This is a genomic window from Amycolatopsis sp. NPDC051102, from assembly GCF_040682815.1.
Taxonomy (GTDB): Bacteria; Actinomycetota; Actinomycetes; order Mycobacteriales; family Pseudonocardiaceae; genus Amycolatopsis.
Genome location: NZ_JBFBBT010000014.1, coordinates 1 through 115,343 on the forward strand (window position 1 = coordinate 1; position 115,343 = coordinate 115,343).

Annotated in this window: 89 protein-coding genes and 1 tRNA gene (1 of these 90 running past the window's edge); 55 read left to right on the forward strand and 35 right to left on the reverse strand. The window is 71.3% G+C overall.

The window, feature by feature from the left end:
• Positions 1–305: 305 nt before the first annotated feature.
• From AB0M93_RS31860 to AB0M93_RS31870, 3 genes are read right to left on the reverse strand one after another with little or no spacing between them, the layout of a single operon-like run.
• The gene (locus AB0M93_RS31860; RefSeq protein ID WP_364280161.1) at positions 306–1,334 is read right to left on the reverse strand and encodes a carboxymuconolactone decarboxylase family protein; all 1,029 of its coding nucleotides are present in this window, start codon (positions 1,332–1,334) and stop codon (positions 306–308) included.
• A gap of 10 nt (positions 1,335–1,344) precedes the next feature.
• Entirely contained in the window at positions 1,345–2,538 is a 1,194-nt protein-coding gene (locus tag AB0M93_RS31865) for a class I SAM-dependent methyltransferase (RefSeq protein WP_364280163.1), read from the reverse strand.
• A 33-nt stretch (positions 2,539–2,571) separates the two neighbouring features.
• Positions 2,572–3,951 carry a cytochrome P450 gene (locus tag AB0M93_RS31870; protein WP_364280165.1) on the reverse strand — a complete coding sequence of 460 codons (1,380 nt, stop codon included), beginning with the start codon at positions 3,949–3,951 and terminating at the stop codon, positions 2,572–2,574.
• Between the two features lie 725 nt (positions 3,952–4,676).
• On the opposite strand from AB0M93_RS31870, the gene AB0M93_RS31875 reads away from it, so the two are divergent.
• The 8 genes from AB0M93_RS31875 to AB0M93_RS31910 all read left to right on the forward strand — a co-directional run bounded on the left by AB0M93_RS31875 (position 4,677) and on the right by AB0M93_RS31910 (position 10,982).
• Positions 4,677–5,006 (forward strand): DUF6235 family protein, encoded by a 330-nt coding sequence (locus AB0M93_RS31875; RefSeq protein ID WP_364280167.1) that lies wholly within the window; start codon positions 4,677–4,679, stop codon positions 5,004–5,006.
• Positions 5,007–5,227: 221 nt separating this feature from the next.
• Complete coding sequence (locus tag AB0M93_RS31880; RefSeq protein ID WP_364280169.1) at positions 5,228–5,713, forward strand: DUF6423 family protein; 486 nt, start codon at positions 5,228–5,230, stop codon at positions 5,711–5,713.
• A 17-nt stretch (positions 5,714–5,730) separates the two neighbouring features.
• Positions 5,731–7,038 carry an NAD(P)-binding protein gene (locus tag AB0M93_RS31885; RefSeq protein ID WP_364280171.1) on the forward strand — a complete coding sequence of 436 codons (1,308 nt, stop codon included), beginning with the start codon at positions 5,731–5,733 and terminating at the stop codon, positions 7,036–7,038.
• Positions 7,031–7,477 carry a DUF6187 family protein gene (locus tag AB0M93_RS31890; protein WP_364280174.1) on the forward strand — a complete coding sequence of 149 codons (447 nt, stop codon included), beginning with the start codon at positions 7,031–7,033 and terminating at the stop codon, positions 7,475–7,477. The genes AB0M93_RS31885 and AB0M93_RS31890 overlap by 8 nt, the downstream gene beginning before the upstream one ends.
• On the forward strand, positions 7,449–7,997 hold the full coding sequence (locus AB0M93_RS31895) for a peroxidase-related enzyme (protein ID WP_364280177.1): 549 nt from the start codon (positions 7,449–7,451) through the stop codon (positions 7,995–7,997). Before AB0M93_RS31890 ends, AB0M93_RS31895 begins: the two co-directional genes overlap by 29 nt.
• 155 nt (positions 7,998–8,152) lie before the next feature.
• Positions 8,153–9,187 (forward strand): 3-deoxy-7-phosphoheptulonate synthase, encoded by a 1,035-nt coding sequence (gene aroF / locus AB0M93_RS31900; protein ID WP_364280180.1) that lies wholly within the window; start codon positions 8,153–8,155, stop codon positions 9,185–9,187.
• A gap of 103 nt (positions 9,188–9,290) precedes the next feature.
• Positions 9,291–9,749 carry an SRPBCC family protein gene (locus AB0M93_RS31905; RefSeq protein WP_364280183.1) on the forward strand — a complete coding sequence of 153 codons (459 nt, stop codon included), beginning with the start codon at positions 9,291–9,293 and terminating at the stop codon, positions 9,747–9,749.
• Positions 9,750–9,764: 15 nt separating this feature from the next.
• Positions 9,765–10,982 carry a cytochrome P450 gene (locus tag AB0M93_RS31910; RefSeq protein WP_364280186.1) on the forward strand — a complete coding sequence of 406 codons (1,218 nt, stop codon included), beginning with the start codon at positions 9,765–9,767 and terminating at the stop codon, positions 10,980–10,982.
• A 175-nt stretch (positions 10,983–11,157) separates the two neighbouring features.
• Here AB0M93_RS31910 and cmdF read toward each other — a convergent pair whose 3' ends face one another.
• The 9 genes from cmdF to AB0M93_RS31955 form a co-directional block, all read right to left on the reverse strand.
• Positions 11,158–12,762 (reverse strand): tyrosine 2,3-aminomutase, encoded by a 1,605-nt coding sequence (cmdF, locus tag AB0M93_RS31915; protein ID WP_364280189.1) that lies wholly within the window; start codon positions 12,760–12,762, stop codon positions 11,158–11,160.
• Positions 12,763–12,767: 5 nt separating this feature from the next.
• Entirely contained in the window at positions 12,768–15,920 is a 3,153-nt protein-coding gene (locus tag AB0M93_RS31920; RefSeq protein ID WP_364280192.1) for an AMP-binding protein, read from the reverse strand.
• A gap of 232 nt (positions 15,921–16,152) precedes the next feature.
• Positions 16,153–16,992 (reverse strand): methyltransferase domain-containing protein, encoded by an 840-nt coding sequence (locus tag AB0M93_RS31925; RefSeq protein WP_364280195.1) that lies wholly within the window; start codon positions 16,990–16,992, stop codon positions 16,153–16,155.
• Between the two features lie 23 nt (positions 16,993–17,015).
• Positions 17,016–18,362, reverse strand: coding sequence for a condensation domain-containing protein (locus AB0M93_RS31930; RefSeq protein ID WP_364280198.1), 1,347 nt, complete (start codon positions 18,360–18,362; stop codon positions 17,016–17,018).
• A gap of 31 nt (positions 18,363–18,393) precedes the next feature.
• Positions 18,394–20,568: a molybdopterin-dependent oxidoreductase gene (locus tag AB0M93_RS31935; protein ID WP_364280201.1), complete on the reverse strand. Its 2,175-nt coding sequence runs from the start codon at positions 20,566–20,568 to the stop codon at positions 18,394–18,396.
• Positions 20,569–20,724: 156 nt separating this feature from the next.
• A complete protein-coding gene (locus tag AB0M93_RS31940; RefSeq protein WP_364280203.1) occupies positions 20,725–21,561 on the reverse strand; it encodes a methyltransferase domain-containing protein in 837 nt (278 codons plus the stop codon).
• 31 nt (positions 21,562–21,592) lie between these two features.
• Positions 21,593–23,032 (reverse strand): FAD-binding monooxygenase, encoded by a 1,440-nt coding sequence (locus AB0M93_RS31945; protein WP_364280205.1) that lies wholly within the window; start codon positions 23,030–23,032, stop codon positions 21,593–21,595.
• A 59-nt stretch (positions 23,033–23,091) separates the two neighbouring features.
• Complete coding sequence (locus AB0M93_RS31950) at positions 23,092–23,847, reverse strand: glucose 1-dehydrogenase (protein ID WP_364280207.1); 756 nt, start codon at positions 23,845–23,847, stop codon at positions 23,092–23,094.
• 89 nt (positions 23,848–23,936) lie between these two features.
• Positions 23,937–24,509, reverse strand: a complete 573-nt coding sequence (locus AB0M93_RS31955; RefSeq protein WP_364280209.1) for a dihydrofolate reductase family protein — start codon at positions 24,507–24,509, stop codon at positions 23,937–23,939.
• A 303-nt stretch (positions 24,510–24,812) separates the two neighbouring features.
• Here AB0M93_RS31955 and AB0M93_RS31960 point away from each other — a divergent pair, with 303 nt between their 5' ends.
• The 7 genes from AB0M93_RS31960 to AB0M93_RS31990 all read left to right on the forward strand — a co-directional run bounded on the left by AB0M93_RS31960 (position 24,813) and on the right by AB0M93_RS31990 (position 34,266).
• Positions 24,813–26,399: a 4-hydroxyphenylacetate 3-hydroxylase N-terminal domain-containing protein gene (locus AB0M93_RS31960; protein WP_364280211.1), complete on the forward strand. Its 1,587-nt coding sequence runs from the start codon at positions 24,813–24,815 to the stop codon at positions 26,397–26,399.
• Positions 26,400–26,503: 104 nt separating this feature from the next.
• Positions 26,504–27,973, forward strand: coding sequence for a multicopper oxidase domain-containing protein (locus tag AB0M93_RS31965; protein WP_364280213.1), 1,470 nt, complete (start codon positions 26,504–26,506; stop codon positions 27,971–27,973).
• Between the two features lie 329 nt (positions 27,974–28,302).
• Positions 28,303–29,028 carry a DUF2306 domain-containing protein gene (locus AB0M93_RS31970; protein WP_364280216.1) on the forward strand — a complete coding sequence of 242 codons (726 nt, stop codon included), beginning with the start codon at positions 28,303–28,305 and terminating at the stop codon, positions 29,026–29,028.
• 37 nt (positions 29,029–29,065) lie between these two features.
• On the forward strand, positions 29,066–30,487 hold the full coding sequence (locus AB0M93_RS31975) for an extracellular solute-binding protein (protein ID WP_364280219.1): 1,422 nt from the start codon (positions 29,066–29,068) through the stop codon (positions 30,485–30,487).
• A 320-nt stretch (positions 30,488–30,807) separates the two neighbouring features.
• On the forward strand, positions 30,808–32,301 hold the full coding sequence (locus AB0M93_RS31980; protein WP_364280222.1) for an MFS transporter: 1,494 nt from the start codon (positions 30,808–30,810) through the stop codon (positions 32,299–32,301).
• 233 nt (positions 32,302–32,534) lie between these two features.
• Positions 32,535–32,783 (forward strand): phosphopantetheine-binding protein, encoded by a 249-nt coding sequence (locus tag AB0M93_RS31985; RefSeq protein WP_364280225.1) that lies wholly within the window; start codon positions 32,535–32,537, stop codon positions 32,781–32,783.
• Between the two features lie 85 nt (positions 32,784–32,868).
• Positions 32,869–34,266 carry an FAD-dependent oxidoreductase gene (locus AB0M93_RS31990; protein ID WP_364280228.1) on the forward strand — a complete coding sequence of 466 codons (1,398 nt, stop codon included), beginning with the start codon at positions 32,869–32,871 and terminating at the stop codon, positions 34,264–34,266.
• A gap of 59 nt (positions 34,267–34,325) precedes the next feature.
• On the opposite strand, the gene AB0M93_RS31995 is transcribed toward AB0M93_RS31990, so the two are convergent.
• Entirely contained in the window at positions 34,326–35,348 is a 1,023-nt protein-coding gene (locus AB0M93_RS31995) for an alcohol dehydrogenase catalytic domain-containing protein (protein ID WP_364280231.1), read from the reverse strand.
• A 408-nt stretch (positions 35,349–35,756) separates the two neighbouring features.
• On the opposite strand from AB0M93_RS31995, the gene AB0M93_RS32000 reads away from it, so the two are divergent.
• From AB0M93_RS32000 to AB0M93_RS32040, 9 genes are all read left to right on the forward strand, one after another.
• Complete coding sequence (locus tag AB0M93_RS32000; protein ID WP_364280234.1) at positions 35,757–36,956, forward strand: acyltransferase; 1,200 nt, start codon at positions 35,757–35,759, stop codon at positions 36,954–36,956.
• Between the two features lie 193 nt (positions 36,957–37,149).
• Positions 37,150–38,397 (forward strand): acyl-CoA dehydrogenase family protein, encoded by a 1,248-nt coding sequence (locus AB0M93_RS32005; protein ID WP_364280237.1) that lies wholly within the window; start codon positions 37,150–37,152, stop codon positions 38,395–38,397.
• A gap of 152 nt (positions 38,398–38,549) precedes the next feature.
• Positions 38,550–39,731: an acyl-CoA dehydrogenase gene (locus AB0M93_RS32010; RefSeq protein ID WP_364280461.1), complete on the forward strand. Its 1,182-nt coding sequence runs from the start codon at positions 38,550–38,552 to the stop codon at positions 39,729–39,731.
• Between the two features lie 34 nt (positions 39,732–39,765).
• A complete protein-coding gene (locus tag AB0M93_RS32015; RefSeq protein ID WP_364280240.1) occupies positions 39,766–40,200 on the forward strand; it encodes an SgcJ/EcaC family oxidoreductase in 435 nt (144 codons plus the stop codon).
• Positions 40,201–40,463: 263 nt separating this feature from the next.
• The gene (locus AB0M93_RS32020; protein WP_364280243.1) at positions 40,464–42,032 is read left to right on the forward strand and encodes an AMP-binding protein; all 1,569 of its coding nucleotides are present in this window, start codon (positions 40,464–40,466) and stop codon (positions 42,030–42,032) included.
• Position 42,033: 1 nt separating this feature from the next.
• Positions 42,034–42,318, forward strand: coding sequence for an acyl carrier protein (locus tag AB0M93_RS32025; protein ID WP_364280246.1), 285 nt, complete (start codon positions 42,034–42,036; stop codon positions 42,316–42,318).
• A 3-nt stretch (positions 42,319–42,321) separates the two neighbouring features.
• Positions 42,322–42,693 (forward strand): ectoine synthase, encoded by a 372-nt coding sequence (locus AB0M93_RS32030; protein WP_364280248.1) that lies wholly within the window; start codon positions 42,322–42,324, stop codon positions 42,691–42,693.
• 15 nt (positions 42,694–42,708) lie between these two features.
• Positions 42,709–43,851, forward strand: a complete 1,143-nt coding sequence (locus AB0M93_RS32035; protein ID WP_364280251.1) for an acyl-CoA dehydrogenase family protein — start codon at positions 42,709–42,711, stop codon at positions 43,849–43,851.
• A gap of 28 nt (positions 43,852–43,879) precedes the next feature.
• A complete protein-coding gene (locus AB0M93_RS32040; RefSeq protein WP_364280254.1) occupies positions 43,880–44,581 on the forward strand; it encodes a transglutaminase-like domain-containing protein in 702 nt (233 codons plus the stop codon).
• A 1,500-nt stretch (positions 44,582–46,081) separates the two neighbouring features.
• On the opposite strand, the gene AB0M93_RS32045 is transcribed toward AB0M93_RS32040, so the two are convergent.
• From AB0M93_RS32045 to AB0M93_RS32055, 3 genes are all read right to left on the reverse strand, one after another.
• A tRNA-Arg gene (locus AB0M93_RS32045) sits at positions 46,082–46,158 on the reverse strand.
• A gap of 744 nt (positions 46,159–46,902) precedes the next feature.
• Positions 46,903–47,277 carry a peptidase inhibitor family I36 protein gene (locus tag AB0M93_RS32050; RefSeq protein WP_364280257.1) on the reverse strand — a complete coding sequence of 125 codons (375 nt, stop codon included), beginning with the start codon at positions 47,275–47,277 and terminating at the stop codon, positions 46,903–46,905.
• 177 nt (positions 47,278–47,454) lie between these two features.
• The gene (locus tag AB0M93_RS32055) at positions 47,455–48,588 is read right to left on the reverse strand and encodes a substrate-binding domain-containing protein (protein WP_364280260.1); all 1,134 of its coding nucleotides are present in this window, start codon (positions 48,586–48,588) and stop codon (positions 47,455–47,457) included.
• Positions 48,589–48,640: 52 nt separating this feature from the next.
• Between AB0M93_RS32055 and AB0M93_RS32060 the strand changes: the two genes are divergently transcribed.
• Together AB0M93_RS32060 and AB0M93_RS32065 are read left to right on the forward strand one after the other, a co-directional pair.
• Entirely contained in the window at positions 48,641–49,822 is a 1,182-nt protein-coding gene (locus tag AB0M93_RS32060; RefSeq protein WP_364280263.1) for an MFS transporter, read from the forward strand.
• A gap of 175 nt (positions 49,823–49,997) precedes the next feature.
• Complete coding sequence (locus AB0M93_RS32065) at positions 49,998–51,185, forward strand: ATP-binding protein (protein WP_364280266.1); 1,188 nt, start codon at positions 49,998–50,000, stop codon at positions 51,183–51,185.
• Here AB0M93_RS32065 and AB0M93_RS32070 read toward each other — a convergent pair.
• On the reverse strand, positions 51,159–51,797 hold the full coding sequence (locus AB0M93_RS32070; RefSeq protein ID WP_364280270.1) for a histidine phosphatase family protein: 639 nt from the start codon (positions 51,795–51,797) through the stop codon (positions 51,159–51,161). The two genes, AB0M93_RS32065 and AB0M93_RS32070, sit on opposite strands and share 27 nt — an antisense overlap.
• A gap of 56 nt (positions 51,798–51,853) precedes the next feature.
• Between AB0M93_RS32070 and AB0M93_RS32075 the strand changes: the two genes are divergently transcribed.
• The 7 genes from AB0M93_RS32075 to AB0M93_RS32105 all read left to right on the forward strand — a co-directional run bounded on the left by AB0M93_RS32075 (position 51,854) and on the right by AB0M93_RS32105 (position 65,490).
• Complete coding sequence (locus AB0M93_RS32075) at positions 51,854–53,881, forward strand: cytochrome c oxidase assembly protein (protein WP_364280273.1); 2,028 nt, start codon at positions 51,854–51,856, stop codon at positions 53,879–53,881.
• Positions 53,882–53,998: 117 nt separating this feature from the next.
• Positions 53,999–55,675: an energy-dependent translational throttle protein EttA gene (gene ettA / locus AB0M93_RS32080; protein ID WP_364280276.1), complete on the forward strand. Its 1,677-nt coding sequence runs from the start codon at positions 53,999–54,001 to the stop codon at positions 55,673–55,675.
• Positions 55,676–55,772: 97 nt separating this feature from the next.
• Entirely contained in the window at positions 55,773–58,304 is a 2,532-nt protein-coding gene (locus AB0M93_RS32085; protein WP_364280464.1) for a hypothetical protein, read from the forward strand.
• Between the two features lie 784 nt (positions 58,305–59,088).
• Positions 59,089–64,077, forward strand: a complete 4,989-nt coding sequence (locus AB0M93_RS32090) for an NAD-glutamate dehydrogenase (RefSeq protein WP_364280279.1) — start codon at positions 59,089–59,091, stop codon at positions 64,075–64,077.
• Positions 64,074–64,493: a thioesterase family protein gene (locus AB0M93_RS32095; RefSeq protein WP_354818658.1), complete on the forward strand. Its 420-nt coding sequence runs from the start codon at positions 64,074–64,076 to the stop codon at positions 64,491–64,493. Before AB0M93_RS32090 ends, AB0M93_RS32095 begins: the two co-directional genes overlap by 4 nt.
• The gene (locus AB0M93_RS32100) at positions 64,486–65,121 is read left to right on the forward strand and encodes a hypothetical protein (protein WP_364280282.1); all 636 of its coding nucleotides are present in this window, start codon (positions 64,486–64,488) and stop codon (positions 65,119–65,121) included. Before AB0M93_RS32095 ends, AB0M93_RS32100 begins: the two co-directional genes overlap by 8 nt.
• A 114-nt stretch (positions 65,122–65,235) precedes the next feature.
• On the forward strand, positions 65,236–65,490 hold the full coding sequence (locus AB0M93_RS32105) for a hypothetical protein (RefSeq protein ID WP_364280285.1): 255 nt from the start codon (positions 65,236–65,238) through the stop codon (positions 65,488–65,490).
• Between the two features lie 138 nt (positions 65,491–65,628).
• Here the strand turns inward: AB0M93_RS32105 and AB0M93_RS32110 are convergent, their stop codons facing one another.
• Both AB0M93_RS32110 and AB0M93_RS32115 read right to left on the reverse strand, forming a co-directional pair.
• Positions 65,629–67,179, reverse strand: coding sequence for a glycoside hydrolase family 13 protein (locus AB0M93_RS32110; protein ID WP_364280288.1), 1,551 nt, complete (start codon positions 67,177–67,179; stop codon positions 65,629–65,631).
• On the reverse strand, positions 67,179–67,580 hold the full coding sequence (locus tag AB0M93_RS32115; protein ID WP_364280291.1) for a globin: 402 nt from the start codon (positions 67,578–67,580) through the stop codon (positions 67,179–67,181). The genes AB0M93_RS32110 and AB0M93_RS32115 overlap by 1 nt, the downstream gene beginning before the upstream one ends.
• 101 nt (positions 67,581–67,681) lie before the next feature.
• Between AB0M93_RS32115 and AB0M93_RS32120 the strand changes: the two genes are divergently transcribed.
• Entirely contained in the window at positions 67,682–68,152 is a 471-nt protein-coding gene (locus tag AB0M93_RS32120; protein WP_364280293.1) for a hypothetical protein, read from the forward strand.
• Here the strand turns inward: AB0M93_RS32120 and AB0M93_RS32125 are convergent.
• On the reverse strand, positions 68,140–69,153 hold the full coding sequence (locus tag AB0M93_RS32125) for a mechanosensitive ion channel family protein (protein ID WP_364280296.1): 1,014 nt from the start codon (positions 69,151–69,153) through the stop codon (positions 68,140–68,142). The genes AB0M93_RS32120 and AB0M93_RS32125 overlap by 13 nt on opposite strands.
• 357 nt (positions 69,154–69,510) lie before the next feature.
• Here AB0M93_RS32125 and AB0M93_RS32130 point away from each other — a divergent pair, with 357 nt between their 5' ends.
• A complete protein-coding gene (locus AB0M93_RS32130) occupies positions 69,511–70,008 on the forward strand; it encodes an HNH endonuclease (protein ID WP_364253302.1) in 498 nt (165 codons plus the stop codon).
• Between the two features lie 395 nt (positions 70,009–70,403).
• Here AB0M93_RS32130 and AB0M93_RS32135 read toward each other — a convergent pair whose 3' ends face one another.
• Positions 70,404–70,775, reverse strand: coding sequence for a hypothetical protein (locus tag AB0M93_RS32135; protein WP_364280299.1), 372 nt, complete (start codon positions 70,773–70,775; stop codon positions 70,404–70,406).
• Between the two features lie 278 nt (positions 70,776–71,053).
• On the opposite strand from AB0M93_RS32135, the gene AB0M93_RS32140 reads away from it, so the two are divergent.
• Together AB0M93_RS32140 and AB0M93_RS32145 are read left to right on the forward strand one after the other, a co-directional pair.
• The gene (locus AB0M93_RS32140; RefSeq protein WP_364280302.1) at positions 71,054–71,308 is read left to right on the forward strand and encodes a hypothetical protein; all 255 of its coding nucleotides are present in this window, start codon (positions 71,054–71,056) and stop codon (positions 71,306–71,308) included.
• On the forward strand, positions 71,295–71,783 hold the full coding sequence (locus AB0M93_RS32145; RefSeq protein WP_364280305.1) for a DUF5130 family protein: 489 nt from the start codon (positions 71,295–71,297) through the stop codon (positions 71,781–71,783). The genes AB0M93_RS32140 and AB0M93_RS32145 overlap by 14 nt, the downstream gene beginning before the upstream one ends.
• A 511-nt stretch (positions 71,784–72,294) precedes the next feature.
• Here AB0M93_RS32145 and pepN read toward each other — a convergent pair.
• A complete protein-coding gene (pepN, locus tag AB0M93_RS32150; protein WP_364280467.1) occupies positions 72,295–74,862 on the reverse strand; it encodes an aminopeptidase N in 2,568 nt (855 codons plus the stop codon).
• Between the two features lie 154 nt (positions 74,863–75,016).
• On the opposite strand from pepN, the gene AB0M93_RS32155 reads away from it, so the two are divergent.
• The gene (locus tag AB0M93_RS32155; RefSeq protein ID WP_364280308.1) at positions 75,017–75,637 is read left to right on the forward strand and encodes a DsbA family protein; all 621 of its coding nucleotides are present in this window, start codon (positions 75,017–75,019) and stop codon (positions 75,635–75,637) included.
• On the opposite strand, the gene AB0M93_RS32160 is transcribed toward AB0M93_RS32155, so the two are convergent.
• Positions 75,634–76,443: an MBL fold metallo-hydrolase gene (locus AB0M93_RS32160; protein ID WP_364280311.1), complete on the reverse strand. Its 810-nt coding sequence runs from the start codon at positions 76,441–76,443 to the stop codon at positions 75,634–75,636. The two genes, AB0M93_RS32155 and AB0M93_RS32160, sit on opposite strands and share 4 nt — an antisense overlap.
• Entirely contained in the window at positions 76,440–77,162 is a 723-nt protein-coding gene (locus tag AB0M93_RS32165; RefSeq protein WP_364280314.1) for a 2-phosphosulfolactate phosphatase, read from the reverse strand. Before AB0M93_RS32165 ends, AB0M93_RS32160 begins: the two co-directional genes overlap by 4 nt.
• A 45-nt stretch (positions 77,163–77,207) precedes the next feature.
• On the opposite strand from AB0M93_RS32165, the gene AB0M93_RS32170 reads away from it, so the two are divergent.
• Both AB0M93_RS32170 and AB0M93_RS32175 read left to right on the forward strand, forming a co-directional pair.
• Complete coding sequence (locus AB0M93_RS32170) at positions 77,208–77,681, forward strand: ribose-5-phosphate isomerase (protein ID WP_364280317.1); 474 nt, start codon at positions 77,208–77,210, stop codon at positions 77,679–77,681.
• Positions 77,681–78,490, forward strand: coding sequence for a DNA-formamidopyrimidine glycosylase family protein (locus AB0M93_RS32175; protein ID WP_364280320.1), 810 nt, complete (start codon positions 77,681–77,683; stop codon positions 78,488–78,490). Before AB0M93_RS32170 ends, AB0M93_RS32175 begins: the two co-directional genes overlap by 1 nt.
• Positions 78,491–78,546: 56 nt before the next feature.
• Here the strand turns inward: AB0M93_RS32175 and AB0M93_RS32180 are convergent, their stop codons facing one another.
• On the reverse strand, positions 78,547–79,371 hold the full coding sequence (locus AB0M93_RS32180; RefSeq protein WP_364280322.1) for a hypothetical protein: 825 nt from the start codon (positions 79,369–79,371) through the stop codon (positions 78,547–78,549).
• A 147-nt stretch (positions 79,372–79,518) separates the two neighbouring features.
• On the opposite strand from AB0M93_RS32180, the gene AB0M93_RS32185 reads away from it, so the two are divergent.
• The 9 genes from AB0M93_RS32185 to AB0M93_RS32225 all read left to right on the forward strand — a co-directional run bounded on the left by AB0M93_RS32185 (position 79,519) and on the right by AB0M93_RS32225 (position 90,664).
• Positions 79,519–80,394, forward strand: a complete 876-nt coding sequence (locus AB0M93_RS32185) for a TIGR03619 family F420-dependent LLM class oxidoreductase (protein WP_364280325.1) — start codon at positions 79,519–79,521, stop codon at positions 80,392–80,394.
• 5 nt (positions 80,395–80,399) lie between these two features.
• Positions 80,400–80,840, forward strand: coding sequence for a nuclear transport factor 2 family protein (locus AB0M93_RS32190; protein WP_364280328.1), 441 nt, complete (start codon positions 80,400–80,402; stop codon positions 80,838–80,840).
• A 134-nt stretch (positions 80,841–80,974) separates the two neighbouring features.
• A complete protein-coding gene (locus tag AB0M93_RS32195; protein ID WP_364280330.1) occupies positions 80,975–81,571 on the forward strand; it encodes a TetR/AcrR family transcriptional regulator in 597 nt (198 codons plus the stop codon).
• Between the two features lie 12 nt (positions 81,572–81,583).
• Entirely contained in the window at positions 81,584–82,072 is a 489-nt protein-coding gene (locus AB0M93_RS32200; protein ID WP_364280333.1) for a hypothetical protein, read from the forward strand.
• 739 nt (positions 82,073–82,811) lie between these two features.
• The gene (locus AB0M93_RS32205; RefSeq protein ID WP_364280336.1) at positions 82,812–85,664 is read left to right on the forward strand and encodes an AAA family ATPase; all 2,853 of its coding nucleotides are present in this window, start codon (positions 82,812–82,814) and stop codon (positions 85,662–85,664) included.
• Positions 85,665–85,927: 263 nt separating this feature from the next.
• Positions 85,928–86,959: a GDP-mannose 4,6-dehydratase gene (locus tag AB0M93_RS32210; protein ID WP_364280339.1), complete on the forward strand. Its 1,032-nt coding sequence runs from the start codon at positions 85,928–85,930 to the stop codon at positions 86,957–86,959.
• Positions 86,960–86,964: 5 nt separating this feature from the next.
• Positions 86,965–88,323 carry a glycosyltransferase gene (locus AB0M93_RS32215; RefSeq protein WP_364280342.1) on the forward strand — a complete coding sequence of 453 codons (1,359 nt, stop codon included), beginning with the start codon at positions 86,965–86,967 and terminating at the stop codon, positions 88,321–88,323.
• 3 nt (positions 88,324–88,326) lie between these two features.
• Positions 88,327–89,379 (forward strand): DegT/DnrJ/EryC1/StrS family aminotransferase, encoded by a 1,053-nt coding sequence (locus AB0M93_RS32220; protein ID WP_364280345.1) that lies wholly within the window; start codon positions 88,327–88,329, stop codon positions 89,377–89,379.
• Positions 89,380–89,446: 67 nt separating this feature from the next.
• Positions 89,447–90,664 (forward strand): DUF222 domain-containing protein, encoded by a 1,218-nt coding sequence (locus AB0M93_RS32225; protein ID WP_364280470.1) that lies wholly within the window; start codon positions 89,447–89,449, stop codon positions 90,662–90,664.
• Between the two features lie 495 nt (positions 90,665–91,159).
• On the opposite strand, the gene AB0M93_RS32230 is transcribed toward AB0M93_RS32225, so the two are convergent.
• The 5 genes from AB0M93_RS32230 to AB0M93_RS32250 all read right to left on the reverse strand — a co-directional run bounded on the left by AB0M93_RS32230 (position 91,160) and on the right by AB0M93_RS32250 (position 95,704).
• Entirely contained in the window at positions 91,160–91,819 is a 660-nt protein-coding gene (locus AB0M93_RS32230) for a response regulator transcription factor (RefSeq protein WP_364280348.1), read from the reverse strand.
• Positions 91,820–91,898: 79 nt separating this feature from the next.
• On the reverse strand, positions 91,899–92,699 hold the full coding sequence (locus tag AB0M93_RS32235; protein ID WP_364280351.1) for an ABC transporter permease: 801 nt from the start codon (positions 92,697–92,699) through the stop codon (positions 91,899–91,901).
• Positions 92,696–93,688, reverse strand: a complete 993-nt coding sequence (locus AB0M93_RS32240) for an ABC transporter ATP-binding protein (RefSeq protein ID WP_364280354.1) — start codon at positions 93,686–93,688, stop codon at positions 92,696–92,698. Before AB0M93_RS32240 ends, AB0M93_RS32235 begins: the two co-directional genes overlap by 4 nt.
• A 111-nt stretch (positions 93,689–93,799) precedes the next feature.
• Positions 93,800–94,993 (reverse strand): macrolide family glycosyltransferase, encoded by a 1,194-nt coding sequence (locus tag AB0M93_RS32245; protein WP_364280357.1) that lies wholly within the window; start codon positions 94,991–94,993, stop codon positions 93,800–93,802.
• 39 nt (positions 94,994–95,032) lie between these two features.
• Positions 95,033–95,704, reverse strand: a complete 672-nt coding sequence (locus AB0M93_RS32250) for a VC0807 family protein (RefSeq protein ID WP_364280360.1) — start codon at positions 95,702–95,704, stop codon at positions 95,033–95,035.
• A gap of 301 nt (positions 95,705–96,005) precedes the next feature.
• Between AB0M93_RS32250 and AB0M93_RS32255 the strand changes: the two genes are divergently transcribed.
• From AB0M93_RS32255 to AB0M93_RS32265, 3 genes are all read left to right on the forward strand, one after another.
• Positions 96,006–97,340, forward strand: coding sequence for a histidine kinase (locus AB0M93_RS32255; RefSeq protein ID WP_364280363.1), 1,335 nt, complete (start codon positions 96,006–96,008; stop codon positions 97,338–97,340).
• A 14-nt stretch (positions 97,341–97,354) separates the two neighbouring features.
• Positions 97,355–97,663 (forward strand): hypothetical protein, encoded by a 309-nt coding sequence (locus AB0M93_RS32260; protein ID WP_364280366.1) that lies wholly within the window; start codon positions 97,355–97,357, stop codon positions 97,661–97,663.
• A gap of 135 nt (positions 97,664–97,798) precedes the next feature.
• Positions 97,799–100,210: a glycoside hydrolase family 3 C-terminal domain-containing protein gene (locus AB0M93_RS32265; protein WP_364280369.1), complete on the forward strand. Its 2,412-nt coding sequence runs from the start codon at positions 97,799–97,801 to the stop codon at positions 100,208–100,210.
• Between the two features lie 54 nt (positions 100,211–100,264).
• Here AB0M93_RS32265 and AB0M93_RS32270 read toward each other — a convergent pair whose 3' ends face one another.
• From AB0M93_RS32270 to AB0M93_RS32290, 5 genes are read right to left on the reverse strand one after another with little or no spacing between them, the layout of a single operon-like run.
• Positions 100,265–101,485, reverse strand: a complete 1,221-nt coding sequence (locus AB0M93_RS32270; RefSeq protein ID WP_364280371.1) for a cytochrome P450 — start codon at positions 101,483–101,485, stop codon at positions 100,265–100,267.
• Positions 101,482–103,242, reverse strand: a complete 1,761-nt coding sequence (locus AB0M93_RS32275) for a non-ribosomal peptide synthetase (RefSeq protein ID WP_364280374.1) — start codon at positions 103,240–103,242, stop codon at positions 101,482–101,484. Before AB0M93_RS32275 ends, AB0M93_RS32270 begins: the two co-directional genes overlap by 4 nt.
• Positions 103,239–106,019 (reverse strand): condensation domain-containing protein, encoded by a 2,781-nt coding sequence (locus AB0M93_RS32280; RefSeq protein ID WP_364280377.1) that lies wholly within the window; start codon positions 106,017–106,019, stop codon positions 103,239–103,241. The genes AB0M93_RS32275 and AB0M93_RS32280 overlap by 4 nt, the downstream gene beginning before the upstream one ends.
• Positions 106,006–107,433: a methyltransferase gene (locus AB0M93_RS32285; protein ID WP_364280379.1), complete on the reverse strand. Its 1,428-nt coding sequence runs from the start codon at positions 107,431–107,433 to the stop codon at positions 106,006–106,008. Before AB0M93_RS32285 ends, AB0M93_RS32280 begins: the two co-directional genes overlap by 14 nt.
• Before the next feature lie 32 nt (positions 107,434–107,465).
• The gene (locus AB0M93_RS32290; protein WP_364280382.1) at positions 107,466–108,257 is read right to left on the reverse strand and encodes a hypothetical protein; all 792 of its coding nucleotides are present in this window, start codon (positions 108,255–108,257) and stop codon (positions 107,466–107,468) included.
• A 201-nt stretch (positions 108,258–108,458) separates the two neighbouring features.
• Between AB0M93_RS32290 and AB0M93_RS32295 the strand changes: the two genes are divergently transcribed.
• The 3 genes in view from AB0M93_RS32295 to AB0M93_RS32305 are tightly spaced (at most 37 nt apart) and all read left to right on the forward strand, a layout consistent with a single transcriptional unit that may run on beyond the window.
• Complete coding sequence (locus AB0M93_RS32295; RefSeq protein ID WP_364280385.1) at positions 108,459–109,949, forward strand: FAD-binding protein; 1,491 nt, start codon at positions 108,459–108,461, stop codon at positions 109,947–109,949.
• A 16-nt stretch (positions 109,950–109,965) separates the two neighbouring features.
• Positions 109,966–112,725: an acyltransferase domain-containing protein gene (locus tag AB0M93_RS32300; RefSeq protein ID WP_364280388.1), complete on the forward strand. Its 2,760-nt coding sequence runs from the start codon at positions 109,966–109,968 to the stop codon at positions 112,723–112,725.
• A gap of 37 nt (positions 112,726–112,762) precedes the next feature.
• On the forward strand, positions 112,763–115,343 hold the 5' end (the start) of the coding sequence (locus tag AB0M93_RS32305) for a type I polyketide synthase (RefSeq protein WP_364280391.1). It continues 16,781 nt past the right edge of the window; 2,581 of the gene's 19,362 nt are visible here — the first part of the coding sequence; its start codon is at positions 112,763–112,765; the stop codon falls past the right edge of the window.

Sequence of the window (115,343 nt, forward strand, 5' to 3'; positions counted from 1 at the left end):
TCGACGAATGGTTCACCCAACACCAAGCAGTGTGATACGGTCCACTTGAGCGACGTCCGAAATCTTCGGAGCACTTCAAAAGCGTGCCTTGACAACATGCCGCCGGCCGTGTTCTGGCTTCGGATCGGGGTTGCGGGGGGTCTGGGTGGTGTGTGTTGTTGCGTTCTCTTCTCGGCCGCCGGTTGGTGATCCGTGCTGCTGTGGGCCTTTTCCCGACGTCCGCGCGGTTTTTGCATGGGGGGAAGGCGAACTCGCGTGCCCGGGGGACGGCGTTGTTCCTTCGGGCACGCGAGTTCGCTGGTCTGTCAGGCTGGGTCCAGGCTGCCGGCCAGCCATGTGCTTACCCTGCGGGCTGCTGCCATGCTTGCGTACGCTGCCAGCTCGATCAGTGTTGCGTCGGCCGGTTCCGTTGCTCGGAACGCGTCCACCAGGCCCTCGTCTACCTGGTAGGACGCCAGTGCTATGGCCAGGGCCAGGCGGGCAGCCGGGCGGTCTGCCTCTGTGAGGCTTGCCACCGCTTCCTCGAGCCAGGCGCGGCTGAGGCCCGGGGGTTGGCCGTCCCATGTGGACAGGCGGTCGTGCAGGAGGGTGCGGACCGCCGGTGGTACCGAGCGGGCGCCCGCGGCCTCCGTTGCCGCGTACGCGCGGGCGAATGCGTCGGCCACGATGGCGTTCTGGCTTGCCCAGCCCAGGTCCTCCGGGAGCGGTGCCTCCGGTAGGAGCTTCACCGAGTCACCCGCCTTCGGGCCCGGTCCCGACGGCGGCCGCAGCACGCCGCCGAGCACCCGGCGTGCCTGGGGCTTGGCCGACTCCGGTACGTGCGACGGGAACGGTGACTCGCGCAGGAACACGTTGACCATGCGGTTGTAGTACTGGAACGCCACCGCCACGCCGACCAGCTCGGGCGCCTGCGCCGGTGGGAACGGTGGTGCGTCCGCCGCCCCTGTCGCGGATGCGCGCGCCCAGTCCTCCAGTGCCTTCCGGTCGGTTCCGTCCGGGGCCGCCGGGATCGCGGCCAGCGTCATGCCGTGCACGTCCACGCAGTACGGGCAGCTGTTCGCCGCCGACACCCCGGTGGCCACCGCCTCCTTGGCGGCTCGGTCCGCGAAGCCCTGTGCCAGCAGGGTTTCCCGCAGGACCGTCCACGCGGCGGCCAGCGCCTCCGGGGCCGCCGAGTGCAGTGCGACCGGCGGGGCGAGCATGCTGAAGTCCCGCTCCACCTGGCGGTACACCTCGGCGACCAGGCCGGTGGCCCGGCGCCGGGGGACGACACCGACGTACCGGGTGTCGCGCAGGGATCTGCGTACCGCGAACCGGACCAGGCCGGCGACCATCGCGCGTCCCCTACCGGGCCGCGCGGGCGATCACGGCGCCCACGACGAAGTCCGGGTACTCCTCGGCGATCGCGTCGACGTCCGGGAGCACCGTCACGTCGGCGAGGCCGGCCGCCTCGAACGTGGCGCGCCAGGCCGCCGGCGTCAGGAACCCGTGCGTCGGCCGCTTCACCGGGTCGGTCATGACGTCGGTGAAGCTGTCCAGGAAGTCGAAGATGATCTCGGCGTGGATCGGCCGGGACAGCTTCGTGGGACGCACGCACTCGGAGACGACGACCGCCCCGCCCGGCTTCAGCGCCTTGGCCGCCTCGGCGACGACGAAGTCGAGGTCGGGTGCCACGTGGAAGCAGTTGACCGCGTACACCGCGTCGAACGTGCCGGGCTCGACGCCCTGCGCTTCCCACGGCAGCGTCATGTCGATGCGGGCCGACTCGACCGTCGTCGTCGGCGAAGCCGCTGCGGCCGCCGCCTTCTCGCCGTGCCGGGCGAACGTCTCGGCGACCTCGGTGAACCGGTAGCGCTTGACGTCGGAGCCGAGCGTGCGCAGCACCTGCTCGGCGCCGCTGCCGCAGCCGCCGCCGATCTCGAGGATCTCGATGCCGCCCTCGGGCACCAGGCGGGACAGCGCTTCCGCGCCCACCTTGTTGTTGATCGAGTACAGCAGGTTGTCGTTGGAGAAGTACTTCAGCCACAACGGAAGCTGCGCCGGCGCGAAGAGGATCTCGTCGCCCGTCGCCTCGCCGGCGAAGAACTTCTTCGCCTCGTCGATCAGGGTCTGCAGGATCTGCACGGCGACGGCGGCACCCGGCTCCCGTGCGGCGAGCTCGGCCGCGACGTCGTCGAACACCGGCACGGTCACCGGGCCCGGGACGAACCGGCCGCCGTCGCGGGCGAGGATCCCCGAGTCCGACAGCTTCTCGTAGAGGAAGTGCAGCGGGATCGTCCGGCGCCACGGGATCGAGAGCTCCTGCTTGGCCTGCTGGACCGAAATCCCGTCGGCGGACGGCAGGGCGCCGACCGACGCCAGGATCCGGTACGCCGTCGCGTCGACCAGCCGGCCGAAGGTCTCGTTGGCCGCCAGGAACCGGAACGGGAAGTGCTCGCGGACGCGTTCGTCGGCGATCGCGGCGCGCAGCTTCGCGAAGTCCGCGGCCTTCGGGTGCTCTTCGGGCCGGCCGTAGGGGCTCTCCGCCTGGTCACTCATGTACTTCACTCACTTTCGCGACGGGGGACGAGGTCAGGCCGCGGAACGGCCGGCGTCCGGGAACGAGCGGACGGTCAGCGGGAGCCCGCCGCCGAGGCGCAGCGACATCATCGGCTCCGGCACGACGGTCCGGCCGGGCACGGTCTCGAAGCGCAGATCGCGCAGCAGGGTGGAGATGATGAAGGTGGCCTCCATCATCCCGAGGTGGTTGCCGACGCAGAACCGCGGACCGGCGCCGAACGGGATGTGGGCGTAGCGCGGGCGGTCCACCGGCTTGTCGGGGTCGAACCGGTCCGGGTCGAACCGCTCCGGCTCCGGCCAGTACCGCGGGTGCCGGTGCAGGGTGTACGGGCAGATCAGCACTTCGGCGCCGGCCGGCACGTGGTAGCCGCCGACCTCGTCGTCGGCCACCGCCCGGCGCGGCAGGATCCACACCGGCGGGTTCAGCCGCATGGCCTCCTGCAGCACCATGTGCGTGTAGCGCAGCCGGGTCAGGTCCGCGTACTCCGGCCGTCGGTCGCCGTAGACCGCCACCGCCTCCTCGTGCAGCCGCTGCCGGACCTCCGGGTGCCTGCTCACGTGGTCCAGCGTCCAGCCGACGGTGCTGGCGGTCGTCTCGTGCCCGGCCAGCAGCAGCGTCACCAGCTCGTCGCGCATGCGGCGGTCGGCGACGCGCCGGTCGCTTTCCTGGGCGGTGGAGGCGATGAGCCGGGTCAGCACGTCGTCGCCGGCCGCGGACGGCTGGGCCTTCCGCCGCTCGACGAGGATCCCGACGACCTCCTGGAGGTGCTCGCGCGCCGACCGGAACGCCCGCTGTCCCTTCAGCGGCAGCCACCGCGGCACCAGGCCCAGGGTCTCCATCTCGAACATGGCCTGGTCCTGGACGGCCTCGAAGGAGTGCTCGACGCCGTCGAACTCGCCGAGGTCGATGTCCAGCAGGGTGCTGCCGAGCACGCCGAGGGTGAGCGCGGTGACCTCGGTCAGCACGTCCACCGGCCGGCCGGTGTCCCGGTGGGCCGTGAGCCGGCCGACCAGCTCGAGCGCCTCGTCGATGATCACGTCGGCCTGCGCGGCGATCCGCTTGTGCTGGAACACCGGCTGGATGGTGCGCCGCTGTTCCTTCCACAGCGGGCCTTCCGACGTCAGCAGCCCGTCGCCCAGCGCGCGCTTGGCCTCGGTGTACCCGATGCCCTTGTGGTAGTTGGCCGCGTTGTCCGCGAGCACGTGCTTGGCGTGGTCGGGGTGGTTGAAGATGTAGAGCGTCTTCGGGCCGATCGCCACCCGGACCGCGTCGCCGTACTCGCGGACCGCCTCGCTCATCAGGCCCAGCCGGTCCGCGCGCAGCTTGCGCAGGATCCCCGGCGCGGCCCGGCGCGGGGGTCCCGGGGGGACGCGGCGGATGGCGCCGGTCATGCCGCGAGCCGCTGGGCGAGCTCTGCGACGGCCGCCTGGTCGGCGGACGGCACCTCGGTCGTGGTCATGGTGCTTCCTTTCGGCGCGAGCGAGCGGAAACCGCGGCAGCGGCGGGAAACCGGCCCGGAACGCGGGCACTCGTCTCCCAGCCGGCCTCTCCACGTTCGCACCGGCGCTCCGCCACCCACGTCTCCCGCAGTGCGGAGTGGCGGTCAGGCCGCCGTTCCGGGCACCCGGGACGGCCCGGGTAGGCGGGACGTGGCCAGTCGCTCCCGGGCCGGCGCGCGGGTGCTGTGTCCGGAATGCACCGCTACGTACCGGATTTCGCCGTCGATCAGCACCTCGAGCCCGGTCCGCCGGCCCGGTTCGAAGGGTGCACCGCACGCCGCGCAGGTGCGTTGACGCGCGGCCGCGCCGGGTGGTGGGGTGGGCCGGCCGGTCATGGGGCACCTCCTGTGCGGACGCCGGTGTCGTCACCGGGTGGTGTGCGGAACTCCCGGGCTCCGAGTGCACACCGCACGGGTTCGGCGGGACGTCTTGTGCACTGCGCAATCCCCGCGGTATGGCGGATCGCCCGGCGCACCAGCGCACGGTCGGAGATGCCCCGGCCCCCGCGGCCCGGCCAGACTGGACGCTGTGTGGGCCGGAGTGTCACCGAGCCCGGCGCGGACCAGGCCCGCGACCCGTCCCGGGTTCCCGACGGACGTTGATGGGGAGGCCGGCTGATGGCGATGCGCCTCCAGCTCACCGATGGGTGCGAGTTGCTGGAAGAGTGGGCCGGATCGGCGTCGCAGGCCGAGCGGAATGTCGTGTACGAAGCACTGTTCGCGGTCGGCGACGGATCCGCTTTCCTGATTTACGACATTTTCGGCGATCGACGCGATCCGAGTATTTTCATTGTCGCCGTGAAACCGAATCTGGTGCTCAAGGTAATGCTGCGGCGCGAGGATTCTTCGTTCGCGATCCGCTACCTCGGGCCCCCCGACGACCGCGGCGACGCGGCCGGGACCACCGCGCCGGCCCACGAGGAGCCGAGCAGCTCGGAAGGTGCCTAGGCCGAACGGGTTAGTTCAGGTGTCCGGCGCGGCCGGGTTGATCACGCGTCGTCGATCGTGCATTCCTCACCTTGACAGCCTCTCAAGGCGTGTGAAAGCCTTTTTGCGTTTGCTGGTCAGCCCGCATTACTGGGGTCTTCAACATAGGAGGCTGCACCATGTCGTCACCCGAATTGCCTGGGTTGGATGTCTCCGGCCGCGTACGGGCCCGTGATATCCAGATGACCGGTGTGGCCGACCTCGGCCGCCGGGTGCTGATGATCACCGGCGCGATCGACACCACCGACCACGACGTCGCCGTCAACGTGACGCTGCCGGAGTCCGGGCGCTGGCAGGTCATCAAGGCCGAGACGAACCTCACCGACCGGACCTGGGTGGCCATGCAGGCGGTGCTGGACGAGGACTCGACGTTCGTCGACAGCCCCGGCAGCGCGGTGATGTCCCCGCAGTTCGCGAAGAGCTTCATGACGCCGGACCAGCGGCGGCTCACCTTCTACGACGGCGAGGTGCGCCCGGGCGAGTCGGTGCTGAAGATGTATTCGATGGAGACGAGCGGCCGCAAGCCGGGGTACTTCTACTCCCGCTACAGCCCGATCGCCACCGACAGCGCGGAACAGTCCCAGGCGACGCTGGACCAGCTGGTCAGCGACGGTATGCAGCAGCGCCCGGTGATCGAGCTGATCGTGCCGATCACCGTCGTCGGCTGACAGCCGGCAGGGCCCTCGTGATCAAGTTCGTGCCGGAGCCGCACCTGCTCGAATCGCCCCGCGGCCGTGACTGGCCGCGCCTGACCGCACCGGGCTCCGCGGGTCCCGGCGCAGCCCCGGGGAACTCCGCCGACGTCGTCATCGTCGGGGCCGGCCCCGCCGGGCTCGCGGTGGCTTCCGCCCTGTGGCACCACGGCGTCCGCGACGTCGTGGTCCTCGACCGGACCGGGCGCCCCTGCGGGCGGTTCTTCGACCGGATCGACCGACTCGGCCAGCGGGTGCTGCGCTCGCCGTATGAGCACCACCCCGGGGTCGAGGGGTACCGCGACTGCGAGCTGCTGGACTTCGCCCGGCTGCACTGGTCGCGGCTGACGCGCACCGAGCGGCGCGAGATCCGGATGGCGCAGGCCGGGCACCGCTCGGTCGTCCCGGTCGACGTCTTCGACGCCTACTGCGACCACCTGGTGACCAGCCACCACGTCGCGGAAAAGACGTGGCAGGCGTCCGTGCGCGAAGTGCTGCCGACCGCCGACGCGGTGACGGTGCGCGCGAACCGGTTCACCGTGACCGCGCAGCACGCCGTGCTTTGCCTCGGCGAAGAGCGCCGCTCCGCGCCGGATGCTTGGTGGGGCGGCGGAACTCCGCCCCGCGGAGTGTCCTATTGGGACGAACCGGTGGCCGCGGGCGCCGGGCGCCAGATCGTGGTCGGCGCCGGGCTCACCGCGGCGCACCTGATCACCGGTGCGCTCGAGGCGGGCCGCGAGGTGCACTGGGTGGTCCGGGAGACCGGCGAGCGCTACCAGTGCGCGGACGTCAACGCGTCCTTCTTCCGCCCGGAAGGCCGCGCCCGCTTCGACGGCGTCGACCGGGCCGGCCGGCTGGAGCTGATGCGCCGCCACCGGCGCGCGTCCATCATGTTCGAGTTCCGGCCGCTGCTGCAGCGGGCCGAGGCCGACGGGCGGCTGGTCGTCCACCGCGGCGAGTCGGTGAAGGAAATCGGCGAGGGCGTGGTCTGCCGGCTGGAAAGCGGACGGCTGGTCGAGGCGGACACCGCCGTGCTGGCCCTCGGGACGACCCCGTCGAGCGGCGCCGGGCTGCTGCCCCCGGACCTGGTGGGCGAGCGGGACGGCTGGCCGGACCTGGACGAGCGGACGCTCCGCTACACCCACGCCCCCCGGGTTTCGGTGGTCGGCGCGGCGGCCGCGCTGATGCTCGGCCCGGCCGCGCGCAACATCGACGGTCACCGCGTGGCGACCGCCCGGGTGGCCGCGGCCGTCGCGCACGGCCTGCGGCCCGAACGCGTCCCGGCGGTGGCCGGTGTCTGACACCCGGTTCGCCCTCCCCGGGATCGACGACCCGGGATCGACCGAGGTGGGCGTCATCCTGCTCGGCCTCGACGCGGAGCGCCTGCTGGCCGGGGTCGGGTTCGCCCGGCTCGCCGACGATCCGGCCCTGGTGACGCAGGCGGTCGACCAGGCACGCCACGGCGTGGCCGGGTTCGGCCTGCCCGGCCTGGTCGCGGCCGGCCGCGCGCGCTGGCGCGCGGTCCGGGACGCCATCGGCGACCCGCCCGGGACGTCGTCGCCGGCCGCGTTGCGGGGCGCGTGGGTCGAGGCCGCCGGGCGCGTCGCCGCCGCCGTTCCCGAGGCCGGCCCGGCCTCGGTCGCCTACTTGACCGCCTGCTCGCTGCGTCGCGGGGAAGTCGACCGGCTGGCGGGCGGAGACAGGGAGCCCGATGTCGCACCTGAAGTCCCTGCCGGCTGAAACCCGGCTGCTGCACGTCTTCGAGGCCTACCCCGGCCCGGCGCGGCCGCTGCTGGACCTGCACGAGCAGGTGATGCGCGCCGAGTCGCCGTTCACCCCCGGCGAGCGGGAGCTGATCGCGGCGTACGTGTCGGGGGTGAACAGCTGCGGCTACTGCCACGGGATCCACACGATCACCGCGGAGGCCTTCGGCGTCCCCGAGGGGTTGCTCGCCGCCGCGGTGCGCGACCTCGGCAGTGCGCCGGTGGATGAGAAGTTCCGCCCGGTGCTGGCCTACGTCGGCAAGCTGACCCGGACGCCGTCCCGGATGACCGAGGCCGACGCCGAAGCCGTGTTCGCCGCGGGCTGGGACGACCGCGCCCTGCACGACGCGATCCAGGTGTGCGCGCTGTTCAACTTCATGAACCGCGTGGTGGAGGGTATCGGCCTGCGCGCCGACGACGCCTACGCGACGACGTCCGGCCTGCGGCTGCGCGAGATCGGGTACGCGGGCCTGGCCCGGCTGCTCCCGGAAGGCTGAACCGCCGCCCCCGTTCCGCACGGTGGCGGGTGCGCAACCGTGGAGACGCAGGTATTCCCCGCCCGGCCGGATGCTCAATCCGGCAGCAGACGCGCCGGCGCCCGCCGGTGGCGGAAGCCGTAGCGGTGGAGGGTGCGGAAATCATGGTCATCGTCATGGCTGTCGATGCCACGGCCGGGGACGTCGAAGCGGTCGTCGACCGGGTGACGGCGGCGGGCGGCGAAGCCTTCGTCAGCCGCGGGGTGAGCCGGATGGTCATCGGGCTGGTCGGCGAGGTCGACCGGTTCGAGGCACTCAACCTCGGCGGGATGCGGGGGGTGCGCAGCGTGACCCGGATCTCCGCCAAGTACAAGCTCGTCAGCATGGAACACCACGGGGAACGGTCCACGGTGCATGTCCGGGGGGTGCCGATCGGCCCGGACACCGTCACCCTGATCGCCGGCCCGTGCGCGGTGGAGACGCCGGAGCAGACCCTGGAAGCGGCGCGGATGGCCCAGGCCGCGGGCGCGACGCTGCTGCGTGGTGGCGCGTTCAAGCCGCGCTCGTCGCCCTACGCCTTCCAGGGGCTCGGCGAACTCGGCCTGAAGATCCTCTCCGACGTCCGTGCCGAGACCGGCTTGCCGGTGGTCACCGAGGTGGTCGCCGCGCACGACGTCGAAATGGTCGCCCACTACGCGGACATGCTCCAGATCGGCACGCGGAACATGCAGAACTTCGGGTTGCTGCAGGCCGCGGGCGAGGCGGGCAAACCGGTCCTGCTCAAACGCGGCATGAGCGCCACCATCGAGGAGTGGCTGATGGCGGCCGAGTACATCGCCCAGCGCGGCAACCTCGACATCGTGCTGTGCGAGCGGGGGATCCGCACGTTCGAGACCGCCACCCGCAACACCCTCGACATCTCCGCCGTGCCCGTGGTGCAGCAGCTTTCGCACCTGCCCGTGATGATCGACCCGTCCCACTCCGGCGGGCGGCGCGACCTCGTGCTGCCGCTTTCGCGCGCGGCGGTCGCGGTGGGGGCCGACGGCGTGCTCGTCGACGTCCACCCCCACCCCGAAGAGGCCCGGTGCGACGGCCCGCAGGCGCTGGTAGCCGACGACCTGCGCGTGCTGCAGCGCTCCCTGGAGGACCTCGCTACGGTGCTCGGCCGGAAGCCGCCGACGTGGTGGAACCGGCGGCTGCTGGCCGGTTGAGAAACCCGCCGCCCCTCAGGTTCGCACGCTCGAATGTTCCGCACCGGAAGGAATTCCGGCCAAACTTGCGGTGACAGTTCCCCTCGATCCCAGCGGAGATGTCGTGACGATCAAGCCGAAGCACACGATGTACCAGACGACCATGCTCGACGCCGAGCCGGACGCGGTGTGGACCGAGGTCCGCGACGTCCTGAAACTGGTGAAGATCCTGTTCGGGGACACGGTGGGAAACCTGCAGTGGGTCGAGGGCGGGGCACCGGACCGGGTGCCGGCGCGCTACGAGTTCCTGATGCTGCAGAACCAGGGTCTCGTGCAGCAGGAGGTCGTCGGCCGCAACGAGGTGGACCGGTCCCTCACCTACCGCACGGTGGCTCCGGTGCTGTGCCTCTACGACTACGTCGCCACCTACCGCGTCCTGCCGGTGACCAACGACCCCGGCCGCAGCTTCCTGGAGTACCGCCGGGAGTTCATGGTCACCGACGACGCCGCGCCGGAGATCGTGGAGGCGCTGATGACCATGATGGAGAACCAGATCAGCGTCGTGCGGGACTACTTCGCCTGAGCGGGGGGTACGAGCATGCCGACCACAGTGGACTGCGGTTCGCCGCCGGGTGGCGTTCCCTTCCTGGACGTCGCCGCACCCGGCTTCGGCTTCGGCACCCCGGAGGTGGCCGAGGCCCAGGCGGAGAACTGGTACGCGGAAAGCCCGGTCGGCTTGCTCGTGCTGCGCTACGCCGAGGCGCACGCGTTGCTGCGCGATCAGCGGCTCGACCACAACGGCAAGCGCTTCATGGAGATGAACGGCGTCACCGGCGGGCCGATCCACGACTGGTTCGTCCCCATGATCATGAACCACGACGGTGCTCACCACCGCCGCCTGCGCGGCCTGGTGAGCAAGGCGTTCACGCCGAAGGTGATCGCCGGGCTGCGGCCGTTCATCCGGGCCGAGGCGAGGCAGCTGGCCGAGCGCCTGGCTTCGCGGGGGGAGTGCGAGTTCATCGAGGACTTCGCCAACCCGCTGCCGCTCGCGGTGATGAGCGAGATGCTCGGTGTGCCGCCGGCGGACCACGGCGTCTTCCACACCTGGACGTCGGACATCGGCCTGGTCTTCAGCCTCGCGCACGGCGGTGACGTCGTGGCGCGCGTCGAATCCGCGCTGGTTGGGCTGAACGGGTACATCGATGCGCTGATGGCCCGGCGCCGGAGCGCGCCGGACGGCGATCTGCTGTCCGCGCTGGTCGCCGCCCAGCGGGACGACCCGCTGATCAGCACCGACGAGGTGCGCAACCTCATCGTCACCATGGTGTTCGCGGCCCACGACACGACCCGGCACCAGCTCGCGAACGCGATGGTCGCGTTCGCCGGGCACCCGGAGCAGTGGCGCCTGCTGGGCAGCCGGCCCGAACTGGCGGACCAGGCGGTCACCGAGGTGATGCGCTGGCTCCCGTCCTCGCCGACGATCTACCGGTTCGCCGCGGAGGACTTCGAATACCAGGGCCTGCCCATTCCCAAGGACACGTTCTTGACCATGTGCGTGACGGCCGCCCAGCGCGACCCCCGCGCCTTCCGCGACGCCGCGGCGTTCGACATCACGATCCCCCGCGAGGCCCCGCTCCTGCAGTTCGGCGCGGGACCGCACCACTGTCTCGGCGTCGCCCTCGCCAAGGCCGAACTGGCCGAGGCCCTGCCGGCCCTCGCCACCCGGCTGGACGCCCCGGCCGTCGACGGTCCCTTCACCTGGCGTCCCCCGATCGGCATCCACGGGCCGAACACGCTCCCGCTGCGCTTCGGCTGAAGCCGGCATCGAACTCGGCGCGCCCGCCGTCCTGCGCACGCAGGGCGGTGGGCGCAGCCGTGTGCGCCTGCGGAACGACATCGGGAACATCGGTCTCGCACGGACCACCGGTCTCGCGCACGCAAACGGTCCCGCACCCCGGCCGGGGTGCGGGACCGTTTGGTTACCGGGAGGTTCAGCGCAGCTGGATGCCGGTGCCGTCCAGGGCGGACAGGAACTCGCCCTTGCCGAGGGCGGCGGCGACCCGCTCGATGTCGTCGGCCATGTAGCGGTCCTGCTCCAGCGTCGGCACCAGCGACCGGATCTTGTCGTAGGTCAGCCGCGCGGCCGGGCTGAGGCGCGCGAGGCGCCCGGACACGTCGACCGCCTGCGCCGCGGCCAGGAACTCGACCGCGAGGATGTAGGTGTTGTTCGACAGCACCCGGCGCGCGTTGCGGCCGGCGATCAGGCCCATGCTGACCACGTCCTGGTTGTCACCGTTGGACGGGACGCTCTGCGTGCTGGCCGGGCCGATGGTCCGGTTCTCCGCGACCAGCGCGGTGGCCGGGTACTGCGCGCCGGCGAACCCGCAGTTGAGGCCCGGGTCGGTGGCGACGAGGAACTCGGGCAGGCCGGACAGGTACCGGTTGAGCAACCGGTTGGTGCGGCGCTCGGAGAACACGCCGAGCTGGGTGAGGGCGATCGTGACGAAGTCCAGCACGAACGCGACCGGCTGGCCGTGGAAGTTCGCGCCGTGGAAGATTTCCTTGCCCTCGAAGAAAAGCGGGTTGTCGTTCGAGGAGTTGAGCTCGGTCTCGATCGTCTCCGCCGCGTGGTACAGGGTGTTCCGCACCGCGCCGACGACCTGGGGGATCGCGCGCAGCGTGTAGGCCTTCTGCAGGTAGACGTCGGTGCGCGAGACGTCGCCGCCGGTCTGCTGCTCCTTGGCCTGGCGGCGCAGGTCGGCGTGGTCGACCGCGAGTTCGCTGCCGCGCATCAGTTCCCGCATGTTGGCCGCGTTGTCGATCTGGCCGCGGTGCGGGCGGGCGATGTCGTGGCCCTCGGCCTGGAACGGGCTGGTGGAGCCCTGCATCGTCTCGACGACCAGCGCGGTGACCAGCTCCGCCTGGCGCACCTGGTCCAGCGCGCGGCCGACCACGAGCGCGCCGAGGCCGGTCATCGCGGAGGTGCCGTTGATCAGCGCCAGGCCCTCCTTGAACTTCAGGTCGAGCGGGGTGATGCCGTGGCCGGCCAGGACCGGACCGGTCCTCGTCTTGCCACCTTCGCCCAGCACGTAGCCCTCGCCGATGACCGCGGACGCGATGTGCGCGAGCGGGCCGAGGTCGCCGCTGGCCCCCAGCGAGCCGATCTCCGGGATGGCCGGGACGATCCCGAGGTTGAGGTAGAGCGCGAGCCGCTCGAGCAGCTCGGGCCGCACCGCGGAGTAGCCCTTGGCCAGCGCGTTGAGCCGGGCGGCCAGGATCGCGCGGGCCTCGTCCTCGGCGAAGATCGGGCCGACGCCCGCGCTGTGGCTGCGGACCAGGTTCGTCTGCAGCTCGGTCTCCTTGGAGACGTCGACCAGCATGTAGATCATTTCGCCGTAGCCGGTCGTGACGCCGTAGACGGGGACGCCGTCCCGGACCGTGTCCTCGAACATCACCCGGCTCCGAGCGGCCCGGTCCAGGGCGGAGGGCGCCACCTTCACCGGCGCCCGGTCCTCCGCGACCCGCCGGATGCCTGCGATGTCGAGCTTGTAGCCGTCGAACTCCAGCGACGGCGTCGTGCTGTCAACAAGGGCCACGCTTCTCACCCAATCCTGGTTTCGGGAACTGCTTGTACTCCGCTCGGCGAGCCGGACCGGGCCGACAGGCCCGCGATCGTGGGGTCGGCTAGGAACTCCCGCACCGGCACCTCGAGGCCCACCCGTTCGCGAACCCTGCTGAGCAGGACGGGCACGAGGAGCGAGTGGCCGCCGACGGTGAAGAAGCTCTCGTCCGTGCCCGCCGGAGCGGCGCCGAGCACGCCGGACCAGACCGCGGCGAGCGCTTTGTCCACATCGGACTCGGGCGTCCTGGCGGCCGCCGCCGTGGTGGTGGCGGGCACCGGTAGCCGGCGGCGGTCCACCTTCCCGCCGAGGTTGCGGGGGAGCCCGAGCACGGTCTGGAACGACAGGGGGAACTTCGACCGGCCGAACCTCGCTCGCAGCGCGGCGCGCCAGTCGCCGGCGGAGCCGAGCGCCGCGCCCGTCTCGTCCCGCGCGGGCACGATGTAGGCGACCAGGCGGGTCAGCAGGCCGTCCGCGCCCGCGACCGCGGTGACGGCGCACTCGGCGACGGACTCGCACTCGGCGAGCGCGGTCTCGAGGTCGGTGAGCTCGACCCGGACACCCTGGAACTTCACCTGCAGGTCCTGGCGGCCGAGGAACTCCAGCGAGCCGTCCCACCGGCGGCGGCCGAGGTCACCGGTCCGGTAGCAGCGGACGGGTGCGATGCCGTGCGCCGCCGGATCGGCCGGCGGCTCGAACGCCGCGCGCTCGTCCGCCGCCGCACCGGTGTACCCGGTCGTGACGTGGGGGCTCATGACGACGATGTGGCCGGTGACCCCGTTCGGGCACGGGCGGTCCTGGTCGTCGAGCACGAGGACCTGCCGGCCCGGGATCGGCTTGCCGATCGGCACGACCCCCGCCGGCTCGCCCGTGACCTCGTGCCAGGTGGCGAGGATCGTCTCGGTGGGTCCGTAGAGGTTGACCAGCCGCGCCCGGGGCAGCATCGCGCGCGCCGCGTTCGCGAGCTCGCCCGGCAGTGCCTCACCGGCCAGCAGGAAGTGGTCGATGGCGACGAGCGAGCCGGCCGCGTCGCCGGCCGTGACGGCCTTGAGGATCTCCCTGGCGAAGGTGGGCACGGTCTGGAACGCCGTGATCCGTTCGGCGGCCAGCCAGCCGACGATCTTCTCCGGGTGCGCTCTGATCCGGTCCGGCACCAGGCACAGCGTCGCGCCCGCGGTGAGTGCGGCGAAGGTCTCGACGAGGCTGGCGTCGTAGCCGGCCGCCGCCCACTGCGCGAGCCGGGAACCCGGGCCGATCCGGAACTCGCCGGAGAACCAGCCCACGAACTGGGCGAGGCTCGCGTGGGTGGTGGGAATCCCCTTGGGCCGGCCGGTCGACCCGGAGGTGTAGGCGACGTAGGCGCGTGCGTCCGGCCGGGTGCGCTCGGGGACCACCGCACCGGGCTCGCCGAGAGCACCGGTGTCCAGTACCCGGCCACCCAGGTCGTCGCGGAACCACCCGGCGAGGTCGTCCCCGGCGGTGTCGCCGTGCACCAGCAGGCAGACCGGCCGCAGGTCGGCGAGGACGGCGCGGCCGCGCTCTCCGGTGTCGCCGGTGCCGAGGCAGACCAGGTGCGCGCCCGCGTCGAGGACCCCGAGCAGCGCCGCGACCTGGTGCGGTCCCTGGGGCAGCCGCACCGCGACCGCGGCGCCGTCGACGGGGCTGTGGCGCCGCAGCGCACTGGTGACCGCGCCCGCGGCGGCGACCAGTTCGCCGTAGCTCATCGTCGCGTCGCCCAGTGACACGGCCGGTGCGTCCGGGTGCGCTTCGGCGAACGCGTGGATCCGCGCGCTCACGGTGGTTTCGCCGGCCGCGGCGGTGGTCAGGTCCGCGGCACGGGTGGCGGCGCGGAGCCGGTCTCCAGGCACGAGCGGCAGGTCGCCGACCGGCCGGGCCGGCCGGTCGAGCGCGGCGGCGAGCAGCGTGTGGAGCTGGTCGAGGAGCTGGCGGACCGCGTCCGGGCCGAACAGGCTTGCGCGGTGGGCGAGCGATCCGGCGACGGTGTCACCGGTCCGGTGGACGGTCAACGTCAGGTCGGCCGTGACCGTCGTGCGGTCCACCGCGACGGCGCGGACCTCGGTGCCGGCCAGGCGCGGCACCGGTCGCGCCGCGGGCACCAGCAGCGCGTCCACCAGCGGGGTCCGGAGCGGGTCGCGGTCGGTGCACACCGCCCGCACCACCCGGTCGAACGGGACGTCGGCGTTGGCGCGGGCGGCGCGAGCGGTGGCCGCGACCCGGCGCAGGTGCGCACCGAACGCCGGCCCGTCCGCGAAATCGGCGCCGAGCACGACGAGGTTCTCGAACGCGCCGACCTGCCCGGCGTCGCCGGGCCTGCGAACGTCGACCGGCATGCCGACCGCTACCCGGTCCGCGCCGCTCAGCCGGTGCAGCAGCACCTGGAACGCGGCGAGCAGCACGACGTCGTCCGTGGTGTCCTCGGCCTCGGCGAGGGCGGCGACCGCGGTGCCGACACGGTCCCACGCGAAGTCCAGGACGCCGCCCGGGCCCGCGGGGCCGTCGCGTCGCGGCCGGTCGGCGGGCAGGTTCAGCGGTGGCGGGGGCGGGGTGAGCGCCGAGGTCCACCAGCCGAGTGCGCGGCGCGCCTCCGGTGCCTCGGCGCGCGACCGTTGCCACCGCGCGAAGTCCGTGTACGGCTGGGCAGGCAGCGGGTGCAGTGCCGGCCGCCGGCCCGCGACGATCGCGTCGTAGCTCGCGGACAGCTCGGCGATCAGGATGGCCGCGGACCCGTGGTCCACGACGGCGCGCTGGGCGTCCAGCACCAGCAGGTGCTCGGCGGGACCGAGGGCGACGGCGGTGAGCCGGACGAGCGGCCCGGTGTCGAGCTGTACCTCGTCGTCGAGCCCCGCGGCGGCCACGACGCGCAGATCGGTGGCTGCCTCGGCGCTGATCTGCCGCAGCGGAACGCCGTCGGGTGCGGGTAGCGTCGTGCGCAGGGCTTCGTGCCGGTCCGCGAGGACGCGCCACGCGTCCCGCAGGGCCACGAGGTCGAGCGGGCCGGTGACCTGGTAGGCGAGCCGGATCGCGGAGGCGTGTCCGTCCACTTGGGACAGGTACCACCAGCCGTCCTGTGCGGGCGAAGTGGCGGAGCGGGAAACGCCGGAGTCGAGCGCCATTTCCTCACCCGCCTCCGTCTCGTGTGCCGGCTGTGCGAATCACGGCGCGGAGCATGGGCTCACGCCTGCTGTCCGATTCAGGATCACACTTGCCGGTTCGCCGCCGCATCTCCTGTCATGCGCCGCGACGAGCGCGGTTTGCTGCGGCGCAACAAAAAACGGCCGGCCGGGTCCGTTTCCGGACCGGCCGACCGTCCACATTAGACTGCGTGCACCAGCGGAGCCGCGCCGCTCAGCGGTACGGCTTGCGAGCGGCGATGATCACGTAGCCGACCTGGTCCTTGCGGGGAGCGAAGAAGCCGTGGTGCTGCTCGGCGAACTCGTTGAGCGCCGCCTCGCCGAACTTGGCGGCGATCTCCTGGCGGCGGACCAGCGCGGCCTCGATGTACTTCGCCTTGCGGCCGAGCACCCGGGGGCCGCACTGGGTGAACTCCTCGATCTGGAAGCCGGCGGCACGCAGGTGCGCGCACCACTCCTCGAGACTCGGCAGCCTGCTCAGCCGCAGCGTTTCCATGAACTTCGCCAACCGGTCCGGCGGGCCGGGCGCGCCGGCGCTGAAGTCCGAAAACGACAGCCGCCCGCCCGGCCGCAGCACCCGGTACAGCTCCCTGATCACCTGGGCCAGGTCCGGCGCGTTCTGCAGCGACTCGAGCGCGAGCACGGCGTCGAACGTGCCCTCCGCGTACTCCAGCGCCATGAAGTCGCCGTACTCGAAGGTCACCAGGTCGCCGGCCTCGCTCGCCAGCGCGCGTTCGGTGGCCCGGTCGACCTCGAACTGGCTGACGGTGACACCGGTGACCCGGGCGCCGAACCGCTCGGCCATGCCGATCGCGGTCGTGCCGGGGCCGCAGCCGGCGTCGAGCACCGACTCGCCGGCCCGCAGCCCGAGCGTGTCGGTGACCTTCCTGGTGATCCGGCCGACCGCCTCCGCCAGCGGGGCACGGTCCTCGCGGTCGTAGAAGTACCACATGTGCAGCTGGCCGTCGCGGAACTCGTCGCCGATCGGCGAACGCTCGTCGTAGTGCTTGCCGATCTCGGCCGCTTCGGCGGCGTCATCACCCATTGCGGTCATTCGGCACCTCAAACACTTGTCGTCTAGTCCGGGGACAACACTGACTTCTTCAGCACCTGCTGGAACCGGGACACCATGTCCCGCACGGTGCTCGCCTCGAAGAGGTTGCTGTTGAACTGCATCTGGCCGATCATCTCGTTGCCGGCCGGGTCGATGTCGAGTGTCCACAAAGCACCGTCGGGGATGTCCGTGCTCACCGCGGCGGGCAGCAGGCGCTTGCGGATCTCGGAGTACTCCAGGTCACCGACCCGCTCCGCGGCCATCACGAACGGGAACTGGAAGACCTGGAACGCGACCACCGCGGCGTCGTCGGCGGCGTAGGGTGCACCGAGCTCCGGCGCGTCCGACAGGAGCCGGAGGAACGGGATCTGCCGCGTGAGCGCGCTGATGCAGGTCTTGCGCGTCCGCTCGACGACCTCGCGGAAGCTGCCGCAGCCGGTCAGGTCCGTCCGCAGGGGCACGAGGTTGAAGAACGAGCCGATCGTCTTCTCGAACCGGGCCTGGCCCCGGCCCGACATGATCGTGGTGACGGTGATGTCGTCGTTCCCGGTGATCTCCTGCAGCAGCACCTTGTACGCGGCCAGCAGCACCATGAACGGGGAGCTGCGCATCGACCGCGCCAGCTCCAGCGTCGCGGCCGTCACGTCCGGGGCGACCAGGTAGCGCTCCACCGAGGTGTTCTTCGGCAGGTCGTCGGAGCGGCGGAAGTCGGTCGGGACCGCGGTGATCCGGGCGTCGGCGAGCTTGTCCAGCCAGAACTCGCTCGGCTTGGCCAGTGCCTCGTCGGTCGTGGTGGTCGACTCCCAGCGCGTGTACTCCTGGTACTGCCTGACCTCCGGCAGATCGGGAGCGCGGTTCTCGCTCCTGGCCGCGTAGCACTCCGCGAGCTCCTTGATGATCAGCTGCATCGACCAGCCGTCGGCGACCGTGTGGTGGGCGATCAACGCGAGCACCGAGTCGTGGTCGTCGAACCGGCCGAGCACGGCACGCAGCAGCGGCAGCTCCCGGATGCTGTACTCGTCGGCCTCGATCTCGATCAGCAGTTCCTCGGCGGCCCGGTCCCGGTGGCCCGGCGCGACGCCGGTGAGGTCGCGGACGACCAGCTCCGGCGAGCTCGGCTCGTGGATCCGCTGGTACTTGGGCTCCGCGTCCCGGACCACCTCGGTGCGCAGCACCTCGTTGCGGGCGACCACGTCGTCCAGCGCGCCCTGCAGCAGACCAAGGTCGACCGCGCCACCGACGCGCCAGCCGTACACGATGTGGTAGCGGGGGCCGAAGGGGCCCTCGTCGTCACCCTTGTCGAACATGCACATGAATTCCTGGTTGACCGAAAGCGGGATCCGGCCCGCGCCCGCCGACTCGTCTTCCATCACTCCACCGTTCGGTTCCACTTGGCCAGGCTCACGCCTGGTACGGGCTTACTGTGACCGGAATGCCGTTGAACACCGCGTTGCCGGACGGAACGTCCACGACGAACTCGTCGGTCAGCGCGTTCGCGTTGACGCCGGAGGTCGCCACCGCGACCCGCTGCCGTCCGCCGGCGTGCCCCCACCCGTGCGGCAGGCTCACCACACCGGGCCTGATCGCGTCGTCGGTCTCGACGTCGACGACCAGCTCGCCCTTGGCCGAGCGCACGACCGCGCGGTCGCCGAGCCCGAACTTCGCCACGTCGGCCGGGTTGACGTGCAGCGTGCAGCGGTTGCTGCCGCCGACGAGCGACTCGACGTTGTGCAGCCAGCTGTTGCTGGAACGCAGCTGGCGCCGCCCGACCAGCACGAGCTCCGGCGCGGGCGCGGCAAGGTGCGCGCGGAGCCGGGCGAGGTCGCCGACGATCGCCGGCGGGGTGAGTTCGACACGGCCGGACGCCGTGCACACGATCTCCTTGAGCCGCGGCTCGAGCGGGCCGAGGTCGATCCCGTGCGGGTTCGCCTTGAGCGTGGCCAGGGACAGGCCGTGGCCACCGAACTTGAGCAGCACGTCCAAGAGCAGCTCCAGGCCGTTGTCGCCGTCCAGCGTGGCCCGCAGGACCGCCGGATCCATGCCCTCCACCGGCGAGCCGGGCGTCCGGGTGGCGCCCTCGAGCAGCTGGCCGATCATCATCTCGTCGACACCGGCCGGATCGGCCGCCGCGCCGGCGCCGGCCGCGATCAGCGTCAGCCGGGCCATGATCTCGGCCTCGGACCGCTGGTCGGGGTCCAGGGGCAGCACCGGCGGGGAGTACCGGGCGTAGTTGCGGACCGTGACGATCGACAGCAGGAAGTCGTAGTGCGGCATCTGCATGATGCGCGGCGGCGGCAGGATGACGTTGGCATGCCTGGTCGTCTCGTTGAGGTACGGGTCGACGCAGACCATGAAGTCGAGGTTCTCGAGCGCCCGGTCGAGCCGGGGGCCGTTGGGCGCGGCGAGCACCGGGTTGGCCGCGAGCGTGAGCAACGCCCGGACCTGGCCCTCGCCGGGCGTCTCGATCTCGTCGGCCAGCGTGGCGGCGGGCAGCTCGCCGAGCGCCTCGGGCAGGCCGCGGACCCGGCTGCGGAAGTTCCCGGCCTGGAAGGGCTGGCCGGTGCGGTACAGCTCGAGCGTGGCCGGCCGGGCGTACATGGCGCCCCCGGCCGAGTCCAGGTTGCCGGTCAGGATGTTGATCACTTCGACGAGCCAGTGGGCCAGCGTGCCGAACTCCACCGTCGACGCGCCGATGCGGGCGTACACGACGGCCGTCGGCGCCGCCGCCAGCTCACGGGCGATCCGGACGATGTCCTCGGCCGGCACTCCGCAGATCTGTTCCGCGACCGGCGCGGGGAACTCCGCGGCCAGGTCACGCAGCTCGTCGAGGCCGTTGACGTCCAGCGTGACGGTGGCCAGGTTCTCGGTGAGCAGCGTGTCGACGATGGCGAGCAGCAGGCAGGGATCGGTGCCCGGCCGGATGGCGAGGTGGTCGTCGGCGAACGCGGCGGTCCGGGTGCGGCGCGGGTCGACCACGACGAACTTGCCGCCGCGCGCACGCAGCTCCTTGAGGCGGCGGGGGTAGTCGGGGGCCGCGGCCAGCGATCCGTTCGACTCCAACGGGTTCGCGCCGATGATCAGCAGGTAGTCGGTGCGGTCGAGGTCGGGCACCGAGATGGCGAACGGGTCGCCGTACATGTGGCCGACGGCCACGTGCTTCGGCATGTGGTCGAGCGTGCCGGAGGAGTAGACGTTGCGGGTGTTCAGCGACTGGATCAGCGGCATCCGGTACAGGAAACCGGCCATGGTGTGGTAGGTCGGGTTGCCGAAGAAGACGGCGACGGCGTCGCGGCCGTGCGCCTCGGTCACCTCGGCGAAGCCGCGCTCGACCTCGGCGAACGCCTCGTCCCACGAGACCTCGCGCCATTGTTCGCCGGTGCGGATCATCGGCAGCCGCAGGCGGTCGGGGTCCTCGTCGATCCGGCCGAGGCTGGCGCCCTTGGGGCAGATGAAGCCCTTCGAGAACGGGTCCTCGCTGTCGCCCTTCACGTTCGTGACGTGCCCGGCGTCGTCGAGGGTCAGCCGCAGCCCGCAGACGGCCTGGCAGATCGGACAGGTGCGGTGCGCGGTGGTCATCGACACTCCAGGATGGTTGCGTGCTGTGCCGGCCGCGCCCGTCGGAACCGTTGCCGGAGCGGTTGTCCGATCGTGGGGCACGGCCACGAGTGGTCCCGGCGTTCGGCGCCGCCGGGACCACTCAGGCCATTCGTGTCCGTTGTGGACACTGGTCGATCATTCGGCCTTGTGTGCCACGACGAGCACGTAGCCGATCTCCTTCAGCCGTCCTGCCGGGTCGCGGACGACGTCGAGCAGCGGGATGATCTCCTCGGAGTAGCGGGCGACCAGCTCGTCGTACCGCTCGTTGACCGTCTCGTTCATCCGCAGCCCGGTGCGGTGGGTCTGGGCGCTGATGTCCTTCAGCTCCCGCAGCTCCAGGCCCGAACTGGCGATCACCTCGCGGTACTCGTGCTCCAGCAGGAACGGGCTGAACGCGTTCGTCGCCTCGTGCTCGCGCACCAGTGCCAGATCGTGCTCGTTCGGCTGGGCGTTGAGGTAGATGTCGCCGATGACGACCCGGCCGCCCGGCTTGAGCACCCGGTTGACCTCCTTGAGGGCCGCCAGCCGGTCCAGGTGCGGCAGCGTCTCGAACACCCACACGATGTCGAACGAGTCGTCGTCGTAGGGCATGGCGAGGGCGTCGGCCGTGTCGAACGTGATCCGGTCGGCGAGACCGAGCTCGGCCGACCGGCGGTTGGCCTCGTTCACCTGGGCGGCGTTGTTCGACAGGCCGACGACCGTCACCGTCGGCGACTGCCCGGCCAGCCGGAAGACCGGAAGGCCGATGCTGCAGCCGACGTCGAGCAGCCGGGCGCCGGCGGTGTCGCCGGACCGTTCGATGACCAGGTCGGTCAGCTTGTCGCACGCTTCCCGGTTGGAGCTCTGGTCCTCGTCGGAGTCCCAGTAGCCGTGGTGGAAGTTCTCGTCCCACAGCTCGGCGAAGATCTCGTTGACGACGTCGTAGTACTGGTCGGTCTCTTCGGCGTCCGGGATGCCGTGATCCTTGCTCATCTCAGCTCCATGGTTGGTCGGGCGACGACCGTCACGCGGCCTTGCGCGGCTCGGCCGGCGTGTAGACGTCCTCGAACACCGGCTCGACGCCGGGGGGCGCCTGGTACACGTAAGGCTGCTGGCTTTCCTTCGACGGCCCGCGCAGCGACTTGAGCAGCACGCGAAGGATGAAACCGGGCTTCATCAACGACTCCTGCGGCGCCATCAGGCCGGCCACCTGGTAGTACTTGGCGGTGATGTCGCGGTCGTGCGTGGCGGCGATCTGGATCTTCTTCAGGAACCAGTTGGCGAACTTCAGCTTGAGCGGCCGCTCGCCCTTCACGCCGGGGAAGCTCAGGTCGACGGTGTTGGTCAGGTCCCACGACGCGTCGATGGCGTCCGCCGCCAGATCGCGGAAGTAGTCCAGCGGCACCGGAGCCGCGCCGCTGTGCAGGTGCTGGCGCATGGTCATCGCGCACAGCGCCGCGACGCTCATACCCTGGGCGTACACCGGGTTGAAACAGGTGATCGCGTCCCCGGTGACCAGCAGGTTGTCCGGGAAGCGGGTCAGCTTCTGGTAGTGGCGGCGCAGGGTGGTCGGGAACCGGTACAGAACCGGCTTGTCGACGGGGTCGGCGTAGCGAAGCGTCTCGTAGACGTCCTTGGCCGGCAACGACTTGAGCCACCGGTAGAGGCCGTCCTGGTCGGCGGGCGGGTGGTCGCCGAGCAGACCGTAGGTGGTCAGCTCCAGCTGGCCGTCGCTGGTCTTGAAGAAGACGTTGCCCCGGGGGTTGGCCGGGAACGCGATCTGGTTGATGGCCACGTCGCCCTGGAAGGGGTCCGCGCCGGGACGCAGCTTGTAGTGCTGCGTCACGTAGACCAGGTCGATCTTCTTGCGCTCTTCCTCCGGGCGCTCGTAGCCGAGCTGCTCCAGCCAGACCGGGGTCCGTGAGCCGCGCCCGGTCGCGTCGACGACGAGGTCGGCGTCGAGGACCTTGTCGGTCTTCGCGCCCCGGGCCTGCACCCGGGCGCCGATGACCTTGGTCTTGTCCGGCGTCGTGACGATCCCGACGATGTCGTGCTGCTCGACGAAGACCACGTTGGGGAGGGCCTGGACCCGCTCACGGATGTAGAACTCCAGGACCGGCCGGAGCACCCCGAGGGTGATCAGGTCGCCGTCCTTCTGCGCGAGCCGGTTGCCCTGGGCGTACCAGCGGCAGCTGCCCGACAGGTCACCCTTCGGGATGCCGTCGTCGACCAGCTGCTGGACGATCCCGGGGAACAGCTCCTCCATGATGTGCACGCCCCTGGCGAGCAGGCCGTTCGCCTGGTAGCTCAGCGGCAGGGTCTTCCGTGGTCCCCTCAGGCCGACGATCTTGTCACGGTCCACGATCTGGACCTCGTCGTAGGCGTCCGCGAGTACCCTGGCCGCGAACAACCCGGCAATGCTGCCACCGAGCACCACCGCGCGGGTCCCAGACTCCTGGCCCATCGCGGTCACCTCCTTGTTACGTGGGTTGACATTCCTGAACGGGCGATCACTCATGGCCGTCACATCGGGAAGGAACTCACCAGGCCGCCGTCGACGCCGAGGTCCTGACCGGTGATGAAGGAGGCGCGCTCGGACAGCAGGAAGGCCACCGCCTCGGCGACGTCCTCGGGCTTGCCGAGCCGGCCGAGCGGGTGGAGGCCGCGGATCATCTCCCGAGCCTGTTCGACCGGAGCGACCTCGTCGAACATGTCGGTCTCGATGAACCCGGGGCTGACGGCGTTGACGCGGATGCCCCGGCCGGCCAGATCGGCGGCGAGCGACCGGGTCAGGTTCGTCACGGCGGCCTTCGTCGCGGCGTACACCGACGCCGGTCCCATGCCGCGGTGGGCGAGACAGGTGCCGTTGACCACCACGGCGCCCGCGCCGTCGAACAGCGTCAGTGCTTTTTGGATGGTGAAGAACGCGCCCTTGAAATTGATACCGACGACGCGGTCGAAATCGGTTTCGGTGACCAGTGCGCTCGGGGCGGAGAAAGACACGCCCGCATTCGCGAAAATGCCGTCCAGGCGACCGAAGCCGTGCTGGATCCGGCTGATCAGTTCGTCGATGTCCGCGGTGCGCGACACGTCGGCCGCCACCGCCAGAACCCGTTCACCGGTGGGGTCGAGCTCCTTCGCCGCGGCGTCGATTTTCTCGACGCGGCGACCGGCGAGGACCACGTTGGCCCCGAACTCGACAAGCAGCCTCGCGGTGGCGAGACCGATGCCGCTCCCACCGCCGGTAACGAGAACGGTTTTGCCGTCGAATTCAGCCATGCAGCCAGCCTCACACCCGCCGACTTCAGCTGCATCTCCCGCATTGCGGGTTCATGAGCACAGTGGACGAATGTGAGGCCGGCCGCGGCTCAGCGCACCGTGCGGAAGGTCAGGTGGGTGACCGCGGGGGAGCTGACCACCGCGGCCTGCTCCAGCTTGACGTCGGGGCCGAGGTTGTCGAACAGTCGTTGCCCACCGCCGGTGAACGCCGGCACGACGTGGATCGTCACCTCGTCGACCAGTCCGGCCTTGAGGAACTGCTGGGGGACGTCCGCACCGCCCATCACGCGGACATCCTTGTCACCCGCCGTTTTCGTGGCCAGGTCGTACGCGCTCTGGATGCTGTCGACGAACGTGAACGGCTTGCCTTCGGCGAGGCCCTCCTCGTGGACGCTGTGCGACACGACGAAGACCGGCGTCTGGCCGTGCGGCCCGCCGTCGCCCCAGTACTTGAGGCTGTTGTCGTAGGTCCGCCGTCCGCAGATCAGGGCACCGAGGTTCTTCTCGGACTCGTCGATCACGCGCGTGTCTTCCTCGGTGCTGTGCAGGTACCAGTCGTGGAGCACGTCACCGCCCGTGCCGAGGCCCTCTTCCGGGTTGTCGTCCGGGCCGGTGACGTACCCGTCCAATGACACCGAGATATCAATGACTACTCGTCCCACTGCGTTTCTCCCGTTCGTGGTGGTGGGGCCGCGTCGTCCGTTCGGAACATGGCGGTGCAGCCCCCTCGACGTCACGACACGTTACTCGCCGATACGAATGGCGTACCGCGGAGGTGACCGTACTTCGCCCGTCCGTGAGGTGCCGCAAGCGAAATCGAGCAATTTCGAAGAAATCGCGACTTGCCGAACCGGTGCGAGTGTGGTGTCGGGCCGGAACACCGACCGCATCCGTGAAGAACTGCCCGGCACCGGCGGCAGCACAATGGGGATTCCGCGAGCGAGGTCTCATCGAGAGGATGTCCGATGGCCGAACCGGAGCACGGTCCCGCCGGTGGCGACGGCCCGTCCAGTGCTGGATCGCGTCCGTTGACCGGCGCCGAGTACCTGGAGAGCCTGCGCGACGACCGCGAGATCTACCTCTACGGCGAACGTGTCAAGGACGTCACCGCGCACCCCGCGTTCCACAACCCGGCCCGGATGGTGGCCAGGCTCTACGACGCGTTGCACGACCCGAAGACCAAGGACGTCCTGACCTGTCCGACCGACACCGGCAGCGGCGGGTACACCCATCGCTTCTTCACCACCCCGCACAGCGCCGAGGACCTCGTCGCCGACCAGAAGGCCATCGCGGCGTGGTCGCGGATGAGCTACGGCTGGATGGGCCGCAGCCCCGACTACAAGGCCGCTTTCCTCGGCACGCTCGGCGCGAACGCCGACTTCTACAAGCCCTACCAGGACAACGCGCGGCGCTGGTACAAGGAGTCGCAGGAGAAGGTCCTCTACTGGAACCACGCGATCGTGCACCCGCCGGTGGACCGCAGCCGCCCGCCGGACGAGGTGGCCGACGTGTTCGTCCACGTGGAGAAGGAAACCGACAGCGGCCTGGTCGTGAGCGGCGCCAAGGTGGTGGCCACCGGGTCGGCGCTGACGCACTACAACTTCATCGCCCACTACGGCGTGCCGATCAAGGACCGCAAGTTCGCGCTGGTCGCCACCATCCCGATGGGCGCGGCCGGCATGAAGCTGATCTGCCGGCCGTCCTACACGGCGACGGCCGCGGTGATGGGCAGCCCGTTCGACTACCCGCTCTCGTCCCGGCTGGACGAGAACGACACGATCCTCGTGCTGGACAAGGTGCTCATCCCGTGGGAGAACGTGTTCATCTACGGGAACCTCGGCAAGGTGCAGCTGTTCACCGGCCGGTCCGGCTTCCCGGAGCGGTTCACCTTCCACGGCTGCACCCGTCTCGCGGTGAAGCTCGAGTTCATCGCCGGGCTGCTGGCCAAGGCCGTGGAAGTGACCGGTGTCAAGGACTTCCGTGGCGTGCAGACCCGGCTCGGCGAGGTTCTGGCCTGGCGCAACCTGTTCTGGGGACTGTCCGACGCCGCCGCGCGCAACCCGGTGCCGTGGACCGGCGGAGCCGTCCTGCCCAATCCCGCGTACGGGCTGGCCTATCGGTGGTTCATGCAGATCGGCTACCCGCGGGTCAAGGAGATCATCGAGCAGGACATCGCCAGCGGCCTGATCTACCTCAACTCCAGCGCGGACGACTTCAAGAACCCGGAGATCCGGCCCTACCTCGACAAGTACGTCCGCGGCTCCGGCGGGATCGAGGCGGTCGACCGGGTCAAGCTGATGAAGCTGCTGTGGGACGCCGTGGGCACCGAGTTCGGCGGGCGTCACGAACTGTACGAGCGCAACTACGCCGGCAGCCACGAGAACACCCGCATCGAGCTGCTCTCCGCGCAGCTCGCCAGCGGTGAGGTCGACGGGTACAAGGCGTTCGCCGAGCAGTGCATGGCCGAGTACGACCTGGACGGCTGGACCGTGCCCGACTTGTCCTCGTTCGAGCACATGCGCGACATCCGCAACGGCATGATCAACGGCTGACGGCTTGGCCGCGCGCCATCGAGCAATCTGCAACAAGACACCGGTCGACCACGGTGGAATCTTGTGCAGTACATCACAAATCGTCGCAAATCACTGGGGATCAGATGCTGAACAGGCGAAAGCTGTTGACCGTCGGGGGTGCCGCCGTCGGCGGCGCCTTGCTCCTCCCGAAAAGCCTCAATAGTTCGTCCGCCGAGGCGAGTGGCGTCGGCCCGGTCGGCGATCCGCACGCGCACCGGCTCTACGACAACACGGTGCGCCCGCACACGAAGAGTGCCGCGTTCACCGAGCCGATGCCCGTGCCGCGGGTGCTGTCCCCGTTCAAGGGCGACCCGGACATCGACTTCTACCGGCTGCCGATCAGGCCGGCGAACGTCGAGGTCCTGCCCGGCGTGCAGAGCCCGCTGCTGACCTTCGACGGCGGCTTCGTCGGCCCCACCATCAAGGCCAAGACCGGGCGGCCGGTGTCGGTCACGTTCACCAACCAGCTCTCCGAGGCGGCCAACGTGCACCTGCACGGCGGCCACGTCCTGCCCCAGGACGACGGGCACCCGATGGACGTCATCGCCCCCGGTGGCTCGCGCAACTACATGTACCCGAACACCCAGCAGGGCGCCACGCTGTGGTACCACGACCACAGCCACCACACCGAGGCGCGGCACGTCTACCACGGGCTGCACGGCTTCTACCTGATCGAGGACCCGTCCGAGCAGAGCCTCGGCCTGCCGAGCGGGCAGTACGACGTGCCGATCATGCTGCGTGACGTGCTGATCGACGCGAACGGCAACCTGGTGGACGGCGCCGAGCCCGACCAGGTGAACACGTTGCTGGCCAACGGAAAACCGCAGCCTTACTTCCAGGTCGCGGCGCGCAAGTACCGCTTCCGGCTGCTGAACTCCGCGATCCACCGCCAGTTCAACCTGAACCTCGGCGGCGTCCAGATGCTCCAGATCGCCTCGGACGGCGGCCTGCTGCCGGCGCCGGTGCCGCGCACGGAGATCGAAATCACCGCGGCCGAGCGCGTCGAGATCGTCGTGGACTTCTCCCGCTTCCCGGTCGGCACCCAGATCGTCATGAACGACACCATCGGCCCGGTGCTCCGGTTCGACGTCGTGCGCACGGCCACCGACAACAGCCGGGTGCCCAGCACGCTGCGCCCGCTGCCGGCCCTCCCGCCCGCGACGGTCACCCGTGACATCCGGCTGTCCTTCGACGTCTCCGGCTCGGTCCCGGTCGGCCTGATCAACGGCAAGCCCTACGACCCGACGCGCGTCGACATCCAGATCAAGCGCGGCACCACCGAGATCTGGAACGTGACCAACGCGGACCCGATCGAGTTCGACGCCGCGCACAACTTCCACATGCACCTCGTGCAGTTCCGCGTGCTGTCGCGGGACGGCGGGCCGCCGACGGTGAACGACATGGGGCGCAAGGACACCGTGTCGCTGCCGCCGACCAAGTCGGTGCAGCTGCTGGCCACCTTCGGCGACTACCTGGGCCGCTACGCCTACCACTGCCACTTCCTGGAGCACTCGGCGCTGGGCATGATGGGGCAGATGGAGATCGTGGCCTAGCTCCGTCGTTCGTGAGCGAGTCCAGCGGGGGGTGCCGGCGTCCATCGACGCCGGCACCCCTTCGCTTTGCGCACCGCCGCGATGACGGCGTGCCCGGCCGGCGCCACTCCTCGTGAGCACAACTCCTCCCGTGCCGCCGCCAGCGCACGCAGGGAGGCGACGTGGTGCAAGGCCGGTGTGACGATGGGAACGGAGCGTTATGCCCGATTTCACCGACTGGAGCAACGGATGAGCCGACGAGGCGAACCCCGCGCCCGCGCCGTGCTGTCCGTAGCGGATCTTCCCGGCGCGTGCGATGTCCTGCGTCTCTCTTCCTGCAAGGAGCAACAATGACACTCAACATCGAGGACGTCGACGAACTCAAGGCGCCGGAGCCGCAGCGGCCGCGCACTCCGCAGGCCGAGGCTCCGTCGAAGCCGTTCTGGCGGCGCCCGTGGATCCTCCCGCTGTTCGCCATCACCGCGTTCTGGCTGTACATGCAGATCGAGCCGGTCGCCGGGGTGCCGGAGGACCAGCTGCAGATCCCGCCGCACGAGAACTTCCCCGCCTACTACCCCCTGCTGATCACGCACATGTCCTTCGGCACGGTGACGGTGCTGACCGTGTGCCTGCAGCTGTGGCCGTGGCTGCGGATCAACCACCCGAAGTGGCACCGGGTGAGCGGCCGGCTCTACATCGTCGGCGCGGTGGTCGCCGCGATCTCGGGTCTCATCATCGTGTGGTGGGCGCCGATCCCGGGTCAGCTCGGCGGCGCGGCCATGTTGCTGTTCTGGCTCGGCATCACCACCGCCGCGTACGTGACGGTGCGCCGCGGGAACTACGTGCTGCACCGCCGGTTCATGCTGTACAGCTTCGCCGTGCCGGCCAACAACTTCCTGGCCTTCTTCACGTACCTCGCGATCGACAAGTTCCACATCCAGATCGACTTCGCGTACTTCCTGGAATACGCGCGGTGGGTGCCGTGGGTCCTGAACTTGATGCTGATCCAGGCGTGGCTCTACCACACCGAGAAGCGCCCGGTGACGGGGCCGTCCGCCGTGCGCTCGCGGCGCTGACCGGCACCGGATTGTTTCGGCTCGACTGGAGGAAATGATGCGCCGAAGTCGGTTACTTGTCGCGGCCTCGCTCGCCGCAGTTGCTTCGCTTGTCCTGGGCGCGTCCGGGGCCGCTGCCGGCGCGCCGGCGAGCGCCCGGAAGATCGTCATCAACACCCTGTTCTCCATCTACGACTTCCCCGGCCTCGACACCACGCTGATCAAGCGCGGCAAGGAGTTCGAGCAGGCGCACCCGCAGTACCAGGTGAACGTGAAGTTCGCCTACTACCAGCGATTGCCGGAGGACGTGGAGAAGGCGGCGCTGGCGGGGGAGACGCCCGCCATCGCCTCCTACAACATCTCCGGCACGCAGTTCGCGCTGGACACGCTCGACCAGAACGGCAAGCCGGCGTTCACGCCGGTCGGCAAGGCGATCGCCGGCCGCAAGAAGATCCTCGGTGAGCCGGTCGTCGTCGACGACCTGGTGCCGGCCGGCCGCCGGTACTACAGCAGGGCGGGCGACATGTTCGCCATGCCGCTGAGCCTTTCGACGCTGCAGCTGTACGTCAACAAGACGCTGCTGGACAAGGCTGGTGTCAAGACGATTCCGCGCACCTACGCCGAGATGAGCGCGGCGTGCGCGGCGCTCAAGAAGCTCCCCGGCGGCCCGAAGAGCTGTATGGCCCTGGCGAACGAGGGCAAGCTCTACATGCAGGCGCTGGCGCAGCAGGGGGTGAACTTCGCCAACCACGACAACGGGCGCTCCGGGCGGGCGACGACCGTCGCCCTCAACTCGCCCGCCCTCGTCGACTACGCCACGTGGTGGCAGCAGATGTACCGCGACGGGAACTTCCTCTACTCCGGACAGATGGAGGACTGGTCCGGCACCTTCGGGGCGTTCGCCTCGCAGGAGGTGGCGTTCACGGTGACCTCGTCGTTCGCGATCAACTACGGCGTCGACGCGGCGAAGGCGGCGAACTTCGAGTTCGTGGTCGCTCCCTCGCCGGCCAAGCAGGTGCCGTACGCGGGCGCGTGGCTCGGTGGTGAAGGCATGTACCTCGCCGCCGGTCTCGACGACGCGACCCGGGACGGCGCACTCGCGTTCACGCAGTTCGTCGACAACCCGAAGAACGGCGCCGAATGGCACCGGGCCTACGGCTCCTCCCCGGTGACCAACGGCGCCTACCAGGAGCTGAAGGCCGAGGGGTACTACAAGGACCACCCGCAGCACCTGGCGACCGTCGAGCAGATCAACGCGACCACGTCCGTCTCGGGTGGACAGAGCCCGCTGGTCGGTGGCTTCGCGGGGATCCAGCAGTCGCTGATGCGTGCCGTCGACGACATCCTCGAGAAGAACGCCAACCCGTGGGAGCGGTTGACCAGGGCGGACTCCATCGCCCAGGAGCTGCTGACCGACTACAACGCCCACTGCGTCGGACCGGGCCTGCGCCCGACGACCTGTTTCCTCCTGGACAGCTGAGGTGACCACGCAGGGGCCGGCCGGGACGTTCCTGGCCGGCCCCTGCGTGTTTCGGCGACCATCCGGCACCACGCCGTCAACCGGTCGGGGACGGGGAGCGCAACTTGAAAGATGCTCCCGTGCGCCGGCAGAGAGGACTCTGTGGCAGTAAGTGCACGAAGCGCAACGAAGTGGACACGGAAGCGATCGTGCTCGTGAGTGGCCACGATCATCAGCAAAATGAAGGGATCAGCAAAGTGACCGCCCTTGATGACGCACCGACAAAGGCCGGGAGGAGGGAGTGGCTCGGGCTGGCAGTGCTGGCCTTGCCCACTTTCATCGTGGCCATCGACTTGTTCGTCCTGCTGCTCGCACTGCCGCATCTGGCGTCGGATCTGCACGCAGGCGCGAACCAGCAGCTGTGGATCACCGACATCTACGGCTTCGTGCTGGCCGGCTTCCTCGTCACGATGGGCACGCTCGGCGACCGCATCGGCCGCCGCAAGCTGCTGATCATCGGTTCGCTGGCGTTCGGGATCGGGTCGGTCGCGTGCGCGTACGCGCCCAACCCGGAGACCCTGATCGTGGCGCGGGCAGTGCTGGGCGTCGCCGGTGCGACGCTGATGCCGTCGACGATGGCGCTGATCGCCACGCTGTTCACGAACCCGAAGCAGATGGCCACCGCGTTCGGCATCTGGGCGGCGACCTTCACCCTCGGCGCGATCTTCGGCCCGGTCATCGGCGGGGTCATGCTGGCCCACTTCTGGTGGGGCTCGGTGTTCCTGCTCGGCGTGCCGATCATGCTGGCGCTGGTGATCGTCGGTCCGAAGCTGCTGCCCGAGTTCAAGAACCCGGCGGCAGGCAAGATCGATCCGACCAGTGTGGTGCTCTCCCTGCTCGCGTTGCTGCCGACGATCTACGGCATCAAGGAACTGGCCAAGGAGGGCCTCGAGCTGTTCCCCGCCGCGTCGCTGCTGATCGGCATCGGGTTCGGCATCGCGTTCGTCCGCAGGCAGAACCGCATCGAGAGCCCGCTGCTGGACATGCGCCTGCTCCGCAACCGCACCATCGGCGGCAGCATCGTCGGCATGCTCTGCTACACCAGCTTCGGTGGCGGTCTGCTGATGCTGATGCTGCTGTACTTCCAGCTGGTCGGCGGCCTTTCGTCGGTCCAGGCCGGCGCCGCGCTGGTGCCCGGCATGGTCACCGGTGCGATCGGCTTCCAGGTGATGCCCAAGCTGGCCGCGCGGTTCCGGCCCTCCTACGTGATGGCGGGCGGCATGATCGCCGCGGCCATGGCGTTCGTCACCATGACCCAGGTCGACGCGAACTCCGGGAACTGGCCGCTGATCATCGCGTTCGCGGCGTCGTCGCTGGTCGGTGTGGCGATGCCGGGGCTCGGCGCCAACCTGATCGTCGGCTCGGCTCCGCCGGAGCAGGCCGGGTCGGCGGGTTCCCTCGCCCAGATGGCCAACGAGTTCGGCTCGACGCTGGGCCTGGCCATCTACGGCACCATCGGCGCCGCGGTCTACCGGGCCGCGGTCGCGCTGCCACCCGGACTGCCGGCCGGCACGGCCGCCGAGGCCGGTGACAGCGTCTCCGGAGCGGCCGCGTCGGCGGCCGGGCTCTCCCCGGAAGCCGCTGCCGCCCTGATGGCGCCGGCCAGGGAGGCGTTCGTGACCGGGCTGAACACGGTGGCCACCATCGGCATCGTCGTGCTCCTCGGGGCCGCGGCCTTCGTCGGTATCCGGATGCGGCACGTGCCCCCGTTCGGCCAGGCGGAAGCCGCACCGGCCGATGCCGCACCGACCGAGGCCGCACCGGCCGAATCCTGACAGTCCTGACAGTTTTCACGGTTCCAGCGAACAGCGGCGGCGGGTTGCCACAACGGCAGCCCGCCGCCGCTGTCGTGCGTTGCCGGCGGCGCCGCGGCGGTTCAGCACAGCGCGAGAAGAGGTCCACAGCGGGCTGAAGCGACGATGGAGCAGTGAGTCCGTCGGCTCCGTTCCTCGAGTCACTGTCCCTTCGGGACGGTTGACGCGATCGGCAGGACAGTGGGAGGCAGTGCATGAGCAGCAATATCGCGCAGAAGGTCGAGGAGATCTGGCGGGCTGCGCTCACCGTGCCGGACGGGCAGGAGGACGCCACCTTCTTCGAGCTGGGCGGCGAGTCCATCTCCGCGGTCCGGATCGCCTCCCGGATCGAGGAGGAGCTCGACGTCTGGATCGATGTCGGCGACCTGTTCGAGGACGACCCGAACCTCGCGGCGCTCGTCCAGAGCGTGACTGCCAAGGCCGAGGACGCCTCGGCGGCCTGACGGCGATTCGCCCCGAGCCGACGGCCGGAGCATGCGGACCAACGCGGTGAGCTTCGGCTGCATCGTGACGCAGAAAGGAAACACGATGAACTCGCAAGCTGGGGTCCGTGCGGTCGTCCTCGGTGGCAGCATCGCCGGCACGCTCGCGGCGCGCGTGCTGGCCGAGTCCTATCAGGACGTCGTGGTCGTCGACCGGGACAAGCTGCTCGGCGTGCGGGTGGCCCGCAAGGGTGCGCCGCACGCCCACCACGCCCACGGGCTGCACGCCAGGGGCCACCTGATCCTCGAGGACCTGTTCCCCGGCCTCACCGACGAGGTCGTGGCGGCCGGCGCGTTCACCACCGACCTCGGCCGGATCCGGTGGATCTTCAACGGCAGGCGCGTGAAGCCGGCCGACACCGGGCTCGTGACGGTGGCCCCGTCCCGGCCGGTGCTCGAGAACCACGTGCGCACCCGGGTCGCGGCGCTGCCGAACGTCACCTACCTCGAGGAGCACGACATCCTCCGCCTGGTGACCACCGGCGACCACCGGCGGGTCACCGGTGTCGTGGTGCGCCGGCAGGCCGACGACACCGAGGTCGTGCTCGACGCGGACGTGGTCGTCGACACCACCGGCCGCGGCTCGCGCACCCCGGCCTGGCTCGACGAACTCGGCTACGAACGCCCGGAGGAGGAGCGGGTCAAGGTCGGCCTCGCCTACACCACGCGCCACTACCGCGTCGGCCCCGAGCCGTTCGACGGCGCGCAGTCGATCGTCCCGGTGGCCTCGCCGGCACATCCCCGCGGCGCCTTCTTCGGCCAGCTCGGCGGCGGTGTCTGCGTCCTGTCGCTGACCGGGATCCTCGGCGACCACCCGCCGACCGACCCGGAGGGCTTCCTGGAGTTCGCGCGCACGCTGCCGGTGCCCGACGTCTACGACGCGGTGCGGGACGCGCCCGCACTGGAGGATCCGGTGAGCTTCCGGTTCCCGGCGAGCGTGCGCCGCCGCTACGAGCGGCTGACGCGGTTCCCGGCCGGCCTGCTCGTCCTCGGCGACGCGTTCTGCAGCTTCAACCCGGTCTACGGCCAGGGCATGACCGTCGCCGCGCTCGAGGTGCTGGCGCTGCGGGAGCTGCTGCGTTCCGGCGACGTCGCGCCGCTGCCGTTCTTCGCCGCCATCTCGAAGGTCATCGACGCGCCGTGGGACATCTCCGTCGGCGGCGACCTGTCCTACCCCGGCGTCGAGGGACCCCGGCCCGCCAAGGTCAAGATCGCCAACGCCTACATGGCACGGCTGCAGTACGCGGCGACCAAGGACCCGAAGGTGACCGAGGCGTTCATGCGGGTGGCCGGCCTGATCGACCCGCCGGAGGCGTTGTTCAAGCCGGGGACCGTCCGCCGGGTGCTGCGCCACGCGTTCCGCACTCCGGCGCCGGGCCCGTCCTGGCTCGACACCGCGCCGCCGACCGGCGCCCGGCCGAGGGATCTGCCGGAAGCCGCCTGACCCACCGCACACGAAGGCCGGGTCACCTCGAGCGAGGTGACCCGGCCTTTTGTGTCGGCTCAGTACTGGATGACGGCGCGGAAGCGCACCTCGCCCTTGCTGACCTTCTCGACGGCCTCGGCGATGTCCTCCTTGGCGAAGGTCTCCACGAGCGGGGTGACCTTGCCCGTGGCGGCGATGTCGAGCGCCTCCCGCAGGAACTCGGGGCCGTTGTGCGTCGCGCCGAGCACCTTCTGGTCCAGCGCGAAGAACGGGTGCGTCGCCGCGCTGGGAATGGCGAACGCGTTCTGCCCGTCGATGCCGGCGAGCACCAGCCTGCCGCCGACCCGGAGCCCGGCGAGCGACTCCGCCGCGGCGACGTGGGACGGGTTCGTCGCGATGATGACGTCGGCCCCGCCTGCCTCCTGCAGCTGCCGGCCGTCGGCGACGACCAGGTCCGCGCCGAGGTCGCGGGCGAGGTCGTGCTTGTCCGGCGACGTCGTGATCGCGACGGTCTCGAAGCCGCACGCCTTCGCGTACTGCACGGCGAGGTGGCCGAGCGCGCCGATGCCGGCCACGGCGATCCGCTCGTGCGGCTTCACCTCGGCCGCGCGGATGGCCGACCAGCTGGTGTAGCCGGCGCAGAGCACCGGCGCGGCCAGCACGTCGCTCAGTGCGTCGGGGATGCGGACGGTCTGGTCCGCGGCCACGACCATGTACTCGGCCTGGCCGCCTTGGACGGTGAAGCCGGTCGAGATGGGCGCGGCGCACAGGAGTGCGGCCGTGCCGCTCACCGGCCTGCCGAGCCGGCAGTAGTCGCACCGCCCGCAGGTGCCCCGGATCCAGGTGACGCCGACGCGGTCGCCGACCGCGCGGGACGTGACGCCCGCGCCGGTTTCCACGATCTCGCCGACCGGTTCGTGGCCGGGGATGGCCGGGGAGATGGCCGGGAACGGGATGTACCCCTTGGAGGCGGCGATGTCGTTGCCGCACAGCCCGGACGCCCGCACCCTGATCAGCACCTCGCCGGGGCCCGGTGCGGGGGTCGGCACGTCCTGGATCACCCACTCGGCGTTCACTTCCGGAATGACCGTTGCCTTCATCCGACCTCCTAGTTCGAGAACCCGGGAGCAGACCGACACGGCGTCCCGGCCGCCTCGGGGAGCGGGGGTCCTTCGACACGCGAGCCCGTCAGGCGACGCACCCATCATCACCACGCCGGTGCGCGGGTGGGTCTTCCACCGTGCGGATCCGGGCGCGGTCCAGCGGCGCTCCAGTACGAGTGGGAAACGGGCAGCCACGGAGCACGCTGGAAGAGGTCGGCGGGCAAAGCCGCGAGGAAGAATGCACAAGACATCGAAATGTTGTCTGTCGCGTTGGCATTTCGCACAACGCCGGATTCGTGGGTTGGCGGTTCACCAACCAGACGCCGACGAGTCACAGCGTAACACAACTTGGCAGCGCGTGACTAATCGGCGACGGACAGTTCGTGAGAAATGGAGACACGCCAGATGGACAGAACGACGAAGGGTGGGGCGGGGGCGTTACGCACCGGATCCCGGCCGGCGCAACTGCGCTCGCTGACGGGCATGCGGTTCCTCGCCGCGTTCATGGTCTTCGCCTTCCACACCGGGTTCATCGGCATGTACCCCGGTGTGCAGGACACGATGAACAAGGTCCTGTGGCAGGCGGGCTTCCTCGGCGTGGGCTTCTTCTTCCTGCTGAGCGGTTTCGTGCTGGCCTGGTCGTCCCGGCCGTCCGACACGACGCGCGCCTTCTGGCGCAGGCGGATCTTCAAGATCTTCCCCAACCACCTGACCACCTTCATCGCCGCGGCCCTGCTGCTGGCGTTCGTGGACGGCGTCGTCCTCAACGGACGGGACGCGGTCCTCAACATCTTCCTGATCCAGTCGTGGGTGCCGGACATGAACGTCCGGGGCAACTACAACGGCGTGGCGTGGTCGCTGTCCTGCGAGCTGCTGTTCTACATCTCCTTCCCGCTGGTGATGCGGTGGATCGACAAGATCCGGCCGGCTCGGCTGTGGACCTGGGTCGGCGCCCTGGTGGCGGTCATCTTCACGATCCCGTTCCTGGCCATGCTGTTCCCGTCGGCGCCGCTGCTGCCCTACTCCGACGTGACCGACATGGAAATCTGGAGCATCTACCAGGCTCCGCTGCCGCGCATGCTGGACTTCACCGTCGGCATCCTGCTGGCCCGCATCGTCCTGACCGGGCAACGGCTTCCGCTCGGGCGGGCCGGCGCGGCCGTGCTGGTCGCCGTCGCCTACGTCGCGTCGCAGTTCGTGCCGCACACCTTCGGGCTGGTGGCGCTGATGGTCGTGCCGCTCGGCCTGCTGATCGCCGCGACGGCCAAGGCGGACGCGGAGGGCAAGAAGAGCTGGCTCGCCAGCAGGCCGATGGTCTGGCTCGGTGACGTGTCGTTCGCCTTCTACATGTGGCACAGCCTGCTGCTGTGGTACGGCTACATGACGGTGTTCGGCCCCGCGACGACCCTTGGCGGCGCGCTCGTCGAAATGGCGGCGATCTTCGTGGTCACGCTGTTCGTCGCGTGGCTGCAGTACTCGCTGATCGAGCGCCCGATCATGCGGCGCTTCTCGGTGTCCAAACGCGACAGGGAGAAGAAGGCGAAGGAGCTCGCGGCCACCGTCGTCCCGATCAAGCCGCCGGACGACGGCCGGGCCGCCGCGTAGCCGTCCGGAACAGGAGAAGCCCCCGTCGGCCGACCGGCGGGGGCTTCTCCTGTCGTGGCCGGACGCGCACACCGGCAATCGGGGAGATGCGGCCGGTACCGGGTGAATGTGATGATCCCAGACGGGAGTTGATGCGCCCACGAGTGGACGAATTTCGCACAGTGTTGCCCCTCGAGAAAAGGATCGCGCAGCGATGACAGTATCGGCGATTAATCCTGCCAACGGATATCCGCTGCCGCCGGAACCCGATCTCACCCCGGCGGACGTGATCGCGCGGGCAGAGACGATCGCCCCGACGCTGGTCCCGCGGCAGGCCGAGGTCGAGGACCGGACCTACTACGCGGCGGACGTCCACGAGGCTTTCTCGAAGGCCGGCTTCTACCGGATCCTGGTGCCTCGCCGGTACGGCGGCTACGAGTTCGGCGTCGACACGTTCTTCAAGGTCGTGCGGACGCTCGCGCGGGGCTGCCCGTCGACCGGGTGGATGTACTGCCTCGGCGCGGTGCACGCGGTGTTCGCCGCGACCGTGTTCCCGGAGCGGGTGCAGGAAGAGATCTTCTCCGTCGGTGACTTCATCGCACCGTCGACGGTGCTGCCGAACGGCACCGCGGAGCGCCACCCCGACGGCGGCTGGATCGTCAACGGCACGTGGGGCTACTGCTCCGGCGCGCCGTACGCCACCCACTTCATCGGCCACACGCTGGTCGCGCCGGAGGAGGGCGACGAGCCGGAGGTGCTGCTGTTCGTCGTGTCGAGCGACCAGTTCCGCCGGCTCGACGACTGGGGCCGCCAGCTCGGCCTCAAGGGCAGTGGCTCGCACAGCCTGGTGATCGAGAACGCGCACGTCCCCGACGACCGGACGCTGCCGATCCACCAGAGCCAGTACCAGGTCACCCAGGACACGCCCGGCGTGCGGCTGCACATCAACCCGCAGTACGGCGGCGGCCCGGTCAGCTTCGCCTTCCTCGAGGCGGCGTGCCTCGCGGTCGGGATGGCCCAGGGTGCGCTGGACGAGTACGAGGACCTGATGCGCACCCGCACCACCATGTTCCCGCCGATCGTCCGCCGTGCGGAGGACCCGGACTTCCAGCGCTGGTACGGAGAAGCCACCGGCAAGGTGGCGACCGCGGAGGCCGCCGTCGCCGGAACGGTGTCCCGGTGGCAGGACCTGTGCGCCGAGGGGCCGCAGGCGTTCACCGCTGAGCAGGACTGGCGCATCGCCACGATGTGCCGCGAGGTGATCCGCCTGAGCTGGGCCGCGGTCGAGCAGCACGTGTTCCCGACCGCCGGTTCGAGCTCGGTGAGCAAGGGTCAGCGCATCGAACGGGTGTGGCGGGACATGTCCACGCTGCAGAGCCACGCCGGCATCGCCGTCGCGATGAACACCATGGCCAACCGTGAGCTCGCCAAGGCGCGGTTCGGTATCGAAGACCCCCACTGACTCGCGGATCCAGTGCGCCAGCGGGAAACCGCAAATCCGGAGACGCCCAGGCCACCCCGCCCGGGAGAGGCTCGAACCGAAGACCCGCGGATGCCGGCCGAGCCTCGCGCGACCAGGTGTTCGTTCCCGTCCGCTTCCGTTGCTTGGAGGATATCTTGGCTACCACGATCCCCGCGCGCGAGGAACTCGTGCGCAAGGCGTCGGATCTGATTCCGCTCCTGCGTAAGCACGCGTCCTGGGCCGAGGAGAACCGCAGGCTGCACGACGAGTCCATCGAGGCGCTCGCCGACGCCGGTGTGTTCAAGTTCCGCCGGCCCAAGCACTACGGCGGGTACGAAGTGGACAGCCAGACGCTGTTCGAGGTCGGCACCGCGCTCGGTCAGGGTTGCGGCTCGACCTCGTGGGTGGCGTCGGTGTACTGGATCCCGACCTGGATGGCCTGCCAGTTCCCCGACCAGGTGCAGGACGAGGTGTTCTCGACGCCGGACGTGCGGGTGTGCGGGACGCTCAGCCCGTCGGCGATGGCCAAGCCGGTCGACGGCGGCATCCTCGTGAACGGCAAGTGGGGCTTCATCAGCGGCGCGCACCACGCGCAGTGGCAGGAGATCATCGCCATCCTGGTCCCGCCGGACGGCGAGCCGTACCCGGTGATGGCGCTGGTGCCGCTGTCGGAGCTGTTGGTCATCGACGACTGGCACACGTCGGGCCTGCGGGGCACCGGCAGCGTCAGCACGGTGGCGCGGGACCTGTTCATCCCGGCGGAGCGCGTCCTGCCGCTGCCGGCCGTGCTGCAGGGCCAGATCGCCTCCAAGCGCAACGCGTCGTCGCCGGTCTACCGCGCGCCGCTGCTGCCGGTGGCTTCCGCGGCGTCGGTCGGCACGCTGGTCGGCATGGCGAAGGGCGCCCAGCACGCGTTCATGAGCCGGATGCCGGAGCGCAAGATCACCTACACCGCCTACGAGAGCCAGCGCGACGCGCCGATCACCCACTTCCAGGTGGCCGAGGCGGCGAACAAGACCGACGAGGCGGAGTTCCACGCGCAGCGCCTCGCGAAGCTGGTCGACACCAAGGCGGAAGAGGGCACCGAGTGGAAGCTGGAGGAGCGCGCCAGGTCGCGTGCCGACGTGGGCGCCACCGTCCGGCTGGCCAAGGAGGCGATCGACATCTACGCCACGGCGAGTGGCGGCTCCTCCATCTACAGCGGGATCCCGATCCAGCGGATCAACCGCGACATCCAGGCGGTCAACCAGCACGCGCTCATGCACCCGAACACCAACGCCGAGCTCTACGGCCGGGTGCTGTGCGGGCTCGAACCCAACACCCTCTACATCTGATCCGGTTCGTCGACCACCAGAGAGGAATTCCAGTATGACCACCGATTCGGACGCAGCCGCGATCGCCGCGCTGACCCAGCGCATGGTGGCCGGGTGGGCTTACGGGGAGGCGGACACGATCGCCGGCCTGTTCGTCGAGGACGGCACCCTGATCCTGCCCGGCGTGTTCTGCAACGGCAAGGAGGAGGTCCGCTCCTACTTCGCCGACGCGTTCGAGGGCCGCTACAAGGGCACCCAGGTCGTCGGCAAGCCGATCAGCATCCGGACGCTCGGACCGGACGTCGCGATCCTGCTGAGCCACGGCGGCGTGCTGGAGCCGGGCGAGACCGAGGTCTCGGAGAGCAGCGCGATCAGGGCATCCTGGCTGGTCGTCAAGCACGACGGCGAGTGGCGGCTGGCCGCGTACCAGAACAGCCCGCGCCACGACGCGAGCGCGGCACGTGGCGGCGCCGCCGACCGCGCCGCCTGATCCGGAAAGAGGAGCACGGGGCCGTTGTCCGCCTGAGCGGGCAACGGCCCCGTTCGGCATGTCGCCGGCCGCTGCCCGGGGAACCGCGCGGTTGCGGCGGTGGGAGTCCTGGTCGGACGGTCCACGCGGGACTGCGTTGAGCCGAGCGGAGCCGCACTGCGCGAGAAGCCAGTCGCTCCGGCCCGAAGCTACGGTGATGTTCATGCGGTGCTCGGGCCGGGCGCCGCGGGAGTCCGATGTGGACTTCTCGTGGGGGATCTGGGGTGACTGGTTGGCGCGCGACGGTGGTCGCCGCGCGCCCGGCTGGGTTGGAGACCATTGTGCCGTACTCGCGTTCGCTGCTCGGCTGTCTGGCCGACTTCGCCCGCAACCGGCCGGAGTCGACCGCGCTGGTGATGGGCGGCGACCGGGTGTCGTACGCCGAACTGTGCGCCATGACGATGTCCGCCTACAACGGGCTCACGGCGCTGCAGCTGCCGTCGGACGCCCGCGTCGCGCTGCACGCCGCGAAGACCCCGCGCACCGTCGCGCTGATCGTCGCCTGCCTGCTCGCGCGCCGTCCGTTCATGCTGCCCTCCACCGAGCTCGGTGCGACGGCGTTGGAAGAGCTGCTGGAGAAGGCGGACTGCACCGACGTGCTGACCACGGAGCCCGGCGCGGGCGTCGGTGGGCTGCGGGTGCACAAGATCGACACCACGGCCGTCCCGCCGGACGGCGACCTCGCCGGGCTCGACGGCATCACCGGTCCCGACGTCAGCCCCGACGCGACGTCGTTCATCTTCACGACGTCCGGCTCCACCGGGCTGCCGAAGGTGGTGCCGCTGAGTTTTATGGCGGTGGAACGGTTCACCGAGTGGGCGGTCACGAAGTTCCGCCTCCGGCCGGGCACCGTGGTGCTGAACTACGCGCCGTTCAACTTCGACCTGTGCCTGCTCGACCTGCGTGCGACGTTCAAGGCCGGCGGGACGACGGTGCTGGTCGAGCCCGAGCGGGCGACCAACGGCAAGCACCTCGCCGAGCTGATCCGCACCGAGTCCGTCGAGGTCGTCCAGTCCGTCCCGATGCTCTACCGGCTCCTGGCCGACGCCTACGACGGCGAGCCGTTCGAGACGGTGACCCACGTGATCGTGACGGGCGACAAGATGCCGGCGAAGCTGCTCCCGGAGCTGCCGCGGCTGTTCCCGAACGCCCGGTTCTACAACATCTACGGCGCCACCGAGACCAACGACAGCTTCATCCACGAGATCACCGGCGACCTGACCGCCGCGGGCCCGCTGCCGATCGGCCGTCCGCTGCCCGGCGTCGCCGCGCTCGTAATCGACGCCGACGGCGAAGTCGTCGACGGCCCGGCCACTGGTGAGCTGCTCGTGTCGACGCCGTTCCAGACGGCCGGGTACGCCGTCGGCGGCGGTGCGGACAAGTTCGTCGAACGCGCCGACGGCCGTGTCTACTTCCGCTCGGGTGACCTCGTCCACCGCGACGCCGACGGCGTGTTCACCCTCGTGGGGCGCAACGACTCGCAGGTCAAGGTCCGCGGCGTGCGGGTCAACCTCGACGAGATCGAGCAGGTCCTGCTCGGGCACGAGCGGATCGCCGGCGCGGCGGTGGTCGCGGTGCCCGACGACGTCGCGGGGCTCGTCATCCACGCGGTCGTCCGCCGCGACACGACCGAGCCGCTCGGGGTGCTCGCGCTGCGGCAGTTCTGCCGTGAGCGGCTGGCACGGGCCGCGCTGCCCACCACGATCCGCGTGGTCGACGACCCGCTGCCGACGACGTCGACGGGCAAGACCGACCGCAAAGCCGTCATCCGAGACCTGTTGAACGGGAGCTGACATGAGCAGTGCCGACCGGATCAAGCAGTACGTCCTCGACGAGTTCCTGCCGGGCGTCGCCCCGGAGGAGCTGGAGGCCGACTACGACCTGCGCGCCAACGGCGTGATCGACAGCCTGGGCCTGCTGCGCGTGGTCACCTGGCTGGAGGCCACGTTCGAGATCCCGATGGAAGAGGTCGAGATCGTCGAGCAGGACTTCACCTCCCTCACCTCGATCACCCGGTTCGTCGAGCTGCACTCGGCGGCCGGTCAGTCCGATGTGGACTATTTGGGAAAGGCGGCCTGAACAGTGATCATCCGCAAACTTTCCGAGACCGAAGGCGTGGAGTGGGGCAACGGCTTGAGCCACCGTTTCCTCACGTTGCGCGACGGCATGGGCTACACCGTCACCCATACCGTCGTGCGGGCCGGCAGCGACTCGGCGCTGGAGTACAAGAACCACCTCGAGGCGTGCTACTGCATCGCCGGCAGCGGCAAGGTCATCGACTCCGCGGGTGACGAGCACGTCATCGAGGTCGGCACGCTCTACGCCCTCGACAAGCACGACCCGCACCACCTGATCGCGTCGCCGCACGAGGACCTGGTGCTGGTCTGCATGTTCACGCCGGCCCTGATCGGCGACGAAACGCACGACCTCGAGTCCGACTACTCCAACTACTGAGCCGGAGCTCCCCCGATGCAGCAGTGGACCGACAAGCAGCGGGCGCTGCGGGACGGCTACGCCGAAGCCTTCCAGGCGTGGGGCGCCGACCACCTCCGCCGCGACCGCGAGGCGGAGTTCGCCGGCGGGCTCTGGCCGGAGATCGGCGCCTCGGGGCTGTTCGGCCTGCCCTTCGGCACCGAGCACGGCGGCGGCGGGCACGACCTGCCGACCACCATGTACGCGCTGGAGGGCCTCGGCTACCACTGCCGCGACGGCGGGCTGAACTTCTCCATCTCGACCCAGCTGGTCAGCACCGGCGTGCCGATCCAGCGGTTCGGGAGCCAGGAGGTCAAGGACCGGTTCCTGCCGCGGGTGGTCGACGGCTCGGTGATCTGCGCGCACGCGATCACCGAGCCGGACGGCGGCTCCGACGCCGCCGCCATGCAGACCACGGCGGAGCTCCGCGGCGACGACTACGTCCTCAACGGCCGGAAGTTCTTCATCACCAACGGCCCCGTCGCCGACGTCGTCCTGGTGTATGCCCGGACGTCGCCGGGCACCGGCCCGCTCGGCATCAGCGTGTTCGCCGTCGAGCGGGGCACGCCGGGGTTCGAGGCCGGGCCGCCGATCGACAAGATGGGCCTGCGCACGTCGCCACTGGGGAACCTGACGTTCACCGACTGCGTGGTGCCCGCGGCGAACATGGTCGGCCGCCGGGGCAAGGGCTTCCTGCTGCTCGACTACGTGATGAAGTGGGAGGTGCTCCTGTCCTTCGCGATCAGCCTGGGTGCCATGGAGTTCCGCCTGGAGCAGAGCATCGACTACGCGAAGACCCGCAAGCAGTTCGGGGCGCCGATCGCGTCCTGCCAGCTGATCGCGGCCAAGATCGTGGAGATGAAGATCGACCTGGAGACCACCCGCAACTGGTTCTACGACACCGCGCGGCGGTTCGAGGCCGGCGAGGACGTGATGGTCGACGTGGCCATGGCGAAGGTGCTGGCCAGCGAGGCCAACGTCCGGTCCGCGACCAACGCCGTGCAGATCTTCGGCGGTCGCGGCTACCTCAGCGAGTTCGGGATCGAGAAGGAACTGCGCGACGCCACCGGCGGCACGATCTATTCGGGCACGTCGGAGGTCCAGCGGGACAAGGTCGCCAGAATGCTCGGAGTGCGCTGACCAGCGCCGGAACCGGAAGAAGGACGACATGGCGGCCGAGACGCCTCCGCAAGACCTGCTCGGGGTCACGCAGTTCCTCGACTACGACCACCCGGTCGTGCAGGAGTTCGTCAAGCAGGCGCTCGGCGACGTCGAGCGCACCCAGACCGAGAAGGCGGTCGCACTGTACTACGCGGTCCGCGACAAGCTGCACTACGAGGTCTACGGCGCGGCTCTGAGCCGCACCGGCCTCAAAGCCAGCGCGATCATCAGCCGTGGCCGCGGTTTCTGCGTGCACAAGTCGATCGTGTACGCGGCGGTCTGCCGAGCGGCGGGCGTCCCGAGCCGCATCGCGCTGACGGACGTCCGCAACCACCTGGCTTCTCCGAGGCTGCGCGAGCTGGTGGGCGGCGACGTGTTCCGCTTCCACGCGCTGAACTCGGTGTACCTGGACGGCAAGTGGGTCCGCGCCACGCCGGTGTTCAACAAGCTGCTGTGCCGGCTGTACGGCCTCACCCCCCTGGAGTTCGACGGAACGGCGGACAGCATGTCGCACCCGTACGACAGCAAGGGCCGCAGGTACATGGAGTTCCTGCACGACTACGGCGACTTCGACGACTTCCCGTACGAGCTGGTGGTCGAGGGCATCCGGTCGGCACACCCGGCCCTGTTCGCCAGCCGCTACGAGACGACGGACGGCTCCCTCGTCGCCGAAGCGGCCGACGAGACCGGCCGCGGCAAGGCCGCGTAACCGCACGGCCACGCAGGGAGAGGTGCGGTTCGCCGGCGCACGGCGGACCGCACCTCCGTCGCGCACGAGGTGCCGTGCCGTTCGTGACCAATCCGACCACAGCCACGGTCGAACGGCCTCGTGGCAACGGTTGGCGCGCACGGGACGCCGGTGAGGTGGTTCGCCCACCAGGCGCCGGCGATCGGCGGCTGGGTGACGGCGCAGACCCCCGAGGCGACCGCCGCCGCGTCGGTGTCCCAGCCGGGCGGTGGCGCCGGTGCCCGCGGTGATGACGGTGCGGCCGTCGGACCGGACCCGACCGAGCCGACGTGGTCCAGGTGGCCGGGGAGCGTCGCTTGGAGCGCAGGGCCGCGCGGATCGGTGATCGTCCGAGGGCGGCCGTGCCGTCGTGGCTCGCGACCGCGAGGCGGTGGCCGTCCAGGCTGAAGCCGCCCGAGCTGCAGGTGTTGCTGTGGCCACCGGCCCGGCAGCCCCCTCCGCCACCCGGAGTGCCGGCCGTGGCCCCCACGCCGGCGAACCTGCCGCGCTACGCGGCCACGGCCACCGTCACGGTGTCCGCCGCCAGCGCCATGGCGGGGGCAAGGGGGAGTGACCACCCCGCGGATCGGCGAGCCCGCAGTGACCGCCGGCCCGGCCGGCGGCTCGCTCACCGTCGGCAAGGGCGCACTCGTGACCGTGCTCGGCTCCGACCTGCCGGCCGGCCATCTCACGGACCTCGGGCACGGCCGAAATCATCGTCGCGTCGTGGCCGCACCGGTCGTCCGTCGACCCGGCGCCCCACGGCCGGCGCATCACGGTCGACGTGACGGGGGACCCAGGCGAACCCGGCTGAGCCGAGGCGCCGGCGTGAACCGCGAGGTCCGTCCACAGTGGCTGGCTGCCGGGTCATGCCGCTGTCTCCGAGGTGGGTGCCGGTGCGGCCGTGTGTGCCGGTTGCTCCCCTGTGGACGGAAGGGGAGGAGAACCGTCGCGGACCGGGCGGACCGGTGCCGCAAGTGGTCCGGTCCGCTGCCCGGGCAGGGGCCGGGTCGTCAGGTGCTGCAGCTTCGTCAGGTGCCGCTGGACGAGGCCCGCTCGCCGGGCTTCGTCCAGGGCTGCACGGGTGACGCTGTTGGCGCGGCGGCGCCGGTGCCGTCCGCCGGATTCGTTGTGGTCCACGGTGGTGTCACCGCCTCCTTCGTCGTGGTGTCTTGCTCGATCGGGTCGGCGTGTCGATTTGCGCGCCGGCGCGAGAAGGGGTTGCTCGGGGTGATCGTGCGGTCGCGGGGAAGCACGATCGGGCGGATTCGCCGTCCAGGTAACAAGGTTGTCTCGGCCGGGACCCGGCGGGGGATCGTTGCGCCACTTGGCCGCTTGCACGGTGCGACTTCCGGCGCTGCGTGCCACCGGGTTGCACGGGCCGCCACCGTCCACAGTGGGAGCACGGGAAGAACCGCGGGAGTGGGGCCGGTCACGTGTCCAGGGGGCGCCGTGCGCAGCTGCGCACGGCGTATTCCCTGGTGGCGCCCCCGGCAGGACTCGAACCTGCGACCTAGAGATTAGAAGGCTCTTGCTCTATCCAGCTGAGCTACGAGGGCCCGCGCCGACGACCCTGCTGCCGGTCGTGCCGGTCGCCCGGCACGGGCAGCTTAGTCGTCGCCATCCTCTCGATCGTTCGACACCGGCGAATCGTTTCAGGTCTCGTGGGACGTAATCGGGAAGATCGGCGAGGAATCGGCCCGCACCCGGGTGGCTGTAACGGGGCGACGACGGTGTGTGCTCCTTTCGATCGGCCGCGGACTGTGGCCCGCGGGCCGGGTGGGGTTCCCTGGTGGGCTCGAACCTGCTATCCAGAGATCAGAAGGCTCTTGCTCTGCCCTCCGACGTTCCGGCCGTGGCGGGGTGGAGGCGCTGTCGCGCCCCCGCCCGGCGGCCCGTCTCTGTCCGGATTTCGGCCGGTCATTCCGCCGCAAGAGCGGAACAACCGCCGAGACGGCGAACGAGGGGCCGCCTGGTCGTGGGCGTGGTCGGGCCGGTTCCTGCCCGGCGTAGCCGTGCGTGAGCAGGCCTCGGAGCGCGACCTGGAGATCGGAAGGCCCTCGCTGCCGGCCACCCACCCGGAGACGACCTCCCTGGGGCTCGAGGCCGGCCGGAGTTCACCTGGTGGCGATCACCCCCAGGCCGGCCTGGAACAGCCTGCCGGGGCCCGTGGGCGCGCCCCGCCGCTGAGGCGCGCCCACGGGGTGGGGCCGCCGCGGGGAAGCGGCCCCGGTCGGGCCCGGCCGCCGCCGCGAGCCGGCTCCCCCCTTGGAGCGGACGGCGGGCGGGCCCGGGTCACGGGATCACTCCCAGATCTGGATGCCGCGGACCAGGAACGGTGCGTTCGGCACGTACGTGCCCCCACCCGGATAGGTGACGAAATCTCCCTCCGTCGAGCATTCCTCGTCCTGGTAGACGGTGACATCGCGGGTCATCAGATTCGCGAACGACGACCCGTCGAATCCCGCGGGCAGTGGCAGGCATTCCTCGGTGTTGGCCGTGCGCAGGTCGAAACGCTGGATTTTGCCGCCGTAACTATCGGACGGCCACAGGCAGAACTCGCCCTTGCGACACCCGGGATCGGTGCTGGCGTGAGCGGCTCCGACGCTGGTCAGCAGCCCGATCATGGCCAGGACCACGATGTGCGGCAGGCGGGAACGAAGACGACGAGCAGACATGGTGGATTTCCCCTCCGGAATCGCGGCTCTTGCGGGCCGCGGTGAACGTGTGATTCCAGATTGGCGGGCGGCGGGGGATCTGTCAGCCCGCAATTTCGATTCTGTGGACAACCGGCCCGCGCGGGAATGGTTGTCCACAGGTTCGCGATCGGGCCTTGCGGAAAGGGGTGGACGGTGTTAGGCGGGCCCCGTGCTGCCCCGCACCACCAGCGAAACCGGCACCTCCGCCGACGCCGACGCCGAACCCGCAGCCGACACCGAACCCGCAGCCGACATTGAACCCGCAGCCGACACCGAACCCGCAGTCGGGACCGCCCCCGAGCCACCGTCCAGCAGCGAAAGCACCAGCTCCCCGGCGATCCGCCCCTTGGCCACGAGGTCCTGCCGCACCGTGGTCAGCGGCGGCGACGACCACGACGCCGGCGGGCTGTCGTCGAACCCGGCCACCGAAACCTCACCCGGCACGGCGATCCCCAGCTGCCGGGCCGCCGCGAGCACCGCCAGCGCGAGCTGGTCGGACATGCACAGCACGGCGGTCGGCCGCGGCACCGCCCCGAGCAGCGCGAACGCCCCGTCCAGCGCGCTCTCCGCGCTCAGCCCGGCGGCCTCGTGCAGGACGACCTCGCACGAATCCAGCTCCCCGAGGTAGCCGGCCAGCCGTTCCCGCGTGTCGCGGAACGCCGCGCCCGCGGCCTCCGCGGCGGTCAGCGCGCCCCCGCCCGGCCGCACGTGGCTGTGCGCGGCGAAGATCCCGAACCGCCGGTGCCCGAGTTCCCGCAGGTGACGCGCGGCGAGCGCCGCACCGAGCCGGTCCTGGCAGCCGACCCGCGCCGCGCCGGGCACCAGCGGCTGGTCGATCACCACGAGCGGCAGCCCGCGGGTCCGCACGGCATCCAGCGCCGCGACGCCGTCGGCCAGCGAATACGCGACCGCTATGTCGGCCTGCGCGCCCAGCACCCGTTCGGCGGGCGGTCCGCCGTGCGCCCCGCCCGGCAGGAGCAGCAGGGCGTGCCCGCGCGGATCGACCACGCGAGCCAGCGCGTCGAGGGTCAGCGACAGCGCCGGGTCGGAAAACGCCGTGGACAGCGACGTGTCGAGCAGGACGGCGATCGCGCCCGTGCGGCTGGTCGCGAGGCTGCGCGCGGTCGGGTCCGGACCGGCGTAGCCCAGCTCGGCCGCCACTCGCAGCACCTGGTCCCGCAGCCGCGCGGACAGCTGGTCGGGCCGGTTGTAGGCGTTCGAGACGGTGGCCCGCGAAACCCCGACAGCGTCGGCGACGTCGTCGAGCGTGGGACGGCGGCGCCGGGTCATCCGCGCAGTCTAGCCGTGGACATTCTGAAGCGCTTCAGTCACGCTGAAGGACATGCAGGACCGGACCGCCGTCTTCACCGTGTTCGCGCTCAACGGCCTCGCGCTCGGATCGTGGGCTTCGCGCACACCCGCGCTGTCCGCGCAGGTGCACGCCTCACCGGGCGTCTTCGGCCTGGCGCTGCTCGGCGCCAGCGCCGGCATGCTCGCCGCCGCTTCGGTGTCCGGACGGCTGATCGAGCGGGCGGGCGCCCGGGCGGTCGTGGCCGGCAGCACCGCGCTGGCCGCCGGTTCGCTGGTGCTGATCGGCTTCGCGCCCACCGTCCCGCTGCTGGCCGGGGCGCTGCTGGTGATCGGCGCGAGCGTCGGGATGCTCGACGTCGCGATGAACGTCGCCGGCGTGGCCGTCGAACGCCGGCTGGGCAAGCCGATCATGTCCGTGTTCCACGCGGGCTTCAGCTTCGGCGCGCTCGCCGGTTCGCTGGCCGCGGGCCTCGCCGCCGGCCACGGCTGGTCCCCGGCCCGCCACCTCACCGTCGCGGCCGTCGTCGCCGTCGCGATCCTGCTGCTCGTCGTCCGCGCCGTCCCCGGCATCCGGCCCGAGCACGCCGAAGCGCCCGTCGTCACGCCCACCCGCGCGCCGGTCCGCCGACCGGTGCTGTGGCTGCTCGCCGTGGTCGCGCTGTGCTCGGCCATCGCCGAGGGCGCTTCCGCGGACTGGTCCGCGCTGCTGATGACCGTCGAACGCGGAGTCGGCCAGGGCGCGGCCGCGCTGGCGTTCGCCGGGTTCCAGCTGGTCATGGCGCTGGCCCGGCTGGCCGGGCCGGTAGCGCAACGCCGGTTCGGGCCGACCCGCTGCCTCGCCGCGGGTGCGGCGCTGGCCGCGGCCGGCCTGCTCGCCGCGGCCACCATCCCGGCCGCCGCCGCGGGCTACCTCGGCTTCGCGCTCGCCGGCGCCGGCCTCGCGGCGTCGTTCCCGCTCGCCCTCAGCCTCGCCGGGGACGCGGGGAAACGCGGTGACGGCACCGGCGGCGAGCGCGAAATCGGCTTCGTTACGGCCATCGCCTACACCGGGTTCCTCGGTGGCCCGCCGATCGTCGGCGCCATCGCGCAGGCGGCCGGCTACGACGTCGCGTTCGGCTTCGCCGCGCTCGTCGCGGCGCTGATCCTGCCCGCTGCCGTCGCCGCCCGGCGGTCGCGACGGCGGGAGGAAGCCGACGCGATGATCGGCCGATAGCCGTTCCGGGCACGAAATCCGTGCCGCGACCGGCGTTTGCGCCACGGCCCGGGCGTTGACAGTCTCCTGGTGCGCGAGGCAAGCTGATCCCCGTCGGTAAACTGAAATGAATACGGCGACGTTTCAATTTCAGGTCGGCTGATCAAGGTAGGGGCCTTGGTCCGGGGAGGACGTCGTGAGGGTTGTGCTGCTCGGCGGCGCGGGGGCGCTCGCCGGCCGGAGCGGGCGGTTCGGCGGGACGGGGCTCACGCTCGTGCACGACGCCGTGCCGCGGCTCGTGCTGGTCCCGGTCGCGTTGCGGCTCGCGCTGTTCCTGCAGGCGGTGTGGTCCGGCGGCCCGCTGAGCGCGCCGGTGCTCTGGCTCGCGGTCGTCCTTTACCTGGTCCCGAACCTCCTCGAAGTGGCCTGGGTCTTCCGCCGGACCACCGGTATCCGGCCGGTGCTGGCCGCCGATACCGCGTACACGCTCATCGTGAGCTTCGCCGCGGCCGGGTTCGCGGCGCAGTCACCCGAGCTCCTGACCCTGGCCTGGCCGAACATCATGGGCACCGTCATGGTCTGGACCCTGCTGCGCGGCGCGCCAGCCGGGGCGGTCGCGATCGCCGGTGCACTGCTGCTGCGGTACGGCATGGCCGCGGTGTCGGGCACGTCCGCGCCCGCGACGTGGATCCTGCTCGCCCTGGTCGCGGCCGCCGTGACGGCGCTGGCGATCGTGCTGCTCGTCGCCGGGGCGATGCGGTTCGCGCTCGGGCTCGGCGAGCAGCGCGGCCGGGCCGCCGAGCGGGAGCGCCACCGCCGGGACGTCCACGACACCGTGCTGCAGGTGATGGAGTCCCTCGCGCTGCCGGCACCCGGCGACACGCTCGACCCCCGGGGCAGCCTCGACCAGGTCCGCCGCACGGCCCGCGCGCACGCGTTGCGGCTGCGGCTCAGCCTCGACGGCGACGCGGCCGCCGAGCCGGGCGGGCTCGAACACCGCCTCGGCGCGCTGGCGGTCGAGATGACGGCCGAGGGTCTCCGCGTCGACCTCGTCGTGCTCGCGAAGCCCACCGACGTCCCCGAAGCAGTCGTCAACGCGCTTCACGACGCAACGCGCGAAGCACTGCGAAACACGTTGAAGCACGCGAGAACCACGAAGGCCGTGGTGTGTCTCGAAGCCCGCGAAGGCGGCGTCACGGTGTCCGTGCGCGACCACGGGACGGGCTTCGACCTCGGCGCCCGCCGCGCCGGGTTCGGCATCGAGAACTCGATCCACGCGCGGCTGGCCGAGGTCGACGGCGCCGCCCGCATCGACTCGGCGCCCGGCCAGGGCACCCGCGTCGTGCTGACCGCGCCGTTAGAGCTGCGTTTCCCCGTCGGGTGAGTCCCGCCACTGGGCGAACGGGCGATCCATCGACCACTTGCCGCCTGCCTCTTCGAGCACGCGGTATTCGCAGGTCGCCGGGTTGGACAGGGACTCGAACAGCTCGATGCTCCAGCCGAAGAGCCGGCGGCACAGCAGCCGCAGCGTGAGCCCGTGGGAGACGACCAGCACCGTCTCCGGGTGACTTTCGTCGCGCAGGCGCAGGTCCGAGAGGAACGCCGCGACGCGGTCGTCGACGTCCGCGCCCGACTCGCCGAACGGCAGCCGGTAGAAGAAGTGCCCGAACTCGTGGCGGCGCGCCTTCTGGATCTCCTGCTCCGCCGGGTCCTGCAGGTTGCCCCAGTCCTGCTCGCGCAGCCGCGGCTCCTGGACCAGCCGCTCGCACGAGGCTTCGATGTCCAGCAGCCGCAACGTCTCCCGCGTGCGCAGGTACGGGCTGACGTACACCGCGGGCCGCTCACCGTCGAGCAGCCGCGTGATCTCCGGTGCCACCGCCGCGGCCTCCTGACGTCCCTTGCCGGTCAGCGGCAGCGCGTGGTCGGGGATCCGCGTGTAGGCCAGTTCGTCGACGTTGCCGAGCGACTCGGCGTGCCGCAGCAGGATCATCTTCACGGCGCCATCCTGCCCGTCACGCGGGCCTGACGGGGGCTGGGCATACCCTCAGGGGCGTGTCCAGCGAGCCCGTGACGAAACCCGACGTCCCCACGCAGCGCCGGGCGAGCGTGCTGCCCCTGCTGTCAGTCGGGGTTCTGCTGGCCGCCGTGGTCGCGATCGCCCTGATCGCGCTGACCGGCGGGGCCGGCTACGCCATCGCCGGCCTGCCCGATCCGGGGCTGGTCACCAAGTACGGCATCACCGTCATGCGCGTGCTGTCCGAAGCCGCGTCGGTGATCTGCGTCGGATCGCTGCTGCTGGCCGCCTTCCTGGTGCCGCCGCAGAAGTCCGGGACGCTCGGGCCCGACGGCTACGGCGCCCTGCGCGCGGCGGGGATCGCCGCCTGGGTGTGGTTCGCCGCCGCCCTGCTTTCGGTCGCCTTCACCGCCGCCGACACCGCGGGGAAGCCGTTCGCGGACGTCCTGGACCCGCAGACGCTGCTCGACCTCGTCGGCGCCATCGAACAGCCCAAGGCGTGGCTGTGGACGGCGCTGATCGCGATCCTCGTCGCGCTCGGCTGCCGGCTCGCGCTGACGTGGGGCTGGACGGCGGTGCTGTTCTTCCTCGCCGTCGGCGGGCTGGTCCCGGTCGCGGTCACCGGGCACTCGGCCAGCGGCGGCTCGCACGACGTCGCCACCAACAGCCTGCTGTTCCACCTGGTCGCCGCCGCGCTGTGGGTCGGCGGGCTGGTCGCGCTGCTGGCGCTGGGCTACCGCCGCGGGACCCACCTGACCCTGGCCGCGCAGCGGTTCTCGAGGCTGGCGCTGGTCTGCTGGATCGTGATGGCCCTCTCCGGCGTGGTCAACGCGCTGGTCCGGATCGGCCTGAACGACCTGTTCACCACCGACTACGGCCTGCTCGTCGTGGCCAAGACGGTCGCGCTGCTGCTGCTCGGCGTGTTCGGCCACCAGCAGCGCGAAAAGGGCGTCGCGAACCTCGTCGGCGGCAAGGGCGGCGCTCAGCTGCTGCGCCTGGCCGCGGTCGAGGTCCTGATCATGTTCGTCACGATCGGCATCGCCTCCGGGCTGGCCAGGACGCCGCCGCCGGCCGACGCGGTCACCCAGCCCTCGACCACCGAGCTGCTGATCGGCTACGACCTCGACGGCGCGCCGACGGCGTTGCGGCTGCTCTTCGACACCCGCTTCGACCTGGTCTACGGCACCCTGGCGCTCGTGCTCGGCGGCCTGTACCTCGCCGGGGTGCGGCGGCTCCTGCAGCGCGGCGACACCTGGCCGGTGGGCCGCACGGTCGTCTGGATCGCCGGCTGCGTGGTGCTGCTGATCGCGACGTCGTCCGGGATCGGCCGGTACTCGCCCGCGATGTTCAGCGTCCACATGGGCAACCACATGCTGCTGTCGATGGTGGCGCCGGTGCTGTTCGCGCTCGGCGGCCCGGTGACACTGGCGCTGCGCGCGCTGCCGGCCGCGGGCCGGGACGCCCCGCCCGGGCCGCGCGAGTGGCTCGTCGCCTTCGTGCACTCGCCGGTGTCGCGGTTCCTGACCCACCCCGTGGTCGCGCTGCTGCTGTTCGTCGGGTCGTTCTACGCGCTGTACTTCTCCGGCCTGTTCGACAGCGCGCTGCCGTACCACTGGGCGCACCTGGTGATGAACGGGCACTTCCTGCTCGCCGGGTACGTCTTCTACTGGCCGGTGATCGGCGTGGACCCGTCGCCGCGGCGGATCCCGTACCTCGGGCGGCTCGGGATGATGTTCGCCGCGATGCCGTTCCACGCGTTCTTCGGTGTGATCCTGATGAGCAAGCAGACCGTCATCGGGCAGGCCTTCTACAGCCAGCTGCACCTGCCGTGGGTCCCCGACCTGCTCACCGACCAGCGGCTCGGCGGGGGCATCGCCTGGGCCGCGGGCGAGGTGCCGGTGCTGCTGGTGCTGATCGCGCTGCTGGTGCAGTGGTCGCGTCAGGACGAGCGCGAGGCGAAGCGGCGTGACCGGCGCGAAGCGGCCACCGGCGACGAAGAGCTGAACGCCTACAACGCGATGCTGAAGAACCTCGCCGAGGGAAAGCGACCCTCGGGTTCCAGTTGAGGTTGAGGGCTCGCCGGGACGCCGAAAACTGCGCTTCCGGTGATCCTGGGCTGACTTTCGGTAGTCCGACGGTGACCGGCGTCAGGTCGCGATCACGTGCGCTCTACGATCGTGGGTATGGCCGAGTTCATCTACACCATGAAGAAGGTGCGCAAGACCGTCGGGGACAAGGTCATCCTCGACGACGTCAGCACCGCGTTCTACCCCGGCGCCAAGATCGGCGTGGTCGGGCCGAACGGTGCCGGTAAGTCCACCGTTCTCAAGATCATGGCGGGGATCGAGCAGGCCAGCAACGGCGAAGCCTTCCTCCAGCCCGGCGCCTCCGTCGGCATCCTCATGCAGGAGCCGGAGCTCAACGAGGAGAAGACGGTCCGGCAGAACGTCGAGGAGGGCCTCGGCGACATCAAGACCAAGCTCGACCGCTACAACGAGATCGCCGAGCTGATGGCGACCGACTACAGCGACGAGCTGATGGAGGAGATGGGCCAGCTCCAGGAGGAGCTGGACCACGCCGACGCCTGGGAGCTCGACTCGACCGTCGAGCAGGCCATGGACGCGCTGCGCTGCCCGCCGCCGGACGAAGGCGTCTCGCACCTCTCCGGTGGGGAACGCCGCCGCGTCGCGCTGTGCAAGCTGCTGCTGTCGGCGCCCGACCTGCTGCTGCTCGACGAGCCCACCAACCACCTGGACGCCGAAAGTGTCCTGTGGCTCGAGCAGTTCCTCTCCCGCTACGCCGGCGCCGTCCTCGCCGTCACCCACGACCGGTACTTCCTGGACAACGTGGCCGAGTGGATCATGGAGATCGACCGCGGCCGCGTCGTCGGCTACGAGGGCAACTACTCGACGTACCTGGAGAAGAAGCGCGAGCGCCTCGAGGTCCAGGGCAAGAAGGACCAGAAGCTCGCGAAGCGCCTGAAGAGCGAGCTCGAGTGGGTGCGGTCCAACGCCAAGGCGCGCCAGACCAAGTCCCGGTCGCGGCTCGACCGCTACGAGGAGATGGCGGCGGAGGCGGACAAGCACCGCAAGCTCGACTTCGAAGAGATCCAGATCCCGCCGGGCCCGCGGCTGGGCAACGTCGTGGTCGAGGTCGAGAAGCTCAAGAAGGGCTTCGACGACCGCGTCCTGATCGACGGCCTGTCCTTCGACCTGCCGCGCAACGGCATCGTCGGCGTGATCGGCCCGAACGGCGTCGGCAAGACCACGCTGTTCAAGACCATCGTCGGGCTCGAGGAGCCGGACGACGGCATGGTCAAGATCGGCGAGACGGTCAAGCTGTCCTATGTGGACCAGAACCGCGGCGGCATCGACCCCAAGAAGACCGTCTGGCAGGTCGTTTCCGACGAGCTGGACTACATCCACGTCGGGCAGACCGAAATGCCGTCGCGCGCGTACGTCAGCGCGTTCGGCTTCAAGGGCCCGGACCAGCAGAAGCCGGCGGGCGTGCTCTCCGGTGGTGAGCGCAACCGGCTCAACCTGGCGCTGACGCTCAAGCAGGGCGGCAACCTGATCCTGCTCGACGAGCCGACGAACGACCTGGACGTCGAGACGCTGGGCTCGCTGGAGAACGCGCTGGAGCAGTTCCCCGGCTGCGCCGTCGTGATTTCGCACGACCGGTGGTTCCTCGACCGGGTCGCGACGCACATCCTGGCCTGGGAGGGCACCGACGAGAACCCCGCGCAGTGGTTCTGGTTCGAGGGCAACTTCGAGGGGTACGAGAAGAACAAGGTCGAGCGCCTCGGCGCCGAGGCGGCCCGGCCGCACCGTGTCACCCATCGCAAGCTGACCCGCGACTGAGGGGGCGGGTTTCCCCGTGGAAGCCAGCAAAGCGCATTGGACGGGCCCGGCTCCGGTGAACGCCGCCTCCGCGGGAGGACGTACGCCGGCGGGCCGCGTGGAGGGCGGGCGCTCCGCCAATGCCGGGGGAACCCTCTCCGCAGTCGGCCGGCTGATCGAGCGGGCCGACGCCCTCCACCTGCGGGCACCCGAGCTCGCCCTGGTCCTCGGCGAGCGCGCGGCCGCGCTGTCGGAGGCGGCCGGCGCCGACGAGCAGTGGATCCGGGCTGAGAGCCTGGTCGTGTCCTCGCGCGTCCGGCTCGGGATGCGGACGGGCACGGTCGGGCGTGCGGTCGCGGCTTTGAGCGCGGCCGAGCACGCGGGTTACGGCGACATCGCCGCGCGCCTGCGCATCGACCTCGCCGTGTGCGCCCGCAGCCTGGGCGTGCCGCTGACCGGCCTCGCCGCGCTGCGGCCGGTGCTGACCGATCCGGTCGTCTCGCCGGTGCACCGCGCGGCCGCGCTGTGCCACCTGGTGGGCTGCCTGGGCCAGCTCGGGCGCAAGTCGGAGCTGGACCGCGTGCTGGTGGAGGCGGACAAGCTCGTCGTCGGCGACGACTCGCTGGGCGCCGACACCCAGCTGCTGGTGCGGGCCCTGCTGCGCGTCGGCACGGCGGCCCACCGGCGCCGCCACGGCGACCTGACGGCGGCGGCCGACGCGGCCCGGACCGGCCTGGGGTTCCTGGAGAAGCTCGACAACCCGGCCGACGACGGCGGCCTCGTCCGCATCCGGCTGGTGCTGCTGCTGGTGAGCACACTGCTGGACCGCGGCGACGCGGAAATGGCGTACGAAATCGCCGAGCCGGTGCTGGCCGAGCCGGTGCGGGCGGCGGGCGTGGCGCCGATGGGCTGGCTGCGCCTGGCCGTCGCGACGCGGGTGCACCTGCCCGCGGGCGCGGGCGAAGCGGCGACCGAGCTGGTCCGCGAAGCGGTGGCGAGCACGGACCGGCACGGGCTGCCGGCGATCACGGCGCGGCTGTGGCTGGAGCTGGCCCAGCTGGAAGAGCGGTTCGGACAGGCGGAGGAGGCCATCGCGTGCCTGTACCGCTCGCGTGCGGCTGAGCAGCTGCACGCCCGGGCCCGGCGGCAGGCGTGCAGCGTGCTGGCCGGGGAATTCGGGACGGGCGAACCGGCGTCGGTCGACCTGGACGAGGTCCTGAAGGCGGTGCCGTCGCGGCCGGTCCCGGCCGTGCCCGCGCCGGTTTCGGTGCCGCCGGTCGCGCAGGAATCCGCGCCCGCGTGGTCGTTCCGCCGCGAGGAGACACCGCCGCGGCCCGAGCCGCGGCAGCCGGCGCCCGCGTGGTCGTTCGAACGGCCCCGGGTGACCGCCGACGTGGCCGAGACGGCGTTGATGCCGGCGATCCGGGACGAAGCCGCGCCGCCGCCGGCCCGGGTCCGCCCGGAGCCGGTCGTGGTGGAGCGGCGGCCGGAGCCACCGCCGGCGCGGCCGGAGCCGATCGAGGTGCGGTCCGCGCCGGAGCACCGGGCGGAAGCCGTTGAGCCGCGGCCGGGCCGTGGGGTCGCGGAGCCGCGGAAGGCTGGGCCGCCGCGGACGCCTGAGTATCGGAACGAGCCTGCCGAAGTGCGGGAGCCGGAGTACCGGCCGGAGGTCGAGTCGCGGCCGGTGGCGGAGCCGCGGCCGATGCGGAATCCCGAGTACCGGGGCGAGCCTGCCGAGGCGCGGGAGCCGCGGTACCGGTCCGAGGCCGTCGAGGCCCGGGAACCGCAGTACCGCTCTGAACGTGCCGAGATGCGGGAACCGGAATACCGCTCCGAGCCCGCTGAGGCGCGGGAGCCGCAGTACCGCTCGGAGCCTGCCGAGGCGCAGGCGCCCGAGCAACACCGGTCCGACGCGGCCGAAACGCCGTCCGTGCGAGAGCCGGCCCCGAGCGCCGACAGCGGGAAGACCAAGTTCTCCTGGGCCGCGCTCGCCGAAGCGCGGCTGCGGGAGACCGCCGCCGAACGGGAGTCGGCGCCCACGCGTGTCACGCCCGCCCTGCCGCTCGCGCCGCCGCCCGCCGCCGAGCGGGAGCCGTACGAACGGCCTCGGGAGCCGCAGCCGTCCACGCGCCACGATGCCGAGCACGGCTCGGTGGCCGCGCGGTCGGTGCTGGACCGGCTGGGCATCTCCGCGGCCGGAGGCGCCGGTGGCCGCCGCCGGGCGGAGGACGCCGAGAGTCCCCGCGCCGCGGAACCGGCCCGGCCCGAACCCGAACTCGCACCCCCGCCGCGGCCGGAGGACGAACCGCCGTCCGTGCCCGACTACCGCGACGAGGTCGAGCCCTGGCTGCCGCGGCTGCGGATGCCGCCGTCGCTGGAGCCGATGGAGGACTTCGGCCACTGGACGCCGGCGACGGCCCCGTTCCCGGAGAGCTACGCCCGCGCGATCGCCGAGGACGAGCCGCCCCCGGACGCCGGGCTCGCGGACCTGCTCGCCCGCGCACTGGCGGAGCACCAGGCGGGCACCGCCAGCGCGGCCGCGCTGGTCAAGCAGCTGGGTTCGCAGGACACGGGCCGCCGCAACGGGCACGGCCGCAACGGCCACGGCGCCGAGGTCTCCGACGCCCGCGGCCACGGTTCCCGCGACTGACCCAGGCCGCCCGGGGCCGCGGTTGGCGCGACTGACTCGGGCTGGCCGCCGGCGGCCACGGTTCCCGCGACTGACTCAGGCCCCCCGGGGCCACGGTTCGCGCGACTGATCCAGGCCGACCGCCGGCGGCCACGGTTTGCGCGACTGACTCAGGCCGGCCGCCCGCGGCCACAGTTCGCGCGACTGACTCAGGCCCCCCGGGGCCACGGTTCCCGCGACTGACTCGGGCCGGCTGCTCGCGGCCGCGGTTGGCGCGACTGACCCAAGCCCGGCCGCCCGCGGCCGCGGTTCCCGCGACTGACCCTGGCGGCCCGGGGGCGCCCCCCGTTTTCCACGCTACCGGCCACCACCGACAGTTTCGCCGTCGCCGACGACCCACCGCGGACAGTTCACCCGCACCGGGGTCCGGTCGGTGAGACGCCCCGATCCGTCGCCGACCTGTCCGCGCGCTGGGGCAGTGGGATCCGTCGCACTCCGGTGTCGCCGACCGGCCGACAGCGTTCGGCGAACGGCAGCGCGGCCGATCAACTGAACCGATCACGTGGGCTGCACGTCGGGTAACGCCCGGCGAGCACGGCTGGTCAGCGCCGCGCAGCCGCGCCGGAGACAACCCGTCAGTAGCTTGACCGATCACGCGAATCCGGTGCCCGGAAAGGGTTTTCGCGCCCCCGGGAACCCCTGGGTCTTCATGTGATCCGGGATGGCGGCGCATTAGTGTGGGGTGCGCCGGCTCAACGCCGAACCGGCGCGGTGCCACCTCACGCAAACTGGAGAGTTGCCTCAAATGAGCTCGACCGGAGTCTCGTCCCTACCCGGAACCGGAGCCGACGCCGAACCCGAATTCGGCGCCCCGCGCTCCCCGGCCAGCCCGGAGCAGATCAGGGACGACCTGATCGACGCCGCGGCCGGGCTGGCGCCGGAGATCGGTGAGCTCATCCGGCTCTACTACCGGCACATCCCGCCCGAAGAGATCGTCGGCGACGAGCCCGTCAACCTCGTCGGCGCGGTCCGGTCGCACCTGCAGCTGGCCAAGTCCCGGATGCCCGGCCGCCCGGCCGTGCGGCTGCTGAACCCCACCGTCGCCGAAGACGGCTGGGCGCGCGAAGCCACCGTCGTGCAGGTCGTCACCGACGACATGCCCTACCTCGTCGACTCGATCGCCGCGGAGTTCGCCCGCGACGGCGTCCAGGTGCAGCGGATCGTTCACCCGATCGTGGTGGTCAGCCGTGACCTCACCGGCGAGCTCCTCGAAGTCCACCCGGAAGCGGACCCGGCCGAACCGCCCGCGAACTCGGCCGCCGAGTCGTGGATGTACATCGAGATCGACTTCGTCACCGACCGCAACCGCGCCCGCGAGCTCGACAACCGGCTCTCCAGCGTGCTGGGCGACGTCCGCGAGGTCGTCGAGGACGCCGAGAAGATGGCCCAGACGGCCTGCCAGCTCGCGAGCGAACTGGAGACCGACCCGCCGCGGCTGCCCGCGGACGAGGTCGCCGAGGGTGCCCGCCTGCTGCGCTGGCTGGCCGACGGCCACTTCACCTTCCTCGGCTACCGCCGCTACGAGATCGTCGACAACCCGCACCCGGACACCGACGAACCCGCCCTGCGCGCCGTCCTGGCCTCCGGCCTCGGCGTACTGCGCCAGGACAGCCTCGCCGCCCGCGGCCTCACCGCCGGCCCGGACACCGCCGCGTCCGCGCTCGCGCCTTCGCTGCTGGTGCTGACCCAGGCGAGCGCGCCCTCGACCGTGCACCGGCCGGTCTACCCCTACTACGTCGGGGTGAAGACCTTCGACGCCGAGGGCACCGTCACCGGCGAACACCGCTTCCTCGGCATGTTCACCACCACGGCGTTGCACGAGAACGTCCTCGACATCCCGGTGGTGTGCAAGCGGGTCCGCGAGGTCATCCACCGCGCCGGCTTCCCGATCGAGTCGTTCTCCGGCCAGCGGATGCTCGAAATCCTGCAGAACTGGCCGCGCGCCGACCTGTTCTCCGCCGACACCGACTCGCTGTACTCGACGACGACCGGCGCGATCACCCTCGCCGACCGCCGCCGGCTGCGGCTGTTCCTGCGCCGCGACCCGTACGGCCGCTTCTACTCCTGCCTCGTCTACCTCCCGCGCGACCGGTACACGACGCGCTCGCGGCTGGCGATGCAGGAAGTCCTGCTCGAAGAGCTCGAAGGCACCCAGCTCGAATACAGCGCGCGGATCGGCGAGACGGTGCTGGCGCAGGTGCACTTCGTCGTGCACACCGACCCGGCGCGCCGCCTGGAGCCGGACACGCTCAAGATCCAGGACCGGCTGAACGACGCCGTCCGCACCTGGGACGACCGGATGGTCGAAGCGGTCCTCGACGAACGCCGGGAGCGCGCCGACGGCGGCGTCGCGGTCGGGATCGTCGGCGAGGAGTCGGCCACCGAGCAGGGTCAGCGCTTCGCGATGGTGTTCCCCGAGGGCTACAAGGAGGACTTCACCGCCGAAGAGGCGCTGGCCGACCTCCGCTCGCTGGACTCGCTCACCGACGAAGGCGACCTCGCGCTGTCGTTCTACCGGCCCGCCGACGCCGGGCCCGGCGAGCGGCGCTTCAAGCTCTACCTGCGCGGCGAGGGTGTCACGCTCTCGAAGGTGCTCCCGGTGCTGCAGGCCATGGGCGTCGAGGTGGTCGACGAACGGCCGTACGAGCTGCACCGCGAGGACGGCGGCGCGTGCTGGATCTACGACTTCGGCCTGCGCGTCGACCAGAAGATGCTCGACGAGTCCGACGAGGACGCCGTCGAGGAGCTGCGCGGCCGCTTCCAGGACGCCTTCGAGGCCGCCTGGCGCGGTGACGCCGAGGTCGACGGCCTCAACGGCCTGGTCCTGCGCGGGGGGCTCAGCTGGCGCCAGGCCGCCGTGCTGCGCGCCTACTCGCGCTACCTCCGCCAGGCCGGCAGCGCGTTCTCCCAGGACTACATCCAGAACACGCTGCTGAACCACACGCAGGTCGCGACCAAGCTGCTGCGGCTGTTCGAGGCCCGGTTCGACCCGAAGCTGCCCGACGCCGACCGCGAGTCCGCCACCGAGGCCCTGGCCGCCGAGCTGAACGCGATGATCGACGAGGTCACCAGCCTCGACGAGGACCGGATCCTGCGCCGCCTGATGGCCGTCATCCAGGCCACCCTGCGGACGAACTACCACGTCATGGGCACCGACGGGCGGCCGCGGCCGTTCCTGGCGATCAAGCTCGACCCGGCCGGCGTGCCCGACCTGCCCGAGCCGCGGCCCAAGTTCGAGATCTTCGTCTACTCGCCGCGCGTCGAAGGTGTCCACCTGCGCTTCGGCGAGGTCGCGCGTGGTGGCCTGCGCTGGTCGGACCGCCGCGAGGACTTCCGCACCGAGATCCTCGGCCTGGTCAAGGCGCAGGCGGTGAAGAACGCGGTGATCGTGCCGGTCGGCGCGAAGGGCGGCTTCGTCGTGAAGCGCCCGCCGGCCCCGAGCGGCGACGCGAGCATCGACCGCGACGCCCAGCTGAACGAGGGCATCGCCTGCTACCGCATGTTCATCTCCGGCCTGCTCGACCTGACCGACAACCGGATCGAGGGCAAGACCGTGCCCGCGCCCGGCGTCGTCCGGCACGACGCCGACGACTCCTACCTGGTCGTCGCGGCCGACAAGGGCACCGCGAAGTTCTCCGACATCGCGAACGAGGTCTCGGCGCAGTACGGCTTCTGGCTGGGCGACGCCTTCGCCTCCGGCGGTTCGGTCGGCTACGACCACAAGGCCATGGGCATCACGGCGAAGGGTGCCTGGGAGAGCGTCAAGCGGCACTTCCGCGAGCTGGGCAAGGACACCCAGACCGAGGACTTCACCGTGGTCGGCATCGGCGACATGATGGGGGACGTCTTCGGCAACGGCATGCTGCTGTCCGAGCACATCCGCCTGGTCGCGGCGTTCAACCACATGCACGTCTTCCTCGACCCCAACCCCGACGCTGCGACGTCGTACGCCGAGCGGCGCCGGCTGTTCGACCTGCCGCGCAGCTCGTGGGACGACTACGACCGCTCGCTGATCAGCGAAGGCGGCGGGATCTACCCGCGCTCGGCGAAGTCGATCCCGGTCAGCCCCCAGGTCCGCGCGGCGCTCGGGCTCGAGGACAGCGTCACCGCGCTCGCGCCGATGGACCTGATCCAGGCGATCCTGCTGGCGCCGGTCGAGCTGCTGTGGAACGGCGGTATCGGCACCTACGTCAAGGCGGAGACCGAAAGCCACCAGGCAGCCGGCGACAAGGCCAACGACGCCATCCGCGTCGACGGCAAGCAGCTGCGGGTCAAGGTCTTCGGCGAGGGCGGCAACCTCGGCCTCACGCAGCTGGGCCGGATCGAGTTCGCACGCAACGGCGGCAAGATCAACACCGACGCGCTCGACAACTCGGCCGGCGTCGACTGCTCCGACCACGAAGTCAACATCAAGATCCTGCTCGACCACCTCGTCCAGACCGGCCAGCTGGAGCGCGAACAGCGCAACGAGCTGCTGGAAGAGATGACCGACGAGGTCGGCGCGCTGGTGCTCAAGGACAACTACCGGCAGAACGCGGTCCTCGGCGTCAGCCGGGCGCACGCCGCGCCGATGCTGTCGGTGCACGCGCGCCAGGTGCAGGCGCTGGTGTCCGCGGGCGCCTTCGACCGCAAGCTCGAAGCGCTGCCGAGCAACTCGGAGTTCCGCGAGCTGGAGAAGGCGGGCAAGGGCCTCACCTCGCCGGAGCTGGCGACGCTGCTCGCGCACGTCAAGCTGGAGCTGAAGGACGAGCTGCTGGCCAGCGACCTGCCCGACTCGAAGGTCTTCGCGGCCCGGCTGCCCGAGTACTTCCCGAAGCCGCTGCGCGAGCGGTTCGGCTCCGCGATCGGCGAACACCCGCTGCGCCGCCAGATCATCACCACGCTGATCGCCAACGAAGTTGTCGACGGCGGTGGCATCTCGTTCGTCTACCGGCTGATGGAGGAGATGAACGCGACGGCGACGGACGCGGTGCGCGCGTACGCCGTGGTGACGCAGGTGTTCGACCTCCCCGCGCTGTGGAAGGAGATCGACGCGCTCGACAACGTCGTGCACACCGACGTCGCCGACGCGATGGTGCTGGAGACGCGGCGGCTGCTCGACCGGGCCGCGCGCTGGTTCCTCACCAACCGGCCGCAGCCGCTGGCCCCGCTGTCGGAGATCAAGCGCTTCCGGCGAGTGCTCGACAAGCTCGTGCCGAAGATCGGCGACCTGTTGCGCGGCCGCGAGGCCGAGTCGGTGCAGGCGCACGCGGACGAGCTGATCGAGGCCGGGGTGCCGGCGAGCCTGGCCCGCCGGGTGTCGCTGCTGCTGCACACCTACGGCCTGCTCGACGTCACCGAGGTGGCCGAGCTCGCCGAGCAGCAGGTCGGCGTGGACGCCGTGCACAGCCCGGCGGAGACGGCGGAGCTGTACTACGCGCTCTCGGCGCACCTGGACATCGACTCGATGCTCACCGAGATCAGCAAGCTCGAACGCGGCAACCGCTGGCACGCGCTCGCCCGGCTTTCGCTGCGCGACGACGTCTACGGCTCGCTGCGCGCGATCACGCTGGACGCGCTGCGGCACAGCGATCCCGGCTCGTCCGGGGACGCCAAGATCGCGCAGTGGGAGAAGACGAACGCGTCCCGGCTGCAGCGGGCCCGCGTCGCGCTCGACGAGATCACCAAGTCCGGCCGGCTCGACCTGGCGACCCTGTCGGTGGCGGCCCGCCAGATCCGGAGCACGGTTCGGTGACCTACGTTGCGCACGTCCGCCCGCGCTGGACGGACATGGACGTCTACGGCCACATCAACCACGCGAAGCTGGTGACGCTGCTCGAAGAGGCGCGCATCCCGCTGTTGTTCGAGGCGGCGGTCGAGGCGGGGCTGGACCAGCTGCCGAAGGGCATCGTCGTGGTCCGGCTCGAAGTGGCCTACAAGGCGCCGATCGTGGTGTCCGGGCAGCAGCTGCGGATCGACATCGACCTCACGCAGCTGCGCGCGGCGAGCTTCACGCTGGCCTACCGCGTCCACGGCGGGCCGTCCCCGGACGACCCGGTGGCGGTCACCGCCGAGACGGTACTGGCGCCGTACGACACCGTCGAGCTGCGGCCGCGTAGGCTCACCCCGGCCGAATCGGAGTTTCTGAAGCAGGGGTTCGCGGATGCCTGAGTTGTTCGTGCCGGACGCGGCCGACCGGGAGACCCTCGGGGCGTTCGTCGCCCGCGCGGTCCGGCTGGACGGCCAGACGGCCGTCCGGCTGCGGCAGCGCGGCGACGGCGTGGTCGAGGCCTGGACGTCGACGCCGTTCGAGTGCCTGGCCACCCGCGCGGTGGCCGGTGACGTCACCCCCGGCGACGTCACGGTGTCGGGCAACGAGCTGCTCGCGGCGCTGACCGTGGCGGGCGCGCCCCGGATGGACCCGGGCCCGGCCCGCGACCTGCTCTGGCACGGCGAGCTGCCGCCGTCCGGCCGCTGGCCGCTGGTCGACGAGCTGCCCGCGCGGGTGGTGTCCGAGCTGGCCGACCGCGGCGTGACCCTGGCCAGGGACAACGCGGGCCCGCACGGCACCCCGCCGGCGTCGCTGATGGACCAGGCGGTGCTGACCGTGAGCGGCGGTTCGGTCGAGGTCAAGGTGCAGATGCGGTGCCTGTTCGCGATGTCCGGCATGGGTTTCGTGGATTCGGACGTGGCCGGTGACGTGGTCCGCGTGACGGCCACGGATTCGTGGCTGCGCCTGGACGCGCGCTACGGCGCGATCGTCCGGCGCCGGCACGCGCTGCTGCCGCTGCTGTTCTGACGGAATGCTTACGGCGGCCACCGTCCGGCCCGGATGGTGGCACGCTGAAGAGATGACTGCGACATCCGGGGCTTCGCCCCGGGCCGGGGGCTTCGCCACCCGGACCCCCGAACGATGAAGGACGAAGACCCGACCGCGGAGTTCCTGGACTCGGTGCGCGCCGACGAGGAAACGCCGTGGCGGACGGACCGTCCGGCGGGCGAGCGGGCGCCGGAGCGCGCCGAAAGACCTGAGAGGTGGGGCCGCACGCGTGCGGCGGGCCGGGCGGCTGCCCAGGCGGCGCCCTACCTCCAGGCCGCGGCGCTGGTGGCCTGGCTGGCCAGCGGCGCCTTCGACGACGGTTCCGGTTCGGGCGACCAGTCCGGCTGAAATCCCGAGCCGGGCACGGCCCGCCCTCCCTGGGGGCTGCCCCCGCTTCCAGCGTATCGGCGGCCACCGACGAAAGTGCCGCCCGAAGAGGCGTTCAGCCGAAGTTGTCCACATCCGGCGTGGGGTGTGGAAGCGGCCTCAGACCAGCCAGGCGGCCGAATCGGCGGGCAGCTTCCCCTCGACCAGCGGGCTGCTCGACAGCAGCAGCTCACCCGGCGGCAGCGCGATGGGCGACGCCGAGGTGTTCAACGCGCACACCAGCCCGCCCCCGCGCCGCCGGAAGGCGAAACAGCCGGCCGGGGCGCCGTACCACTCCAGCTCTTCGCCGCCGAACGCCGGATGCGTCTTCCGCAGCTCGATCGCCTGCCGGTACAGCGACAGCGTCGAGTCCGCGTCCTCGATCTGCTTCTCCACCGTCAGCCCGGCCCACTCCGCGGGCATCGGCAGCCACGTGCGGGGGTTGCGCGAAAAGCCGAACGGCGGCAGATCGCCCTCCCAGGGCAGCGGCACCCGGGAGACGTCCCGGCCGAACTCGGCGCCGCTCGTCTTCGCGCGCGGGTCGGCCATCTCCGCCGGGGCCAGCTCGACGTTCGCCAGCCCCAGCTCTTCGCCGTTGTACAGGTACACCGCGCCCGGCAGCGCCAGCTCGACCAACGCCATCGCCCGCGCGCGCCGCACGCCCGCCGCGCCGCCGCCGTAGCGGCTGACCTGCCGCCAGACGTCGTGGTTGCCCAGCGTCCAGGTCGCCGGGGCGCCCGTGCGGGCCGGGACGGCCAGGGACCGCTCGATGGCCGTGCGCATGGCGTCGGCGTCGAAGTGGGTCAGCACCAGGCGGAAGTTGAACGCCAGGTGCAGCTCGCCGGGCCGCAGGTAGCGCGAGAGCCGCTCCTCGTCGGTCACCCAGATCTCGCCGACCGCCATCGCGTCCGGGAACTCGTCGAGCACCTTGCGGATCATCTGGTGGATCTCGTGGACGCCGTCGTGGTCCCACCGCGGGTCGTAGTAGTGGCTCGGCCCCTGCCCGCCGGCGCGCGGGTCCATGTCCGGCAGGCCGGGCGGTTTGGCCATGCCGTGCGCGACGTCGATGCGGAAGCCGTCGACGCCGCGTTCGAGCCAGAACCGCAGCGTCCGCTCCAGGTCCGCGGCGACCTCCGGGTTGGCCCAGTTCAGGTCCGGCTGCTGCGGCGCGAACAGGTGCAGGTACCACTGCCCGTCCGGCACGCGGGTCCAGGCCGGGCCGCCGAACGCGCTGACCCAGTTGTTCGGCGGGTCCTCGCCCTTCGGCCCGACGCCGTCGCGGAAGATGTACCGGTCCCGCTCCGGGCTGCCGGGCTCGGCCGCCATCGCGGACTTGAACCAGGCGTGCTGGTTGCTGGTGTGGTTGGGCACGACGTCGACGGTGACCTTGATGTTCCGCTTGTGCGCCTCGGTCAGCAGCACGTCGAAGTCGCCGAGGGTGCCGAACATCGGGTCGACGTCCCGCGGGTCGGCGATGTCGTAGCCGTGGTCGGCCATCGGCGAGCGGTAGAACGGCGTCAGCCACAGCGCGTCGACGCCGAGCAGCTCGAGGTAACCCAGGCGGGAGTGGATGCCCTCCAGGTCGCCGACGCCGTCACCGTCCGAGTCGGCGAACGAGCGGACGTACACCTGGTAGAAGACGGCGTCCTGCCACCAGGCATCCCGTCTCATCAGACGAAGCTGTTCATCATGCTGTGCGCGGCCATCTCCAGGTAGGCCCAGAGCTGACCGCGGTACGGCTCGTCCAGGTTCTCCTCGTCGACGGCGATCCGGATGCAGCGCAGCCAGGCGTCCCGCTCGAGCGGCCCGATCTTGAACGGCGCGTGCCGCATCCGCAGCCGCGGGTGCCCGCGCTGGTCGGAGTAGGTGTGCGGGCCGCCCCAGTACTGGATGAGGAACAGCCGGAAGCGCTCCTCGGCCGGCCCGAGGTCCTCCTCGGGGTAGAGCGGACGCAGGATTTCGTCCCGCGCGACCTCCTCGTAGAACCGCCCGACGATCCGGCGGAACGTCGGTTCGCCACCGATCGCTTCGTAGAGGTTCGCCGGTTCGCTCACTGCAGACACGCCTTCCATTTTGCCCTTCGTTCCCGGGTTCCCGACGCCCGGTCCGCCTCATGCCGGATGGTCGCAAATCCGTTTCCCAGCGTAACCGCGCCTCGCTACCGTCTCCGATCGTGACGACCTCCCTCGGCCACTGGCGCGATCACCCGGAACGCTGGCCGGAGCTCGCCGACGCGGAGGCGCGGCAAGCGGTCCTGCGCCTGCTGCTGCGCGAACGCCGGAACTCCGACGCCGTGTTCCTCCGCTATCTCCTGGACCAGGAGATCCGGTACCACGAGGACGGCTGGGGCTACGACGAGAGCCTCGGGCTCGCCGCGCTGCTGCTGCACGAGTGCGGCGAAGCCGGGGACGTCTGGCAGCTCAGCGAGGCCAAGTACACGAGCTTCGACACCGCGAGCGGGCTGAGCGCCTTCCTGCTGTTCCCCGCCGGGGTGGCCGCGACGCTCGAGCACGTCGAGCGCAGCGACCACCCTGACCGGGACGAAGTGGCGGCCGACCTGCGGGAGCACCTGGTGCACGACCCCGGCCTCGACCGGGAGCGCGCGGCCCGGCTCGCCGGGCTGCGCGAGCACTACTCGGCCTGACGGACCTTCTTCTCGGCCGGCGGGGCCGCCGGGACAGCGGGCGGGAACAGCCGGCCGAGCGGCGGGTCGAACCCGGCCTCCTCCAGCGCCGCGAGCAGCTGGGCACGCAGGGCCCGCTGCACGGCCCACTGCTTGCCCGGCCGGACCTTCACCGTCAGCCGCAGCTGGAGGCCCTCCGGTGTGACGCTCTCCACACCCAGCATCTCCGGCGGCTCGAGGATGTTGTCCTTCAGCGCGTCCCCTTCGGTGGCTGTGGACGCCGCGGTCGCGAGCACCGTCGTCGCGCGTTCGACGTCGGCGGTGTAGCCCAGCGGGACATCGACGACCGCCACCGCGAAGCCCTGGCTCGAGTTGCCGACGCGCAGGACCTCGCCGTTGCGGACGTACCAGACCGTGCCCTTGACGTCACGCAGGGTCGTGATCCGCAGCCCGACGGACTCGACCGTCCCGGACGCCTCGCCGACGTCCACGACGTCGCCGACGCCGTACTGGTCCTCGACCATCATGAAGATCCCGGACAGGAAGTCCTTGACCAGGTTCTGCGCGCCGAACCCGATCGCGACGCCGATGATGCCGGCCGACGCGATGATCGGGCCCAGGTTGATGCCGAGTTCGCCCAGCACGAGGATGAACGCCAGGCCGTAGATCAGGAACGTCGCCATCGACTTCAGCACCGAGCCGATGGTCATCGCGCGCTGGCGGCGCCGTTCGATGACCGCCGAGCCGAGCACCTCGGGGGCGCGCTCGCGCAGCGGACGCAGCATCGACGGGAGCTTGCCGCCCGTCTTCGGCAGCGTGGTGACGCGGTTGATCAGCCGTCTGAGCAGCAGGCGGACCAGGAACGCGATCACGATGATCATCAGGATCTTGACCGGCTTGGTGATCAGCCAGTTCGCCGAGCCCGCCAGCCACACGTTGTGCGTGACGTCGTAGACCTGAAAGCAGAACGTGCTCGGGTCTCTGATGCACGGCGTGTCGGCGGAGGGGAGCAGGGGGAGCACGGGGGTTCGTTCATCCTTCCGATCGGTCGGGCGCCCCAACGCCGGGTGGATGCCGGGTCGCGCGGATGTGACACGTCTTGTAACACACGTGCGCTGGGGGCCTGTTCTGTGGTCGACTATGCCTACGCCCCTGGAGGTGGTCGAGTGCCAGACCGACAACCCAGCCCCCGCGGCGTCTCCGGCCAAGCCACGGCCGACGAGACGCCAGAGGTGGTTCTGCGCGCCTACCCGGGGGGTTCCGCATCCGGCGGAACCGTCCCGGCCGGGCCGGGGACCCGCCCAGGGGGAGTGACCCGCCCGCCCGGACAGCGTAGTAGAGGCCGGGATCCGGCCGCCCCGGCCTGGGGCCGGCGCCGGGTGCTCCTGCTCAACGCCACTTTCGAGCCGTTGACGGCGCTGCCGCTGCGGCGCGCTGTCGTGCTCGTGATGTGCGGCAAGGCCGAAGTGGTGCACGGTGACCCCGGCGGGATCGAGCTGCACTCGGCGAAGGTGTCGCTGCCGGTGCCCTCGGTGATCCGCCTCAGCACGTACGTGCGCGTACCGTATCGCGCGCAGGTGCCGCTCACGCGCGCCGGGCTCATGCACCGCGACCGGTACCGCTGCGCCTACTGCGGAGGGCGGGCCGAGACGATCGACCACGTGGTCCCGCGCAGCCGGGGCGGCCCCCACGCCTGGACCAACTGCGTCGCCTGCTGCGCCAAGTGCAACCACCGCAAGGCGGACCGGCTGCTCTCGGAGATCGGCTGGCGCCTGCGGGTGGTCCCCCGCGCCCCGCACGGCCCGCACTGGCGGCTGCTCGCGCACTCCAAGGAGGCCGACCCGCTCTGGCGGCCGTATCTGGGCTCCGCGGCCTGACGTCTTCCGGAGGCCGGCGGAGCCTGGTGCACGGTTCCGGCGCCTTCGGGGCGGCGGTGACTTCGGGGTGCCCGGGGTCGGCCGCTGTTTGACTGCGGGCTGCGGCTGCTGCTGCGGCGGCTCGGCGAGGCGCTTCCAGCTGGCGTGCCCTTCGGGCGGCGACCCCGACTCCGCGGGAGGCGTCCGGTTGGCGCGGCCTTCGGGCGCTGAGTGATCTTGGCCGGCGCTTCCGTCCGGCGTGCCTTCGAACACCGGCGGGTGACCCCTCCGCCCGGCGCGGCCCCCGGCCACCTGACCCCGAACATGCCGGCGCCCCGGCTGCCTTGCGGCGGCCGGGGCGAGCCGGGTGCTTGCGCGAGGTGCTCAGGTAGTGCGTGCGGCCCTGGAGTACGGGTTCAGGCGGCCAGCGTGTAGTCGCTCTGGCAGGTGACGCGGGTGCCCATGGTGACGCGCGTGCCGAGGGTGACCCGGGTGCCGCGCGTGACACGCGTGCCGCAGGTGACGCGGGTGCCGGCCGTCACACGCGTGCCCATCGTGACGCGGGTGCCTCGTGTGACGCGAGTCCCGCGGGTGACTCGCGTGCCCGCCGTCACCCGGGTGCCCATGGTGACGCGCGTTCCCGCCGTCACCCGTGTACCGCGAGTGACGCGTGTACCGCGGGTAACCCTTGTGCCCGCCGTCACACGCGTTCCGGGGACGAATTCGATGTCGCTGAGTGACGAGATGGTCTCGGTGATCGCCTGTGCGGGCGTCTGGACGCTGTTCATGGCGGGGCCTCCTGGGACCGGTGCGTTACCTGCTGGGGCTGGAGAGCGGGGCGCAAGGCCCGTACAGGTGAAAAAGCTACGAGGATTTCAAGGTCCGGACAAGACGACAGCGGCGGGTGCGGCCGCCTGTACGTTGAGTTGCAACCTTTCGGCCCGACGGTCTTCGCCCCAACGTTCCAGTCGTCGCGTGCCAAGCGGCGGACGGCAGTCGGCTTACGACGAACGGTCGAGTGCGCCGCGCGCAGTGGCCGCAGAGGTCATCCGATACGCTCAGCGCCGTGAACGTTGTCGAGACGATCCTGGTCTTCGCCGTGATCCCGCTGGCCATCTACGGCCTCGCCGGGCTGCTGACGCTCCGGCGCAGGTCCGGCGCCGCCCCGCGGCACCGGTCCGGCCAGGCCTGGGAGTACCCGGCCATGTGGTGGAGCGCCAACCCCGACGGGGTCGGCGCGGGGCACCGGTACGCCGGCGCCGAAAACAGCGCGCCCGAGGGCGCCCCGACCGCGGCGGGAGGCGCTCGTGGCAACTGGTGAGCTGACGAGGCGCGTCGACGAGTCCGAACTGGGCTACGGCGAGGCCATCACGAACAGCGGCCGCGTGTCGGCGGCGAAGATGTACGAGCCGGCGGCGCCCGCCGGGCCGTTCAACACTCGCCAGCTGGCCCGCCTCGACGAGGCGCTGACGTTCGCGAGCCGGGAGACCGGCCTGGACTTCAGCCTGTACCTCGGTGAGCTGGGCGAGGACAGCCGCACGGCGGCGGAGAAGCTGCACGCGACGACGGCGGACCCGTCGAACGCGGTGCTGATCGCGGTCTCGCCGGGCGAGCGGAAGATCGAGATCGTCACGGGCAAGGTGGCGCACCTGCGCCTGCCGGACCGCGGCGCCAAGCTGGCGGTGGCCAGCATGGTGGCGTCCTTCAAGGAGGGCGACCTCGTCCGCGGGCTGGTCAACGGCTTGGTGAACGCGCTGCGCATGCTGTCCGACCAGGCGGGCCCCGCGCCCCGCTGACCCAGACGTCGAAGAGCCTCGCACCCTGGTTTCCGAGGTGCGGGGCTCTTTTCGTGCGAGCTTGTCCCCAGATCGGCCGGGTTGTGGACAACCGAGCCGCTGCTGCGGCCGATCGCCGGTTTCCGTCGGACACCGCCGATACGCTGGAAGCGGGGGCAGCCCCCAGGGAGGGCGGGTCGTGTCCGGAGCCTGATTCGCCGCTTGGCTGGAGGCCGGGCTGTATCCGGAGCCTGACTCGCCGCTGGCCGGAGGGCGGGCCGTGCCGGAGCACTACCCACTGCCTGGCCGGAGTGTGGGTCGTGTCCGGAGCCTGGCTGGCGGGACTTGCCGGAGCCTGTCTCGTCGGTTGGCCGGAGTGCGGCCCCTGCCCGGAGCCCGACCCGCCGGAGGGCGGGCTATGTCCGGAGCCTGACTGGCCGCTGGCCGGATGGCGGGCCGTACCTGACCACTACCCGCTGCCTGGCCGGATGGCGGGCCGTGCCGGAGCACGACCCGCCGCCCGGCCGCGATCTCACGCCTGTGCGTCGAAGTCCCGTGCCGCCAGGGCGCGCACGATGCCCGCCCGGCCCTCCGACACCAGCCGGCGCAGGGCCTGCGGGTGCTCGCCCGTCAGCCACTCGTCGGAGGCCGTCACCGTCTCCGGGGCCACCGCCCACGACGGGTACAGGCCGATGGCCATCGGCTGCGCCCGCTCGCTCGAGCGCCGCTGCCACACCTCGTCGATGACCTCGAAGTACTTGGCGACGTAGTCGCCCAGCAGGCCCTTCTGGCCCGGGTGGGAGAAGCCCGAGATGAGCGAGTCGCTCACCGCGTTCGGCAGCTCGTCGTCGTACACCGCGCGCTGCCACGCGTCGGCCTTGGCCTCCGCCGTCGGGCGCAGGGCGCGGGCGCGCTCCGCCTGGCGGCGGCCGGTGGCCGTGTTGTCGCGGGCCAGCTCGGCGTCGATCTCCGTCGCGCCCGCCCGGTCGTGGGCGACCAGCGCGTGCAGCAGCCGCCAGCGCAGGTCCGTGTCCACCGTGAGCCCGGGCAGCGGCGCCGAGCCGTCCAGCCAGCCCGCCAGCACGTCCAGCGTGGCGGCGTCCAGCACCGACCCGGCCAGGGAGTTCACGAAGGCCAGCTGGTGGTCGGAGCCCGGCTCGGCGCCCCGCACCAGCTCCAGCAGCCGGGTGGTGAACGCGGGCCAGCCGGTCGAGGCCGCCCACTCCTGCTCGGCGTAGGAGTTGAGCGCGGTCTGCGCCTGCAGCAGCAGCCGCTGGACGACGCCGACCTCGCTCTCGGTGTGGATGCCGCGCTGCACCAGCGTGACGAAGTCGCGCGCCTTCAGCTCGGCCTCGCGGGTCATCTCCCACGCTGCCGACCAGCACAGCGTCCGCGGCAGCGGCTCGGTGATGTCGGCGATGCGGTCGATCAGCGTGGTCAGCGACGCCGGGTCGAGCCGCATCGTGCAGTAGGTCAGGTCGTCGTCGTTGACCAGCACGAGCTTGCCCGCGGGCTGCCCGACCAGCTCCGGCACCTCGGTGCGCTCGCCGTCGACGTCGAGCTCGACGCGGTGCTTCCGGACGATCTTGCCGGAGCCGTCTTCGTCGTAGACGCCGACCGCGACCCGGTGGGTGCGCAGCTCACCGGCACCCGGCTTCGCGCCGGACTGCACGACGGCGAACGACGTGAAGCTGCCGTCCGCGCCGACCTCGTAGCGCGGGCTGAGCGAGTTCAGCCCGGTCGTCTCCAGCCACTGCGCGCTCCACCACGACAGGTCGCGCCCGGACGCCTCCTCCAGCGCGCCCAGCAGGTCGGCCAGGGTCGCGTTGCCCCAGGCGTGCTTGCCGAAGTACACCTTCAGGCCGTCGAGGAAGTGGTCCAGCCCGACGTAGGCGACGAGCTGCTTGAGCACGCTCGCGCCCTTGGCGTAGGTGATGCCGTCGAAGTTCACCTCGACCGCGTGCAGGTCGACGATGTCGGCCGCGATCGGGTGCGTCGAGGGCAGCTGGTCCTGCCGGTAGGCCCACGACTTCTCGATGTTCGCGAAGCTGGTCCACGCGTTCTTGTACTCAGTGGCCTCGGCCTGGGCCAGGACGCTCGCGAAGGTCGCGAACGACTCGTTCAGCCACAGGTCGTCCCACCAGCGCATGGTGACCAGGTCGCCGAACCACATGTGCGCCATCTCGTGCAGCAGCGTCTCGGCGCGCCGCTCGTAGGCGTAGCGGGTGACGCGGCTGCGGAAGACGTAGTCCTCCAGGAACGTCACCGCACCGGCGTTCTCCATCGCGCCCGCGTTGAACTCCGGCACGAACAGCTGGTCGTACTTGGAGAACGGGTAGGGCGTGCCGAACTTCTCGTGGTAGAAGCCGAAGCCCTGCTTGGTCTCGGTGAACAGCCGGTCGGCGTCCATGTGCTCGGCCAGCGACGCGCGGCAGTAGACGCCGAGCGGGATGGTCTTGTGGTCGTCGGTGTACTCGTCGCGCCATTCGGCGAACGGGCCGGCGACCAGCGCGACGAGGTAGGTGGAGAGCCGCTCGGACTCCTTGAACACCGTGCGGACGGCGCCTTCCGGCGTCTCCTCGGCGGACTCGGCGACGGCGTTGGAGATGACCTTCCAGTCCTTCGGCGCGATCACCGTGAGCCGGTAGACCGCCTTCAGGTCGGGCTGGTCGAAGCAGGCGAACATGCGCTTGGCGTCCGCCGTCTCGAACTGCGTGTACAGGTAGACGCCGTCGTCGACCGGGTCGACGAACCGGTGCACGCCTTCGCCGGTGTTCATGTACCGGCAGTCGGCGGTCACGGTGAGCTCGTTCGACTCGGCGAGCCCGGGGAGCGCGATGCCCTTGTCCTCGACGTAGGCGCTGACGTCGACGTCCGCGCCGTTCAAGGTGGCCGAGTGCACGCGGTCGGCGACGAGGTCGACCCACGTGGATTCGCCGGCCCGGGCGCTGGAGAACCGGACGGTCGTCGTCGACGCGAAGGTCTTCTCCCCGGGACCGCCGTGGCCGTCGGTGAGATCGAGCTCGATGTCGTACGCGGTGACGTCGAGCAGATCCGCGCGCAGCTTGGCTTGGTCACGGGTCAGGTTGGGGGCGGGCACAGGCACCTCTGGTCGTTGGTATCGGTTTTCAACTCCCCGCATCCAATCATGGGTACGGGGTGCCGGGCGAGGAAGGGAACAAGCCCGCGTCCGGAGGTGTTGGCCCGCTACGTGGGGGTCCGCCCACATCAAGACATGACTCAGGAGTGCCCCGATGACCGCTGCCGAGCAGCCCACGAAGGTCGACTTCTACTTCGACCCGATCTGCCCGTTCGCGTGGATCACCTCCCGCTGGATCCTGGAGGTGGAGAAGCACCGCAACCTCGACCTGCACTTCCGGATCATGAGCCTGTCGGTGCTCAACGAGGGCCGGGACGAGCTGCCCGAGCAGTACAAGGAGCTGCTGTCGAAGGGCTGGGGCCCGGTGCGCGTGGCCGTCGCGCTGTCGCAGCTCAAGGGGGAAGAGGTGCTGCGCGACTACTACACCGAGTTCGGCACCCGCTACCACAACCAGGGCAACAAGGACCGCGACGTCGTCATCAAGGAGGCGCTGGCCGCCATCGGCGCGCCGGCCGAGCTGTTCGACGCCGCGGACTCGACCGAGTACGACGAGGCCCTGAAGAAGAGCCACCACGAGGGCATGGACCCGGTCGGCATGGACGTCGGCACCCCGACGATCCACATCGACGGCGTCGCGTTCTTCGGCCCGGTGCTGACCTCGATCCCGCGCGGCGAAGACGCGCTGAAGGTGTTCGACGGCGCGGTGGCGCTGGCGAGCTACCCGGACTTCTTCGAGCTCAAGCGCACCCGGTCGGGCGAACTGAACTTCGACTAGGGAGTTTCCAAGGCGGCCAGGGTGACGTCGCTGGGGTAGCGGGACGCGGCGACGGCGGCCACTTCGGTCGTCTCGCCGCGGCCCAGGCCCGCCTTGAGCGAGATCAGCTCGTGCAGGCCGTCGCGGTGGTAGCGCAGGAAGGCCGCGTCGACGGGGTCGCCGTGGCCGGGCACGACGACCCGCGGTTCCAGGGCGAGGATGGCGTCGAACGCGTCCGGCCAGGCGGTCAGGTCGGTTTCGGAGCTGAACGAGAACGCGCTGAACCCGGCCTCGGCGTTCTCGACGACGTCGCCGGCAAAGACGACCGCCGCGTCCGGCACGTGCACCACCACGTCGTGCCCGGTGTGCGCCGGTCCGGGGTGCAGGAAGACGGCCGTCCGGCCGCCGAGGTCGAGTTCGACGCGGCCGGTGAAGGTGTGGTCGGGGGCGGTGATGGTCGTCCGGGAGATCGCGTCCGCGATGTCCGGCTTGCCCTCCTTGCGGTAGTAAGCCTCCCAAGTGGCCCGGCGGGCGTCGGGATCCGCGCTCAGCTCGGTGGCGCAGCCCTCGTGCGCCCAGATTTCGCACGGCAGGAACGCCTCGGTGCCCCAGGCGTGGTCGAAGTGCGCGTGGGTGTAGACGACGACCCACGGCAGCGACGTGATCTCCCGGACGGCGGCGGCCAGCTCGGCCCCCTGTTCGAGATCGCCGCGGGTGTCGACGACGAGACAGCGTTCGGCGCCGACGACGAGCCCGACGGTCAGGTCCAGCTCCTCGTAACGGCGAGCGTGCACACCCTCGGCGACCTCGATCCAGCGTCCGGTCATCGCAGTACTCCTTCGTCCAGGACGGGAGCGGTGTCGCTCACGTCGGTTTGTGCGGCCAGCGCGACGTCGCCGCCGTGGCCGGCTTCGGTCAGTTCGCGCCCGGACACGCAGGTCGCCAGGGTCGTGACGTCGACGGACCGGGCCGCGAGCGCGGCTTCGGCAGACAGCGAAAGCCCGTGCCCGGCCAGCGCCGCCGCGATCGCCCCGGCGCCCATCTGGTCCTCGACGCACGGCCGCAGCGGCCCGAACGTTTCGCTCTGGCCGAAAATGTTCACGCCCCAGCGTTCCCCGGCCGCGATCAGGCCGATCGGGCCTCCCAATTCGCGCGCCTTCGCGGCGACGGCGGAAGCGTTGCGCAGGCAGCCCGCGAGCACGTGCGCCCCGGTCGCCGCGGCGGCGTCGCACAGGGTCGCGCCGTTGGGCGAGGGGAGCGCGAGCAGCGTCCCCGGAGGGATTTCCGTCACAGAAGAGGGCCGAAGGGTCCATCCGCCCTCGCCCGCGATGACCGCCCCGGCCGCCCGAGCGCGGGCGATCCCGCGCTCGTCACGCCACCGGACCGGCAGCACGCGGCCGCCGCGGGCGAGTACGAGATCCGTGGTCGTGCCGAAGGACAGCACGTCGACCACCACCAGTACCGCGCACTCCCGGCCCAGGGCCGCGACGCCTTCGGCGCCCCAGTCGAGGCGCACGTCGCTGCCTGTCTGCTGCCAGATCCCCACCCCCGGAGCATGCCCGATATCGGCCCTGGTGGCAGACTCGCAGCCGTGCGTGTCTACTTGGGATCCGACCATGCCGGTTTCGAGCTGAAGAACCACCTGGTGGCTCACCTGGAGAAGCAGGGCCACGAGGTGACCGACATCGGTCCGCACGTCTACGACGCGGCCGACGACTACCCGGCGTTCTGCGTCGAGACGGCGCTGCGGGTGGTGGCCGACGAGGGCAGCCGCGGCATCGTCGTCGGCGGCTCGGGCAACGGTGAGCAGATCGCCGCGAACAAGGTGCCCGGCGTCCGCGCCGGCCTGGCCTGGAGCGTCGAGACCGCGAAGCTGTGCCGGGAGCACAACCACGCCCAGCTGATCGGCGTCGGCGCCCGGATGCACACCGCCGAGGAGGCCGTCGAGATCGTCGAGGCGTTCCTGGCCACCGAGGTCTCGCCGGAGGAGCGGCACGCCCGCCGCGTGCAGCAGCTGCTCGACTACGAGCGCACCGGGACCCCGCCGGCGTTGCCGGAGGCCTGATGCCCGAGGGGCACACGCTCCACCGGCTCGCGCGGCTGCACAAGCGCCGGTACGCCGGCGCGCCGGTCACCGTGCTGAGCCCGCAGGGCCGGTTCGCCGCCGAAGCGTCCCGTTTGGACGGTCAGCTGTTCGTCGGCGCCGAGGCGCACGGCAAGCACCTCTTCCACGACTACGGGCCGCACGGCGTCGTGCACATCCACCTGGGGCTTTACGGCACCTTCGGTGAAGCGCCGCTGCCCGCGCCCGAGCCGGTGGGCCAGGTCCGGCTGCGGCTGGCCGGCCGGACACATTGGACGGACCTGCGCGGGCCCACGCGGTGCGAGCTGCTGGCGCCGGAGCAGGCCGACGCGATCAAGGCCCGGCTGGGTCCCGACCCGCTGCGCCGCGACGCGAAACCGGAGCTGGCCTGGGCGCGCATTTCGCGGTCCAAGACGTCGATCGCGGCGTTGCTCATGGACCAGGCCGTCCTGGCCGGCGTCGGGAACGTCTATCGCGCCGAAGTGCTGTTCCGCCACGGCGTCGCGCCCCTGACCCCGGGACGGTCACTCGACCGGGCGCTGTGGGACGCCATGTGGGCCGACCTGGTGACGCTGATGCGGGACGGCGTCCGCGTCGGCCGCATCGACACCGTCCGCCCGGAGCACCTGCCCGAGGCGATGGGCCGCGCGGCCCGGGTGGACCGCCACGGCGGCGAGGTCTACGTCTACCGCCGGGCCGGCGAGCCGTGCCTGGTGTGCGGGACGCCGGTGGCGCACTCGGAACTGGTGGGCCGCAACCTCTACTGGTGCCCGCGCTGCCAGACCGCCTGAAAACACCGTGAGCGGCCCGTTCTGCCGAACGAGCCGCTCACGGTGATCAGGGGTGGTCAGAAGTCGAAGCCGCCGCCGTCGAAACCCCCGCCGTCGAACCCGCCTCCGTCGAAACCGCCGCCGCCCCAGTCGCCGCCGCCGTCTCCGCCCCAGTCGCCTCCGCCGTCGCCACCGCCGTCGAAGTCACCGCCGCCGTCGCCGCCCATGTCGCCGGAATCGAGCGCGTCCTGCTGGCCGGCGTCGTAGCCGGACTCCCAGGCCGAAGCGCTCGCGATGCCGCTCATGCCGGAGAACATCGCGCTGAACAGGAACATCGAGCCCAGGCCCCAGGCGCCGGCGACGAGCGCGGGCTTCCACCACGGCTCGCTGTACCAGCCCTGCGGCACCGGGCGGCCCGCGACGCGGCCGCCGGGGTAGTAGTACGGCGTGTCCTGGCCCGCCTCCGGCGAGGCCGCGTAGTGCTGGCCCTCGACGTCGACCTCGCGGCGCTCGGTGACCTTGCCGGCACGCTCGCGCTCGGCCTCCTCCGGCAGCTGCGGGCCGGGGTCCATGCCCATCGCGGTGCGCGCGGCGCGGACGTAGTAGAGGCCCTCGATCGCGGTCTCCTTGACCAGCCGGGCCTGCTCGATCGTGCGGGCCTGCTCCAGCTGCGAGCCGGCCGCGTTGTAGCGCTCGCTCGCGTCGGCCATCGCCTGCTGCGACGCGGTGTCCGTGCCGTTGATGTTGAGGACCTGGCCGCCGAGCCGCTCGACCAGGCGCCGGGCGTCGGCCTTGGCGTCGTCGAGCTCCCGCTGCCGGGCCGCGGCGCGCTGCCGCGAGAAATAGAGGCCGCCACCGACGATCACGACGACGAGCACGATCAGGAAGATCGCGGTGCCCATGGACCACTCCCAGAAGTTCGGGGCTCGGTGACAGGTGGTCACCTTCTGATTCGGACAACGCGGACGCTACGCGGTGGGTTCCCGGTGCGTGACCGGGCCCACCGCGGGACCTGGCCGAGCAAACTAGAACACGTTATAGTTCGTGGCATGAAGTTCACCCTGTCGATCGCGATGAACCCCCTCGATCAGCTGGGCGAGCTCGCCCGGGCCGCCGAAGAGGCCGGCTTCGCCTCCATTGCCCTGCCCGACTCGCTCTTCTACGCCGAAACGGTGGACACGGACTACCCGTACACCCCCGACGGCAGCCGGTTCTGGACCGCGGAGACGCCCTGGGTGGACCCGCTCGTCGCGACTGCGTCGATGGGCGCGGTCACCAGCCGGATCCACTTCTACACGTCGGTGCTGAAACTCGGCTCGCGCAACCCGGTGCTGCTGGCGCGCCAGGTCGGCTCGGCGAGCGTGCTCACCGGCGGCCGGTTCGGCCTCGGGCTCGGCGTCGGCTGGCTGCCGCAGGAGTTCGAGTACTGCGGCGTCCCGTTCGAGCGGCGCGGCAAGCGCGTCGACGAGGCCATCGACGTGCTGCGGCTGATCCTCGGCGGCGGCATGGTCGAGTACCACGGCGAGTTCTACGACTTCGACAAGATCCAGATGAGCCCGGCGCCGCCGTCGCGGGTGCCGTTCTACATCGGCGGCCACACCGAAGTCGCGCTGAAGCGCGCCGCGCGGGTCGCCGACGGCTGGTCGTCGGCGATGATGAAGCTCGAGGACCTCCGCTCCACCATCGGCCGGCTGAAGGAACTGCTCGCCGAGCAGGGACGCGCCGACGACCCGTTCGAGTACCAGGCGGTCTGCATCGACGCCTTCGGCCTGGACGGCTACCGCGCGCAGGCCGAGGCCGGCGTCACCGACGTGATCACCATGCCGTGGGTGTTCGACGGCGTCGGGTTCGACGCGCCGGTCGAGCCGAAGCTCGAGGCGATCCGCAAGTTCGGGGCCGAAATCATCGCCGAGTTCGAGGAGTGACTCCCATGGGCGTGCAGGTCAGCTGGGACACCGAGCAGGAGCAGCCGCCCGCGCGGCGCGCGGCGTTCGCGTCGATGACGGCGGTGACGGCGGGGGACAAGGAGGCGTGGCTGGCCCTGTTCGCCCCGGACGCGGTGGTCGAGGACCCGGTCGGGCCGTCGTTCTTCGACGAGACGGGCAAGGGGCACCACGGTCGCGAGGGCATCGGTGCGTTCTGGGACAAGACCATCGCGAACGTCGAGCGCTTCGAATTCACCATCCGCGACTCCCACGCCGGGGGCGACGAGGTGGCCAACGTCGGCACGATCACGACGTTCCTGCCGGGCGGCTACCGCGTCGACACCGACGGCGTCTTCGTCTACCGCGTCGGTGAAGACGGCTTGATCCGATCGGTGCGGGCGTTCTGGGAGACCGAGCGCGCGATGGCGACCGCACGCCAGGTGTAGCTCCCGCCGCTTCGAAGGCCACCCCGGAATCCGGGGTGGCCTTTTTCGTGCGTGATCGACACATACCGCAACCGCGTCATTGCGGAAAGAGCGCATTCTGGCGATTGTTTGCTCAACCGTGCTACTTTTTGCTCATGCAAGCAAAAACGTTCACCGAGAACGCCCGCCGGGCGCAGATCGTCCGCGCGGCGATCGAGACCATCGGTGAACTGGGGTATGCGAAGGCTTCGTTCGGGCAGATCGCGAAACGCGCCGGGCTGAGCAGCACCGGCATGATCTCCTACCACTTCGACGGCAAGGCGGACCTGATCGCCGAGGTCGTCCGGGACGTGCTGGCCACGAGCCTCGCCTACATGCGGGAGCGGATCGACGCGGTGCAGGGACCGGCGGCGGAGCTGCGGGCCTACATCGAGTCGAACCTGGCGTTCATCGCCGAGCACCCGGTCGAACTCACCGCGCTGCTCGACTGCCTGCGCCACGGCGGTGGCGGTGCGGCCACCGCGGGCACCGGCGACTGGCACCACGGTGCCGTCGACGTCCTGGAAGCCTGCCTGCGCGAGGGGCAGCGCACCGGCGAGTTCGGCCGGTTCGACCCGCGCGTCATGGCGATCACCGTCCGCCAGGCCATCGACGGCATCCACACCGAACTGATCCGGCGTCCCGGCACCGATGTCGACGCCTACGCGGCCGAGCTCGTCGCCATCGTGGAACGGGCCACCGCACACGACTGAACTGGGGAAACCATGGCCACCTCGAACACCGCCGACCGCGTGCTGCGGCCGGTCGTCTTCCTGCTCTACCTGAACCTGCTGATCAGTGTCGCCTTCGCGGTGCTGACCTTCCTGCACAAGGACGGGATCCTCGACTACCAGGTGCTGCACTGGGAGTCGACCGGCCAGGCGAATCCGGCCGACCGGGCGGGGACGCGCGCCTCGCTGGAAAGCGTGCTGTGGATCCGCCCGGTGTCCGTGCTGGTCATCGCGATCATCTACGTCCGGCTGGCGGGGCGGCTCAAGCTCGGCCGCCGCCGCACCTACGTCCGGCTGATGGTGATCACCGTTCTCGGGCTGGCCGGGCTGGTCTACCTCGTCGTCGCCGCCGAGTTCCCGGACTGGATGCGGGCCGGCCAGGCCGGGCAGGCGCTGGTGCTGCTCGTGCTGTTCCTGCTGTTGTGCACGAAGAGCGTCCGCGGGTACTTCTCGAAGCAGGGCCGCGTGCCTGCAAAAGTGTGATTCTTGTTCACATTGTGTTTCCCGTGTCTTATTCGGCAGAACGGGAATGATCGTCGCCGATTCGGAATGCGCCGCGACTCTGAGGAAGCGAAGGTTATCCGACGGCAAGGCCGCCGCGTCGCGCTCACTCGAATGCCCGAACGCGGCCGCGGCGGCTTCGACCGTGGGTGGAGAAGCGTCTCCGCGCGGGTTTCGCGCCACTGGTTGTTTCGGGGAAGTTAATGCTGGTCAGGGGCTTGCGGATGCTGTTGTGACGCTCGGCGCCGAAATGTCCCGGCGAATCGGACCAACCGGACATCCAGGGCCTGGGTGAACCCCCGTCGTGGCTCGTTGCGGCACGTAGGGGCAGGTGGTAGCTTCTGATCGTTATCTCCTTGCGGCGAACCGGGCGATCAGGGCAGTGATCGCCCAAGCGGGAACCGCGGGGATCTGGGGTCTGGGGAAAGGTTGTCCGATGCACGTCTACCGCGGTCCTTCATAAGGGACGCCGAAAAACACTTCGACGCCGGCTCTGCGCGAGCCGGCGGGACTTTGTCGTCACCGGGCACTTCGTCGGGGAGCGGTCTGCCGGGCTGATCGACCGTGAAGCATTGCGTGCGACGGCATTTGTTCGCCGCGCACGCTGCTGTGCTGGTGATTCACGGCGAAATCCGCGTTGGGCCCGTCTGGGGTGGCCGCAACGCGGGGCGTGGATCAGACGAATCCAACACGCAACGAATTCCTGGGGGAAGTTCCCGCCATGCTCATTGAACGTGATTTCGAAACGGCGACACTGAGTCAAATGCTCGCCGACACCCACTCCGGGGCCGGTGGTGTCGGCCTGGTCCTCGGCCCGGTCGCCAGCGGCAAGACCGCGCTGCTGGAGGCGTTCGGCCGGCAGGCCGCCGGCACCGGCGCGGTCGTGCTGTCCGCGTCCGGGGCCCGGTCGGAAACGGCCGTCGGCCTGGGCGTCGTGTCGCAGCTGGTCCACACGCCGGGTGTCCGGGCGGACATCGCGGAGCAGGTTTCGGCGTACGTGGAGGACGCCGAGGCCGACGCGACGCTGCTGGACAGCCGGTTCCTGCACCGCCTCTCGAGCGCGGTGATCGGCTGGTCGGCCGAGAGCCCGCTGGTCATCTGCGTCGACGACGCCCACCACGCCGATCCCGCGTCGCTGCAGTTCCTGCAGCACATGGCCCGGCGCATCCGGCCCGCGCGGGTGCTGGTGCTGCTCGCCGAGCGGGCCGATCCGGGCGAACGGCGCCCGGTGCGCCACGTCGACCTGATGCGGCGGCCGCACTGCCGTCAGCTGCGGCTGGCGCCGTTGTCCCGCAACGGCGTCGGCGTCCTGCTGGCCGCCAAGCTCGACGAAAGCAAAGCCCACGCGCTGGCCGCGGAGTGCTTCGCGGTCAGCGGCGGCAACCCGCTGCTGGCCACCGCGCTGGTGCACGACACCCGGGCGGCCGGCACGGGTGAGGTCGTCGCCGGGGCCGCCTACCGGCACGCGGTGCTCAGCTGCCTGCACTCCAGCGAACCGCGGGCGCTGGAACTCGCCCGGGCGCTCGCCGTCCTCGGCGACGACGAGCAGTCGCAGATCTCGCTGGCCGGCGGCATGGTCTCCTTCGCGCCGGCCACCACCGAACCGGTGCGCCGGGCGCTGGAGTCGGCCGGCGTCCTCGCCGGGCACCGGTTCCGGCACGCCGAAGCCCGCGTCGCGGTGCTGGAGGAGCTCGATCCCGGCGTCCGGTCCGCCCTGCACGGCCAGGCCGCCCGCCTGCTGTTCGACCAGGGCGCCCGGCCGACCGCCATCGCCGCCCACGTGGTGGCGGGCAACGTCGACGAGCCGTGGACCGAGCACCTGCTGTCCGAGGCGTCGGAGGCGGCGCTGCTCGAGGACGACGTCGAGCTGGCCCGTGCCTGCATCGCGCTGGCCAGCCGCTGCTGCACCGACGACCGCGACCGGGCGATCGCCAAGGCGTCGCTGGCCGACATCGAATGGCGGACCACGCCGGCGAAGGCGATGCGCCGGCTGCCGGAGCTGGTGCACGCGACGCGCGCCGGTCACCTGCCCGGCATCCGGGTCGTCGGCATCTTCGAGTTCCTGCTCTGGTTCGGCCGGGTCGACGAGGCCATGGAGATCGCCGACGCGTTCGGCGACCTGGTCGACTGCCGGGACCGCCGCACCCGCGGCGAGCTGCTGACGCTGTCGTCGTGGCTGGCCAGCTCGGTGCCGGGGATGCGGCACCTGGTCGAGCCGATGCTCGCCTCGATCACCGACGGCGCCCCGGCGCCGCAGCTCGGGCTGGCGGTGAATTCGCAGCTCAAGGCGATCGACGCGCTGACCAGCGCGGTCCGCGAAGGTCCGTCCGAGGCGGCCGTGCTCGACGCCGAGCAGGTGCTGGAAGGCACCCGGATGACCGACATCACCCTGCGGCACCTGGTGTTCGCCGCGACGGTGCTGATCTACGCCGAACGCCTCGACAAGGCCGCCACCTGGTCCGACCACCTGATGGCGCAGGCCGCCGGCCGGCCGGCCCCGACGTGGCAGGCGTCGCTGGCGGAGCTGCGCGCGGAGGTCGCCCTCCGGCAGGGTGACCTGCCGCTCGCGGCCCGCAACGCGAAGATCGCGCTGACGAAGATGACCCCGGAGGCGTGGGGCATCGGGGTCGGCGCGCCGCTGGCGACCCTGCTGGCCGCGCTGACCGAGATGGGCCGGTTCGACGAGGCGGCGGAGCTGCTCAACCAGCCGGTGCCCGACGCGCTCGGCGAGACCCGGTTCGGCCTGCACTACCTGCACGCGCGGGGGCACTACTACCTCGCGACGGGCCGGCTGCCGACGGCGCTGAACGACTTCCTCGCCTGCGGGGAGCAGATGGCCCGCTGGGACCTGGACCAGCCGTCGCTGGTGCCGTGGCGCTCCAGCGCCGCGGAGGTGTACCTGAAGCTGGGTGACCGCGAGAAGGCGCGGGCACTGGCCGAAGCGCAGGCGGCGAAGCTCGGCCCGGACTGCGGCGACCGCACCCGCGGCATCACGCTGCGGACGCTGGCGCTCGTGGCCGATCCGGCACGGCGGCCGAAGCTGATGCAGGAGGCGGTGGACGTGCTCGAGAAGTCCGGCGCCAAGCTGGAGCTGGCCCGGACGCTCGCCGAGCTGAGCCGGGCGACCGGCGACGCCACCACGGCCCGCACGGCCAACCGGGACGCCCGGGCGCTGGCCAAGGAGTGCGGCGCGGAGCTGCTGCGGAAGACGTTCCTCGACGGCGGCGACGAAGACGTCGTCGTCTCCCTCCGCGGCGCGGTCGCCCCCGCCGACGTCAAGCTGCTGACCGACGCCGAGCAGCGCGTCGGCTGGCTCGCCGCGCGGGGGCACACCAACCGGGAGATCGCCAGCCAGCTGTACATCACCGTCAGCACGGTGGAACAGCACCTGACGCGCGTCTACCGCAAGCTGAGCGTCAGCCGGCGGCGGGACCTGGCGTCGGAGCCGCAGCTGCGGGTGCCGGAGCAGCAGGAGCGCCTGCCGGGCATGTCCCGGTCGCCGGTGGCCGTCAACCACCGGGCGCCGGCGCCGCCGGTGCGCCGTCCACTGAGGCCGGTGCCGCCGGTTCGCTGACCGGATCGGTCGAGGAGCCGGGATCCCGTGCGGGGTCCCGGCTCTCCGGTTTTCCGGGGCCCCTAGGCGCGCCCCTAGGTTTCCCTGACTTGGCGCCGGATTCATTGACAACGAACCGCCGTCCGGCGAGCGTGGACGTCGTTGCCGGGCACCGGAACCGGCGTGATTTTCGCGGCGGCGAGGTTCACCGGAGCTGCTCGCACGGCGGCCGGACGACGCCACGGCGGGGGCGGTACTCGTTACGTGGCAAGGAAGGCGACTTCATGGCGAAGCGTGCGTTGATCACCGGCATCACCGGGCAGGACGGGTCGTACCTGGCCGAGCACCTGCTGGCCGAGGGCTACCAGGTCTGGGGCCTGGTCCGCGGCCAGGCGAATCCGCGGAAGTCGCGGATCAGCAGGCTGGTCTCCGAACTCCATTTCGTGGAGGGCGACCTGATGGACCAGGTCAGCCTCGTCTCCGCGGTGGACTTCGTGCAGCCGGACGAGGTGTACAACCTGGCGGCCATCTCGTTCGTGCCGATGTCGTGGCAGCAGCCCGAACTCACCACCGAGGTGAACGGCATGGGCGTGCTGCGGGTGCTCGAAGCGGTCCGGATGGTGTGCGGCCTGGACAAGTCCCGCCCGACCGGCGGCGGCGGGATCCGGTTCTACCAGGCGTCGTCGTCGGAGATGTACGGCAAGGTCGCGGAGACCCCGCAGAACGAGCAGACGATCTTCCACCCGCGCAGCCCCTACGGGGTCGCGAAGACCTACGGGCACTTCATCACCAAGAACTACCGCGAATCCTTCGGCATGTTCGGGGTGTCGGGGATCCTGTTCAACCACGAGTCGCCGCGCCGCGGCGCCGAGTTCGTCACCCGCAAGATCACCATGGCGGTGGCGGAGATCAAGCTCGGCATGCGCGAAAAGCTGTACCTCGGCAACCTGGACGCGGTGCGCGACTGGGGTTTCGCCGGTGACTACGTCCGCGCGATGCACCTGATGCTGCAGCAGGACACGGCCACCGACTACGTGGTCGGCACGGGCCGGATGCACTCGGTCCGCGACGCCGTCCAGATCGCGTTCGACGCGGTGGACCTGAACTGGCGCGACCACGTCGTCGTCGACCCGGCCCTGGTGCGGCCCGCGGAGGTCGAGACCCTCTGCGCCGACCCGGAAAAGGCCCGCGCCGAGCTGGGCTGGAAGCAGTCGGTCGACTTCGAGGAGCTCATGCGCATGATGGTCGAGGCCGACCTGCGGAAGGCGTCGAACGAGCACAAGTACAGCGAGCTGATGCTCGCCGGGAGCTGGTGACGGCCGTGGCGCCCATCCTCTTCGCGTCGATCGCCGACGCCGGCATGATCAACCCGCTGCTCGTCATCGCCGGGGAGCTCGCCCGCCGCGGCGTCCCCGACCTGTACTTCGCGTCCACTGAGGACCGACGCGCCGACGTCGAAGCGATCTCCGCGGACAACCCGGTCCGGTTCGTTTCGTTCGGGGAGCGGCTCGAACGCCCGCCGGGCGAGTGGGACCCGGACCTCTACGCCGCGGCGACTCAGCCCGCGAAGCCGGGCAGCCACACCGCGCGGCCGCAGAACGTCATCGCCTACCTGAGCGGCGTCACCGACGCGAGCATCATGGTGACGATGTACGAGCGCGCGCTGGCCGTGGTCGACGAGGTCGAGCCGGCGCTGATGGTCATCGACTCCTCGAGCGTCTACCCGACGGACGCGGCGATCGCCCGCGGCATCCCGTACGTCTACAGTGTACCGATCTCGGTGAGCGAGATTTTCGCCGAACGCTTGCCGCTGAGCTACCCGAGTCCGAACACCGGGCTCCCGCGCTCGCTTTCGGGACGTCAGAAGCTGGCCAACCTCTGGTTCCGCCTGCGGTTGCTGTACGGCATGCTGACGAAGGTGCCGGCGATGCAGTTCACCAAGGCCCGCAAGGAAGCCGGGATCCTGAACGCCACCGCGGGCCAGTCCGGCTACGCCGATCGCGCGCAGGCGATCCTGGGGTATTCGGTGTTCGGCATGGAGTACCCGTTCGACGCGGCGCCGTCGCACCTGCGCATGGTGGGCCCGGTCGTGCCGCCGCTGCCGGAGGCGGTCGAGCCGGATCCGGCGTTGTCGGCCTGGCTGGACGAGCACGAGTCGGTCGTGTACTTGGCGTTCGGCACCCACATGCGGCTGACGGCCCCGCAGGTGACGGCGATCGCCGAGGCGGCGCGCCGGGTCGGCCCGGAGCACCACCTGCTGTGGAAGCTGCCGAAGGCGCAGCGGGCGTTGCTGCCGGCGGACCTGCCGCCGAACGTCCGGCTGGAGAACTGGGTCCCGTCCCAGTTCGACGTGCTGGCCCACCCGCACGTGCGCGCGTACTACCACCACGGCGGCGGCAACAGCGCGTACGAAGGGATCTACTTCGGCAAGCCGGGCCTGGTGCAGCCGTTCTGGATGGACTGCCACGACCACGCGGCCCGCGTCCTCGACAGCGGCTGCGGACTGGTGCTGTCGTACGAGGAGACGGTGTCCGCGGAAGCGATCGTGGCGAAGCTGCGCCGGGTGCTGGAGGAGAAGGAGTTCACGGCGCACGCCGAGGAGTGGGCGGACAGGTTCCGCTCGGCGGGCGGCTTGGCAGCTGCCGCTGACACCGTGCTGGCCGCTGTCCGGGAGGGGTAGGGGATGTCCGTCAAGTACCCGGTGTCGCAGCCGTACCTGAACGGCGACGAGCTGGCCAACGTGACCGACGCGGTGACGAGCGGCTGGATTTCCTCGCAGGGACCGTACGTGGCCCGCTTCGAGGAAGCTTTCGCGGCGTACAACGGAGTCGCGCACGGCGTGGCGTGTTCGTCCGGCACGACGGCCCTGACGCTGGCGTTGCGGGCGCTGGGAATCGGCCCGGGCGACGAGGTGATCGTCCCGGAGTTCACGATGATAGCGTCGGCGTGGGCGGTGACGTACACGGGCGCAACCCCGGTGTTCGTCGACTGCGGCGACGACCTGAACATCGACGTGTCGCTGATCGAAGCGAAGATCACCCCGCGCACCAGGGTGATCATGCCGGTGCACGTCTACGGCCGCCAGTGCGACATGGACGCGATCATGGAGCTGGCCTACGAGTACAACCTGCGCGTGGTGGAGGATTCCGCGGAGGCGCACGGGGTGCGTCCGGTGGGGGACATCGCGTGTTTTTCGCTGTTCGCCAACAAGATCATCTCGTCTGGTGAGGGCGGAATCTGCGTGACCGCGGACCCGCGGCTGGCCGAGCAGATGAAGCACCTGCGTGGGATGGCGTTCAACCGCGACCACACGTTCTTGCACAAGAAGCTCGGCTACAACTTCCGCATGACGAACCTGCAGGCCGCGGTGGCGACGGCTCAGGTGGCTCAACTGGACTCGATCCTTTCTCTTCGTGCTGCGGTCGAAGCTCGTTATGACAACGGGTTGCGTGACGTTCCCGGCGTCCGGCTGATGCCTCGGCGGGATGTGCTGTGGATGTACGACTTGCTGTGTGATCGGCGGGACGAGTTGCGGGCCTTCCTTGCCGCGGAGGGGATCGAGACGCGGGTGTTCTTCAAACCGATGAGCCGGCAGCCGATGTACCTGGATTCCGTGTGGTCGTCTTTGAAGGCCAACCGGTTTGCCGATGAGGGGCTGTATCTGCCTACGTACACGTCGTTGGGTGAGGATGATCAGGAGTACATCGTTTCACGGGTTCGGAAGTTCTATGGTTGATGGCACCCGATCGTGTGATGATCAGGTGTTCGATCGTCGGTATTGTTGAGGTGTGGCCCCGAACGTGATGCAGGAAGCCGAGGCGGTGGCGCTGGCCGACCGTGTCGGTGAGCTGCTCACGGCCATCCGCTCCGCTGAGGCCGAGCTGGGTGCGGTGTTGGTGGAGATTGAGCAGCGGGGCGTGATGGAGCTGTTCGGCTACCGTTCCGTCGCGCGGCTTTTGGAGCACCTCGGTGATGTGCCGAAGGCGGCGGCGGAGCGGGTGGTGCAGCGTGCGCGGGCTCTCAATCCCGGCCGCGCTCTCGACGGCACCCCCATTCCCCCTCTTGCCCCGGCCACCGGTGTTGCGGCTCTGTCTGGTCGCCTCAGTGCCCCGATGATCGACGTGATCGTTGGTGCCCTCACTGACATTCCGCCTGAGCATCGCGACACCGCCGAGAATTACCTGTTGTCTTTCGCCGCCGAAGCGGGGCACAAGCAGGTTGCCGCGCTCGGTGCGCGGATCCTGGCTCACCTCGACCCCGACGGCCCCGCACCCGAGGACACCGAACCGGCAACCCCGACCCGGGAACTGTCGCTGCGGCGGAAAAGATCCGGGATCTGGGAGCTGCACGGCAGGTTCGATGACGAGACAGGTACCCGCGCCAGCGCCCTGCTCGATGCGTTGGCCCAGCGCCGCACCACCACCGGTGAGGGTCCCGACCTACGGTCCCCGCAGGAACGCTACGGCGACGCCTTCTCCGACACTCTCGACTTGGCGTTGAACTCCCCGGACTTGCCGATGCAGGCGGGGGAACGCGCCCACGTCCTGGTCGCCGTCTCCCTGGCTGACTTGAAGTCCGGAGTGGGTGAGGCGACGTTGGGCGACACCGGCCGCATCTCCGCCGCTGAAGCGCGGATCCACGCCTGCGACAGCATGCTCATCCCCGCGGTGCTGGGCGAGAAAAGCGAACCCCTCAATCTCGGCCGCCTCCGCCGGCTGATCTCCGCCGGCCTCCGTCGCGCCCTCTACCTCCGCGACCGCGGCTGCGCCTTCCCCGGTTGCCACCGCCCACCCCGACACTGCCAGGGCCACCACATCCGGCACTGGGCCGAAGGCGGCCCCACCGACCTGGGGAACCTGGTGTTGATGTGCGCCCACCACCACCGACTCCTACATCGCTCCGGCTGGGAAGTCCGCATCGCCGCCGACGGCCTCCCGGAGTTCCTGCCACCGCCCTTTCTGGACAAACTCCGAAAACCCAGGCGTAACAACCTGCACCAACCGCTGCCCTTCGCAGCCTGAAGATGGGAAAGGCCCGCAGCCCCACGGCTACGGGCCTACACCCATGCCCGCAAGGCGGTGTCCTCAAAGGCCGGTCGTCGCCCACACTGGGAAGTCGACTTGGACAGTGGTTCGCGGCAGTGAACTCCGCCGGCTCAGAGTCAAGACAATCCGCAGGGGCGGTCCTGCAAGGGGCGCCAGCGCTTCAAGCGGTTGTCTATGCCTCGATCGCACAGGCACCCTGCGGCCTTCCCGCCCACCTGGAGATTGCTCGTGTCCGCGGAGCTCCCCAATCTCTCGATCCGCCCGCGATCGAATGCCGCTCGTGGCCCCGCCCGGTCGCCCAAGTCTCGGGATTCTGCCCGCGCCCCTGCAAGGCAGCTTGCGCCCGTGCGGTCGCACGCGTCCCGCGAAGCTGCAGGCGTCCTGCGAGGCTGCCCGTGACCCGCAAGGCCGCCCTCCCGCGAAGACCGCCCGCGCCCCCGGCGAAACCGCTCCCAGCCCCCGAAAGCTCGCCTACCCCTGCCGGACCTTGCTGCTCAAGTAAGTCAGGACCGCCAGCACCCGCCGGTTGTCGTCCTCGTGCTGGGCCAAATCCAGTTTTGTGAAAATGCTCGCCGTGTGTTTGGCCACCGCTGCCTCGCTGATCGTCAGCCTCTGGGCGATCGCCGCGTTCGATCTTCCCTCGGCCATCAGCTCCAGGACCTGGCGCTCCCTCGGCGTCAGTGCGTCCAGGGGGTCCCGGCGTGATCGGCTGGCCAGGAGCTTCGTGATGACCTCCGGGTCCATTGCCGTACCTCCCGCCGCCACCATGCGGAGTGCGTCCACGAACTGGTCCGCGTTCAGCACCCTGTCCTTCAACAGGTAGCCGATCGCGCCCGCTCCGTCTGCCAGCAGCTCGCGTGCGTACGTCTGCTCCACGTGCTGGGACAGCACCAGCACCGGCAAGCCCGGGCGGCGGCGGCGCGCCTCCAGCGCCGCCTTGATCCCCTCGTCGCTGAAACTCGGGGGGAGGCGCACGTCCACCACCGCTATGTCCGGTGCGTGGTCCTCGATGGCCTTCAGCAGCTCCGTTGCGTTGCCCACCGCGCTCACCACCGTGAACCCGTGTGCCTCGAGGAGCCTCGTCATTCCGTCTCGAAGGAGGTAGAGATCCTCCGCGAGGACAACGCGCACGAACCGCTCCTGGGGTTCCGGGCCGGACGGGCCGGGCTGGGGTGTGCCAACCGTACCGTCCCGGCCCGGGCCGGGCGCGTCAGTCCAGCGCGCGCTTCAGGAACCCTGCGATGCCGAAGGCGCCGAAGATCGCCGTTGCCGCCACCATCACCAGGACGGAGATCCACAACGGGATCGACGGGACCTGGTGCGGCATCACCAGCCGCCTCAACGCCTCCGACACGTACGTCAGCGGGTTGGCCGCGCAAATCACCTGGAACCAGCGCAAACCGGACAGGCTGAGCCAGGGGAACTGGCCCGATCCCGTGAAGATCAGGGGCACCAGGAGGATCGTGAACACCAGGTTGATGTGGCGGGGCGGCACGATCGTGCCCAGCACCATGCCCACCGCCGCGCCCGCCAGGGACCCCAGTGCCACGACGCCGGCCACGCCCGGCAACGCCGCCGGGCTCCAGCTCACCCCGTCGAGGATCAGCAGGCCGATCGGGATCATCACCAGGCCCGCGATGATGCCGCGGATCGCGCCGAACAGCATCTTCTCCACCGCGACCAGGCGGATCGACAGCGGCGCCAGCAGGCGGTCCTCGATCTCCCGGGTCACCGAGAAGTCCAGCACCAGCGGCAACGCCGTGTTCTGCAGCGCGCCGGTGAACGCGTTCATCGCCACCATGCCCGGCAGCAGGATCTGCGCGTAGCCCGCGCCCGCGTAGCCGATCTGGGACAGCACCTTGCCGAAGATGAACAGCAGGAACAGCGGCTGGATCAGCATCTGGGCCAGGAACGGCAGCAGCTCGCGGCCGGTGACGAAGAAGTCGCGGCCGAGCACCGCGAAGAACGCGCGGGCCTGGCCGGTCTGGGGCGCTGCGGTGGCGGCGGTCATCGGAGGTCCCGTCCGGTGATGGAGATGAACACGTCTTCGAGGGTGGGCTTGCCGAACGAGATGCCGGTGACCTCGCACCGCTCGCGGCCCAGCACGGCCAGCACGCCCGGCAGCAGGGACGCCGGTTCGGCCTCCGTGTACAGGCGGAACTGGACGGCCTTCTCGTCCGCGGCAGCCCGGCCGGCCGCGGCGAGCCGCTCGACCCGCTCCACCGACGGCACCTGCTTCAGCTCCTGGCCGACGGCGTCCGCCTCGGCGGGCGAATCCGCCAGGCCCACGCCCACGGTCAGCGTCGTGTTGCCGGGCAGCGACCGCGTCAGCGCTTCCGTTGTGTCCAGGGCCAGCAGCTTGCCGCGGTCGACGATGCCGACCCGGTCGCACAGCTTGGCCGCCTCCTCCATGTCGTGCGTCGTCACCACGACCGTGACGCCCTCCGCCGTCAGCTCGGCGACGCGCTCGTGCACGAACAGCCGCGACTGCGGGTCCAGGCCGGTCGCCGGCTCGTCCAGGAACATCACCTTCGGCCGGTGCATCAGGGCGCGGGCGATCATCACGCGCTGGGCCTGGCCGCCGGACATCTCGTCGACCCTGGCCTTCGCGCGCGGGCCGAGGCCCATCCACTCGATCAGCTCGTCGGCCCGGCGGTGCCGCTGCGCGCGCCCCATGCCGTGGTAGGCGGCGTGGAACAGCAGGTTCTGCCGCACGGTCAGCGACTGGTCGAGGTTGTTGCGCTGCGGGACGACGGCCAGCGCCTGCCGGGCCGCGGTCGCGTGCTTCACGACGTCGATGCCGGCCACCTCGGCCCGGCCGGACGTCGGCAGCGCGCGGGTGGTCAGCATGCTGACCGTCGTCGTCTTGCCCGCGCCGTTGGGGCCCAGCAGGCCGAACACCTCGCCGGTGGCGATGGTGAAACCGAGGCCGTCGACCGCAGGCCGTTCTGCTTTCGGGTACCTCTTCACGAGGTCCCGTACCACCACAGCGTCCGGCACGCCGGGCCTCCAGGAAATCAGTGTGGACAGGAAGAGGTGAGGAAGGGCCGCGGTGCTGGGGGACAACCTCGGCCCTTCCCCACAGGCGGCTGGTTCTGCCGAACCAGCGGGTCAGGAAGTGTGCTTGAGGTGCCGCTCGAGCTCGTCGGCCGCGCGGGACGCGCCACCGGCGGCGCGGACCCGCGCGCCCATCGCCGCGACCGCGGCGCGGACGCGCCCGTCGGCCGCCGTGGACCGCACGGCGTTGCGCAGCAGCTCGGGCGTCGGCTCCTGCCCGGCGAGGTTCGTGCCGAGGCCGAGTTCGGCGACCCGGTTGGCGACGGCGGCCTGCTCGACGCTCTGCGGCAGGGTCACCATCGGCGTGTCGAAGTACAGCGCCTCCATCGTCCCGCCCATGCCCGAGTGGGTGATGAAGGCCGAAGCGTGCCGGAGCACCGCCAGCTGCGGCAGCTGCGCGTGCGCCTCGACGTTCGGCGGCAGCTCCCCGAGCGAAGCCGGGTCGAGCGCGCCGATCGAGAGCACGACGTGCCAGTCCTCGCCGGTGAACGCCGTCACGACGGCGCGGAAGAACTCCGGCCGGTCGTTGAACGCCGTGCCGAGCGAGACCAGCAGCACCGGGCGCCCGTCCGACGGCGGCTGCCAGTCGCCCTGGTAGGTCCGGTCGCCCAGGCACGGGCCGACGAACGCGAAGCGGTCGTCGAACGTCTCGCCCTGGTACTGGAATTCCTTGGCCACGAAGGCGAGCGCGAACTCCTCGCGGCCGATGGCGAAGTCCGCCGGCGAGATCGCCGGGACGCCGTGGGCGTCCGTCAGCTCGGCGATCTTCTCGCGGAACGCGACACGGGCGGGGTGTTCCTCGCTGAAACCGTTTTCCTCGCCGAGGAACTTCGCCAGCGACCAGTGGTCGTTGTAGGCGAAGGACGGGAACAGCTCCACCGCGGGCACGCCCCACTTCGCGGCGAGCACCCGCCCGGTCGCGTACACCGTGCGGTCGTAGAGGATCAGATCCGGTACGTCGCCGGCGAACGCGGCCTCGAACACCGGGATGGTCGCGGTGCTTTCCATGACCAGCACCAGCGGCAGCCACGCGGCGAAGTCGGCGGGCGGGTCCTCGGTGCGCGGCTTCGGCGTCAGGGACGACTCGTAACGCAGGACCTGCGCCCCGGTCGCCGCCACCAGGTCCGCGAACTGGTCCGTCGTGGCGTAGGTGACGCGGTGCCCGCGGCGGACCAGCTCGGCGGCGACGTCCAGCGTCGGCATGACGTGGCCGTACGCGGGGATGTTCAGCAGCGCGATGTGTGCCATGGGAAAGCTCCTCGGAGTGCGGTGGACGGCCGGAGGCCCTCAGGCACGCAGGTCGTGCTTGCGGGTGTAGTAGGCCATGAAGCCGATGAGCCCGCCGAGGACCACGATCCACTGCACGGTCGTCACCAGGTTGATGTCGTCGAGCGGCAGCGTGTAGGCGAGCGCGACGCGGACGACGGCGTCCACGATCATGCCGACGCCGAAGACGACGGTCAGCAGGCGCAGCCCGTGGCGCATCTGCGGTTCGGTGTCCCAGCGGCGCTCCCACACCTCCGCGCCGGCACCGCCGCGCTTGGTGCGCGCGATGCTCACCCCGGCGTGCAGGAAGAACGGCTTCTCGAAGAACAGCGTGATCAGCATCCAGATGCCGAACATCGCGGTGAGCCAGCCGTCCTTGGCGAAGAAGAACCGGGCGTCGCCCGAAATCAGCGAGACCGCGGTGCCGATGACCATCATCGTCACCATGAAGAGGCCGAGACCGTCGATCTTGCGGTAGCGGGCGAAGACGTAGACGGTCCGGACCACCGGGACGATGCCACCGATGATCGCGGCGGTCAACAGCGGGACGCCGTTCTGGCGCAGGATGTAGTAGACGGCGAGCGGGACGATCAGGTCGAAGGCCGCGGAAGCGAACAGCGCCAGCCGCGGGTTGCGCGGTTCCGCTTGGGACGGCGCGGCGGCCTTGGTGCGTTGGGTGCCGGCTTCGTTCATTGCTTGCTCCTGGTGGTTCGCGAGTTCGTACTCATGCGGAACGCCATTCGCTTGCGTCGTGGCGCTGCTCCGGGGACAACGGTAGTGTCGCGATCCCGGTCGGCGTGAGCCTGTTAGGCCGAACATAGGGGTATGGCTTCCTATACCCCTAGGAGTGGGCTTGACCGATTGTCAGCCCCCTCGGGGCGCCCCCAGACTGGAGTGACCTCGAGTGCGAGCGGGCCGGTCCGGCCCCCTGGAGACGATGGGGGACGCGATGAGCCGACCGGGAACACTCTCCCGCGGAGAGTATGATCTGGCGATGTCGACGATTCCCCGGCGCAGCGCCTCGGCCGTCCGGCGGGGGTTCGCCGGAATGGCGCGGCTGGTCGTTTTCCTGCTGTTCGCGGCCGCGCAAGTCTGCGTTCTCACGCTGCCCGCGCTGATCTGGCTGCCGGAATACGTCGCCGCTGCGGGACTCACCGTACTGGTCGCCATTCCGGCGTGCCGGCTGCTGCCGGCGCTTTCCCGCAAATGCGCGCCCGCGCTCTACGGCCGCCCGATCGAGTCGCCTTATCTTCCGCTGCCCGCGCTGGAACGCACCGAGAACGGCTGGTACTGGAACGGCTACGACTTCCACAAGTTCCGCTGGGTCTCGCTGGCCCAGCGGCGCGGCCGCTGGTTCTTCACCGACCCGGCCACCTGGCGGGACCTGGGGTGGCTCGTGGTCAACCCGCTGACCGGCGGGCTGCTGGCCGCCGTCCCGGTCGGCCTCGCCGGGTTCGGGGCGTTCCTGCTGGTCGCGCCGCTGACCGCGGCGCACCTCGCGGCCGGGGCGTGGTACTTCCCGCTGCCGGTGGACACCCCGGCCGGGATCGCCGCGACGGTCGCCGCGGGGCTGGTGCTGCTCGTGCTCGGGCTGGTGGCCGCGCCGGGCGCGGTCGGGCTGCACGAGGCCTGGACGCGGTGGTTGCTGGCACCCGACGAGCGGGCGCTGCTGGCGCGGCGGGTGGAGCGGCTGTTCGCCACGCGGGCGGCGGCGATCGACGCGCAGGCCGCTGAGCTGCGGCGGATCGAGCGCGACCTGCACGACGGCGCCCAGGCGCGGCTGATCGCGATCGGCATCTCGCTCGGCACCGCGGAGATGCTGCTCGACACCGACCCCGAGGAGGTCCGGCGGCAGCTGGCCGGCGCGCGGGAGCTGTCCGCCGCCGCGCTGCGGGAGCTGCGCGGGCTGGTGCACGGCATCCAGCCCCCGATGCTCGCCGACCGCGGCCTCGGCGCCGCGCTCGAGGACCTCGCGATGGACGCTCCGATGCCGACCGACGTCGAGGTCGGGCTGATCGGCCGTCCCGACGCGGCCCTGGAGTCGGCTGTCTACTTCTCGGTCGCCGAACTGCTGGCCAACGCGGCCAAGCACGCGGCGGCCAAACGCGCGCGGGTGAGCGTCACGCAGCGGCCGGGCGCGCTGCAGGTCGTCGTCGCCGACGACGGCAAGGGCGGCGCCGACTTCAGCCGCGGCACCGGGCTGGCCGGCGTCCAGCGGCGGGTCGCCGCGTTCGACGGCGTCGTGGAGTGCGTCAGCCCGCCGGGCGGCCCGACCGAAATCACCATCGTCATTCCGTGTGTCCTGCCGTCGGACGGCGGCGCCGAATAACCAGGGGGATCAGCATGCGTCGCGGGATTGCAGTGTGCCTGTTCGCCGTGGTCACTTCTCTTTCGGTGACCGGGTGCGATCATCTGGTGGATCTGGGCTGTGCGGAACGGTCCTGCCATTTCAACCTCGTCAGCGGGGGAAAGGTGGACCTCGGCGGCCAGGAACTGAAGGTGCAGAAAATGGACAGCAATTCCGTGACCTTCCTGTCCGACGGCATCAGCGTTTCCCTGTTCCAGGGCGTCGATCTCGATTTCCTGGGCTACCACCTGCACCTCGGGGAGATCCGCGGCGGCGAGGCCAGTTTGGACGTCACGCGGAATTAGCCCGAGGTTCACCGCGAACCGGCGTCCGCCCTGGTCAAGACAGGGGTTACGGTCCGTGCAGCAGTCACCTAGGTTGGTCGTCGATTGGACCAACTAGCGGCGGGGGCAACCCTTTCGCGGGTTTCTGGGGTGACTATGCGTAATGATCTTCTACGGGCGCGCCCGCGCGCGGCGGCGGTCGTCCTCGCCGGCGTGCTGGTGACGTCCGGATTGGCGGCGTCGGGCGCCGCGGCCGACCCGGCCGCGCAGTTCTCGCCGAAGGTGCGGAGCCTCGTCGGCGAGCTGACCCTCGACGAGAAGCTTTCCCTGGTGCACGGCGGAGACGACCCGGACAGCGTCGGCGAAGCCGGGTACGTTCCCGGCGTGCCGCGGCTCGGGATCCCGTCGCTGCGGCTGGCCGACGGCTCGGCCGGCGTGCGCGTCGACAAGCCGTCGGTCGTCATGCCCGCGCCGGTTTCGCTCGCGGCCAGCTTCGACGAGTCGCTCGCCACGCGCTACGGCGCCGGCGTCGGCCGCGAAGCCCGCGCGCTGGGCACCGACGTTCTGCTGTCCCCGATGGTCAACACGATCCGGATCCCCTACGGCGGCCGGAACTTCGAGACCTTCAGCGAAGACCCGCTGCTGACGTCGCGGATGGCCGGCGCCGAGGTGCGGGGCATCGCCGGCCAGGGCACGATCCCGGTCGTCAAGCACCTGGCCGGGAACAACCAGGAGAACGACCGGCAGACGATCGACGTCGTGATGGACGACCAGACGCTGCACGAGGTCGAGCTGCCCGGCTTCGAGGCCGCCGTCAAGGCCGGTGCGGGCGCGGTGATGTGCTCCTACAACAACCTGAACGGCCCGTCCGCCTGCGCGAACTCCGATCTGCTGACCGGGATCCTGCGCGAGCAGCTGGCGTTCCAGGGCTGGGTGATGTCGGACTGGCGGATGTCGCTGACGCCGGGCAGCCTGCCGCTGGGCCTCGACCAGGAGATGCCGGCCGGGACGTACTTCGGCGACCAGCTCAAGGCCGCGCTCGCCGCGGGCACCATCCCGCAGTCCGCTTTGGACACCGCGGTCGGGCGCATCCTCGGCCAGCTGGACCGGTTCCACCTGCTCGACAACCCGGCCCGCCCGACGCGCGACCTCGCCGGGCTGACGGCCACCGCGCAGGACGTCGCCCAGGCGGGCGCGGTCCTGCTGCGCAACGAAAAGGCGGCGCTGCCGCTGAGCACCGCCCGGTCCGGCAAGGTCGCGGTGAGCGGCTACAACGCGAAGACGCCGAAGCTCAACGGCGGCGGCAGTTCCCACGTGCTGCCGTCCGCCACGCCGGCCGCGCCGCTGGACCTGATCAAGCAGCGCGCGGGCAGCACCACCACGTACACCCCGGGCTACGACCCGGTGGGCGAGGCCGTGCCGGCCGGCGCGCTGTCGCCGGCGTTCACCCAGGGCAGCGGCCTGCCCGCGGGCGCGGAAGGCGTGTTCTACAACGGCACGATCACCGCGCCGAGCGAGGGCGACTACAGCATCCAGCTCCAGTCGACCGGCGGGGGCGGGTTCCTCCAGGTGGACGGCACGGCGAGCGGCCTGTTCGGCGACTCCATCGCGGCGGGCTACACCGGCATCACCGTGCACCTGACCGCGGGGCCGCACACGCTGCTGCTGTACGGGTTCGCGGACTTCGTCAACCCGCTCAAGGTGAACCTGCACTGGATCACCCCGGCCGCGGCGCAGGCCAAGATCGCCCAGGCGGTGACGGCGGCCAAGGCGGCCACCACGCCGGTCGTGTTCGCCTACGACGACAGCTCCGAAGGGCTCGACCGGCCGGATCTCTCGCTGCCGGGGTACCAGGACGAGCTGATCGACGCCGTCGCCGCGGCGAACCCGCGCACGGTGGTGGTGCTGAACACCGCGTCCGCGGTGAAGATGCCGTGGCTGGCGAAGACGGCCGCGGTGCTGGAAATGTGGTACCCCGGCCAGAAGGGCGCGGAGGCGACGACGGCGCTGCTGTACGGCGACGTCAACCCGCAGGGCAAGCTGACGCAGACGTTCCCGGTGGACGAAGACCACACGCTCGTCAGCGGCGGCGCCGGCCTCTACCCGGGTCAGGACGGCCAGGTGAAGTACACCGAGGGCGTCGACATCGGCTACCGCTGGTACGCCGGTCACAAGACGGCCCCGCTGTTCCCGTTCGGCTTCGGCCTTTCGTACACGACGTTCGCCTACAGCGGCCTGACGGCGGCGAACGCCGCCGACGGCGGTCTGGACGTGAAGGTGACGGTCCGGAACACGGGCACCCGCACGGGCACGGAGGTGGCCCAGGTGTTCGTCGGCCCCAGCTCGCAGGTGACGGCGCCCCAGCCGTCGACGGCGCTGGGCGGCTACGCGAAGGTGACGCTGGGAGCCGGGGCGTACCGGACGCTGACGATCCACGTCGACCCGCGTCAGCTGTCCTATTGGGACGCGACGGCGAAGGCGTGGAAGCGCGGTGCGGGCAGCCGCGCGATCCAGGTGGGCTCGTCCTCGACGTCGCTGCCGCTGAGCACCCGGATCGCGGTGCGCTGAGCACACACGCAAACGGCCGGCGCCCTGGTGGGGCGCCGGCCGTTCGCGTGTTCGTCAGCCGTTCGTCACCGGTAGGTGGCGGAGGCCGCGGATGATCGCCGAGCGGCGGCGGTCGGCCGGGCCCGTCTGGTGGAGGCCGGGCAGCCTGGTCGCCAGCACGCGGAACGCCACGTCCGCCTCCAGGCGGGCCAGCGGCGCGCCCAGGCAGTAGTGCGAGCCGCCGGAGAACGAGAGGTTGTCCGGGGTGGTCGGGCGAGTGATGTCGAAGCGGTCCGGAGCGGACCACACGAGCGGGTCGCGGTTGCAGCCCGCGGTCAGGACCACCACCGCGGTGTCGGCCGGGATGAGCGTCCCGTCGACGTCGACGTCCACGGTGGACACCCGGCTGGACTGCTGGACCGGCGCCTCGAACCGCAGCGACTCCTGCGCCGCCTGCGGGGCCAGGTCCGGGTCCGCCACCAGTTTCTCCCACTGGTCACGTCGTTCCAGCATCGTCTTCACGCCGACGCCGATGAGGTTCACCGTCGACTCCGCGCCGGCCAGGGTGAGCAGCTGGCACAGCGACACCAGCTCGTGCGTCGTCAGGCGGTCCTCGCGGCGGGCGGTGAGGAGCTTGCTGATCGCGTCGTCGCCCGGGTGGGCGACGCGCAGCTCCATCAGCTCGGTGAACAGCGCGTCGAGCTCGTCCAGCGACCGCTGGACGTCCGCGATGTGCGCCACCGAGGTGATCTCGTCGAAGATCGTGCCGAACTTCGGGCCGTGCTCGAGGTAGCGGCTCAGGAACGGCTCGGGGATGTCGAAGATCGTCGCGACCACCGTCACCGGGATGAGGTCGGCGAACGACGTCATCAGGTCGAATTCGCGGCTCGTGTCCACCCGGTCCAGCAGCTCGTGGCAGATCGCCGTCAGCCGGTCGCGGAAGCCGGCGATCGCCTTGGGGCCGAGGAACGGCGTCGCCAGCTTCCGCAGCCGGGCGTGGTCGGCGCCGTCCGCGCCGAGCATCGAGTTGTCGAACGTGGTGATCACCGGGCTGATCGGCGTGCCGTCGGACTTGAGCACGCCGAACCGGCGGTCGCGCAGCACCTTCGTGGCCGTCGCGTGGTCGACCGTCGTCCACGCCCCGAGCTCGCTGCGGTGCAGCGGGCCCTTCGCACGGATCCGTTCGTAGAGCGGGTAAGGATCTTCCGGGCCGCGCAGCAGCAGCGCCAGGGGGTCGCCGAGTTCGCCGAGGGTCCACAGCACCCGCATCTGCGTGGTCATGTCCTGGACGGTCATGACTGCGTCCCGGCGGTGATCAGCCCGGCCACGCCCCGCACGGTCGGCGCCTCGAACACCTGGGAGATGCGCAGCTTGACGCCGAGGTCGCGGCTGATCCGGGAGCACAGCTGGGCGGCGGACAGCGAGTTGCCGCCCTGCCGGAAGAACGAGACGTCGGTGGCGATCGACGGCACGCCGATGATCTCGCGCAGGATCCGCGCCACGGCTGCTTCGGTCTCCGACAGCGTCGGGTCGGCCGCCGGAGCGGCCGCGGTACGCAGGCGCGCGGCCAGTTCGGTCAGCGCGCGGCGATCGATTTTCCGGTCTTCCAGCACGGGCAGCCGTTCCAGCCGCTGCACCAGCGCCGGCACCAGGTAGCCGGGCAGCCGCTCGGCCAGCCGGGCCCGCAGCTCGTCCTCACCGGGCTCCCCGGTGTAGAACAGGCAGAGGTCCTCGTAAGCGCCGTCGGCGCCGGTCACCGGCACCACCGCGCACGCGCCGGCACCCGGGACGCGCCCGGCGTTCTGCTCGACGTCGTCGAGTTCGATGCGGTGGCCGCGGATCTTGACCTGCCGGTCCCCGCGGCCCTCGAAGTGCAGCAGGCCGTCGGCGGTCCAGCGGCCGAGGTCGCCGGTGCGGTAGACGCGTTCGGGCCCGGACGGCAGGGAGAGCGTGACGAACTTCCGCGCGGTCAGCTCGTCGTCCTTGAAGTAACCCAGCGCCAGTCCTTGGCCGCCCAACGCGATCTCGCCGCTCTCGCCGACGTCGCACAGGCGGTCGCCGTCGACGATGTAGGCCTGCGTGTTCGGGAACGGGACGCCGAGCGGCACTTCGGAGCGGTCCTCGGGGCGCACGCGGTGGCAGGTGGCCGCGACGCTCGACTCGACCGGACCGTACATGTTGTACAGCGGGATGTCCGGGTACGCCTCGAGGAACCGGGCGGCGTGCCGCGGCGAGAGCTTCTCGCCGCCGGTGCCCACCGCCCGCAGCCCGGCGAACGCGTCGAGGTCGTTGTCGACCATGCTGTGGAACACCGCGGTGGGCGGGAAGATCGTGGTGACGCCGTGCACGGCGATCAGGTCACGCAGTTTCGTCGCCAGTTCGAGGGTGTCTTCGAGCAGCACGAGCGTGCCGCCGTTGAACAGCACGCCCCAGGAGTCGAGGCCGAAGGCGTCCCACGTCGCCGCGAGCGCCTGCGGCATCACCGCGCCGGAGTCCAGGGGCGTGAACAGCCAGTCGTCGAACAGCCGGACGTTGCCGCGGTGCGCGGTGACCACGCCCTTCGGCGTCCCGGTGGTCCCGGAGGTGAAGAAGACCGCGCAGGGGTCGTCGGCGCCGACGTCCACCGTGGCCGGCCTGGCGCCCAGGATCGGCTGTGACGGGGGCGACCACACCGACGGCCAGGCCGCACCGCGCTCGGCCGCGACCACCGGGCCGCCGAGGTGCTCGATCAGCTCGCCGAGCCGGCTCGGCGGCCACCGCAGGTCCAGCGCGGCATAGGCGGCGCCGCACTTCAGCACCGCCAGCAGCGTCGCGAACAGCTCGGGGGAGCGGGGCAGCAGCACCGGCACGATCGAGCCGCGCCCGACGCCGCGGGCCTGCAGTTCGGCCGCGTAGGCGTCGGCGAGTTCCGCCAGCTCCCGGTAGGTGGTGTCGCGCCCGCGGTGGTGCAGCGCGGTCCGGCCGGGCCATCGCGAGGCGCACCACTCGAACAGGCCGTGCATGGTCTCGGCCCGCCTGAACGGGACCGGCGCCGGGTTGAAGGACGGGGTCATCGGGCGCTCCCGGTGATCAGCTCCGCCAGCGCGGCCGGCGTCGGGTGGGCGAAGGCGGCGGACAGCTTCAGCCGGACCCCGGTCCGCTTCTGGATCCGCTGGACGAGCTGGGCGGCCAGCAGCGAATGCCCGCCACTGGCGAAGAAGTTCGTGTCCGGGGTGACGTCGGCGCGTTTGAGCAGTTCCGCGAACATCGCCACGACGGCGCTGGTCGTGGCGTCGGGTGCGGCTTCGGCGGGGGCCTCCGGCGGCGGCCCGGCGGTGGCGGCCAGCTCGGCGACCGCGGCCCGGTCCACCTCGTGCGCGGCCGTCTCCGGCAGCGCGTCGACCCGCAGGTACCACGTCGGCCGTGCCCGTGGCGGCAGGACCGCCTCGGCGTGCCGGGCCAGGTCGGCTGCGAGCTGCGGCTTGTCCGGCGCCTGCACGACGGCGACCAGGTCCGCCGCGCCGGGCCGCAGGGTGACCGCGGCGGCGATGACGTCCGTGTGCGCGGTCAGGGCGTCCTCCACGGTCGCCAGGTCGACGCGGGTGCCGCCGGACGTCAGCTGCCGGTCCAGGGGGCCGTGGACGTGCAGGGACCCGTCGGGGCGCCAGTGCGCGAGCACGCCGGTGGCGGTGCCGCCGAGGCGCAGTTCGCCGCGCACGCCCAGCGGCAGCCGCCGCCCGTCCGGGGCGACGACGTCGGCGTCGACCCCCGCAGCCGGCACGCCGTCGGCCAGCACCCAGCGGCCGCGGGCGGGGAACACGGTGTGGACGTCGGCTTCCAGGGCCCGCAGGGTGCGGACGAGCGGGCCGGGCGCGGGCTCGGCGCCGATCAGCGCGGTGCGGCCGCTCACGGCCTCGCCGAGGTGCTCGGCCACGCGGGCCCAGACGAGCGGGGTGGCGTGCACGAGGCCGACGTCGTGGCGGGTGAGCAGCCCGGCGAGCAGGTGGCCGTCGCCGCGGGCCGCGTCCGGCGCCACGACCAGCGGCACGCCGGTGGTCAGGGCCAGGAGCAGCTCCGGAACGGCTGCCGAGAGCCACAGCACCGGACGGCCGGCCGCCAGCCCGGCGACCTGCCGGACGGAGCCGGCGAGTTCCCGGTGTGTGACACCGGGCAGCGCCGGGTTGTCCGGGGACACGGCCGAGGCGTCCGGGTCGACGGTCACCGTGACGGCGTAGGAGATCTTCTCGGCGTCCAGCACCAGTTTCGCGTCGGAGACGTTCGTGGTGACCGTGGCCCCGGCCAGCCAGCCGCCCAGGATCGCGGCCGCGAGGTCCGGGCCGCGCGGGGCGGTCACGGCGACGACGTCACCCGGTCCCGTTCCGGCGTCGGCCAGCATGGTCGTGATCGCCGACGCGGCCCGCCACAGCTCCCGGTAGGACGTCGTGCCTTCGCCGGTGACGACGGCGGGCGCGCCGGGGCTTTCGGAGACGTGCCGGGCGATCGCGGTCAGCACGGTGTCCGTCCCGGCCGGCGCACCGGGAGTGCCGAGGACCGCGTGGTCGGTGGCGCCCCAGCCGTCCAGCTCGCGCAGCGGCCGGTCCGGCGCGCTCGCCGCCGCGACGAGCAGGGCGTCGTAGCGCTCCAGCAGCAGCTCGACCTCGCCGCGGTCGAGCACCTCGGCGCCGTAGACGGCCTTGACCCGGCTTTCCGCCGCCGAAGGCAGGATGACGAACTCGAGGTCGAACTTGCTGTGCCCGGGGTCGATCTCGACCACCTCGGCGGGCGCGCCGCCGATGCTCGTGGCCGCCCGCCCGCCGAAGGGCAGGTAGTTGAACACGTGCCGGAACATGGTGGTGCGCCAGGACGATCCGGCGCGCTCGACCTCCGGCAGCAGGACGTCCATCGGCACGTCCGCGTGCGCGATCGCCTCGAAGAACAGGTCACGCACGCGGCGGCTGAACGCCCGGAACGTCTCGGCCGGGTCGATCCGCACGCGCAGCGGGACGATGTTGACGTGGTAGCCGATCGCGCGCTGGGCCTGCTGGCTGCGGACGTTCACCGGGAAGCCGACGGCGAGGTCGTCGCCGGCGCCGTGGGCGTGCAGCAGCAGGTAGTAGGCGGCCAGCAGCACGACGACGTCGGGCGCCTTGAGTTCCTTCTGCAGCGCGGTGACGACGTCCTTGGCCGCGGCGGAGAACGGGCGGACGAGCTGCTCGCCGCGCAGGGTCGGCTGCGCGCTCTCCTGGCCGCCGCACCACAAGCCGGGGCCGCCGGAGTCGAAGTCCCGCAGGTGCTCGCGCCAGAAGGCGAGGCTCTCCGGCTTCGGCTCGGACTCCGGCCAGAGCGGGACGGGCGGGCCGGCGTCCGGGAGGTCCCCGGCGAGCACCGCGTCGTAGGCGGCGGCGAGCTCCTCCAGGAAGATGGACATCGACGTGCCGTCGAAGATGAGGTGGTGCACGGCCACCCCGACCGAGTCGTGCTCGGGGCCGTGGAACAGGCCGACGCGCAGCAGCGGCGTTCCGTCCAGAGTGAACGGCCGCGTGATCAGCTCACGCAGGCCGGCGTCGACGTCGGCGTCCGCCGAACCTTCGAGGCAGACCGGGAAGGACGTGAGCACGGACTTGGTGAGCCGGGTTTCGCCGGCGTGGAAAACGGTCCGCAGCGCGTCGTACCGGCGTACCAGCTGCGCGACGGCTTCCTGCAGGACGGCCCGGTCCAGCCGGCCCGCCACCCGCAGCGCGACGCCCGGCACGTTGTTGACGCCTTCGCCGGGTACCAGCCGCTCGAGCAGCCAGAGCCCTTCTTCCTTGCGGGTCGCCGGAATCGGCGGCGTCCCCTCAGCGGTCGGCATGTCCGGTCCCTTCGGAGAGGTCTTCGACGGTGACGAAGGCGTGCGGAACCGCCTCGGCGGGCAGCCGCGCGGCCAGGTACGCGCGCAGCTCGGCGACGAACGTGCTGGTCTTCGCGGCGAGCGAGGGCGCGTTCGCGTACGCGGTGAACGGCAGCCCGGGCGTGGCGGCCGAAGCGGGCACGGTGTCCGGCTCGCCGTCGCGGGTGTAGACGACGTCGACCAGGCCGGGGCCTTCGGCCGACCACGTCACCGCGGCCCGGTAGCCGCGCCGGCGGCCGATCTCGTGCAGGTCCTCCGGGTCCGGCGCGGTCACCGCGGGGGGCGCGGTGCCGGTGTCCAGCTTCGCCAGCGCGGCCAGCTCGCGGGCGACCCGGCCGTTCGGCACGCCGGTGATCCGCGCGGACGGCGGCCGGGTGTCGCTCAGCAGCGTCTCCAGCGCGGCCGGGTCCCAGGCCAGCGTGCGGGCGGGCTCGACGGTCTCCGCGGGTTCCTTGCGCAGCACGGCGTCGTAGCGGTGCCGGCTCAGCTCGTTGTGGTGGCGGGCCCGCTTCAGCCGGACGTCGGCCGCCGCGATCCCGGGCAGGGTGGCGGCCAGCGCCGGGAAGAAGTCCGGGTCGACGAGCAGTTCCTTCTCTTCCAGGACGCTGTTCTCGACCAGTTCCCGGGCCGTGTCCGGCGCGGCGGCCACCTCGCCGGCCAGCACCGCGGCGCGGAAGGCCCGCAGCAGCCGCAGGTTCCGGACGTCGCCGACGAACACCGAGCCGCCGGGCACGACCAGCGCGGCCGCCTGGCGCAGCACGTCCGCGAGGTAGCCGATGTCGGGGAAGTACTGGACGACGGAGTTGACGACCACCGTGTCGAAGCGGTCCGCCGGCAGCCCGGAGAAGTCGGTGGCTTCGCGGTTGTGCAGGGTCACGTGGGCCAGCGCGGGGTCGGCGGCGACCTGCGCGGTGAGCGTCTCGATCACGGTCGCGGAGAAGTCCGTGGCCACGTACTCCTCGCACCCCGGCGCGAGCTTGGCCATCAGCAGGCCGGTGCCGACGCCGATTTCCAGCACGCGGCGGGGCCGCAGCGAGCGGATCCGCTCGACGGTCGCGTCCCGCCACTCCCGCATCTGCGCGAGCTCGATCGGTAGCCCGGTGTAGGTGCTGTGCCAGCCCACGAAGTTCTCGCCGAGCCCGCCGGCCTCGGGCAGCTCGCCGTAGACCCATTCGTAGATGAGCTGCCACTCGTCGACGCGCGCGCGGTCGTCGCCGGCTTCGGCGACGGGGTCCTGCGGCACGACGTGGGCGACGAGCCGCCCGGTCCCGGGCTCGCGGGTGACGTGCGCCCGTGCGACGCCGGGGTGCCCGGCGAGCGCGGCTTCGGCTTGGCTTTCCGTGCCGGTGCCCAGACCGGTCGGTGACGTCGGCATCAGCTCTCCTGCTTGGTCTTCCGGGAGGGTGGTCAGGGGAGCAGGCCGCGGACGGCCTGCGCGACCTCCGGCTGGCTGAGCAGGCCGGAGTGGTCGATGTCGAACCGGATCTCGCGCGCGCCGATCTCCAGCGCGCCGGGCAGTTCGGCGGAGCGGATCACATCGACGCCGTCGAGGTCGCCGGTGATGGTGACCTGGGAGGCGGCCACGAGATAGGTCATGTAGCTGCTGAACCAGGAGACGAGCTCCTCGGCCCGGTCGGCGTCCAGGTCGACCCGCGCGAACGCCGTGGTGCCGACCTCGCGGTAGAGCCGCACGAACTCCTTCGTGAGCGTCTCGAGGTCGTCGTGGGTGCGCTGGGCGGCCTCGCCGGCGGTGCGCGCCTCCCGCACCTCGTCCTCGGTGAGCACCGCGGCCAAGGCGTCCACCACGCGGAAGAAGCCGTAGTGCAGCACGGTGAAGCCGGTCGCGGCGGTCGGGTCGAAGAGCACCACCCGCGGCTTCGCCTGCCAGGTCGCGATGCGCTCGGCGATGGCGAGCGCGAACACGCTGGACGCGCAGTAGCCGAACACCGCCTTGACCTCGGCGCCGCTCGCGCGCAGCTCACTCGTCCACCGGTCGAGGTAGTCGTCGCCGGTCATGCCGGTCTCGTCGCCGACGGCGGGCGGCAGGCTCTCCCAGATGCCATACGGCGTCTCGAGGTGCTTCGCGAGTTCGGCGAATCCCGCCTCCGGCCGTCCGGTGACCGTGAAATCGACCGTGATGATTACTTCCCCGTCGCACGCGTTTTCGTCGATCGGGTGCCATGAATGGAGTTCGGCCACGATTGCCCGCCCTTGTTTTTTAGCAGAACAAAGATTTCCGCAGAGTGAAGCTAGCAGCGGCCGACCAGGGCGGTAACCCCTAGCGCGCCCCTAAGCAAGGGCAGGTCGAGCTGTGGTTTCGGGGGGTTAGGGGTTGGAGCGCGCCGGACCGCCGCCGTAGTGTTCGGCCAGGATGAATAAACTGGGGAATGAGGGCGACCGATGGGCGTGGTAACAGTTCTGCCGGACGACGCCCGGTACGCCGACCTCGTGCGCGGGGTGAATCAGCGCTGGGTCGGCAAGCCCGATTACGTCTGCGTGCCCACCTCCACCGAAGAGGTGGTGGCCGCGGTCGGTACCGCCGTCCGCGAGGGCAGGCGGATCGCGGTCCGCAGCGGCGGGCACTGCGTCGAGGCGATGGTCGGCGCGCCGGACGTCCAGGTGGTCATCGACCTGTCCGAACTGGACCGGATCGGCTTCGACGCCGAGCGAGACGCCTTCTTCGCCGAGCCCGGCGCCACCGTGGGCCAGGCATACCGGACGCTCTACAAGCGCTGGGGCGTCACCATCCCGGCCGGTTCCTGCCCGAGCGTCGGCCTGGGCGGGCACATCGCGGGCGGCGGGTACGGCCCGCTGTCGCGCAAGTTCGGTTACGTCTCCGACCACCTGCACGCGGTCGAGGTGGTCGTCGTGGACGCGGACGGCACCGCGCGGGCGGTCGTCGCGACCCGCGACCCCGGCGACGAGAACCACGATCTGTGGTGGGCGCACACCGGCGGGGGCGGCGGCAACTTCGGCGTCGTGACGCGCTACTGGCTGCGCATCCCCGGCGTGACCGGCGTGCCCGCCGAACTCCTGCCCACCCCGCCTGCGCGGCTGCTGGTGCAGCAGGACGTCTGGGTGTGGGACACCCTCGGCGAAGCCGCCTTCACGCGCCTGCTGCGCAACCACGGCGAGTGGTACGAGCGCCACAGCGACCCCGGCTCGCCGTACGAGGACCTCTACAGCGGCCTGTGGTGCGGGACGCGGGCGTCCCAGTTCGTCGCCATGTCGACACAGATCGACAGCGCCGCCCCGAACGCGGCCGGCCTGCTCGACGGCTACGTCGCCGCGATCCGCCGCGATCTGGGCGTCGAACCGGCGCTGAGCAGCCGCCAGGAGCTGCCGTGGCTGCACGCGACGTCGTGGGGCGGCATCGCCGACAGCGGCGACCACACGCTGAGCTTCAAGATCAAGGCCGCGGACCTGCGGAAACGCTGCACCGACGAGCAGGCCGCGAAGCTGTACCGGCACCTGCTGCGCGAGGACTACGGCAACCACCGCGCCGGCGTGATGTTCGTCGGCTGCGGCGGCCGGATGAACGCCCTCGCGCCGGACGAGACGGCGATCGCGCAGCGCGACTCGATCCTCAAGCTCGTCTACTCCACGCACTGGGACGCCTCCGAGCAGCCCGACCCCCACCTGGCGTGGCTGCGCGAGTTCTACGCGGACGTCTACGCGGAAACCGGCGGCGTGCCGGTGCCGGACGAGCGCACCAACGGGTCCTACGTGAACAACCCGGACTTCGACGTCCAGGACGAGCGGTGGAACGCCTCCGGGCTGGCCTGGCACGAGCTCTACCACCAGCACAACTACCCGCGGCTGCAGCGGGTCAAGGCGCGGTGGGACCCGGGTGACGTGTTCCGGAACCCGTTCTCCGTGCGGCTGCCCTGACCCCGGGAGGTAACGAGTGGCCACCCCGACCCTGACCAGCGAGCACGAGCACACCGGCCGCGGGCACGACGTCGTGCCCCTGATCGTCTCCGCCGACAGCAAGGCGGGCCTGCGGTCGAAGGCGCACCGGCTCGCGCGGTACCTCGCCGACCACCCGGACACGCCGTTCGAGTCGTTCGCGCGCTCGGTCGCCGCCGAGGACACCGGCCGCGCGCACCGGGCCGTCCTGCTGGCCGGTGGCCGCGTCGACGGCCTGCGCGGGCTGGAGACGCTGGCGGCCGGGCAGAACCCGCCCGGCGTCGTGCGCGGCAGCGCCCGGCGCGCCGAGCGGGTCGTGTTCGTCTTCCCCGGCCAGGGGTCGCAGTGGCCGGGGATGGCCCTGGACCTGCTGGAGTGGTCGACGGTGTTCGCTGCGGAACTCGCCCGCTGCGACGCCGCGCTCGCGCGGTTCGCCCATTGGTCCGTTGTGGACGTCCTTCGTGGACATTCCGGCGCGCCGACGCTGGAGGACGGCGCCGACATCGTGCAGCCGGTGCTGTTCGCGGTCATGGTGGCGCTGGCCGCGCTGTGGCGCGCGCACGGCGTCGAACCGGCCGCCGTCGTCGGGCACAGCCTCGGTGAGGTGGCCGCCGCCTGCGTGACCGGTGCTCTGTCCCATGAGGACGGCATGCGCGTGGCCGCGTTGTGGAGCAGCGCGCAGGCGACGCTGTCCGGCCGGGGCGACATGATCTCGGTGCCGCTGCCGGTGGCCGAGGTGCGGGCGCGCCTGACCGGCCGCGACGGGCTGGACATCGGCGCGGTGAACGCGCCTTCCTGGGTGATCGTCTCCGGCGATTCCGCGGCGGTCGCCGACCTCCTGGCCGACCTGACCGCCGACGGCGTGCGGGCCCGGCGGATCCCGGTCGGGCTGGCCGCCCACTCGCGGCACATCGACGACATCCGCGACCGGCTGCTGACCGACCTCGCGCCGCTGACCCCGGTGTCCACCGTCGTCCCGTTCCACTCCACGGTGACCGAAGGCCCCCTGGACACCGCCGCGCTCGACGCCCGCTACTGGTTCCGCAACCTGCGCAACCCCGTCCGCTTCGACGAGGCCACCCGCGGGCTGGTCGAGCAGGGCCACGGCGTCTTCGCCGAAATCAGCCCGCACCCGGTGCTCACGGTCGCGGTGCAGGACACGATCGACGCCCTCGACGGCGGGGCCGTGGTGCTCGGCACGATCCGCCGTCGCGAGGCCGGCCCGCGCTCGTTCCTCGGCTCGCTCGCCGCGGCCTACGTGTCGGGGGCCAGTGTGGACTGGACCGCGGCCTTCCCCGGCGTGGCCGAACCGGTGTCCCTGCCGGAGTCCGGCGCGGACGCCACGGTCGCCGCCGCCGGCCTGCTGGCCGCCGGGCACCCGCTGCTCGGCGCCGCCGTGGAACTCGCCGAAGACGGCGGCTGGCTGTTCACCGGCCGCCTTTCGGCCGCGCAGCACCCGTGGCTGGCCGGGCACACCGTGCTCGGCCGGACCGTGCTGCCCTCGGCCGTGCTCGTCGAGCTGATCGTGCACGCGGCCGGCGAGCTGGGCTGCGCCCGGATCGAGGAGCTCACCCAGCACCTGCCGGTCGTCTTCGCCGAGGACGCGCTGTGCCTGCAGGTGCGGATCGGCCCGGTCGACGACGCCGGGGCGCGCCGGATCGGCGTGTTCGCCCGGCCGGACTCCGTCGGCGCCGCCCAGGGCGGCCCGTGGACCCGGCACGCGACCGGGATCATGGCCGAGACCGCGGGTTCGGCGCCGGGCGAGCCGGTGCCGGCCGAGTGGCCGCCGGCCGGGGCGCGCCCGGAGGACGTCACGGCCGTCCGCGAACGCCTGCGGGGGTACGGGATCGAACTCGGGCCCGCGTTCGCCGGCCTCACCGCGGCCTGGTCGCGCGACGGCGAGCTGTTCGCCGAAACGGCGTTGCCGCCGGAGGCGGGCAGCGGGGCCGGCTACGGGATCCACCCCGCGTTGCTGGACGCCGCGCTGCAGGCGGTCGCGTTGTTCCCCGCCGCGGCGGAGTCCGGCGGCTGGCTCGCGTCGGCGTGGAGCGGCCTGAGCGTGCACACCGCGGGGGCGACGGCACTGCGCGTCCGGTTGCGTGCCACCGGCCCGGACTCGGTGTCGGTGGCCGCGGCCGACGAGCTGGGCCGGCCGGTCTGCGCCGCCGAGCACGTCGTCCTCGGTGCCCTGCCGGAGGCGTACGTCCGCGCCCCGCACACCGGGCCGGAGCGCCGGCCCGCGCCGGACGGCGGCTTCGCCGCCAAGCTGGCCGCGCTGCCCGCGCCCGCGCGCGCCGAACTGCTGCTGGACCTGGTCCGCGAGCACACCGCGGACGTGCTCGGCCGCGACACCGCGGCCGGGATCGGCGGCGACGACGCGTTCACCGACCTCGGCTTCGAGTCGCTGACCGCGGTGGCGCTGCGCAACCGGCTCACCGAGGCAACCGGGCTCAAGCTGCGCACGACGCTGGCCTTCGACTACCCGACGCCGGCCGCGCTGGCCGGGCACCTGCTGGCCGAGCTGAGCCCCGCGGACACCGACGTGCTCGCCGGCCTCGACCGGCTGGAGGAAGCGCTGTTCGGCGAGCCGGGCGGGCCGCCGCTGCACGGCCGGGTCAAGGTCCGCCTGCGCGACCTGCTGTTCCGGCTGGACGGCGCCGTCGAAGCGAGCGACGCCGGAGCCGGGGACGCTCCGCTCGACGCCGCGTCGGACGACGAAATCTTCGCACTGCTCGATCGGGAGCTCGACCTGTCCTGAGACACCTCAGGCGGACAACGCACGGAGTTGACGGCACATGGCGAACGAGGACAAGCTCCGCGACTACCTGAAGCTGGCCACCGCGGACCTGCGCCAGGCCAAGCAGCGGTTGCGGGACTTCGAGGCACGGGAGACCGAGCCGATCGCGATCGTCGGCATGGGCTGCCGCTTCCCGGGCGGGATCGAGACGCCGGAAGCGTTGTGGCGCCTGGTGTCCGAGGGCGGCGACGTCGTCGGGGAGCTGCCCGTCAACCGGGACTGGGCCTCCCGCTACGACCCGGACCCGTCGAAGCCCGGCACGTTTTCCATGCGCGGCGGCGCGTTCCTGCACGACGCCGACCGGTTCGACGCCGCCTTCTTCGGCATCTCGCCGCGGGAAGCGCTGGCCATGGACCCGCAGCAGCGGCTGCTGCTGGAGACGTCGTGGGAGGCCCTCGAACGCGGCGGCATCGACCCGCGGACGCTGCGGTCGAGCCGCACCGGCGTGTTCGTCGGGGCGATGCAGCAGAACTACGCGCCGAGCTCGCACCAGGTGCCCGAGTCCGTCGAAGGGCACCTGCTCACCGGCACCATCACCAGCGTCGCCTCCGGCCGGATCGCCTATGTCCTGGGCCTGGAGGGGCCCGCGGTCACCGTCGACACCGCCTGCTCGTCGTCGCTGGTGGCGCTGCACTGGGCGGTGCAGGCGCTGCGCCGCGACGAGTGTTCGCTGGCCCTGGCCGGCGGGGTGACGGTGATGGCGACGCCGGGCATCCTCATCGAGCTCAGCCGGCAGCGGGCGCTCTCGCCGGACGGCCGGTGCAAGCCGTTCTCCGCGGACGCCGACGGCTTCGGCGCCGCCGAGGGCGCCGGGATGCTGGTGCTGGAACGGCTTTCCGACGCCCAGCGGCACGGGCACCCGGTGCTCGCGGTCGTGCGCGGCTCAGCGGTCAACTCCGACGGCGCGTCCACCGGGCTCAGCGCCCCGAACGGGCCGTCGCAGGAACGGGTCATCCTCGACGCGCTCGCCAACGCCCGGGTGGCGGCGAGCCAGGTCGACCTGATGGAGGCGCACGGCACCGGCACCCCGCTCGGCGACCCGATCGAGGCGCAGGCGCTGCTGGGGACCTACGGCCGCGGCCGGTCGCCGGAACGGCCGCTCTGGCTGGGTTCGGTGAAGTCGAACATCGGGCACACGCAGGCCGCGGCCGGCGTCGCCGGGGTGATGAAGGCCGTGCTGGCGCTGCAGCACGCGACCCTGCCCGCGTCGAAGCACGCCGGCCGTCCGACGTCCGAAGTGGACTGGTCGGCAGGCACGCTGCGGCTGCTGGCCGATGACGTCGAATGGCCCGAGCGGGACCACCCGCGGCGGGCGGCCGTCTCCTCGTTCGGCATCAGCGGCACCAACGCGCACGCCATTCTCGAAGCCGCGCCGCCCGTCGAACCCGTGGCCGCCGCGCCGACGCCCGCCGTCGTGCCGTGGGTTGTTTCGGGGCGCACCGCAGAAGCCCTGCGCGCGCAGGCAGCTTCGCTTTCCGATGTGGACGGTCTCGGGCTCGCGGAGGTCGGCTACTCGCTGGCCGTGACGCGGGCGCGGTTCGAGCACCGGGCCGTCGTGGTCGGCAGCGACCGGGCCGAACTGCTCCGCCGGCTCGCCGCGGTCGCCCAGGGCGCGCCGGACGACTCCGTCGTGTCGGGCATCGCCGGGAAGCCGGGCAAAGTGGCGCTGGTCTTCCCGGGGCAGGGTTCGCAATGGGCCGGGATGGCCCTCGAACTGGTGGATTCGTCGCCGGTGTTCGCCGCGCGGCTCGACGAGTGCGCGGCGGCCTTGAGCTCCTTCGTGGACTGGTCGCTGCCCGACGTGCTGGCCGACGCGGAGGCGTTGCAGCGCGTCGACGTGGTGCAGCCGGCGTTGTTCGCCGTCATGGTGTCGCTGGCCGAGCTGTGGCGCTCGTACGGTGTGGTGCCGGACGCCGTTCTGGGGCACTCGCAGGGCGAGATCGCCGCCGCCGTCGTCGCGGGTGTGCTGTCCCTTGAGGACGGTGCTCGGGTGGTCGCGCTGCGGAGCAAGGCGATCCTGGCCCTGGCGGGCCGAGGTGGCATGGTCTCCGTGGCAGCGTCCCTCGAGGTCGTCGAGGAACGGCTGACCGAGGGACTGTCGATCGCGGCGGTGAACGGGCCGGCCGCGGTGGTGGTCTCCGGAGCCCCGGACGCCCTCGACGCGCTGCTCGCGTCCTGCGCGGCCGACGGCATCCGCGCGAAGCGGATCCCCGTGGACTACGCGTCGCACTCCGTGCAGGTCGAAGAAATCCGTGACGAACTGCTGAGCGTGCTCGCCCCGATCGCGCCGCGGACGGCCGGGACGGGGTTCTTCTCCACCGTCACCGGGGACTGGGCCGACGGCGCCGAGCTCGACGCGCGGTACTGGTACACCAACCTCCGCCGGACAGTGCTGCTCGACGACGCCGTGCGGACGCTGACCGAGCGCGGCTTCGGCACGTTCATCGAGGCTTCGCCGCACCCCGTGCTGACGATGGCCATCGGCGAGCGGGCGACCGCGCTGGGCACCCTGCGCCGCGGTGACGGCGGTCTCGCCCGCTTCCAGCGGGCCCTGGGCGAGGCGCACTGCGCCGGCGTCC

Coding starts and splice junctions, on each gene's coding strand:
- AB0M93_RS31860 (WP_364280161.1), bottom strand. CDS start 1,334: ATGGTCGCCGGCCTGGTCCGGTTCGCGGTACGCAGATCCCTGCGCGAC.
- AB0M93_RS31865 (WP_364280163.1), bottom strand. CDS start 2,538: ATGAGTGACCAGGCGGAGAGCCCCTACGGCCGGCCCGAAGAGCACCCG.
- AB0M93_RS31870 (WP_364280165.1), bottom strand. CDS start 3,951: ATGACCGGCGCCATCCGCCGCGTCCCCCCGGGACCCCCGCGCCGGGCC.
- AB0M93_RS31875 (WP_364280167.1), top strand. CDS start 4,677: ATGGCGATGCGCCTCCAGCTCACCGATGGGTGCGAGTTGCTGGAAGAG.
- AB0M93_RS31880 (WP_364280169.1), top strand. CDS start 5,228: ATGACCGGTGTGGCCGACCTCGGCCGCCGGGTGCTGATGATCACCGGC.
- AB0M93_RS31895 (WP_364280177.1), top strand. CDS start 7,449: ATGTCGCACCTGAAGTCCCTGCCGGCTGAAACCCGGCTGCTGCACGTC.
- aroF (WP_364280180.1), top strand. CDS start 8,153: ATGGCTGTCGATGCCACGGCCGGGGACGTCGAAGCGGTCGTCGACCGG.
- AB0M93_RS31910 (WP_364280186.1), top strand. CDS start 9,765: ATGCCGACCACAGTGGACTGCGGTTCGCCGCCGGGTGGCGTTCCCTTC.
- AB0M93_RS31920 (WP_364280192.1), bottom strand. CDS start 15,920: ATGGCGCTCGACTCCGGCGTTTCCCGCTCCGCCACTTCGCCCGCACAG.
- AB0M93_RS31925 (WP_364280195.1), bottom strand. CDS start 16,992: ATGACCGCAATGGGTGATGACGCCGCCGAAGCGGCCGAGATCGGCAAG.
- AB0M93_RS31930 (WP_364280198.1), bottom strand. CDS start 18,362: ATGGAAGACGAGTCGGCGGGCGCGGGCCGGATCCCGCTTTCGGTCAAC.
- AB0M93_RS31935 (WP_364280201.1), bottom strand. CDS start 20,568: ATGACCACCGCGCACCGCACCTGTCCGATCTGCCAGGCCGTCTGCGGG.
- AB0M93_RS31940 (WP_364280203.1), bottom strand. CDS start 21,561: ATGAGCAAGGATCACGGCATCCCGGACGCCGAAGAGACCGACCAGTAC.
- AB0M93_RS31945 (WP_364280205.1), bottom strand. CDS start 23,032: ATGGGCCAGGAGTCTGGGACCCGCGCGGTGGTGCTCGGTGGCAGCATT.
- AB0M93_RS31950 (WP_364280207.1), bottom strand. CDS start 23,847: ATGGCTGAATTCGACGGCAAAACCGTTCTCGTTACCGGCGGTGGGAGC.
- AB0M93_RS31960 (WP_364280211.1), top strand. CDS start 24,813: ATGGCCGAACCGGAGCACGGTCCCGCCGGTGGCGACGGCCCGTCCAGT.
- AB0M93_RS31965 (WP_364280213.1), top strand. CDS start 26,504: ATGCTGAACAGGCGAAAGCTGTTGACCGTCGGGGGTGCCGCCGTCGGC.
- AB0M93_RS31970 (WP_364280216.1), top strand. CDS start 28,303: ATGACACTCAACATCGAGGACGTCGACGAACTCAAGGCGCCGGAGCCG.
- AB0M93_RS31975 (WP_364280219.1), top strand. CDS start 29,066: ATGCGCCGAAGTCGGTTACTTGTCGCGGCCTCGCTCGCCGCAGTTGCT.
- AB0M93_RS31985 (WP_364280225.1), top strand. CDS start 32,535: ATGAGCAGCAATATCGCGCAGAAGGTCGAGGAGATCTGGCGGGCTGCG.
- AB0M93_RS31990 (WP_364280228.1), top strand. CDS start 32,869: ATGAACTCGCAAGCTGGGGTCCGTGCGGTCGTCCTCGGTGGCAGCATC.
- AB0M93_RS31995 (WP_364280231.1), bottom strand. CDS start 35,348: ATGAAGGCAACGGTCATTCCGGAAGTGAACGCCGAGTGGGTGATCCAG.
- AB0M93_RS32000 (WP_364280234.1), top strand. CDS start 35,757: ATGGACAGAACGACGAAGGGTGGGGCGGGGGCGTTACGCACCGGATCC.
- AB0M93_RS32005 (WP_364280237.1), top strand. CDS start 37,150: ATGACAGTATCGGCGATTAATCCTGCCAACGGATATCCGCTGCCGCCG.
- AB0M93_RS32015 (WP_364280240.1), top strand. CDS start 39,766: ATGACCACCGATTCGGACGCAGCCGCGATCGCCGCGCTGACCCAGCGC.
- AB0M93_RS32025 (WP_364280246.1), top strand. CDS start 42,034: ATGAGCAGTGCCGACCGGATCAAGCAGTACGTCCTCGACGAGTTCCTG.
- AB0M93_RS32035 (WP_364280251.1), top strand. CDS start 42,709: ATGCAGCAGTGGACCGACAAGCAGCGGGCGCTGCGGGACGGCTACGCC.
- AB0M93_RS32040 (WP_364280254.1), top strand. CDS start 43,880: ATGGCGGCCGAGACGCCTCCGCAAGACCTGCTCGGGGTCACGCAGTTC.
- AB0M93_RS32050 (WP_364280257.1), bottom strand. CDS start 47,277: ATGTCTGCTCGTCGTCTTCGTTCCCGCCTGCCGCACATCGTGGTCCTG.
- AB0M93_RS32055 (WP_364280260.1), bottom strand. CDS start 48,588: ATGACCCGGCGCCGCCGTCCCACGCTCGACGACGTCGCCGACGCTGTC.
- AB0M93_RS32060 (WP_364280263.1), top strand. CDS start 48,641: ATGCAGGACCGGACCGCCGTCTTCACCGTGTTCGCGCTCAACGGCCTC.
- ettA (WP_364280276.1), top strand. CDS start 53,999: ATGGCCGAGTTCATCTACACCATGAAGAAGGTGCGCAAGACCGTCGGG.
- AB0M93_RS32090 (WP_364280279.1), top strand. CDS start 59,089: ATGAGCTCGACCGGAGTCTCGTCCCTACCCGGAACCGGAGCCGACGCC.
- AB0M93_RS32100 (WP_364280282.1), top strand. CDS start 64,486: ATGCCTGAGTTGTTCGTGCCGGACGCGGCCGACCGGGAGACCCTCGGG.
- AB0M93_RS32105 (WP_364280285.1), top strand. CDS start 65,236: ATGAAGGACGAAGACCCGACCGCGGAGTTCCTGGACTCGGTGCGCGCC.
- AB0M93_RS32110 (WP_364280288.1), bottom strand. CDS start 67,179: ATGAGACGGGATGCCTGGTGGCAGGACGCCGTCTTCTACCAGGTGTAC.
- AB0M93_RS32115 (WP_364280291.1), bottom strand. CDS start 67,580: ATGGAAGGCGTGTCTGCAGTGAGCGAACCGGCGAACCTCTACGAAGCG.
- AB0M93_RS32135 (WP_364280299.1), bottom strand. CDS start 70,775: ATGAACAGCGTCCAGACGCCCGCACAGGCGATCACCGAGACCATCTCG.
- AB0M93_RS32155 (WP_364280308.1), top strand. CDS start 75,017: ATGACCGCTGCCGAGCAGCCCACGAAGGTCGACTTCTACTTCGACCCG.
- AB0M93_RS32160 (WP_364280311.1), bottom strand. CDS start 76,443: ATGACCGGACGCTGGATCGAGGTCGCCGAGGGTGTGCACGCTCGCCGT.
- AB0M93_RS32175 (WP_364280320.1), top strand. CDS start 77,681: ATGCCCGAGGGGCACACGCTCCACCGGCTCGCGCGGCTGCACAAGCGC.
- AB0M93_RS32180 (WP_364280322.1), bottom strand. CDS start 79,371: ATGGGCACCGCGATCTTCCTGATCGTGCTCGTCGTCGTGATCGTCGGT.
- AB0M93_RS32185 (WP_364280325.1), top strand. CDS start 79,519: ATGAAGTTCACCCTGTCGATCGCGATGAACCCCCTCGATCAGCTGGGC.
- AB0M93_RS32190 (WP_364280328.1), top strand. CDS start 80,400: ATGGGCGTGCAGGTCAGCTGGGACACCGAGCAGGAGCAGCCGCCCGCG.
- AB0M93_RS32195 (WP_364280330.1), top strand. CDS start 80,975: ATGCAAGCAAAAACGTTCACCGAGAACGCCCGCCGGGCGCAGATCGTC.
- AB0M93_RS32200 (WP_364280333.1), top strand. CDS start 81,584: ATGGCCACCTCGAACACCGCCGACCGCGTGCTGCGGCCGGTCGTCTTC.
- AB0M93_RS32205 (WP_364280336.1), top strand. CDS start 82,812: ATGCTCATTGAACGTGATTTCGAAACGGCGACACTGAGTCAAATGCTC.
- AB0M93_RS32210 (WP_364280339.1), top strand. CDS start 85,928: ATGGCGAAGCGTGCGTTGATCACCGGCATCACCGGGCAGGACGGGTCG.
- AB0M93_RS32220 (WP_364280345.1), top strand. CDS start 88,327: ATGTCCGTCAAGTACCCGGTGTCGCAGCCGTACCTGAACGGCGACGAG.
- AB0M93_RS32225 (WP_364280470.1), top strand. CDS start 89,447: ATGCAGGAAGCCGAGGCGGTGGCGCTGGCCGACCGTGTCGGTGAGCTG.
- AB0M93_RS32235 (WP_364280351.1), bottom strand. CDS start 92,699: ATGACCGCCGCCACCGCAGCGCCCCAGACCGGCCAGGCCCGCGCGTTC.
- AB0M93_RS32245 (WP_364280357.1), bottom strand. CDS start 94,993: ATGGCACACATCGCGCTGCTGAACATCCCCGCGTACGGCCACGTCATG.
- AB0M93_RS32250 (WP_364280360.1), bottom strand. CDS start 95,704: ATGAACGAAGCCGGCACCCAACGCACCAAGGCCGCCGCGCCGTCCCAA.
- AB0M93_RS32255 (WP_364280363.1), top strand. CDS start 96,006: ATGTCGACGATTCCCCGGCGCAGCGCCTCGGCCGTCCGGCGGGGGTTC.
- AB0M93_RS32260 (WP_364280366.1), top strand. CDS start 97,355: ATGCGTCGCGGGATTGCAGTGTGCCTGTTCGCCGTGGTCACTTCTCTT.
- AB0M93_RS32265 (WP_364280369.1), top strand. CDS start 97,799: ATGCGTAATGATCTTCTACGGGCGCGCCCGCGCGCGGCGGCGGTCGTC.
- AB0M93_RS32270 (WP_364280371.1), bottom strand. CDS start 101,485: ATGACCGTCCAGGACATGACCACGCAGATGCGGGTGCTGTGGACCCTC.
- AB0M93_RS32275 (WP_364280374.1), bottom strand. CDS start 103,242: ATGACCCCGTCCTTCAACCCGGCGCCGGTCCCGTTCAGGCGGGCCGAG.
- AB0M93_RS32280 (WP_364280377.1), bottom strand. CDS start 106,019: ATGCCGACCGCTGAGGGGACGCCGCCGATTCCGGCGACCCGCAAGGAA.
- AB0M93_RS32285 (WP_364280379.1), bottom strand. CDS start 107,433: ATGCCGACGTCACCGACCGGTCTGGGCACCGGCACGGAAAGCCAAGCC.
- AB0M93_RS32295 (WP_364280385.1), top strand. CDS start 108,459: ATGGGCGTGGTAACAGTTCTGCCGGACGACGCCCGGTACGCCGACCTC.